97 protein-coding genes, 2 tRNA genes and 1 pseudogene (2 of these 100 cut by a window edge) are annotated in these 115,343 nt (G+C 40.0%); 70 read left to right on the forward strand and 30 right to left on the reverse strand.

All coding sequences use genetic code 11. The features are described 5' to 3' along the window. A protein-coding gene (locus U5907_10225; protein WRQ32944.1) for an AAA domain-containing protein crosses the window boundary here: on the reverse strand, window positions 1-1,182 show its 5' end (the start). 3,933 nt of this gene lie to the left of the window's left edge; the window shows 1,182 of its 5,115 coding nt (coding positions 1-1,182); its start codon is at window positions 1,180-1,182; its stop codon lies beyond the left edge, outside the window. Between the two features lie 1,831 nt (window positions 1,183-3,013). Between U5907_10225 and U5907_10230 the strand changes: the two genes are divergently transcribed. From U5907_10230 to U5907_10260, 7 genes are all read left to right on the forward strand, one after another. Next, window positions 3,014-3,598, forward strand: a complete 585-nt coding sequence (locus U5907_10230) for a hypothetical protein (protein ID WRQ32945.1) — start codon at window positions 3,014-3,016, stop codon at window positions 3,596-3,598. A gap of 83 nt (window positions 3,599-3,681) precedes the next feature. Continuing rightward, window positions 3,682-4,749, forward strand: coding sequence for a hypothetical protein (locus tag U5907_10235; GenBank protein WRQ32946.1), 1,068 nt, complete (start codon window positions 3,682-3,684; stop codon window positions 4,747-4,749). A 3-nt stretch (window positions 4,750-4,752) separates the two neighbouring features. Continuing rightward, window positions 4,753-5,478 carry a hypothetical protein gene (locus tag U5907_10240; protein ID WRQ32947.1) on the forward strand — a complete coding sequence of 242 codons (726 nt, stop codon included), beginning with the start codon at window positions 4,753-4,755 and terminating at the stop codon, window positions 5,476-5,478. A 113-nt stretch (window positions 5,479-5,591) separates the two neighbouring features. Then, window positions 5,592-6,278, forward strand: coding sequence for a hypothetical protein (locus U5907_10245; GenBank protein ID WRQ32948.1), 687 nt, complete (start codon window positions 5,592-5,594; stop codon window positions 6,276-6,278). Between the two features lie 96 nt (window positions 6,279-6,374). After that, entirely contained in the window at window positions 6,375-6,755 is a 381-nt protein-coding gene (locus U5907_10250) for a hypothetical protein (protein WRQ32949.1), read from the forward strand. After that, window positions 6,752-7,189 (forward strand): D-Ala-D-Ala carboxypeptidase family metallohydrolase, encoded by a 438-nt coding sequence (locus U5907_10255; GenBank protein WRQ32950.1) that lies wholly within the window; start codon window positions 6,752-6,754, stop codon window positions 7,187-7,189. The genes U5907_10250 and U5907_10255 overlap by 4 nt, the downstream gene beginning before the upstream one ends. Continuing rightward, the gene (locus U5907_10260) at window positions 7,186-7,710 is read left to right on the forward strand and encodes a hypothetical protein (GenBank protein ID WRQ32951.1); all 525 of its coding nucleotides are present in this window, start codon (window positions 7,186-7,188) and stop codon (window positions 7,708-7,710) included. Before U5907_10255 ends, U5907_10260 begins: the two co-directional genes overlap by 4 nt. A 250-nt stretch (window positions 7,711-7,960) precedes the next feature. Here U5907_10260 and U5907_10265 read toward each other — a convergent pair. Then, window positions 7,961-8,044, reverse strand: a tRNA-Leu gene (locus U5907_10265). A 111-nt stretch (window positions 8,045-8,155) separates the two neighbouring features. Between U5907_10265 and U5907_10270 the strand changes: the two genes are divergently transcribed. Both U5907_10270 and U5907_10275 read left to right on the forward strand, forming a co-directional pair. Further along, window positions 8,156-11,410, forward strand: coding sequence for a S41 family peptidase (locus U5907_10270; protein ID WRQ32952.1), 3,255 nt, complete (start codon window positions 8,156-8,158; stop codon window positions 11,408-11,410). Window positions 11,411-11,508: 98 nt separating this feature from the next. After that, a complete protein-coding gene (locus U5907_10275; GenBank protein ID WRQ32953.1) occupies window positions 11,509-12,801 on the forward strand; it encodes a tetratricopeptide repeat protein in 1,293 nt (430 codons plus the stop codon). Here U5907_10275 and U5907_10280 read toward each other — a convergent pair. Both U5907_10280 and U5907_10285 read right to left on the reverse strand, forming a co-directional pair. Beyond that, entirely contained in the window at window positions 12,788-14,107 is a 1,320-nt protein-coding gene (locus U5907_10280) for an HlyD family efflux transporter periplasmic adaptor subunit (protein WRQ32954.1), read from the reverse strand. The genes U5907_10275 and U5907_10280 overlap by 14 nt on opposite strands. Continuing rightward, entirely contained in the window at window positions 14,107-16,305 is a 2,199-nt protein-coding gene (locus U5907_10285; GenBank protein WRQ32955.1) for a peptidase domain-containing ABC transporter, read from the reverse strand. The genes U5907_10280 and U5907_10285 overlap by 1 nt, the downstream gene beginning before the upstream one ends. Before the next feature lie 257 nt (window positions 16,306-16,562). On the opposite strand from U5907_10285, the gene U5907_10290 reads away from it, so the two are divergent. The 6 genes from U5907_10290 (at window position 16,563) to U5907_10315 (ending at window position 21,464) form a co-directional block, all read left to right on the forward strand. Next, window positions 16,563-17,918 (forward strand): HAMP domain-containing sensor histidine kinase, encoded by a 1,356-nt coding sequence (locus U5907_10290; GenBank protein WRQ32956.1) that lies wholly within the window; start codon window positions 16,563-16,565, stop codon window positions 17,916-17,918. Next, window positions 17,915-18,589: a response regulator transcription factor gene (locus U5907_10295; GenBank protein WRQ32957.1), complete on the forward strand. Its 675-nt coding sequence runs from the start codon at window positions 17,915-17,917 to the stop codon at window positions 18,587-18,589. Before U5907_10290 ends, U5907_10295 begins: the two co-directional genes overlap by 4 nt. Before the next feature lie 4 nt (window positions 18,590-18,593). Beyond that, on the forward strand, window positions 18,594-19,766 hold the full coding sequence (locus tag U5907_10300; GenBank protein ID WRQ32958.1) for a clostripain-related cysteine peptidase: 1,173 nt from the start codon (window positions 18,594-18,596) through the stop codon (window positions 19,764-19,766). Between the two features lie 116 nt (window positions 19,767-19,882). Next, window positions 19,883-20,473: a 50S ribosomal protein L25 gene (locus U5907_10305; GenBank protein ID WRQ32959.1), complete on the forward strand. Its 591-nt coding sequence runs from the start codon at window positions 19,883-19,885 to the stop codon at window positions 20,471-20,473. A gap of 15 nt (window positions 20,474-20,488) precedes the next feature. Further along, window positions 20,489-21,052 (forward strand): aminoacyl-tRNA hydrolase, encoded by a 564-nt coding sequence (gene pth / locus U5907_10310; protein WRQ32960.1) that lies wholly within the window; start codon window positions 20,489-20,491, stop codon window positions 21,050-21,052. Window positions 21,053-21,074: 22 nt separating this feature from the next. Further along, the gene (locus U5907_10315) at window positions 21,075-21,464 is read left to right on the forward strand and encodes a S4 domain-containing protein (protein WRQ32961.1); all 390 of its coding nucleotides are present in this window, start codon (window positions 21,075-21,077) and stop codon (window positions 21,462-21,464) included. Here U5907_10315 and U5907_10320 read toward each other — a convergent pair. Genes U5907_10320 through U5907_10330 form a run of 3 tightly spaced genes read right to left on the reverse strand, consistent with a single transcriptional unit; the run spans window position 21,461 to window position 24,182 of the window. After that, entirely contained in the window at window positions 21,461-22,420 is a 960-nt protein-coding gene (locus U5907_10320; GenBank protein ID WRQ32962.1) for a type I phosphomannose isomerase catalytic subunit, read from the reverse strand. The genes U5907_10315 and U5907_10320 overlap by 4 nt on opposite strands. Further along, window positions 22,392-23,258: a type II CAAX endopeptidase family protein gene (locus U5907_10325; GenBank protein WRQ32963.1), complete on the reverse strand. Its 867-nt coding sequence runs from the start codon at window positions 23,256-23,258 to the stop codon at window positions 22,392-22,394. Before U5907_10325 ends, U5907_10320 begins: the two co-directional genes overlap by 29 nt. Window positions 23,259-23,264: 6 nt before the next feature. Then, a complete protein-coding gene (locus U5907_10330; protein ID WRQ32964.1) occupies window positions 23,265-24,182 on the reverse strand; it encodes a nucleotidyltransferase in 918 nt (305 codons plus the stop codon). Window positions 24,183-24,268: 86 nt separating this feature from the next. Between U5907_10330 and U5907_10335 the strand changes: the two genes are divergently transcribed. Beyond that, window positions 24,269-24,580: a septum formation initiator family protein gene (locus tag U5907_10335; GenBank protein ID WRQ32965.1), complete on the forward strand. Its 312-nt coding sequence runs from the start codon at window positions 24,269-24,271 to the stop codon at window positions 24,578-24,580. A 3-nt stretch (window positions 24,581-24,583) separates the two neighbouring features. Here U5907_10335 and U5907_10340 read toward each other — a convergent pair whose 3' ends face one another. Genes U5907_10340 through folP form a run of 4 tightly spaced genes read right to left on the reverse strand, consistent with a single transcriptional unit; the run spans window position 24,584 to window position 28,819 of the window. Next, a complete protein-coding gene (locus tag U5907_10340; GenBank protein ID WRQ32966.1) occupies window positions 24,584-25,276 on the reverse strand; it encodes a YjjG family noncanonical pyrimidine nucleotidase in 693 nt (230 codons plus the stop codon). Further along, complete coding sequence (locus tag U5907_10345; protein WRQ32967.1) at window positions 25,273-26,550, reverse strand: M64 family metallopeptidase; 1,278 nt, start codon at window positions 26,548-26,550, stop codon at window positions 25,273-25,275. Before U5907_10345 ends, U5907_10340 begins: the two co-directional genes overlap by 4 nt. 12 nt (window positions 26,551-26,562) lie before the next feature. After that, window positions 26,563-27,906 carry an adenylosuccinate lyase gene (gene purB / locus U5907_10350; GenBank protein ID WRQ32968.1) on the reverse strand — a complete coding sequence of 448 codons (1,344 nt, stop codon included), beginning with the start codon at window positions 27,904-27,906 and terminating at the stop codon, window positions 26,563-26,565. 37 nt (window positions 27,907-27,943) lie between these two features. Further along, window positions 27,944-28,819, reverse strand: a complete 876-nt coding sequence (gene folP, locus U5907_10355) for a dihydropteroate synthase (protein ID WRQ32969.1) — start codon at window positions 28,817-28,819, stop codon at window positions 27,944-27,946. A 19-nt stretch (window positions 28,820-28,838) separates the two neighbouring features. Between folP and tmk the strand changes: the two genes are divergently transcribed. Both tmk and murB read left to right on the forward strand, forming a co-directional pair. After that, complete coding sequence (tmk, locus tag U5907_10360) at window positions 28,839-29,510, forward strand: dTMP kinase (protein ID WRQ32970.1); 672 nt, start codon at window positions 28,839-28,841, stop codon at window positions 29,508-29,510. After that, on the forward strand, window positions 29,507-31,843 hold the full coding sequence (gene murB, locus U5907_10365) for a UDP-N-acetylmuramate dehydrogenase (GenBank protein WRQ32971.1): 2,337 nt from the start codon (window positions 29,507-29,509) through the stop codon (window positions 31,841-31,843). The genes tmk and murB overlap by 4 nt, the downstream gene beginning before the upstream one ends. A gap of 7 nt (window positions 31,844-31,850) precedes the next feature. Here the strand turns inward: murB and infB are convergent, their stop codons facing one another. The 3 genes from infB to rimP are packed head-to-tail and all read right to left on the reverse strand — an operon-like array spanning window position 31,851 to window position 36,571. Further along, entirely contained in the window at window positions 31,851-34,823 is a 2,973-nt protein-coding gene (gene infB, locus U5907_10370; protein WRQ32972.1) for a translation initiation factor IF-2, read from the reverse strand. A gap of 18 nt (window positions 34,824-34,841) precedes the next feature. Further along, a complete protein-coding gene (gene nusA / locus U5907_10375; protein WRQ32973.1) occupies window positions 34,842-36,080 on the reverse strand; it encodes a transcription termination factor NusA in 1,239 nt (412 codons plus the stop codon). A 23-nt stretch (window positions 36,081-36,103) separates the two neighbouring features. Further along, window positions 36,104-36,571: a ribosome assembly cofactor RimP gene (rimP, locus tag U5907_10380; protein WRQ32974.1), complete on the reverse strand. Its 468-nt coding sequence runs from the start codon at window positions 36,569-36,571 to the stop codon at window positions 36,104-36,106. Window positions 36,572-36,697: 126 nt separating this feature from the next. On the opposite strand from rimP, the gene U5907_10385 reads away from it, so the two are divergent. The 5 genes from U5907_10385 to U5907_10405 are packed head-to-tail and all read left to right on the forward strand — an operon-like array spanning window position 36,698 to window position 41,789. Then, window positions 36,698-37,924 (forward strand): HD domain-containing protein, encoded by a 1,227-nt coding sequence (locus U5907_10385; protein WRQ34100.1) that lies wholly within the window; start codon window positions 36,698-36,700, stop codon window positions 37,922-37,924. After that, window positions 37,925-38,917, forward strand: a complete 993-nt coding sequence (gene lpxD / locus U5907_10390) for a UDP-3-O-(3-hydroxymyristoyl)glucosamine N-acyltransferase (protein ID WRQ32975.1) — start codon at window positions 37,925-37,927, stop codon at window positions 38,915-38,917. A gap of 39 nt (window positions 38,918-38,956) precedes the next feature. Continuing rightward, on the forward strand, window positions 38,957-40,351 hold the full coding sequence (locus U5907_10395; GenBank protein ID WRQ32976.1) for a bifunctional UDP-3-O-[3-hydroxymyristoyl] N-acetylglucosamine deacetylase/3-hydroxyacyl-ACP dehydratase: 1,395 nt from the start codon (window positions 38,957-38,959) through the stop codon (window positions 40,349-40,351). 24 nt (window positions 40,352-40,375) lie between these two features. Then, window positions 40,376-41,161: an acyl-ACP--UDP-N-acetylglucosamine O-acyltransferase gene (gene lpxA / locus U5907_10400; protein ID WRQ32977.1), complete on the forward strand. Its 786-nt coding sequence runs from the start codon at window positions 40,376-40,378 to the stop codon at window positions 41,159-41,161. Next, window positions 41,151-41,789, forward strand: a complete 639-nt coding sequence (locus U5907_10405; GenBank protein ID WRQ32978.1) for a WbqC family protein — start codon at window positions 41,151-41,153, stop codon at window positions 41,787-41,789. The genes lpxA and U5907_10405 overlap by 11 nt, the downstream gene beginning before the upstream one ends. On the opposite strand, the gene U5907_10410 is transcribed toward U5907_10405, so the two are convergent. Next, complete coding sequence (locus U5907_10410) at window positions 41,786-43,360, reverse strand: hypothetical protein (GenBank protein WRQ32979.1); 1,575 nt, start codon at window positions 43,358-43,360, stop codon at window positions 41,786-41,788. The two genes, U5907_10405 and U5907_10410, sit on opposite strands and share 4 nt — an antisense overlap. 18 nt (window positions 43,361-43,378) lie before the next feature. Further along, entirely contained in the window at window positions 43,379-44,647 is a 1,269-nt protein-coding gene (locus tag U5907_10415; GenBank protein ID WRQ32980.1) for a hypothetical protein, read from the reverse strand. Between the two features lie 86 nt (window positions 44,648-44,733). Here U5907_10415 and proS point away from each other — a divergent pair, with 86 nt between their 5' ends. The 4 genes from proS to tilS are packed head-to-tail and all read left to right on the forward strand — an operon-like array spanning window position 44,734 to window position 49,318. Continuing rightward, complete coding sequence (gene proS, locus U5907_10420; protein WRQ34101.1) at window positions 44,734-46,218, forward strand: proline--tRNA ligase; 1,485 nt, start codon at window positions 44,734-44,736, stop codon at window positions 46,216-46,218. Between the two features lie 22 nt (window positions 46,219-46,240). After that, window positions 46,241-46,948 carry a hypothetical protein gene (locus U5907_10425; GenBank protein ID WRQ32981.1) on the forward strand — a complete coding sequence of 236 codons (708 nt, stop codon included), beginning with the start codon at window positions 46,241-46,243 and terminating at the stop codon, window positions 46,946-46,948. A 16-nt stretch (window positions 46,949-46,964) separates the two neighbouring features. Then, window positions 46,965-47,957, forward strand: coding sequence for a DUF3078 domain-containing protein (locus tag U5907_10430; protein ID WRQ32982.1), 993 nt, complete (start codon window positions 46,965-46,967; stop codon window positions 47,955-47,957). Window positions 47,958-47,968: 11 nt separating this feature from the next. After that, window positions 47,969-49,318 (forward strand): tRNA lysidine(34) synthetase TilS, encoded by a 1,350-nt coding sequence (gene tilS, locus U5907_10435; protein WRQ32983.1) that lies wholly within the window; start codon window positions 47,969-47,971, stop codon window positions 49,316-49,318. A 2-nt stretch (window positions 49,319-49,320) separates the two neighbouring features. Here tilS and sppA read toward each other — a convergent pair whose 3' ends face one another. Next, window positions 49,321-51,087 (reverse strand): signal peptide peptidase SppA, encoded by a 1,767-nt coding sequence (gene sppA / locus U5907_10440; protein ID WRQ32984.1) that lies wholly within the window; start codon window positions 51,085-51,087, stop codon window positions 49,321-49,323. A gap of 94 nt (window positions 51,088-51,181) precedes the next feature. Between sppA and U5907_10445 the strand changes: the two genes are divergently transcribed. The 10 genes from U5907_10445 (at window position 51,182) to U5907_10490 (ending at window position 62,917) form a co-directional block, all read left to right on the forward strand. Next, window positions 51,182-52,675, forward strand: coding sequence for a TolC family protein (locus U5907_10445; GenBank protein ID WRQ32985.1), 1,494 nt, complete (start codon window positions 51,182-51,184; stop codon window positions 52,673-52,675). Between the two features lie 24 nt (window positions 52,676-52,699). Then, complete coding sequence (locus tag U5907_10450) at window positions 52,700-53,134, forward strand: hypothetical protein (protein ID WRQ32986.1); 435 nt, start codon at window positions 52,700-52,702, stop codon at window positions 53,132-53,134. 53 nt (window positions 53,135-53,187) lie between these two features. Further along, complete coding sequence (locus U5907_10455; protein WRQ32987.1) at window positions 53,188-55,413, forward strand: TonB-dependent receptor; 2,226 nt, start codon at window positions 53,188-53,190, stop codon at window positions 55,411-55,413. A gap of 37 nt (window positions 55,414-55,450) precedes the next feature. After that, window positions 55,451-55,768, forward strand: coding sequence for a heavy-metal-associated domain-containing protein (locus U5907_10460; GenBank protein WRQ32988.1), 318 nt, complete (start codon window positions 55,451-55,453; stop codon window positions 55,766-55,768). Window positions 55,769-55,771: 3 nt separating this feature from the next. Then, a complete protein-coding gene (locus U5907_10465; protein ID WRQ32989.1) occupies window positions 55,772-56,578 on the forward strand; it encodes a hypothetical protein in 807 nt (268 codons plus the stop codon). A gap of 70 nt (window positions 56,579-56,648) precedes the next feature. After that, window positions 56,649-59,150 (forward strand): glycoside hydrolase family 9 protein, encoded by a 2,502-nt coding sequence (locus tag U5907_10470; GenBank protein WRQ32990.1) that lies wholly within the window; start codon window positions 56,649-56,651, stop codon window positions 59,148-59,150. Between the two features lie 9 nt (window positions 59,151-59,159). Then, on the forward strand, window positions 59,160-60,029 hold the full coding sequence (locus U5907_10475) for a sulfide/dihydroorotate dehydrogenase-like FAD/NAD-binding protein (protein ID WRQ32991.1): 870 nt from the start codon (window positions 59,160-59,162) through the stop codon (window positions 60,027-60,029). Beyond that, entirely contained in the window at window positions 60,029-61,414 is a 1,386-nt protein-coding gene (gene gltA / locus U5907_10480; protein WRQ32992.1) for an NADPH-dependent glutamate synthase, read from the forward strand. Before U5907_10475 ends, gltA begins: the two co-directional genes overlap by 1 nt. Before the next feature lie 28 nt (window positions 61,415-61,442). Then, the gene (gene hisS / locus U5907_10485; protein ID WRQ32993.1) at window positions 61,443-62,801 is read left to right on the forward strand and encodes a histidine--tRNA ligase; all 1,359 of its coding nucleotides are present in this window, start codon (window positions 61,443-61,445) and stop codon (window positions 62,799-62,801) included. A 43-nt stretch (window positions 62,802-62,844) separates the two neighbouring features. After that, a tRNA-Met gene (locus U5907_10490) sits at window positions 62,845-62,917 on the forward strand. Window positions 62,918-63,165: 248 nt separating this feature from the next. Here U5907_10490 and U5907_10495 read toward each other — a convergent pair. After that, window positions 63,166-64,329, reverse strand: coding sequence for an ATP-binding protein (locus tag U5907_10495; protein ID WRQ32994.1), 1,164 nt, complete (start codon window positions 64,327-64,329; stop codon window positions 63,166-63,168). Between the two features lie 286 nt (window positions 64,330-64,615). On the opposite strand from U5907_10495, the gene U5907_10500 reads away from it, so the two are divergent. The 3 genes from U5907_10500 to U5907_10510 are packed head-to-tail and all read left to right on the forward strand — an operon-like array spanning window position 64,616 to window position 67,109. Beyond that, a complete protein-coding gene (locus U5907_10500) occupies window positions 64,616-66,109 on the forward strand; it encodes a PAS domain-containing sensor histidine kinase (protein WRQ32995.1) in 1,494 nt (497 codons plus the stop codon). A gap of 30 nt (window positions 66,110-66,139) precedes the next feature. Continuing rightward, window positions 66,140-66,625, forward strand: coding sequence for a GNAT family N-acetyltransferase (locus U5907_10505; protein WRQ32996.1), 486 nt, complete (start codon window positions 66,140-66,142; stop codon window positions 66,623-66,625). A 19-nt stretch (window positions 66,626-66,644) separates the two neighbouring features. Beyond that, on the forward strand, window positions 66,645-67,109 hold the full coding sequence (locus tag U5907_10510; GenBank protein ID WRQ32997.1) for a methylglyoxal synthase: 465 nt from the start codon (window positions 66,645-66,647) through the stop codon (window positions 67,107-67,109). Window positions 67,110-67,124: 15 nt separating this feature from the next. Here the strand turns inward: U5907_10510 and U5907_10515 are convergent, their stop codons facing one another. Next, on the reverse strand, window positions 67,125-67,880 hold the full coding sequence (locus tag U5907_10515; protein ID WRQ32998.1) for a 3-oxo-5-alpha-steroid 4-dehydrogenase: 756 nt from the start codon (window positions 67,878-67,880) through the stop codon (window positions 67,125-67,127). A gap of 31 nt (window positions 67,881-67,911) precedes the next feature. After that, on the reverse strand, window positions 67,912-68,646 hold the full coding sequence (locus tag U5907_10520; GenBank protein ID WRQ32999.1) for an acyl-ACP thioesterase domain-containing protein: 735 nt from the start codon (window positions 68,644-68,646) through the stop codon (window positions 67,912-67,914). A 108-nt stretch (window positions 68,647-68,754) separates the two neighbouring features. On the opposite strand from U5907_10520, the gene U5907_10525 reads away from it, so the two are divergent. Both U5907_10525 and U5907_10530 read left to right on the forward strand, forming a co-directional pair. Next, window positions 68,755-70,368, forward strand: coding sequence for a CTP synthase (locus tag U5907_10525; protein ID WRQ33000.1), 1,614 nt, complete (start codon window positions 68,755-68,757; stop codon window positions 70,366-70,368). A 10-nt stretch (window positions 70,369-70,378) separates the two neighbouring features. After that, complete coding sequence (locus U5907_10530; protein WRQ33001.1) at window positions 70,379-71,149, forward strand: glutaminyl-peptide cyclotransferase; 771 nt, start codon at window positions 70,379-70,381, stop codon at window positions 71,147-71,149. Window positions 71,150-71,174: 25 nt separating this feature from the next. Here the strand turns inward: U5907_10530 and U5907_10535 are convergent, their stop codons facing one another. Together U5907_10535 and mnmD are read right to left on the reverse strand one after the other, a co-directional pair. Further along, window positions 71,175-71,306: a hypothetical protein gene (locus U5907_10535; GenBank protein WRQ33002.1), complete on the reverse strand. Its 132-nt coding sequence runs from the start codon at window positions 71,304-71,306 to the stop codon at window positions 71,175-71,177. Between the two features lie 400 nt (window positions 71,307-71,706). After that, complete coding sequence (gene mnmD / locus U5907_10540) at window positions 71,707-72,408, reverse strand: tRNA (5-methylaminomethyl-2-thiouridine)(34)-methyltransferase MnmD (GenBank protein WRQ33003.1); 702 nt, start codon at window positions 72,406-72,408, stop codon at window positions 71,707-71,709. Between the two features lie 97 nt (window positions 72,409-72,505). Here mnmD and secA point away from each other — a divergent pair, with 97 nt between their 5' ends. From secA to U5907_10555, 3 genes are read left to right on the forward strand one after another with little or no spacing between them, the layout of a single operon-like run. After that, window positions 72,506-75,790: a preprotein translocase subunit SecA gene (gene secA / locus U5907_10545; protein ID WRQ33004.1), complete on the forward strand. Its 3,285-nt coding sequence runs from the start codon at window positions 72,506-72,508 to the stop codon at window positions 75,788-75,790. Window positions 75,791-75,813: 23 nt separating this feature from the next. Continuing rightward, entirely contained in the window at window positions 75,814-77,202 is a 1,389-nt protein-coding gene (gene lpdA / locus U5907_10550) for a dihydrolipoyl dehydrogenase (protein WRQ33005.1), read from the forward strand. A gap of 11 nt (window positions 77,203-77,213) precedes the next feature. After that, window positions 77,214-77,615, forward strand: a complete 402-nt coding sequence (locus U5907_10555) for a polymer-forming cytoskeletal protein (protein ID WRQ33006.1) — start codon at window positions 77,214-77,216, stop codon at window positions 77,613-77,615. 29 nt (window positions 77,616-77,644) lie between these two features. On the opposite strand, the gene U5907_10560 is transcribed toward U5907_10555, so the two are convergent. Beyond that, on the reverse strand, window positions 77,645-78,598 hold the full coding sequence (locus U5907_10560; protein WRQ33007.1) for a glycosyltransferase family 2 protein: 954 nt from the start codon (window positions 78,596-78,598) through the stop codon (window positions 77,645-77,647). Between the two features lie 21 nt (window positions 78,599-78,619). Beyond that, on the reverse strand, window positions 78,620-79,123 hold the full coding sequence (locus tag U5907_10565; protein ID WRQ33008.1) for a DUF4199 domain-containing protein: 504 nt from the start codon (window positions 79,121-79,123) through the stop codon (window positions 78,620-78,622). A gap of 138 nt (window positions 79,124-79,261) precedes the next feature. Between U5907_10565 and thrS the strand changes: the two genes are divergently transcribed. The 8 genes and pseudogenes from thrS to U5907_10605 all read left to right on the forward strand — a co-directional run bounded on the left by thrS (window position 79,262) and on the right by U5907_10605 (window position 84,558). Further along, window positions 79,262-81,196: a threonine--tRNA ligase gene (gene thrS, locus U5907_10570; protein ID WRQ33009.1), complete on the forward strand. Its 1,935-nt coding sequence runs from the start codon at window positions 79,262-79,264 to the stop codon at window positions 81,194-81,196. A 144-nt stretch (window positions 81,197-81,340) separates the two neighbouring features. Beyond that, window positions 81,341-81,841 (forward strand): annotated as a pseudogene (gene infC, locus U5907_10575) (translation initiation factor IF-3). Between the two features lie 32 nt (window positions 81,842-81,873). Then, window positions 81,874-82,068, forward strand: a complete 195-nt coding sequence (gene rpmI / locus U5907_10580; protein WRQ33010.1) for a 50S ribosomal protein L35 — start codon at window positions 81,874-81,876, stop codon at window positions 82,066-82,068. An 80-nt stretch (window positions 82,069-82,148) separates the two neighbouring features. Then, window positions 82,149-82,493, forward strand: coding sequence for a 50S ribosomal protein L20 (rplT, locus tag U5907_10585; protein ID WRQ33011.1), 345 nt, complete (start codon window positions 82,149-82,151; stop codon window positions 82,491-82,493). Between the two features lie 7 nt (window positions 82,494-82,500). Next, window positions 82,501-83,850: a signal peptidase I gene (lepB, locus tag U5907_10590; GenBank protein ID WRQ33012.1), complete on the forward strand. Its 1,350-nt coding sequence runs from the start codon at window positions 82,501-82,503 to the stop codon at window positions 83,848-83,850. An 86-nt stretch (window positions 83,851-83,936) separates the two neighbouring features. Further along, window positions 83,937-84,179: a 50S ribosomal protein L28 gene (gene rpmB, locus U5907_10595; protein WRQ33013.1), complete on the forward strand. Its 243-nt coding sequence runs from the start codon at window positions 83,937-83,939 to the stop codon at window positions 84,177-84,179. A gap of 12 nt (window positions 84,180-84,191) precedes the next feature. Further along, on the forward strand, window positions 84,192-84,380 hold the full coding sequence (gene rpmG, locus U5907_10600) for a 50S ribosomal protein L33 (protein ID WRQ33014.1): 189 nt from the start codon (window positions 84,192-84,194) through the stop codon (window positions 84,378-84,380). Window positions 84,381-84,399: 19 nt separating this feature from the next. Further along, window positions 84,400-84,558 carry a DUF4295 family protein gene (locus U5907_10605; GenBank protein ID WRQ33015.1) on the forward strand — a complete coding sequence of 53 codons (159 nt, stop codon included), beginning with the start codon at window positions 84,400-84,402 and terminating at the stop codon, window positions 84,556-84,558. Between the two features lie 52 nt (window positions 84,559-84,610). Here the strand turns inward: U5907_10605 and U5907_10610 are convergent, their stop codons facing one another. Next, the gene (locus U5907_10610; GenBank protein WRQ33016.1) at window positions 84,611-86,668 is read right to left on the reverse strand and encodes a BACON domain-containing carbohydrate-binding protein; all 2,058 of its coding nucleotides are present in this window, start codon (window positions 86,666-86,668) and stop codon (window positions 84,611-84,613) included. Next, window positions 86,665-87,465, reverse strand: a complete 801-nt coding sequence (locus tag U5907_10615) for a hypothetical protein (GenBank protein WRQ33017.1) — start codon at window positions 87,463-87,465, stop codon at window positions 86,665-86,667. The genes U5907_10610 and U5907_10615 overlap by 4 nt, the downstream gene beginning before the upstream one ends. A 202-nt stretch (window positions 87,466-87,667) precedes the next feature. Here U5907_10615 and U5907_10620 point away from each other — a divergent pair, with 202 nt between their 5' ends. From U5907_10620 to U5907_10670, 11 genes are all read left to right on the forward strand, one after another. After that, window positions 87,668-88,246 carry a hypothetical protein gene (locus tag U5907_10620; GenBank protein ID WRQ33018.1) on the forward strand — a complete coding sequence of 193 codons (579 nt, stop codon included), beginning with the start codon at window positions 87,668-87,670 and terminating at the stop codon, window positions 88,244-88,246. Between the two features lie 3 nt (window positions 88,247-88,249). Further along, window positions 88,250-89,683, forward strand: a complete 1,434-nt coding sequence (locus tag U5907_10625; GenBank protein ID WRQ33019.1) for a serine/threonine-protein kinase — start codon at window positions 88,250-88,252, stop codon at window positions 89,681-89,683. A gap of 125 nt (window positions 89,684-89,808) precedes the next feature. Continuing rightward, complete coding sequence (locus U5907_10630; GenBank protein WRQ33020.1) at window positions 89,809-91,653, forward strand: hypothetical protein; 1,845 nt, start codon at window positions 89,809-89,811, stop codon at window positions 91,651-91,653. Window positions 91,654-91,674: 21 nt separating this feature from the next. After that, on the forward strand, window positions 91,675-92,166 hold the full coding sequence (locus U5907_10635; GenBank protein WRQ33021.1) for a hypothetical protein: 492 nt from the start codon (window positions 91,675-91,677) through the stop codon (window positions 92,164-92,166). Between the two features lie 305 nt (window positions 92,167-92,471). After that, the gene (locus U5907_10640; GenBank protein ID WRQ33022.1) at window positions 92,472-92,816 is read left to right on the forward strand and encodes a hypothetical protein; all 345 of its coding nucleotides are present in this window, start codon (window positions 92,472-92,474) and stop codon (window positions 92,814-92,816) included. Between the two features lie 51 nt (window positions 92,817-92,867). Then, on the forward strand, window positions 92,868-94,010 hold the full coding sequence (locus U5907_10645) for a hypothetical protein (protein WRQ33023.1): 1,143 nt from the start codon (window positions 92,868-92,870) through the stop codon (window positions 94,008-94,010). Window positions 94,011-94,055: 45 nt separating this feature from the next. Then, the gene (locus tag U5907_10650) at window positions 94,056-95,372 is read left to right on the forward strand and encodes a WG repeat-containing protein (protein WRQ33024.1); all 1,317 of its coding nucleotides are present in this window, start codon (window positions 94,056-94,058) and stop codon (window positions 95,370-95,372) included. 28 nt (window positions 95,373-95,400) lie between these two features. After that, window positions 95,401-95,892: an FISUMP domain-containing protein gene (locus tag U5907_10655; GenBank protein WRQ33025.1), complete on the forward strand. Its 492-nt coding sequence runs from the start codon at window positions 95,401-95,403 to the stop codon at window positions 95,890-95,892. A gap of 118 nt (window positions 95,893-96,010) precedes the next feature. Next, window positions 96,011-96,964, forward strand: coding sequence for a signal recognition particle-docking protein FtsY (gene ftsY / locus U5907_10660; protein ID WRQ33026.1), 954 nt, complete (start codon window positions 96,011-96,013; stop codon window positions 96,962-96,964). A gap of 16 nt (window positions 96,965-96,980) precedes the next feature. Next, complete coding sequence (gene pheT, locus U5907_10665; protein WRQ33027.1) at window positions 96,981-99,458, forward strand: phenylalanine--tRNA ligase subunit beta; 2,478 nt, start codon at window positions 96,981-96,983, stop codon at window positions 99,456-99,458. A gap of 24 nt (window positions 99,459-99,482) precedes the next feature. Next, window positions 99,483-100,343, forward strand: a complete 861-nt coding sequence (locus U5907_10670; GenBank protein ID WRQ33028.1) for a UbiA-like polyprenyltransferase — start codon at window positions 99,483-99,485, stop codon at window positions 100,341-100,343. Here the strand turns inward: U5907_10670 and U5907_10675 are convergent, their stop codons facing one another. The 3 genes from U5907_10675 to U5907_10685 form a co-directional block, all read right to left on the reverse strand. Then, window positions 100,344-102,167, reverse strand: coding sequence for a M14 family metallopeptidase (locus U5907_10675; GenBank protein WRQ33029.1), 1,824 nt, complete (start codon window positions 102,165-102,167; stop codon window positions 100,344-100,346). Window positions 102,168-102,466: 299 nt separating this feature from the next. Further along, on the reverse strand, window positions 102,467-103,738 hold the full coding sequence (eno, locus tag U5907_10680; GenBank protein WRQ33030.1) for a phosphopyruvate hydratase: 1,272 nt from the start codon (window positions 103,736-103,738) through the stop codon (window positions 102,467-102,469). 68 nt (window positions 103,739-103,806) lie between these two features. Next, on the reverse strand, window positions 103,807-104,523 hold the full coding sequence (locus U5907_10685; GenBank protein WRQ33031.1) for an SIMPL domain-containing protein: 717 nt from the start codon (window positions 104,521-104,523) through the stop codon (window positions 103,807-103,809). Between the two features lie 42 nt (window positions 104,524-104,565). Here U5907_10685 and U5907_10690 point away from each other — a divergent pair, with 42 nt between their 5' ends. From U5907_10690 to U5907_10710, 5 genes are read left to right on the forward strand one after another with little or no spacing between them, the layout of a single operon-like run. After that, on the forward strand, window positions 104,566-106,050 hold the full coding sequence (locus tag U5907_10690; protein ID WRQ33032.1) for an N-acetylmuramoyl-L-alanine amidase: 1,485 nt from the start codon (window positions 104,566-104,568) through the stop codon (window positions 106,048-106,050). Window positions 106,051-106,062: 12 nt separating this feature from the next. After that, on the forward strand, window positions 106,063-108,066 hold the full coding sequence (gene uvrB / locus U5907_10695) for an excinuclease ABC subunit UvrB (protein ID WRQ33033.1): 2,004 nt from the start codon (window positions 106,063-106,065) through the stop codon (window positions 108,064-108,066). Further along, the gene (locus U5907_10700; protein WRQ33034.1) at window positions 108,063-110,189 is read left to right on the forward strand and encodes a RelA/SpoT family protein; all 2,127 of its coding nucleotides are present in this window, start codon (window positions 108,063-108,065) and stop codon (window positions 110,187-110,189) included. Before uvrB ends, U5907_10700 begins: the two co-directional genes overlap by 4 nt. Next, a complete protein-coding gene (gene uvrA, locus U5907_10705) occupies window positions 110,182-112,989 on the forward strand; it encodes an excinuclease ABC subunit UvrA (protein WRQ33035.1) in 2,808 nt (935 codons plus the stop codon). Before U5907_10700 ends, uvrA begins: the two co-directional genes overlap by 8 nt. 2 nt (window positions 112,990-112,991) lie before the next feature. Continuing rightward, on the forward strand, window positions 112,992-113,747 hold the full coding sequence (locus U5907_10710) for a porin family protein (GenBank protein WRQ33036.1): 756 nt from the start codon (window positions 112,992-112,994) through the stop codon (window positions 113,745-113,747). An 8-nt stretch (window positions 113,748-113,755) separates the two neighbouring features. Here the strand turns inward: U5907_10710 and U5907_10715 are convergent, their stop codons facing one another. Further along, complete coding sequence (locus tag U5907_10715) at window positions 113,756-114,721, reverse strand: M28 family peptidase (GenBank protein ID WRQ33037.1); 966 nt, start codon at window positions 114,719-114,721, stop codon at window positions 113,756-113,758. Window positions 114,722-114,758: 37 nt separating this feature from the next. On the opposite strand from U5907_10715, the gene mtgA reads away from it, so the two are divergent. After that, window positions 114,759-115,343, forward strand: partial view of a monofunctional biosynthetic peptidoglycan transglycosylase gene (gene mtgA, locus U5907_10720; protein ID WRQ33038.1) — the 5' portion only. The gene runs 132 nt beyond the window's last position; 585 of the gene's 717 nt are visible here — the first part of the coding sequence; the start codon lies at window positions 114,759-114,761; its stop codon lies off the right edge, out of view.

Here is a 115,343-nt window from a genome sequence, read left to right on the forward strand (position 1 = left end):
ATTAGTTCTGGCCTTAACAATAATTGTTTTTTGCTCCTCGTTGTATTTATTTGGGAAATATATTCTGACATTGTCGCCTAGTTCAGAATTAAAGACCTTTTCCGAGCTTTTTTTTATTGAATTATCTGATTCAACAAGGTCATTTAAAGGAGGTATGTCGATATCATCAGTACCTTTTATATCATTTATGATGTTTTCATACAGAGAAGTAAAGCTTTTTGAATCTCTTTTCCTTAGAATAATTGCCGGAGCGAAGAATAAAGTTGGTTTATTAGTTGTTAATTCAGGCTTATTTAATGATTCAATATACTTACTATCTCCAGGTTTAATCCTTTCTGCAAATAGCTGAATGACATCGTGAATATCTGGTTCAAAAGGATTAACAAGATCTTTCTCTTTGATATACTCTTTAGCCTTAATCTCTGCTTCTAATATATCCTTTGAGTCAAAGCTATCGAATAAATCAATAATTGAATCTGTCTCAATCTGAAGTCCATTATCAATATTTTGACTTACAATAATACTTGAATCACGTTTTGAATATTCAAAATGAATTTCTATAGGGGTAGTAAAAGCATGCCGTCGAATTGTTTTACCTGAAACTTTGTCTGTATAATCTATAAGTCCTACTCCCATTATAAGTTCATACTCTTCTCCAAATTGTTGAGATTTGTTATAAATCGAAAATAGCTTCTTATAAATATTGTTTACCTTTTCATATTCAGAATAATTCAAATCGTAAGAATCCTTTCTTTTCCAGTATGAAGCTGATTCATAAATCCATTTCTCTTCACAGTATTTCTCGAAGAATTTTAAAACTTCTGGATTATCCTTTAAGTAAATGATTTCTCCTTCTTTATTAACTATTTCAGGAAATAGTTCAGGCAATTCATTTTTGTTTAATAATGAGCTTGATATAATCCACTCTTCAATATTTTTTGGTGGCCTTGGGAAAATTGGTGCTACAGGTTCTTCAGGTTTTGAAATTTTCAACCAATAATTTGACTCATTAGAATAAGTGTCATGTATTATGCAATCTACTTTTTCATCTTTAGGAATGTTTGACATCCAAACAACCTCAGGGTAGTTAGATGAAGCTTCAATGTCCCTAATAGGCTTACTTCTTAGCTTGGAAAATTCAAGCAGGTAATTGAAAATTTGTAAATATTTCTCTTTCTTCATTGCAAAAAATACATTAGGATTAATGCAATATCAATATGTTGATATTTGATTTATCATTATTCTTATACTCTAAGGTTCAAAAGAATAATTGACAACTTATGACATAGTAGATGTTAAGATACTCTCCAATTTCAAACTGCGAGTAAATTTAAAAAATAATTACTAAACTTCTCTATATTAATGACAAAAACACAGAGTTGTGTCAGTCATTCTCCCTCCGCTTCACATGTTCCGCTCCATTCGAATCACTGACCTCATTTTTACACTTCCGCTAAGAGATTGTTATCCTCCATCACGCTCGCGCTATCGCTATCGCCCTCGCTCCATTCCGGACAACAACCTCTTGACGCTACAGAAGAAGGAAGCGGTATTCGCTCCGCTCATGAGCTGGAGTAGAAACACACACACGCCAGGGTGGGGTCTTCTACCAATAAAAATGAACTTACCATCAAAGTTTTCACATCAGATCCTGCTCCCTGTCGTGTGCCCATTTCTATCCATCTCTTTTTAATATTCGGCCTTCGCTCCGCACAGCCCTCACTTAGGCCGCCCCATATTTAACATAATCAGAGCTTAGTTGTGTTTGCTCCGCTCCGCCTGCTCCAGGCTCCACTTCAAAACACAACCCAGACTATGTTAAATATGGTCGTCCACCCTCTGTGTAAATATGATAAAATCCGCAGGCTTCAGGCCTGCTTCCCATTTTCTCATATTTCCCCAGAGTAGAGAGGAGCGTCTTCGCCGCACCCACTCACAGCCTCCGGCTGCTAAAGATGTTGCTCCCTCCCGTCCGCAATAAAACACCTGCCCCTCGCTTCGCTCCGGAGCAGGAGACTTAACTAAAAAAAGAATAGACACGGAAATACACCATTTCACCAGGTTGTTCGCAAGCTCACTTCCCTGGTTTATGCTGTATATCCGCAATCATTAAAATATCAAGAATCCTTATAAACCTCCACTGCACCGGCACTGCCGGCACAGAGGAGAGAGCGGAATAGTTAACACGCTGCTCCGCAGCGGTAAATATTAATATCAAATAATATGGAAATGTTCGCATTGTATCCCTCAGGTGCCCGCTCCAGCCACTCCGTTGCTTCCGCGACCTGCTGGATCCACTACTTCACATATCCAAAACTTCAAAACACCCTTGACCCATCTAAACCTCCCCTGTGCCGGCACTGCCGTCACAGAGGAGAGAGAAGAACGGCTATGTCGGGTATATCATTCCACTACATTCCACTCCGTTGCATTTCGTTACACTCCATACCCCACATACGCCTAGCTATAAAAGCGAGAGTACTCCTTTCGCTCCGCTCCACTCGCACACTCGCCTTTTGAATTGCATAAATAAATAAAAAAGTCCGCAAATGTAGCCCCCAGGCTGTTCTTTGTAAAGGCCTTTCAGCCCTACAGGTTCGCTTGATAAAAATCTCCACTCTCAGGTCGCTTCGCTCCCTCAGAGTAGTATTTTTATCAGCTCAGCCTTGACAATATCCAGCCTGGGGGCTGTGAAAGCACTCCTTTTTCTTTTTTCTTTCTTTTTTTTCTTTTTTTTCTTTCCTTTTTTCTTTTTCCGGAAATATTTACATATTACCTCAAGACTCAAACTATTATCCTCTAAGCATTTGATTTCTTACCTTTGTAAAGAGATATTAGTAAACTCTGTGTTTAAGACTTGTAACTTGTACCTGTACCCATGCCACTGTATCAGCCAAATATCAAATTTTCGGACTGCTGGTCATCAGTAGGGGGGATCACTTTCTATCACCGCCACAAAAAGTGTTACTGGAGGAGAAAGCCGGCTCCTCTCTTCCCCGGGACAATGAGACAAATGGAGCATCAGTCAGTACACCTTCGGGCACTTGCCTCCTGGAGGCTACTGCCACACCTGGTACAACTGGAGTGGTCAGAGTACGCAAAAGGGGTGACAGCTCACCGACCACCGTTTTTAAATGAGAATCATATCAGCGGATATAATCTCTTTGTCTCAGCTTACCATGGATTTGCTTCCCTGGGGAATGAGCATGTTCCAACACCAAAACCGTTTGAGGAGTTTCCTCCATTTCATGCAGAGTTTATCTCTGCTCAAGTTGTTGGAGAATCGGACCTGCTAATGCAGTTCTCTCTCTCAGTTTACGGAACCGGTGAGCCACTTCGTTACCGGACCCTTGGAAAGATTCAGCTAGTGGCACCAGAGAGGGGGTGTCATCCCGGGAAAATGCTTAATTTTCTATCAGCTGAGGTGCAGTCTGCTCCTCAAAATCCAAGAATCATAAGTTTCACTATATCTAATTACCGGGATGTTTGGAGCCTGGATCTTCCGGAATTTACTTTGCATTTGCGATATCTGCTCCTGGATAATATCACCGGTTACAGGAATTTGCATAAAAGTCTATCTTGCTCATTCTCTTTGTAGAAATTCATTTACTTAAACTAATACTTTATATAATATTCATATATTTGCAGTAGATTAATTAGTTATGTTTAAACTATTGCATCATGAAGCTTATTCCATCAATTGCCTTTAGCGACTTTTCAGGCTCAGCCGGCAGTGTCACAGCCAGGAAGATAGGTGATAAAACTGTTCTCTCTTCCAGAACAAAGCATTCCCGAAAAAAGACACCCTCTCAAGCTGCAATTCGATGCAGGTTTGGGGATACTTCCAGAAGTTATTCAGAAATTACAGAGGAGCAGCGTCAGGGCTGGATCTCCCTGGCTAATAATTTAGGTAGTTATACAACTTCAACAGGATCCACTTCAATAACCGGTCATAATCTTTTTGTTGCAATTAATACTTACAGAAAGATATGCGGAAAACCTTTTACAGCTGATGCTCCTGCTCAATTGTTGCCATCGCGATATATTAATGTGGGTGATTTCTGGCTCACTCCGGAACACATTGTTTTTGCCAATGTTGCGTTACCTGAGAATTCTAATGATGTATTTCTTGTTGAAATTTATCCAGCTCAAAGTCCAGCAGAGACTAATGCCTGGGATAAGACTGTGATTGTTGCAGTTGTTCCTACGACAGACTGGGGTGAGGTTGACATTACTGATGCATTCTTGCAGAAATTCGGGACTCCTTTAACAATGGGCCAAATGGTATTTATAAAAGTGTGCAGGATAGATTCTGAATGTGGTTATATCAAATGGTATTCTATGATTGCTTATCCTGCCCGGGAGAGATCCTATTTGCATGATAGATTATATGTCCCTCGTGCAAAAATTGGTATGGACCAAATTGTTCCTGTTTCACATGAAGTAGAGTGTAAGGATATAGATTATGAAATATCAACGAGCTCAAAAATAACTTCAAACTATATTTCATTAAGCATTATAAATGCGCCTTTTATTGGCTGTGAATTTCCACATTTAGGATTGTCGAGTGCCTTTAATTATGACCGCTCTTATCAGTATTCAAGAGGAACGCCGGCAAGGAAGTATTTAATTCAATGTATGGATGTTAAGATATTCAACAACAGTAAAAAAGCAATTAATCTTTATTGTATTGGCGGAACGTTCACAAAACAATTTGAAACATTTGGAACCTATTTTTTAACTAATTAATGGATGAGAATTATGATATCACTTGTATCTAATAATTTTGGAGGAGGTAGTTTAACTTTAAAGGATTACCAAAGTAGTGGCTTATGTGTCCTAAATGGAAAGATAACTGTAAACCCCTTTAAGCCGGCTTATATTGCAGCAACTAGACTGGAGCTTGATCTGCCTGCAGGGTTTGCGATGACAAGAAGTGCAATATCAACAGCAATTCTTTACTCTAATGATTATAGATACCATTATGGTACTGTGCTACAATGCTGGATAGAGAATGGAAAGCTTTGTATTGAAAAGCTTACGGCATGGGATACTTCGACTAGTTATATCATATATATTAACTCTGCTTTTGTCACCAGGGGCTATCGGGGAGAATTCACAAAAGCCACAACAAAAGCTGTAACTATAACCAGTGATCCAAACTTATTCCGGTTTCAGAATTACTGTTATATAGAGAAAGATGCTTTTGTATACTTTGTGGGTACTTTCAACACATTTCCAGAATACGACACCCACGGTGAGGGACCGTTTACCCTAAACTTGTCAGGTTTTGCATTGGATGTGAATGTTGAAATTCCTCTGATTGTCAATGGGTATGATATCGGTTATAATCAGATTGGTTCCAAGCTAACCTCAGGTACTTTCATTAATGGAAATTTATCATTCAGTTATCCATATGGAGCCAGCGATATGGGTGGATATAGCTCTTTTTTCAATTTTTTCGCTGTTCGTGGTTGATTATTACTTTATCTAAAGTATTACTTTATATAAAGCTATTTAATAACTTAATATATTGTATAATATAATAATTTATATATTTGTATATAATTAACCCTTTAATTAACATTTATATGAAGTACACTCCTTCAATTGCCTTCGATGAATTTGCGGGATCCGCAAAGGGCGTGACTGCTGCTAAGAGCCGTGGTCGCAAATACATCCGAAACAGGGGCTATGGAAGCTCCTCATCAACCTCTTTCCAGGGTGATGTAAAAGCCATTTTTTTACAACTCACCAAAAGTTTCAAATCTCTCACTTCAGAGCAGATTGCTGCCTGGAATGCTCTTGCCCAAACTCAGGAGGGTCGCTCTGCCCTGGGATCCAAAGCAAAAATTACCGGATTCAACCTTTACCTCCGTTTGAACCATTGGGTTGTATCTTGTGGTGGCAACGCCCTGGTTACCCCTCCATCATTGATTGGTGTGCAGGCTCCATCAGCTGCAACTCTCTCTCTTACCTCCAGTGCTTTTACCCTCACTCTTGCCAGTATCCCCGATGACGTAACTAACCTTAAACTGGTTGTTAAGGCTTCTGCTCCTCAGTCAAGAGGAATAAGTGATGCTTACTCAAAAGCGGCAACCTTCTCCACTCCTATAACCCCTGTAACAACTGCAATCGCTCTTAAAACTGATTACGATTCTAAGTATGAAGCTCCCACTTCAGTTACTCCTAAGGTATTTGTAAAATGGTTCTTTGTAAATACTGTTACCGGCGAGAAATCGGGAGAGATGATGGGGCTGGCCACACTCACTGTTTAGTGTGGAGTTTTCATCAGTAAACTAAGTCTACCCAATTCTTAAACTCCCTGGCTTGTAGTAATACGAATCAGGGAGTTTTTATAAAATCTAAACGATATGACACCTGAATTGATAATACAGTTAATCTCTGCATTGCTCGGCACCGGAGGGATTGTTGCACTGTTTCTAATCATTGAGAAGAAAGCAGCTGCACAGCTTGCTAATACAGAAAAAACCAACGAGCAATGGCAACTTATAGTTGCACAGAAAGAGCGTGATTTTTTGGCACTCAATCAAAAGTATGAATCAGCCACAGAGAAGATTGAAAAACTCTATGATATTAACACAGACCTGCGAACACAGCTTGATGTGGCTAATACTAATTATGCCGTTTGTCAGCTGATGCGCTGCAATGTAATTAAATGTGCCAGCCGGATACCTCCGTTTGGCAGTACAGAAAATGAAAAGGATCTTAATGAAGGGAGGGGTGAACAATGAGAACACCAATATCAAGAGATTTCTGTTACGAAGAGTTTGAAGAGAGTTTTAAGGCTGAGGAGCTGAAAATTGATAATCATATCCCATCCGATAAAATCCGTTTTTCCATCCGGCTCCTGGTATTAAATCTTCTGCAACCACTAAGGGATAAAGCTAAGCGTCCACTTATTCTTAACAGCGGATACAGATCTCCCGCTTTGAACAGAGCTGTGGGAGGTTCAAAAGAGTCTCAGCACCTAAGAGGTGAGGCGGCCGATATACATTGCAAAGATGCTCTGGATGTGTTACTGCTTGCTCAGATAGTTTTCAGATACTCTTTGCCATTTGACCAGATGATTCTCTATGAAAATTTCTTGCACCTCTCATTCAGGACGAGTGGCCAACAACGCTATCAAATTATATATCACAAATCATACCGGGAGGCAGAGTTATGATTTCATTTAATCAAATAATAAAATATGGCCGGATTGCCGGTATTCTGGTTGTCTCTCTGCTGGCAATAATCGTAATTACAACAATTGGCAACTGCAGTAGAAAAGCCGGGATCGATTCAAAACTAATTGTTCAGCTGGACACACTATACATACGGGATACAATTCGGACTGAAAAACCTCTTCCCAAAATAATCAAGAGGATTGACACTTTCCTGGTCAAAACAAAGGATACCATCCGGCTAAAAGACACATTATACCTGGCACTTCCCAGGGAGCAGAAAACATACAGAGAGAAGAATTACCAGGCTTGGATATCCGGTTATCGCCCGGAGCTGGACAGCATTCACATATTCCGGAACACCCAGCAAATAATCACCTCAACAACCATCCAAAACAAACAAAAAACTAGAAGGTGGGGGATAGGGATTCAGGCAGGATATGGCCTAACAATGCATCAAAACATAATAACACCAACCCCATATATTGGAGTTGGTTTAAGTTATAATCTAATTGCATTTTAGCGTGTGAAATTTTTTATTAAATTTGTGTCAACTTGTGACAATAGTCATACGGTATTTTCTAAGCAACTAAGCGTCGGATAGAAATATTCGGCGCTTTTTTTAGTTTTCTAATTTAGCTACGAAGAAAAATATATTCTTTCTCTGGCTGACCAATTTTAGTAGTAATCTAAAAATGCGGACGTGGTGCGGACGTGGATTAAAAAGAGAAAAACCAAGACACTGTATTTCAGTATTTTGGTTTTGCACTTTGTGCCCGGAACAGGACTCGAACCTGCACAACCTTACGGTCACTGGTCCCTGAAACCAGCGCGTCTACCAATTTCGCCATCCGGGCAATGGTTTTGCTGTCAGGGAGTGCAAAAGTAGTGAAAAAAAAATTATTTGCAATTTTCATTAAACTTATTCCTCTTTATATTGTCAAAGATTCATTTAACAGTATTTATTTATGAGAAACTTAAAGAAACTATTTTTTGCAGCCATTCTGGTTGCCACATCTGCATTTTTTGCTACGGGAGCTGTTGCTGCTGAGCAAAAAGAGGCCAGATTGATGAGATTCCCTGATATTAAGGGAGATAAAATTGTCTTTTCTTACGCCGGTGATCTTTACATCACATCTTCTAAAGGCGGTGAGGCGAGAAGATTGACATCTTCAATAGGTTATGAGATGTTTGCAAAATTTTCTCCTGATGGTAAGATGATTGCCTTTACGGGTCAGTATGATGGTAATACAGAGGTTTATGTTATCCCGGTTGAGGGTGGTGAGCCAAAGAGGTTAACTTTTACTGCTACGCTTGGAAGAGATGATATAGGAGACAGAATGGGCCCAAATAATATTGTAATGGACTGGACTCCTGATGGTAAAAAGATTTTATACAGAACAAGATCTTATACATTTAATGATTTTACCGGCCAGCTTATGATGGTTCCGGCAGATGGAGGCCTCTCTGAAAGAGTGCCTCTCAAAAACGGTGGATTTGCAAATTTCTCTCCTGATGGAAAAGAGTTGGCCTATAACTATATATTCAGAGAATTCCGCTCATGGAAAAGATATGAAGGGGGAATGGCTGACGATATCCGCATTTTTAATTTCCAGACTAAAGAGTCTAAAAAAATCACAGATAATGTGAATCAGGATGTTTTTCCAATGTGGTCACCTGATGGAGGAAAGGTATATTACGCCTCTGACAGAGATAGCTATATGAATATTTATGAATATGATGTTAAAGCCGGCAGCACAAAACAGATTACCAGCTATAAAGAGTATGATGTTAAGTTCCCGTCTGCAGGTGATAATTATATAGTGTATGAGAATGGAGGTTTCATTCATAAACTGGATATGAATACCGGAAAATGGGAGAAGTTAAGTGTTTCAATAAATAATGACATCGCATGGTCTCGTCCTGAGTGGAAAGATCTCTCCGCCAGTATAAGGTCTATGTCAATTTCACCTAATGGAGAGAGACTACTCGGCGTTGCCAGGGGAGATATATTCTCGATTCCTGCAAAAAAGGGTATAACATATAATCTCACAAATTCATCTGATGCTAATGATAAAACAGCTGACTGGTCTCCTGACGGAAATGGTTATGCTTATGTTTCTGATAAGGATGGTGAGTTTAATATTTGGTATGTAGACTCAAAGGGTAAAGAGAGAAAACTGACTAATGTTAAGACTCATATTCTGGGATTCGAGTGGTCTCCGGATGCAAAGAGAATTGCTTGGAGTGAGAAGATGAATACACTCAACATTCTTGATGTTGCCACAGGCAAAAATAGTGTTGTGGAAAAATCAGATATTAGTCCGATGAATGACTATAGCTGGTCTCCTGACAGTAAATACATTGTTTACACCCGCCCAGGCAAAGGTGTTAACACTATTATTCTCTACAACTCTCAGAGCGGAGAGAAAGTTCAGTTAACCGATGAGTGGTACAACTCATCCTCAGCAAATTTCAGTAAGGACGGTAAGTATATCCTCTTCTCATCGGCCAGGACATTCAGCCCTACTTATGGTCAGACCGAGTGGAACCATGTTTATACAAACATGAATAAGGTCTATATCCTTCCTCTGGCTAAAGATGCCGATATCCCTTTTGCACTTAAGAATGACACTGTTGCTGTTGTTGAACCGGTTAAAGCTCCGGCTGCTGATCAGAAGAAACCGGAAACTCCTAAAAAGGGGGATATCCAGTATGATTTTACAAACCTGAAATCAAGAATCATTGAACTTCCTGTTGAAGCGGGTTTCTACGGAAATATTCATATGATTGGCAATAATGTATACTACAGCACTAGAGGTGGTATGAAGATGTATGACCTGGATAACAGAAAGGAGACCGAACTTAAGGCAAATATTATCTTCTCTGCCGGATATAAGAAGGCTCTTGCGATTGCAGGAAGAAATATGCAGGTAATAGATATACCAAAGGGCCCTGTTACAGTTTCAACATCTATTTCCCTGGCAGGTGTTAAAAAACTTGTTAACTATCATCAGGAGTGGATGCAGATTTACAATGAGAGCTGGAGACAGATGAGGGATTATTTCTATGCGAAAAATATGCACGGAGTTGACTGGAACAAAATCCAGAAAAGATATGCTCAGCTTGTTCCTCATATTAACCACCGCTCAGATCTGGCATATATAATCGGCGAAATGATTGGTGAGCTTAATGTTGGCCATGCATACTCTCAAAACGGGGAGCATCCTGAGGCTCCAAGAGTAAATATGGGTCTTCTTGGCGCAGAATTCTCAAAAGATAAATCAGGCTTCTTCAAAATTGAGAAGATAATTGAGGGTGCTAACTGGAGTAAAGAGACCAGATCTCCTCTTACTATGCCTGGACTTGGAGTTAAAGAGGGAGATTTTATAGTTTCAATAAATGGCCGCTCTTTAAAAGAGACTAATGATATTTATGAATATCTGGCAGGTACAGCTAACTCAATTGTTGAACTTGAGATTAATACCAAACCGGAGATTGCCGGTTCCAGAAAAATTCTGGTTGAGCCAATTTCAGATGAGTCAAGACTCAGATATTTCAGCTGGGTTCAGAATAACATAAGAAAAGTGAGTGAGGCTACTAATGGAGAGGTAGGTTATATCCATATTCCTGATATGGGAGTACCCGGCCTTAATGAGTTTGTAAAACACTATTATCCTCAGCTGACAAAGAGGGCTCTGATTATTGACGACAGAGGCAACGGAGGTGGAAATGTTTCTCCAATGATTACTGAGAGATTGCAGAGAACAATAACATACTTCTCTATGCACACAAATCAGAAGGAGGGAGATGTAAACCCTGTGGGTACTTTCCAGGGTCCTAAAGTGCTTCTTGTAAATGAATACTCAGCATCAGACGGAGACCTTTTCCCTTACAGATTTAAACATAATAAACTGGGGACAGTTATAGGTCGTCGCACCTGGGGAGGAGTAGTTGGTTATAGCGGAAGTATCCCCGTAGTTGACGGAGGTTCAATTGTTACACCATCATACGCTCCATTTGCTGCTGACGGAAGCGGCTGGATCATTGAGGGTACAGGTGTGACTCCGGATATTGAGATCTTTAATGATCCTTATAAAGAGTTTATGGGAGAAGACGAGCAGCTTAATAAGGCGCTTGAGGTTGTTAAAAAGCAGATGAAAGAGTATAAATATCTGCCTGCAACATTACCTCCGTTTCCGGACAAAAGTCCAAAAAAATAGTTTAGTTTGGTTGATTCCGAGGGCGGCTGATTGGCCGCCCTCTCTATTTTACTCTTGGCAAAGTAATTGCAGTGGAAGGCTTTGTTAATTTCCCAGCCATGAAAAGATTAATAATTCTTGTAATTCTTGTATTGACAGCAGGTCAGATAGTTGCTCAGTATGATGTTAATTCTCTTTATATCAGGATTCAGAACGGGGAGAGCAGAGATGTTGCCCGGGAGTTAAATCCACTGTTAAAAGATTCTCTATTCAGAGACCCTTTAGTATTAACTCTGCTGGGTGATTCATGGAGAAACCAGTTTGAGTATTCACAAGCTCTTCAGGCTTACAAAAGAGTACTGCAAATAGACTCATCCAATTTGCGGGCGATGGAATCGGCCTCTGATATGTACTCTATGCTGGGTGAGACAGGAAGTTCTAAACAACTACTGGTTAAGCTAAGTAAGATTGATACTACAAATATCAGGATCCTGAATAAACTGGCTCAGACAATGCAGTCCCAGCAGGATACAAGAGAGGCTGTCAACCTCTATAAACGACTCATGAGACTAGGCGGTTCCGGCTACAATACTGTAAAGAGTCTTGCCGATTGTTACTGGTTGCTGGGTAAAAGGGATAGTGCCGAGGTCTATTATAAAGTGGCCGACTTTGTAAATGGAAAGAGTGTTGCCACAAAACTTAACCTTAGCCAGATTGCTTATATAAATAAAGATTTAAGCAGTGCCAGGATTTATGCGCTAAGAGGTGTTGAACTTGACTCAACCTATCTGCCATTAAGAAAGCAGCTTGGAATGGTTCATTACAGACTTGAGGAGTACAACTCTGCGTTGAATAATTTTAATTACCTCATATTTAAAGGAGACTCAACTGCTGCTACTCTTAAATATGCCGGAGCATGTAACTTCTTTCTGGGGAACTTTGGTGAATCTGTCCCTTTACTTAAGAGTGTTCTGGAGAGAGATTCATCTGATACAGAGGCTATGTTTTATCTTGGCTCATCTCTGAGTCACAAAGGAGATTCTCAGGAGGCAATTAATGTCTTTAACGAAATAATGGATTTAGTTCAGCCGGATCCGGTATTGCTTTACAAACTATATAATCAGCTGGGAATTGCATATTCGGCACTTGAAAAATTGCAGCTTTCATATGATTCGTTTGCAGAGGCATACAGGCTTAATCCCGGTGATAATAAGTTGATTTTTCAAATGGCTATGGTAAGGGGCGGATTTAAAGATAAAGGCAGTCTCACCGAGGCAAAATCTCTTCTTGAAAAATATCTCGAATCTATTGCTGGTAAAGGGAGTAACCTTTCGGCAGAAGAGGTCATCCTTAGAGAGAGGGCAAAAATGTATATAGAGAGAATAAGCGAGGAGTTATTTATGAACGAGTGACCCGCTCAAGCATATGTCTAATCGGATAGATAATTCTTTTAAGGGCACTAATGTCAGTTGTTATAATCTCAGCTACTCCTGTCATCTCTTCGCTTGAGGGTATCTCAATTTTATATCCGGTCACAAGTTTTCTCGGAAATTGTACTGTAACAATATAGACTGTTTTATTATCAATTACTGCAGGAACCTCAGAAATCCCCTCAACCGAATCTGTTACCATTCCATATTCCAGATATGGATAATTGTCAATTTTAACATTTACCTTCTGACCAATTTTAACTTTTCCTGCACCATGTACAGGAATGTATATTTTACCAATCACTTTTGTCTCTCCACTTGGTATTACTGTAGCCACTACCTCTCCAATACCAATATTCTGATTTTTATCCCAAAATTTTGAGAGTGAAATTCTCCCCTCAACAGGACTCTTCAACAGATAGCTCTTCTCCCATGCTGAAACAGATGATCTTAGATTATCAAGCTTTGATTTGATTGATCTGTGAAAATCTCGGATACCTTTTAATCTCTCCTCTTCAAGATCAAATATTGTTTGTTCTGCCTGCTCAACCTGAATATTGAGATTATTAAAAGAGGTGTATTGATTTTCATATTGATTAACGGCCTCAAGCCACTCCTTCCTGCTCCTCTCCAACTCAGAAGTAGATATCGCATTTTGAGTATAAAGAGTAGAATCTCTCTCCCAGTTCTTTCTTGATAATTTACTCCTCTCCACTGAGAGTGCAAGTTGCCTTGACGAGGCCGATACCTGCATCTTCTGAAATTTTATCTGACTGCGAATCCTCTCGGCTTTTCTTCTGTGATAATTGTTTTTTACAAATGCGTTATACTCTGAGATCACTGAATAGAGAGAGGTATAATCCTCCTGAAGCTCTCCTAAATGAGTCCCAAACATAGAGGCTAATCTTATTTCTGAATCCCCTCCCCTTAGAAGAGATGCCTCTACAGAATCTGCCCTCTCTGATAATTTGAAATATGCATCAAGATCTGTTGTATTCTCAATAACAGCTATTATCTGATCTTTTTTTACACTCTCGTGATCTCTTACAAAAAAAGATGTAAGCCTGCCACTGCTTCTTGTAAGAATTTTTACCGGCATATTCTCGGATGATATTGTTATTGGTGCAACAATCTTATCCGGATATTTAAATATTAGACTTCCCGCCAACAGGAAAATAATTAATATCATTATCCCTGTTATACCCCATCTGATAATCCAGCCCGGAGGTCTTCTCAGAATATCGGTTACTTCGTCTGATCGTAATTCAATGTTTGGCCTGTTCTCCATCAGTTACCCAGTTCTAGTTGGTTTTTAACCAACCTGTAGTACTCTCCTCTCTTTTCTGTCAACTCGTGATGAGTTCCCTGTTCAATAATCCTTCCCCTGTCCAGGACTATGATGTTATCTGCATTTCGCACAGTACTAAGCCTGTGCGCTACTACTACTACGGTTCTCCCTTTGAAGAACTCTGCGAGATTCTCCATGATAACCTTCTCGTTGTTTGCGTCAAGTGCGTTTGTTGCCTCATCAAAAAACAGAAACTGAGGATTTTTATAAACAGCTCGTGCTATAAGAATCCTCTGTTTCTGTCCCTGACTTGTGCCAAAGCCCTCCTGTCCGATTTTTGTATTATAATTCAGAGGGAGGTTTTCAATAAAGGAGCCGATATTTGCTATGGAAACGGCTCTTTGAAGTCCCTCTTTGTCAATATACTCATCGCCGGGGGCAATGTTGTTTGCTATGGTGTCTGAAAAAATGAATCCCTCTTGCATTACCACTCCGCAGGTTCTTCTCCACTCCTTCATACTAAATGAGGTGAGTGCAGTGGAGCCTATCTCTATCTTCCCCATCAGAGGCTGATAGAAGCCGAGCATTAGTTTAATAAGTGTTGTTTTACCGCTTCCGCTGGCACCAACAATTGCTGTTGTTTTTCCATGCGGAATCTCCAGATTTATAGAGTTGAGAACGGTTGGAGAACCCGCTCCGTCATATTTGAATGAGAGATCAGTAATCCTGATTCCGCACTCTTTTGGTATCTCTGAAATAAGTGGAGTTGAAGGGTCATCCTCATCCCTTTTTGTATGAATTTCAGATAACCTCTCAAGGCTTATTCTTGCGTCCTGTGTTTGCTGAATAAAGCCAATTATAAGATTAACAGGAGAGTTAAGCTGTCCAATTATATATTGAACAGAGAGCATCATACCCAGTGTAAGATCTCCTGAAATAACAGCATTTGCTGCTATAAATGTTACAATTATATTCTTAAGCTGATTAATCAGAGTTCCACCTGCCTCCTGATATTGACCCAAAGCCAGACCTTTAAGACCGAGATTAAATAATTTAGCCTGTATTCTCTCCCATTCCCACCGTTTCTGTTTCTCGCAAGAGTTTAGTTTTATCTCTTGCATTCCGGTAATTAATTGAATGAGTGAGCTTTGATTTGCTGCATTCTGAGCAAATGTGCGGTGGTCAAGCTCTCTCCTCTTCTTCATAAAGAGGTTCACCCACAATATATATAGTGCAGATGCACCAAAAAAGACTGCGAAAATGGTAAAATTATAGAATAGTAAAACAGCACCAAACACCACAATATTCATCATAGAGAACAGTATGTTCAATGATGAGCCCGTCAGGAAATTCTGTATTCGCTTGTGATCGCTTATTCTTTGTAAAAGGTCCCCTGTTGTTTTGGTGTCAAAGAAACCAATGGGAAGCTTCATTAGTTTAATAAGAAAGTCAGAGATAAGAGATATATTCACCCGTGTTCCAAGGTGAAGCAATATCCATCCCCTGATAAATTCGACAAAAACCATCCCAAGAGTCAGAGCTAACTGAGCAATAAGGACAAGCCAGATGAATTTTATGTTTTGAGTGCCAATTCCGATATCAACAATACTTTGAGTCAGAAAAGGCAATATGAGCTGAAGAAGGGACCCGGCTACAAGTCCGATTATAAGCTGAGAAATAAGTTGTTTATATGGTTTAACATAAGAGAGCAGAAATCTGAATTTATTTCTGTTTATGCTCTCTCCGGGAGCAAGTCTGAATTCCGGTGTGGGCTCCAGAATAAGTGCCGCACCCAACTCCTTTCCCCTGGATATTGTTGATATCCATCCATTTCTGAACTCCCTCTCCGAGAATTGATTGAGCCCTGCTGAAGGATCTGCAACCAATACTTTAAGCCTTTTTCCCCGCCCTTTAAATCCGTGTACAACCATAAAATGGTTCTGATTCCAGTGGATTATGCAGGGTAGAGTTGATTCCTTAAGGTCTTCAAAGGTAATTTTTACCCCTGTACTTCTAAATCCAATACTCTCCGCGGCTTGGCTAATACCAAGCATAGAGACTCCCAGTCTGGAAAATTCACTGCGTTTTCTCAGGGTTTCAAGCGAATAGTGCTTTCCGTAATGCATTGCAATCATCCGCAAGCAGGTAGGACCGCAGTCCATGGAGTCATGCTGATAAAAGAACGGGAATGATTTCATGCATTAATTTAAAAAAGTGGGACAAATTTAGTCAAGTATTACTCTAATAATGACATTTCCATCTTTGTCAACAACGATATCATACTTAATACCACCACAAAGTTGAGCCATCTCTTCAGGAGTCATTACATTTTCATTTGTTTCCATAGCAATAATTATTTTTAGTTCATTTTTTCAATACAAATATGATATGTAAATTTCCCTGAATCCTTTCTGTTTCCTTACATTTTCCTTACTTTTACCTTAATTTTTAAGGTATGATACGCAAAGCCCTGACTCTCTCAATAATAGTGATTTTTTCTTTACTTGTTGTACAAAGTGTATGGCTATATAAGGTTATTGTTAATGAACGAGCAGATTTTAAGACAAATAGCACTAATGCTCTTCGCACATCAATTACAATTGAACTAGAATCTAGGTTACAGACAAGTAATCTTAAAAATAATGTAAGTTTTCAATTCTATAATAAAAATGATAGTAGTTCCATTGATAATGTTTTTCCACAGAGATTGGTTTTAGACTATGATTCAACAGGTAAGAGACAATCTTTTAAATTGTCAATGGAGGAAGTTTTTCAAGATTTACTTAAGGACATTTATCCCTTAAATCTAGATTCTTTAACTGTGATTTTTAGTAACGAATTACACATAAATAGTATTGATGCTAATTTTAATTTAACCTATTTAAATCTAGATACGGAAGTTTACCAGGAAAAAAGCAACGAAAATGATTATTTGACATCTACTTTTTCATATTACACAACTGAAATACCATTGAATGCATCTAAATCACTTGTTATTAGAGCAAAAATCTACTACCCTCTATTTGTTTACAAAGGTGATTTTTTGCTTATTGGTTTGGCATCTCTGGTCTTACTGGTTTTTATCGTTGTTGCTATTGTTCTTCAATTTAAGATGTTGTCCAGGCAGATTACTCTTGCGCAACTTAAGGAGAATCTTACCAGTTTCTTTACTCATGAGCTTAGGTCTCCTTTGCAGAGTGCTCTCTCTTCAATTGAGATGGCTGAGATGTACAGCGAGAAGAGCGAGGTAAATAATTTTCTGGAGCTCTCCAGAAATAAGGTTATTTATATAAACAGACTTATTGAAAAACTGCTTGATATTAATAAACTGGAAAAGAATAAGGTTAATCTTATAAAAGAGAACTTTCCGTTTATGGAGTCCATCTCGCAGTACCTTAATCATTACTTTAACAGAAGTGATAAAAATATAGAGATTGAGCCTCTCTTTGATCCGGCTATGTTGATTTACGGAGATAAGATTCATATATCAAATGCTATGGGTAATCTTATTGAGAATGCTGTTAAATATTCATCTGACAGTGTGCATATTAAAATTTATGCTGAGGAAAATCCGCATTATATTACTATAATTGTAGAGGATAATGGTATAGGGATTGCTCCTGCTGATCAAAAGAGAATATTTGAAAGGTTCTACAGAGTTAAATCTGCAGAACATGCAACAAAAGGTAAGGGTTTTGGATTGGGGCTTAACTATGTAAAATGGGTTGCTCTGAGTCATAAGGGAGATGTTAAAGTGGAGAGCACACCGGGGAAGGGCAGTAAATTTTTCTTTACAGTTAAAAAAGGATGAAAAGAAGAAGAATTCTAATAGCAGAAGATGAGAGAGAGTTTGGTCAGATTATGTATCAATTTCTGACTTTTAATGGTTATGATGTAAGGTATACGGATAATGGTCAGTCTGCATATGAGCAGTTTCTTGACTTTAAACCTGAGTTAATGCTCTTTGATGTTAATATGCCTGAGATTGACGGGTTTAATCTGGCTAAAATAATAAGAAGAACCAGCTCTGTTCAGATAATTTTTATTACATCGCTTTCAGACGAGGAGAGCGTTGTTAAGGGTCTGGGATTGGGTAATTGCGACTATCTTCGTAAGCCTTTTGGACTCAAGGAGCTTCACCTGAGAATTGTCAGAGCTTTTCAGCTTATAGATGCAGCAGGCGGAGAGCCGGTTCTGGACAACGAATACTACCTTGCTGATAAATGTTGTATTAAAAATGGAGACAAATTGATTCCGCTGACAAAAACCGAGAACAAATTCTTGAAGGTATTATTTGAGAATGAAAACAAAATCTGTTCAGTTGATGAGATAATTATTAAGGTCTGGGGTGATCATAATATTGATAATATTAATAATCTTGATGTTCTTGTCTACAAAACAAGACGGAAACTTGAGGGGACGCCCCTTTCAATTGAGAATATCAGGGGTGTGGGTTATTCAATTGTTTCAGTAAAGGATTAGTGTGATGAAGGTTAGAGTATATAGTCTGCTTTCTCTAATTCTTATCTCCCTGTTTTTGGGCGTCTCTTGTGAGAAGATAGGGCTAGGGAGGGATTATGACAGGGTTGTGCTGCTTTATCTTGCAGCCAATAATAATTTAAGTACATACGCAAAGGATAATGTGGAAGCTCTCAGGGATGGGTATGTGCCATCTGTAAATGATAAGAATATTCTTCTTGTTTATAAACATATTAAAGGAGAGAAGCCTGAACTGGTTAGAATGTACAAAGACCAGAATGGCCTTTTTGTTGAGGACATTGTGGCTTTTTATGAAGATCACAACTCGGCCTCTCCTGAGGTTCTAAAGGGTGTTCTTACTAAAATAAAGACTATTTTTCCGGCAGATAATTATGGAGTTATTCTATGGTCTCACGCCTCAGGCTGGTTACCTCAGGGCTATTATGGAAATAATAAATTTCCCGGAGTAAGATTAGAAGATCCATTTTCATCTATTGTGAAATCCTTTGGTGAGGACAGGGATGTGGAAATGGAGATATCTGAGCTTAGAGATGCTATACCTTATAAATTAGAGTTTTTGATTTTTGACTGCTGCTTTATGGGAGGGATTGAGGTTGCATATGAATTAAGGAAAAAGGCAGACTATATTATGGCATCACCTACAGAGATACTTGCCACCGGATTCCCTTATGAAAGCGTTATGCTCCCTTTATTTGAGTACAGGGCAGATCTTGAAGAGGTTGCAAATATTTTTTACAACTATTATGTTCCAAAGGGGGATAGCCCATATACACTGTATAATTCTGCAACAATTGCTCTCTATGATACGGATGAGATTGAGGATATTGCAGTAGTGTGTGAAGAGATATTTACCCAAAACAGGGAAAAAATGGTTTCTGTCAGCAGAAGTAGCGTTCAGCCCTATTTCAGGCTTGGGCAGGATTACTTTTTTGATCTTGAGCATTATATCTCAAAAATAGCAACTCCGTCTCAGTTACTGAAATTCCAAAAAGAGAGCGGAGAGGCTGTTATTCTCAAAAAGGCTACAAAAAACTTTCTGGACATTCCTATAGATAATTTTTCGGGATTATCAGTATATATACCTGAAATACCGGGAGGTGATCTGGAGACCTTCTACCGGACATTTGAGTGGAATCAGCGTACAAAATTGGTTAATTGATATTTTTCATTAACTTTGCGCTCCCAAAATTGCCTCGGCAACTTAAAAAAAAGTCAAGCTTTTTGGTGCGATGGGATCCGTAAACCGGATTGAGTAACACATTTTAAATTATTTTTATGAAAACAATTCAACTGGAGGGCCTTGCAAGAAAGGTTTCAAACAAACAGGCTGTAAAAACATTAAGAAGAGAGGAGCGCGTTCCTTGCGTACTTTACGGAGAGAATATTAAGGAGAATATCCTTTTCTCTATTGATAAAAAGGAGCTTGGTCAAATTATCTATACTCCAAACTCTTACATTATTGAATTGAATATTGATGGCAAAAAGTATCTTGCTACATTCCACAGTTCACAGTATCATCCTGTAACAGATGAGCCTCTGCATGTGGATTTTCTTGCCATTGCTGAGGGAAAACCTGTAACTATCAATGTTCCCGTTGTTCTTAGCGGAAACTCTGACGGTGTTAAGCAGGGTGGTAAACTAATGCAGTCTACTCGTAAGCTTAAAATTTCTGCAATGATTGATAAGCTTCCTGATACACTTAATGTAGATATTACAAACCTTAAGCTGGGAAAAACAATTGTAGCCGGCGAACTATCTTATGATGGAGTTCAGATTCTTAGCCCTAAGAGTTCAATTATCTGCGCTGTTAAGATGACCCGTGCTGCTATTGGTGCTGCTGCCGCTGCTGCTGCTGCAAACAAATAGTAAACTGATACGGGCATGAGTTTTTTAATAGTCGGTTTAGGAAATATCGGCATTGAATACGCAGATACCCGTCACAATATTGGCTTTAATGTGTTGGATGTCCTTGCCGGGGCGTCCAACATCTCTTTTGAGAGTCGTCGTCTGGGTTCTGTTGCCGAATATCGTTACAAAGGAAAGAATTTTATTCTCTTAAAACCCTCTACTTTTATGAATCTAAGCGGAAAGGCAGTAAATTACTGGCTTCAGGCAGAGAAGATTCCGGTAGAGAATATGCTTGTTATTGTTGATGACCTGGCACTCCCTCTTGGTACATTGAGAATGAGGAAACAGGGCAGTGACGGGGGACACAATGGTCTTAAGGATATTGCAGCCACTCTTGGTCATACTAATTATGCAAGGCTCAGGGTTGGAATTGGTGATAACTTTGGAGACGGAGGGCAAATTGATTATGTCCTGGGCAGATGGAGTGAGCGGGAGCGTAAAGAGTTGCCTTTCATCTGTGATAAGGCTGCTGATGCTATCCGTTCATTTGGAACAATTGGTGTTGAGCGTACAATGAATATCTGCAACACAAAATAAATATTCTTAAATATTTCAGGATATGAGCCGTCTTGACAAATTCCTTTGGTCAATAAGAGTTTTTAAAACCCGTTCTGAAGCAGCCGATGCTTGTAAAAGCGGGAGGGTAAAAGTTAATGGAACAGAGGCTAAATCCTCCCGTGAGATAAAGAGCGGAGATGGAGTTACTGTCAGAAAAGGTATTGTTACATACTCATTCAATGTGAAAACTCCTATCGATAAAAGACAGCCGGCCAGACTGGTTGAGGAGTTTGTTCAAAATACTACCCCTCAGTCTGAGCTAGATAAGTTATTGGTTCCTAAAGAGACAATGCATATGGTAAGAGAGCGAGGCACCGGCAGACCAACCAAGAAGGAGCGGAGAGAGATGGATGGAGTTATGGATACTCTCTGGTGGGATGATGAGGATTAATTAACTCTCGGCTTACCAATTATTTCCAGAAGGTGACACGATGGTGTTGCCTTTTCTATTGTGTACTCGCCAATGTAGGCTGGTAATATTGCACACTCCCCCCTCATCAGGGATACTACACCATCTCCACCTTTAATAATTGCCTCTCCGTCAACTGAAAAGTAAATTATAAAACTATTAAAGATGTCACTTTCAAGACGCTCTTTTTCATTAACTTCAATGAGAGAGACTTTAAAGTAGCTGCAATCTGCGAGGTTTTTCCTGGAGCCATTTACTGAGAGAAATTCATCATTTCTAAGGTAGAGTGGGGGCTTAATCTCAAGTTTTCTGTAATTTATACAATCTATGGCCTCATCAAGGTGCATCTCTCTGGCAGTCTCAGGATTATGCTCTCTTCCCCAGTCGTAAACTCTGTATGTGATGTCTGATACCTGCTGAATCTCGGCAACAGTGATCCCTCCGGTTGCGGAGTGGAGAGTCCCGGGTTCTATAAATACAAAATCCCCCTTTTTAGGATTTATAATATTCATAATCCCTTCTACGCTCTCATTCTGGCAGTGTTCATAAAATTCCTGAGGTGTAAGATCTCTGTTGAGCCCCAGGTATATTTTAGCATCTGGCTTAGCCTCCAGAATATACCAGCACTCTGTCTTTCCGTAAGAGTCGTGTCTCTCAAGCGAAATTTCATCAGATGGATGGAGCTGAAGAGAGAGAGAGTCATTTATCTGCAGAATTTTGACCAGAAGCGGAAATATATTTCCAAACGATTCATATATAGCATCTCCGGTAAATTCCCCGAGATATGTCTCAATTAATTCGTTAATAGTGTTTTCACGAAGAAAACCATTTGAAACAAGAGAGGTGTCGTCATCAAGACCGCTTATTTGCCATACCTCTCCTCCCCAGACTCTCTCTTTAAGTATGGGTTTAAACTTCAGTGGATATAGATTTGTCATAGTTGCTTTTTAAATACCAAAGGGATGCGATGGTAAACAAAATTGAAAAAACATAAAGAATTATGTATTGATTAAATGGCATCAGGGATGAGAAAGTGGCATCTGCTCCCATATCCGGAAAGAGTAGTGTAATCATAAAAGAGAATCCATTATTAACAAAATGTATAAAAATGGTGGCGAGTAGTGATCCTGTTTTCCAGTATATCCACCCCATCAGTAAACCAACCATAAATGCCGGGAGAGCCTGCCATGGGTTCAGGTGCATAACTGCAAACATAAGAGCAGACCAGAATATTGCTTTTGCGGGTGTGATGTGATGAAGGAGTCCTCTTAAGATAACGCCTCTGCAAAGTAACTCCTCAAACAGGGGTGCAAATATTACAACTGTCAGGAATGAGCTCCACGGATTGAGCTTCATGTTATCGTAAAATTCTTTGATAAAATCCGGAACACCCATCCATGTATAAAGGGGTTCTGTAGCAATATTAAAAGTAAAAATCAGGAAAAAGATGATTATAAAGCTTAAAGTCATCCCAAGTTTTCCAAAATTCTTTGAGTTAACCGGCCGGGTGGGGGGGATTCTGTTTGGCTCAATAAGGCTCATTTCTCTCTGATTGCGAATCTCTCCTATTATAAATATTGTAGCTGGAAGAAATACAAGTGGATATATTATTAAATCTGCCCATTTAGCTGCAGATGGGACTGCAAATGAGATTGCAAGTGTTCCGAATCCGGCTACCAGCATACCTACCAGCGCAGTAAGCGCAAGAAGAATCCAGCTCTGTTTTAGGTCAGGTAGGTACGAGTCAAGATATTTAAAGTACTTATTAAGTTGCATGGGAAATTAGAATAAAGGGGTAGGGTATTTACCACCGGAAACTAAATTGGAGAGGCTCTCTACCACTCTCTCTCTATCCTCCCTGAATGTTACTCCAAACCATTTGTCAGGAGTTGACAGTAGTTTGCAGGTTGCTTTTCCACTGGATATAAGTTTGTTAACAACATATGGAATGTAGAACTCAGATGTCAGATTCTCAATATTTTTGTTTAAAAACTCAATAAAAAGCTGGTCACTCATTGTAAAATAGTCTGGAGTGAATCCCCACATATTCATTGAAACCGGAGCCATTTTATCAATTTCCACTCTTACTCCTGCAGAGTTGTCTCCCATGATTTTTTTTAATCCGTCAATCTCCTCTTCAAAGATATTATGATGCTCCTCTACTGAAGTGAGAAGAGAGTTTGCGTCTGAACTGCATATTCCTCTTGATACCTTTCCTGCCTCAGAAAGGGTATTGGCTGTCATAAAACCTACCATAGCATACTCTCCGCTTTTTCCGGCAACAGAATTTAAAAAGTCTGCCAGGATCCTGAATGAATCCTGTCCATAGTAGTCGTCAGCATTTATAACTGCAAAGGGAGTTGTGATAGCATGCGCTGCCATCATTACTGCATGTCCTGTTCCCCAGGGTTTGCTCCTCTCCTTATTTAACTTAAATCCAACGGGAATGTTTTCCAGCTCCTGCTCAACAAAGTTAAATTTGATTCTATCTCCGTATCTGGCTCTTATTCTCTCCTCAAAATCTGAGCGGAAGTGTTTTCTGATTACAAAAACTACCTCTCCAAACCCAGCCTGAATTGCATCGTAAACTGAATAATCCATGATTGTCTCCCCGGAAGGGCCCACTCCGTCAAGTTGTTTAAGCCCTCCGTATCTGCTGCCCATTCCGGCGGCCAATACCAGTAGTGTTGGTTTTGTCATATCGAACTTATAGATAGATTGTATATTCAACAAAAATAACAAATTATATTTCTATTTTTGCATATCAATTTGATTGCAGCGCTCATATGTTCAATAAATTCAAGGAAACAAGATTCTGGCAAATAGTAAAAAACAAGTATCTGCTTGTTACTGTCGTTTTTTTTGTATGGATCACATTCTTTGACAGCAATTCTCTGATAAAGTGTTCCAGGGTAGTATCCAGTATCAGTTCTCAGGAGAAGGAGAAGAGATATTACAGAGAGGAGATTGAATCAATTGAGGAGAAGCTGCACGAACTTAGCTCAAACAAAGATAGTCTTGAGAAATTTGCGAGGGAGCAGTACAAGTTCTATAAGGAGAACGAGGATCTCTATCTGATTCTGGAGGATAAAAAATAGATCTCAGATAAGGAGGTCTCTGAGATCGTCAGATTCATATGTAGGTCCACCGTCACAAGGGGTGTTTTTATAATTATAGAAAAACTGATCTATTCCAAAAATCATAGCCCCTTCAATATCATTTGCAAAATCATCCCCAACCATCAGGGTCTCTTTTTTATCGCCGCCGATAGCCTTGATTGCCCGTTTAAAAATAATTGGGCAGGGTTTGTGTACACCTTGCTCTTCAGAAATCATTACGGCCTGGAAAAACTTATCAATTCCGGATTTGTTTAGTTTTCTGTACTGAACCTCTTTAAACCCGTTTGATACAACAGCCATTTTTATACCCTTCATATGAAGTTTTTCAAGCACCTCCATAGCATGAGGCATCAGAATATTCTGATTTGGCATCTCATCAAGATATACTTCACCAAACTCTTTTGAAAAATTTTCATCATCAATTCCATAAAGGTTAAATGCTTTATGGAATCTTAACCATCTAAGTTCCTCCTTTTTGATATCTCCTTTCTCGTAACCGGCCCACAATATGTGGTTTATTTGTTCATATTGTTCAAAGAATTCAGATTTATCACCTACCGGAACATTGTATTTGTCAAGTAGTTGGTAGATGTTGTTTCTGGCATTGGCATCAAAATCCCACAATGTTCTGTCCAGGTCAAACAAAATGTATTTATAATCTTTTCTAATCTTCATTTAGTATAGTAATCAATCATAGAGTTTATTGCAGCCTTACAGGTTTCACAGAACCCGGGGGCTTCGTTACTCTTCATTCTGCATTCAATAGCAGGTCTGAAAATTCCTTTTGCCATATATCCACCACCTTCAAAAACCCCTGTTGTATTGGAGAATGTGCTGTTTTGAGGAGTTGGAACAGGTGTCCCCGGAGAAATCAGCCCCTTCCATTTAGAATCAAAATCAACAAGTGTTGTTATGTTAGGTTCCCAGGGCTCAACCTTTAAATTATAGAAATCTTCGTAAGCAACATCTGAAGAGTAGTACTCATCTGCGAGCCCTGCAAAGCTATGGCCAAACTCGTGAACAAATACCTCTGAGGCAAATTTATGATCTGACATACTTAACCCGTAGTAATTGTAAATTCCTCCCCCGCCGTATTTGTCTGTGTTTACAATTACATACATTGCATCACAATGAGATAAAGATGCAAGAGTTGAGACCCTTTTATGATCAGGTGCCGTTAAATATCTGTCAGTACGGAAAGTATAGAAGTTTGATGATGCAACAGTGTTCTTCCAAACACCATAGTGGGGAATATCGGGACCACTCTCCTGTGATACTGATTCTACAGCCCATACATTAAAATCTTTCATCCGTGATTTGTATGGCTCAGTATTGAAAAGGTAAGATGCAAATCTTTTAGCATCCTGCCTGAATTTTCCCATCTCCTCCTGAGTATAGCCCTCTGCAATAAATAACAGGTCTACCTTTTTTGACGGATCTCCGGAGTAGTGGATTGTGTCTGTTTTAAAATTATGTTCTATCTCTCGCTTAATTAATTTATCGGCAGGATCTATGCTGAATTTTGCCAGTTGAGAAAACTTCCCGCTTGCCTTAACTCTCTCATAAAATATAAGATCTACCCCCTTTTTTGGAAATGGAATCCTGCACGATCCGGTAAAAGCCATCTTGTTCTCTTTTGCCTCTGAAGTAGTACGCCACTCTTGAAAAAGGTTATTGAATCCTGCTGAATAAATAATTTTATTGTTCTCTTTCACCTCAATCCGGAACTCCCCATAATTGAAAGGGTCTGCCAGTTTGCTCCTTGTTCCGCTCCAATGTGGCTCCAGAGTAAGCCCCTCCAGATAAATATCCTGTTTTTCTGCATCTCCGGCAAATACCAGATCAATCCTGAGCCTCTCGCCTGTAAAATGGGTGTCAAAATCAATAGCCTGAGAGCGAAGCAGATTTGTAATAAGGAGCAGAGCGGTAAGTACAGCTATCCTTTTCATAAGATATGTTATTTAAATTCCTGTATATGTAAACGGCGTGATTTTCCTCAACTCATCCTTTATATTTTCGGAGACAGCAAGTTGGTCAATAAACTCCTTAATTGCATTGCTGTCGATTGGTCTTCCGGTTCTGGTAAGAGCCTTAAGGGCCTCGTAAGGCTTTGGAAAACCCTCTCTTCTGAGTATAGTCTGAATCCCTTCAGCAACAACTGCCCAGTTTGCCTCCAGATCTTCCCGGATGGCCTCTTTGTCAATGATAAGTTTGCCAAGCCCCTTTTCTATTGAGTTAAATGATATAATTGTATGGGCTATCGGGGTTCCCACATTTCTTAAAACAGTACTGTCAGTAAGGTCTCTTTGAAGCCTGGAGACAGGCAGTTTCTCTGCAAGATGTGTAAATATTGCATTAGCAAGTCCCAGATTACCCTCCGCATTCTCAAAGTCAATGGGGTTCACTTTATGAGGCATTGCCGATGAGCCAACCTCTCCCTCTTTGACTCTTTGTCTGAAATATTCCATTGATATATAGCTCCATATATCCCTGCAGAGGTCCAGTAAAATTGTATTAATCCTGGATAGATTGTGAAAAAGAGCAGAGAGGTGATCATAATGATCTATTTGTGTCGTTGGATATGATCTGTAGAGTCCAAGTTTCCCGTTTACAAAAGTCTCTGCAAAGTTGTTCCAGTCAATCTCAGGGTATGCAACATGATGAGCATTGAAATTTCCGGTTGCACCACCAAATTTTGCAGAGAATTTTGTGTGTTCCAGCATCTCAATCTGCTCTTTAAGTCTGGATACAAATACGTAGATCTCTTTGCCTACCCTTGTGGGAGAGGCTGGCTGTCCGTGAGTTCTGGCAAGCATTGGTATATCAGACCACTCTTCAGACATCTCTGTTAGTTTGTTAAGAATGGATGAGAGTTTTGGAAGATATACATCTCTGATTCCCTCAAGAAGAGACAAAGGGACAGAGGTATTATTTATATCCTGCGATGTGAGTCCAAAATGGATAAATTCACCCATTTTCTCAAGGGCACTCCCTGAAATTCTCTCTTTTATAAAATATTCAACAGCCTTTACATCATGGTTTGTAATTTTTTCAATCTCTTTGATTCTCAGAGCATCCTCAATTGAGAATTTTCCGGAGATCTCCCTTAGAAGAGACTTCTCATTTTCAGTGACTGATTTTAGCTGAGGGAGAGGTATTTCGCACAGAGCTATAAAATATTCAATTTCAACAAAGACTCTGTACCGTATTAGAGCATATTCGGAAAAATATCCGGAAAGTTCTCTAACCTGAGAAGCATACCTTCCGTCAACGGGAGAGAGCGATGTAATTGGATGTTGTTGCATAATATTGCTTGATTAAAGAGTCAAAAATAATAATAAATTAAGCCTTTTCAGTTAGTTTTTTGTAGATTTTGACAATTTCAGAGGCCTCTTTAACATCGTGCACCCTTAAAATAGAGGCTCCGTTTATTAATGCTGTCAGATTAAGTGCGGATGTTGCATGTAATACATCAGATGGATCCTTTTCCAGTAGTTTATAAATCATACTTTTGCGAGAGAGCCCTGCCAGGATGGGATAGTATTTACCGGAGTTACCTCTCTCAATTTTCAAATTATCCATTTCTCTCAGAAGCTTGTAGTTCTGATCCAGGTTTTTAGCAAAACCAAATCCGGGGTCAATTATAATATCTTTGATCCCTGCCTCTGTGGCTCTGTTGATAAAATCCTCAAAATACTCTCTTACTGTTAGAGTCACATTTTCATAGTCACACATAGTTTGCATATTTTCAGGGGTACCCCTTTTATGCATTGCAATATATGGAAGCTCAAGCCGGGAAGCCATTTTTAACATATCCGGATCATCCTCTCCGGCAGAGATATCATTGATAATAAAATCTCCTACAAAGTCAAAGGCTCTTAATACAATAGATGATCTGAAGGTGTCAATAGAGATCTCGCTCTCCGGATAGTTAAGCAGCACCCTTTTAAGAGCCGGCTTAAGCCTTTCCCACTCCTCCTCTTCGCTTACCGGTATGGATCCGGGTCTTGTAGAGCAGGCTCCAAGGTCAATGATATCAGCCCCCTCTGACAGTAATTTTTCGTATCTCAGACAGAACTCCTCATCTGTTGAGCATCGGCTCCCTTCGTAAAATGAGTCATTATTTAGGTTTATAATCCCCATTATCAGAGGGCTGGATATTTTATCAATGGTTATCATCTTATCTCTTCTTTTTTGTCTAACTTTGTTTTCTGTCACAAATATAGCTGTTTTAATTATGTTGATTGTGCTTGAAGGACTGGACGGAGCAGGTAAATCTACCCAGATTGAGCTGTTACGCAGATATTTTGAAGAGAGAGGAAGAGAGGTTAGATTCCTCCATTTTCCAAGATATGATTCACCTGTTTATGGAGATCTTATATCCAGATTTCTCAGGGGAGAGTTGGGCGGAATTGAAGAGGTTCACCCATTTCTGATAGCCCTCTTATTTGCAGGTGACAGAGGAGATGCCTCTTCTCAGATTAAAGAGTGGCTGGAGAGTGGTTGTGTGGTTATTCTTGACAGATATCTCTATTCAAATATTGCCTTTCAGTGTGCAAAAATTAATGATTTTGACCGTGCGGAAGAGTTGCGAAATTGGATTTTCCAGGCCGAATATGGCCATTTTGGTATTCCCAGGCCTGATAAAAACCTTTTTCTTGATGTCCCGCTCTCTTTTGTTGACAGCAAACTAAACGGAAACAGAAGCGGAGGCGACAGAGAGTATCTTAAGGGAGCAAGAGACATACATGAAGAGAGTATCAAATTTCAGGAGAGGGTAAGGGATGTATACATAGACGAGTGTGGCAGAGGAGAGGGACTTCGCAGGATTGACTGCTCATCCCCTGAGGGAGATATGCTAAAACCTGAAGAGATTTTTGAAAGAATCAGAGAAAATATTGAGCTATGAAATTTGTGAGGGCTATAGCAAGAGTTATTACCGGATTGGTTTTCCTGCTTGCCGGCTTTCTGAAGTTGGCAGACCCTGTAGGAAACGGATTGGTTGTAAGCGAGTATCTTAAAATTATCGGCCTCACTGATATGAGGACATTTGCTTTGATTATGGGGTTAATTCTCTCGGTAATCGAAGCTCTTATTGGAATCTCAATACTTCTTGGGCTCAGAATGCGGGTAGCTACCAAGGCTCTTTTGGTATTTATGGTATTTTTCACTCTATTGACACTATATCTTGCGTTGGCAAATCCAATAAGCGATTGCGGCTGTTTTGGAGAGGCATTTAAATTGACCCACTGGGAGACTTTTATCAAAAATATTGCTCTGCTTGTCGCATCATTAATTATATATTATCAGAGAGGTAAATTTATACCCGTTGCTCCGCCCGCGTGGGAGTGGGGAACAGTTGTCCTATATACCATGTTGCTTGGCGGTACAGGCATTTATGCCATAAACCATTTACCTTTGGTTGACTTTACACCGTTTCATACCGGTACAGATTTGAACGAGGAGCTTGCCCGAATAAGAGATCCAAGGAGGGCAGAATTTATAACAGAACTTATTTATGAGAAGGAGGGGAAAAGAGAGAAATTTTCAATCGATGAGATTCCGGATTCAACCTGGACATTTATTGATTCAAAAACAGTACCTGCATCAGTTGATCGATTTCCATCTTTAACTGATTTTGCAGTTTCAGATTCATACGGAAACTATGTTACTGATTCCCTGCTCTCTTTAGAGAGAGTATTTATTACCGTGATTCCTTATATTGACAGATTATCTGCATCTCACTACACTACATTAAAATTGATTCACAATAAAATTGGAGACTCCAGCACTCCTCATATAGTATTGTGTGGAGCCTCAGGGGAGATTGCCGATAGTATTAAAAGAGCTGTAGGGGTTGATTGCGATGTGTATTATACAGATTTTAAAACACTGATAGCTCTTAATCGCTCAAATGGGGGAGTGGTCTATATGGCTGGAGGTGTTATTGGTGCAAAGTGGTCAATGATGGATTTTACCAAATTGGCTACCTCTTCAGGTGGTATTTCGGATATAAAAAATGCAGATGCTGAATTACTTTCGGCAGAGAGAAGAATAAAAGAGACCCTTATTGCAGAGATCTCAATTCTGTTTTTTCTGATGCTTATTGTAGTAATGAGGTTTATTTTCAGATTTGCGTATAAACATAATATGTTACAGGAGAGCGCTCCTCAGATTGAGGGTACTTTAATAGGGAAAGAGTTAATAATGAAGAAGGTAAAGGATTTAAAATGCAGTGTTGTATGGAGAGAGAGTCTTAAAGCCAGGAATACTCTTGGTCTGGATGTATACACCGATTGGTACGCTGCCCCTGCTGCTGAAGAGGAGCTAATTGAGTTGTTCAGTGTCGAGGAGTTAAAAAATATGGAGAGGTTGGTCATTGGCTCCGGTTCAAATATTCTTTTTAAGGGAGATTTTGGAGGGATTGTAATTCACCCGGATATGGTTGAAATATCTGTAGAGGGAGATAATGAAGATGCTGTTTTACTTAGAGCCGGAGCTGGGGTGGAATGGGATTATCTTGTAAATTATACAGTTGACAGAGGATGGGGTGGACTTGAGAACCTTTCGCTAATTCCGGGTTGTGTAGGTGCCTCACCTGTTCAGAATATTGGTGCTTACGGAGCGGAGGCAGCTGATTCAATTATGTCTGTAAGATATTTTGATACAGTTAAGCTTCAGATGGTGGAGATTGATGGAGCCGATTGTAAATTTGGATACCGTGATTCAATATTTAAAAGAGAGCTTAAGGGAAGAACTATAATTACAAGCGTACTCTTTAAGCTAATGAAGTATCCTGTAATAAACGGTAATTACGCAGACCTTTCAGATTCTTTATCAAAAATTGAGAATCCCGGAATTGCTGATATTCGTGAAATTGTTTGCAGAATCAGAGAATCAAAATTGCCTGATCCAAAGGTTATAGGTAATGCCGGAAGCTTTTTTAAAAACCCTGTTATCTCTTCTGAAAAGGCCTCTGTCCTGAAAGATAAATATCCGTCACTAAAGATTTTTCCTGTTTCAGATGGGTTGAGCAAAGTTCCTGCCGCTTGGTTAATTGACCAGTGTGGATTCAAAGGTATGAGAAGAGGTAATGTTGGTGTTCACGAAAATCAGGCATTGGTTTTACTCGCTTTTGACGGGGCAAAAGGAAAAGAGCTCCTTGACCTTGCAGACGAAATTCGTGCTGCTGTCAAGGAGCGCTTTGATATTGATATTGAACCAGAGGTTAATATCGTATGACCTGAAATCAGAGTTTTCTCTTTATTTCAACAATAGTGTAAGATTCAATAATATCTCCAACTTTAATGTCGTTGAAATTATCAACATTAAGACCGCAATCATAACCTGAAGCAACCTCTTTGACATCATCCTTGAACCTCTTAAGGGATCCAAGAGTTCCGGTATAGATAACGATACCATCTCTGATAACTCTTATCTTGGCACTTCTTGTGAGTTTACCCTCCTTAACCATACATCCGGCAATCGTTCCAACTTTTGAGATTTTGAATGTTTCACGAACCTCTGCAGTTGCAGTAATCTCCTCTTTCTCCTCTGGTGCAAGCATCCCCTCGATACCGCTTCTAACTTCGTTGATAGCATCGTAGATAACAGAGTATAGTCTTATCTCAATCTCCTCCTTATCTGCAAGTTTCCTTGCATTGGATGATGGTCTTACCTGGAATCCGATAATAATAGCATTTGATGCAGCAGCAAGGAGAACATCACTTTCAGAGATGGCACCAACTGCTTTATGTATGACATTTACATGAATCTCTTCATTAGAGAGTTTAATCAGAGAGTCTGACAATGCCTCTATTGATCCATCCACATCACCTTTTACTATTATATTAAGCTCCTGGAAGTTTCCAATTGCTATTCTTCTGCCAATCTCTTCAAGTGTAATGTGTTTCTGTGTCTTAAGACCCTGGATTCTTATGAGTTGCTCTCTCTTGTTTGCAATATCCTTTGCCTCTTTTTCATCATTCATTACATTGAAAATCTCCCCTGCAGCCGGTGCTCCGTTTAATCCAAGTATTGAAACAGGAGTAGAAGGACCAGCTTCTGCTATCTTCTGTCCACGCTCATTGAACATTGCCTTGATTTTACCGTGATAGCTTCCGCTCAGAAGGAAGTCACCAACCTTCATTGTACCAGTATGGACCAGAACAGTAGCAAGATATCCTCTTCCTTTGTCAAGTGAGGATTCAATTACTGTCCCGTTTGCATTCTTGTTAGGATTTGCCTTAAGATCCAGTAGCTCTGCCTCAAGCAGAATTTTTTCAAGGAGTTTGTCTACATTGAGTCCCTGTTTTGCGGAGATCTCCTGACACTGATATTTACCACCCCAATCTTCAACCAGGAGGTTCATATTTGCAAGTTGCTCTTTAATCTTCTCGCCGTTAGCCCCCGGTTTGTCAATTTTATTGATTGCAAAAATCATTGGGACCCCTGCAGCCTGAGCGTGGTTAATGGCCTCTTTTGTCTGAGGCATCACAGCGTCGTCAGCCGCAATAATTATTATTGCAATATCTGTTACTTTAGCTCCCCTTGCACGCATCGCTGTAAAAGCTTCGTGACCAGGAGTGTCCAGGAATGTTATTCTTTGTCCGTCAGGTAGTTTTACATTGTAGGCTCCAATATGCTGAGTAATACCACCAGCCTCACCGGCAATTACATTTGCTTTTCTGACATAGTCTAGAAGGGAAGTTTTACCATGGTCAACGTGTCCCATTACTGTAACAATTGGAGGTCTTGGCTGGAGGTTCTCCTCGGTATCCTGCTCCTCCTGTATCGCTCCCTGAATATCGGCAGTGATAAATTCCATTGTAAATCCAAACTCCTCGGCAACCAGTACCATGGCCTCAGCATCAAGACGCTGATTGATTGATACCATCAGACCAAGGTTCATACATGCCTCAATAACTTTTGTAACCGGAACATCCATCATTATTGACAGGTCGTTAACCGTTACAAATTCTGTTACTTTGAGAATGGTAGAGCTCCTCTCCTGCATCTCCTGCTCCTCCATCATCTTTTGACTGACCAGATCTCTCTTGTCTCTTCTGTATTTAGAACCCTTTGTTTTGCCTTTACCCTCAGTCATACGAGCGTAAGTCTCCTTAATCTGCTTTTGAACCTCATCTTCATCCACCTCAGATCTCACAGGTTTAAACCTGTCTTTAGATTTAACCAGATGTTTTGAGTCTTTTGAAGGTCTGAGATTTCTGGAAGTTGCAGCAGCAGCAGTAGCTGGAGTCTCATCTTTTTTAACTGTTTTGCGATCTGAACCTGCCTCTCTTGTAATATCAACCTTCTCTTTTCCGCTTTTATGAATTCTCTCTCTCTTGCCTTTATGAAGACGAGGCTCGCTCTTTTTCTTTTCAAACTGAGAGAGGTCCATTGTCCCACTAATTTTTGGGCCGGCAAGCTTCTCAACTTTTGTCTCAATATGTTCAATCGGAACAGGTGCCTGAGTCTCCTCTTTAGGCTCCTCTTTCTTAATGTTGATTTGAATTGGCTTTGCCTTTTTTGGATCTGTCTTTTTCTCAATCTTCTTTTCAACAAGCTTTTCAACAGGCTTTTCAATCGTTTTCTCAATTGTTTCCTCGGCTGCTTCTGTGATAATCTCTGCAACAGGCTCTTCTGCCGGCTTTTCAACCATTGCTTCTGCCGGTTTCTCTGCCGGCTCTTTTACCGGTTCTTCAACAGGTATCTCTGCAGGCTTTTCGATAGGCTTTTCAACCGGGATCTCTACCGGCTTTTCTACTACAGGAGCCTCATTAACTACTGGTTTAACCTCAGGAACAACGATTGGTTCAGCTTTAACTTCCGGTTTCTGGGGAGTCGCCGGGTGTTGCTGATGGAAAGGTTTATCGAGGTCAATTTTTCCAACTATCTTGGGTTGTGGGGGTTCCACGATGGTGGTTTTGATAAAAACCTCTCTGACATGAGGATCATAATCACTGTCATCGTGTTTATTCATCTCTGCCTTTTCAGTAATATCCTTCACCTTAATTGCAACTTTCTTGGACTGCTCTTTGATAAGTTGCTCCTTACCAAACTCTTTTTGAATGAGAGCATAGACATCCGGCGTAATCTTAGTGATTGGTTTAAGGTCTATGTCAATTTTTTTGGATTTAAGGAAATCAGCCAAGGTCCCCAGCCCAATGTTGAATTCCTTGAGAACTATGTTAACTCTTATATTTTCGCTTTCTGTCATATGTCTGCACTCTGTTTTTTAATTGTTCTCCTCAAATTCTGAGTTCAATATTTTTTTAACTTCCATAACGGTTTCTACCTCAAGATCAGCTCTTCTGGCAATCTCGGCATCTGGTATAGCAAGGACGCTTTTTGCTGTATCACAACCAATTGATTGAAGAGCTTTGATAACCCACTCATCAATTTCGTCAGAAAACTCCTCTAAAAGGACATCATCTTCATCTTCGTCAATTTCACGGAAGACTTCTATCTCCATCCCTACCAATTGCCCGGCAAGCTTAATATTGCTTCCTCCCTTGCCAATTGCAAGTGATACATCGCTTGGATTCAGCGATACAAAAACTTTCTTTATATCATCGTGAATCTTGACTGAAGTTATTTTTGCGGGACTCAATGCTCTCTGGATAAGAAGCTGCATATTTGAAGTCCAGTTAATTATATCAATATTTTCGTTGCGAAGCTCTTTAACTATTCCGTGTATTCTAGAACCCTTTACCCCCACACATGCTCCAACAGGGTCAATTCGTTCGTCGTAAGACTCCACAGCCACCTTTGCTCTCTCTCCCGGAATACGAACAATTTTTTTGATCGTAATTAATCCGTCGAAAATCTCTGGTACCTCTTGTTCAAAAAGCCTCTCAAGGAATTCATTTGCAGTCCTGGAGAGAACAATAACAGGGTTGTTGTTTTTCAGATCTACCCTTGCAACAACAGCTCTTACAGAATCTCCCTTGCGGAAAAAGTCTGATGGAATCTGTTCAGTTTTTGGGAGAAGAAGTTCATTCCCCTCTTCGTCCATTACAAGAACCTCTTTTTTCCATACTTGATATACCTCACCAACAACAACCTCTCCCACTCTCTCCTTATAGGTATTGTAAAGGTTGGCCTTTTCAATATCCATTATTCTTCCTGACAGGTTCTGGCGAAGGTTAAGTATCCCTCTTCTTCCAAAGGCCGATAGTCTGACCTCCTCCGGGTAAAGCTCTCCAACTTGAAGTGAATCGTCAATTTTTGACACCTCTTCAAGTGAAATCTGAGAGGTTGGATCTTCAACCACCTCAACAACCTCCCGGTTTCTCCATATTTCAAAGTCTCCTTTGTCTATGTTTATGATGATATCAAAGTTGTCTGCAGTACCATACATCTTAATGAGCTGATTACGGAAGACATCTTCCAGTACACTCATCATAGTAGGACGGTCAATGTTTTTCAACTCTTTGAATTCAGCAAATGTGCTTATTAAATTTAACCCTTCCATAATAGGTAAGTTCCTTTATTGTATTACTTGAAATTTATTACAGGTTTGGTGGATTTGATTTCTGAAAACTGAAGAGCCCTTTTTTCAATTACTCTCTCTTTTTTCTTCTTCCCTTCTACTTTTATACTCTTCTCTTCGCTTATCTCTATGCTTTCATTGTCAGCGTTTTCCAATATCGCCTTGATTTTTGAGCCGCTCTTTAAAACAACTTCAACCTCTTTGCCTATATATTTATGATATTGTCTTAATACTTTAAAAGGCTGATCAAGTCCCGCTGATGTGACAGTAAGAGAGTAATCATCGCTCTCCCGGTCAAAACGCTCTTCAATAATATTGTTTATATCAATACAGTGTGACAGATCAACTCTGCCCTCTGAATCAACAGTTACCTCTATGTCATTCTCTTTACTTATCTCAACTGAGACAAGGAAGAGTGAATGCGACTCAAGGTAAGACTCTATGGCTTCTGCTATTTTTTCGTTTGAAATCATTATGTGCTGTAAATGTAATAAATAAGGGGACTGCCGTCCCCTTATCTCCTTTTCTCAAATCCGGTGCAAATATAGGTATATTTTTTTTACTATGAAAATATTTTTTATTAATACCTTTACTCAATGATACAGCAGTATAAAATAATTAATGATCCGGTTCATGGATTTATAAACATTCCAGGCGGAATAATCCTTGATATAATTCAACATCCACTCTTTCAAAGACTCAAAGAGATTAAGCAACTGGGACTTACATCATTGGTTTACCCCGGTGCCTGCCATACAAGGCTTAACCATGCCCTTGGAGCTATGCACCTGATGAATGAGGCTGTGAATTCATTAAGGACAAAGGGTGTTATTATTGATGAGAGTGAGCAGGAGCAGGCTATGGTTGCTATACTGCTTCACGATATTGGCCACGGACCATTCAGTCATGCCCTTGAAAATAATATAATTAAGGGAGTATCACACGAAGAGATTACTTTGCAGTTGATGGATATTATCAATAAAGAGATGAACGGAAAAATCTCTGTTGCAATTGATATTTTTACCGGGAAATACTCCAAAAGATTTCTCCATCAGCTAGTATCCAGTCAGCTTGATGTTGACAGGCTTGATTATTTAAGACGAGACAGTTTCTTTTCCGGAGTAGCCGAGGGTATGATAGGCCATGAAAGAATTATTAAAATGATGACTGTCAAAAATAACAATTTAGTAATAGAAGAGAAAGGTATCTACTCTGTTGAAAAATTCCTGATTTCTAGAAGATTGATGTACTGGCAGGTCTATCTTCATAAAACTGTAATAGCAGCAGAACAACTTCTTGTAGAGATAATAAACAGGGCAAGAGAGATTCACTCAGCATCTTCTTCACTAAAGGGCTCTCCTTCGCTACTCTATTTTCTTGAAAAGTCAGTTGAGATAAACTCAATGTCTAATCCTGAGGTGCTGGATATGTTCGCCAGACTGGATGATTCTGATGTTATCTCTGCAATTAAACAATGGTGTATTAATGAAGACATTGTTCTGTCCAGGCTTTGCAGAATGCTTGTCGAAAGGAGACTCCCCCATATAGAACTCTCAAAAGAGCCATTTGATGGCATAACTTTTGAGGCAAAGATCAGCGAGTTTGAAAGAACTTACAACCTTCCGCGGGAGTATTCCCGTTATTTTGTCAAAACAGGAGAGGTGCAAAACAGAGGATACGACCAAAACGAGGAGAACATAAGGATATTGACAAAAAATGGAGGGAGCTGGGATATTTACGAAATTTCCGATATGCTCTCTTCTAAAGCTTTTTCCCAAATCACCAAAAAGTATTTTCTTTGCACTCCCAAAAATTTTTACATTTAGATGGAACTTAAAGCAAGGGATATTGCCGAACATCTGAAAGGGACCGTAATTGGTAACCCTGATGCAGTTGTGAAGACAATGTCAAGAATAGAAGATGGCCGGGAAGGATCTCTCTGTTTTCTCGCAAATCCCAAATATGAAGCTTATATATATAAAACAAAAGCAAGTGTTGTTTTAGTTAACAGGGATTTTGTTCCCTCTTCTCCGGTGACCTCCACAATGGTACAGGTTGATAATGCGTATGAGGCTGTAGCTGTAATGCTGGGACTATTTAATTCAATGAAAGAGTCCAGGAGAGCCGGGAGATCATGGAGAGCCAGTGTAGCATGGAGTGCAAAAGTTGGAAAGGGTAGCTATATAGGGGCTTCTTCACATATTGGAAAAAGATCAGTTATAGGAAAGGGTGCCCAGATAATGGAGCAGGTTTACATTGGAAACGATGTTACCATTGGAGATGGTTCTGTTATTCATCCGGGAGTAAGAATTTACTCAGGATCAGTAATTGGCGCTGATTGTATTATTCATTCAAATGCTGTTATTGGTGCCGATGGTTTCGGTTTTGCCCCCTCTGCTGACGGGAGCTATAAAAAAATTCCCCAAACCGGTAATGTCATTATAGAAGATAATGTTGAGATTGGTGCCGGTACTACAATAGACAGAGCTACAATGGGATCAACAATAATAAGGAGAGGTGTAAAACTTGATAATCTAATCCAGATTGCTCATAATGTAGAGATTGGAGAGAATACAGTAATTGCTGCTCTCGCAGGAGTGGCCGGGTCTGCTAAAATCGGCAAAAATTGTCAGATAGGTGGGCAGGTGGGTATATCAGGACACATTACTGTAGCTGATAATACAAAAATAGGCGCTCAGGCCGGGATTATGAGCAGTGTAAAGAGCGAGGGAGAGGTTCTTCTTGGATCTCCTGCAATTGATGCTAAAGAGTATTTAAGAGCCTATGCTATGTTTAAAAAATTACACAAAAATCAATAAATTACTATCTTTGCCAAGTTTTACACATCCAGAATCTTTATGCAAGTTAATCAAAGAACATTAAATCAATCATATACATTTTCAGGAAAGGGTTTGCACACTGGAGTGCATGTTACTATGTTTATTACACCCGCCCCTGAAAATCACGGCATTAAATTTAAAAGGGTTGATCTGCCGGGTGAACCAATTGTGGAAGCAATAGCAGATTTTGTAGCCCCTTCTGCCAGAAATACAACATTAGTTAAGGGTGAGGCCTCTGTTGCCACACCTGAACATATACTTGCAGCTCTTTATGGTCTGGGTATTGATAATGCTCTTATATCTCTTGACGGACCGGAAGTTCCAATTCTTGACGGAAGTTCAAAGCTATATGCGGAGGCTTTTTCAGAAGGGGGATATCAGGATCAGGATGCAAAAAGAGTATATTTTGAGGTTAAGGAGAAGATTGTAGTCAGAGATGAGGAGAGCGGGACTGAGGTCTCTGTTTATCCTGACGATATGTTTTCTGCAGAGGTGATGATAGATTTTAATTCAAAAGTCCTGGGTCATCAGTTTGCCAGATATGATGAGAAAACAGATTTTAAAAATGAAATAGCGCCGTGCAGAACATTCGTTTTCTTTCACGAACTGGAGCCACTGTTTAAAAATAACCTTATAAAAGGGGGAGATCTTAACAATGCAATTGTAATTGTGGAGAATGAGGTCCCTCAGGAGGAGCTTGAAAGGTTGTCAAATCTGTTTGGTGAAAGGAGGTTGGAAAGGGGATCTGCCGGTTATCTTAACCATTTGGAATTACAGTTTGACAACGAATGTGCAAGACATAAACTATTAGATGTACTTGGAGATATTGCCCTTGCCGGCTTCTACTTTAAAGGCAAGATAATTGCAAATAAACCCGGACATAAGGTAAATACCAAAATTGCCCAGCTGCTGAGAAAAGCTGCAAAAGAGTTCTTCTCAAAACCAGTAGTTCCAAAGTTTGATTTAAACGACGAACCTCTTGTTGATATTAACGGAATAAAAAAACTTCTGCCGCACAGACCTCCGTTCCTGATGGTTGACAGAATTATTGAGATGACACCTCACCATGTAGTAGGTGTTAAAACAGTAGGTGTTAATGAGGGATTTTTTATCGGCCATTTCCCGGAAGAGCCTGTTATGCCGGGAGTATTGATAATTGAGGCAATGGCACAGGTTGGTGGTATATTGGTGCTCTCTGAACTTGATGAGCCTGAGAGATACTCAACATATTTTGCCAAAATTGATGGAGTCAAATTCAAAAAGAAGGTTGTACCCGGAGATGTTCTTGTAATCAGACTGACTTTGACTGCTCCTTTAAGGCGTTCAATTGTCTGTATGAAGGGAGAGGCATTTGTAGGTGATACTCTTGTATGTGAAGGCGAGATGGTTGCTCAGGTCATCAAAAATAAATAGAAAGATAGAAAAGGAAATAAATATATGAATTATATTCATCCGAATGCAAAAATAGGAACAGGTGTAACAGTTGACCCATTCTCCTATATAGCTGAAAATGTTGAGATAGGAGAGGGTACCTGGATTGGACCCCATGTGACTATTTTGGATTATGTGAAAATTGGTAAGAATTGCAAGATCTTTCCGGGTGCTGTCATTGGTGCAATACCTCAGGATCTGAAGTTTGCCGGTGAAATTACCTATGTAGAGATTGGAGATAATACTACAATAAGGGAGTGCGCTACAGTTAACAGGGGAACCTCTTTTAGCGGAAAAGGAGTCACCAGGATTGGTGAAAATTGTATGGTAATGTCTTATGTCCATGTGGCTCACGATTGCAGAATCGGGAACAATGTAATTCTTGTGAGCTATGTTGCTCTTGCAGGAGAGACAAATGTTGATGATTATGCTATTATTGGCGGCCATTCAGCTGCTCATCAGTTTACAAATATTGGTGCACATGCTATGATTTCAGGTGTGTCCAGTATTTATAAGGATGTTCCTCCATATGTTCTGGCAGGACACAGACCCCTGGCATATTTTAACCTGAATATAGTTGGTCTTAGAAGAAGGGGATTCTCAAATGAGCAAATTCAGCAGATAAGTGATATTTACAGGGTAATCTACAGAAGCGGATTGAATACTTCCGACGCCTGTGCCAAAGTTGAGGCAGAGTTTGAAGAGACGCCTGAAAAGAGAATTATTCTTGATTTTATTAAATCATCAAAAAGAGGGATAATAAAGAGAACTACAGATACCATTGAAGAGTAGAGTCAACAGGGTGATACTCTCAACTGCTTATCTTCCTCCTGTCGAGTATATAAGTGCAATATACCATTCAGAAAAAGCAGAAATAGAGCAGTACGAGAGGTATCAGAAACAGAGTTACAGAAGCCGTTGTCACATTTATGGTGCCAGCGGCCTTCTTCCTTTAACTATCCCCGTATCAAGATTAAATGGCCATTACCTCCCAATAAGAGAGATGAAGATTGATTATTCGGGGAAGTGGCAGCAGGAGCATTGGAGAGCCATTGTATCTGCATACAGAACATCTCCCTTCTTTGAATATTATGAAGATGACTTTGCCCCCTTCTACAAAACAGTTAAATATGAGAATCTTTTTGATTTCAATTTAGAGTTGATTAATCTGATTTGCCAGCTTACCGGGATTAATTGTAAATTGGAATTATCCTCAGAGTTCAACCATACATACGATGAATCGTTAATAACAGATCTGAGAGAGGTTATTCATCCCAAAAAATCACCATATACACCCTCCGCTAAAAAAGAGAGTGGGCAATACTTTCAGGTATTTGCCCACAAACATGGTTTTATTCCAAATCTTTCATCCGTAGACCTTCTCTTCAATGAAGGCCCTGATTCCATAAGTTATCTCTAAAAACGGAATCCGAATGTTACATATAGCTTGTTAGCAGAAGATGTAAGAAATCCTTCCGGAGCACCTACGCCAGAGTAGTCCTGGTAAAGTTTTAATCTCTCCTTTATTGCAACTCTGTGTTGGAAAGAGAGGTCAAGGAAAAATCCGCCATTGCTGTTAAATCCAGCCCCGGCAGATATGAATGAAAAGTCATTTGGATTACTCTTCTCTGCATTCTGATAGTATGAATATCCTGCGCGCAGTGCAATATTTTTAAAAGGTTTTACCTCTGCCCCAAGTCTGATGTTTTTAGCAAACCTGAAATCTTTACTGATATCGTCGTTTTCGTTAGTAAAAGCGTTGTTCCCATTTTCACTCTTTACAAGACGAGTAGTATTGTATGCTACACCTTCAACATCAGCGGAAATAATTGCGAATCTGCCAAACACATAGGAGATTCCCGCTCCGAGTTTAAGAGGTGAAACCATCCCGAAAGAGTATTCCCCTAATGGAGAGAGAAGTGTCATCGTTTCCGGATTAAGTCCGGTAATACTTGAGGTCATCTGCTCCTCCCAGGATTCGGTTAAAGACATAATTGTAGGAGTAGTTAGTGTAGCTCCAAGTCTAAGACCGGCAACCGGCAGAAAGATTACTCCAAGTTTTGCATTTAATCCAATACCATTTGTGCTCTGTCTGAATGTGTGATCCATATACTTGAAGCCGGTCTGGAAATTAGCCGGATTTTGAGCACTCTCTTTATATCTCTGATAATCTGTATAACTTAATGCCTGTATCCCAATATTTGCACCAAGGAAAAGTTTGGTTCCAATTCTTCCTCCAATATTTACAAGTATCTCAGTCTGATTACCCATTGTCTCTCTTGTAAAACTCTGATTAAGAGGTCCCCCGATGCTTATATAATCACCATCAAGATTCTCTGTTGCCGCAATATATTCATTATTTGTCCCTGGTAAAAGATCAAGGAGAGTTGAGTTCCATGCGAGTACATTCCTCCAGGGCAATCCAATATTGTATGGGTATGTATCGCCCTCAAATGTTACATCAAGTTCAGAAGAGGCTGTTCCATTTGTCCCGGATGCAACTGATCCAAGCCAGGAGCTCCCCGCTGTGGTCCCTTTTGCACTGAAACGGGAGTTGAAATCGTTTATCCTGTTAACAGCAAAGGATATGCTAAGGGAAGAGTTTCTTCCTCTGTTTAAAGAGGAGAGGTTGCTTATATAACCCATTGACGAGAGGGTTGGTTTATTTCTCAAATCAGACATGGATGTGCTAAGATACTCTGTTTTGGAAGGTGCAAACACCATTGATGGTGTCACAGAGAATTCAGAATATTTGTATACTCCTGATGAGGCCGGATTGATGCTGAGAGCACCAACATCTCCTCCAAGTGATATAAATGCATTTCCCATTGCTGATGTTCTCGCGCTGCCCTCGTAGAATGTCTGGGAGAAAAGAGCTGCTGTTGCAACATATGGATTCTGGCCAAGTCTGAGTGCGTTGTGTGAATAAGACTGTCCATAGACAGCAATACTAAAGATAACTGTTGCTGCCAGTAATATCTGTTTTTTCATCATTTTCTTTGTTTGTTATTATCTTCTGTAGCCTGACCCACTGCTGTTGGAAGTACCGGTTGATGTCCCTGATGAACTTCTTCCTGCAGATGATGATGAAGAGCCGGATGTTGATCTCGTTGCTGAAGTTTCACTTCTGCTGTATGATGAGGAGTTGTTTACTGAATTGCTCCTTTCATATGAACGATTATCCCTCTCTCTGCTGCTGTTATTTCTCTCGTAAGAGTTTCCTCTTCCGGACTCATTTGAAGAGGATCTTGTTACAACCGGATTGGTTGCAGTACTTCTTCTGTATGTGCCGGTTGATTGTTCTCTTTCGGTTGAGTTGCTTCTGCCCTGATTACTTCTGTTATAAGTTGTGCTTCTCTCTCTGGAATTTACAGTGCCCTCACCATAGCTTATACCTTGACCTGAAGAGTTTCCTCGTCTGTAAATACTATTGGTTACCGGAGTTGATGTGCTCTGTTCGTTTCCTCTGGTAGTAGACCTGGTTGCAGAAGTAGTCTGTCTTGGAATGCTGGTTATAACAGCTCTCTCCCTGTTATCTGCAGTACCACCCTGCCTGGTGTCTGTAACTCTTTTACCATATACTTTTCCACGGATTCTGTTACTGTTCTGGTATTGATAATTGGAATCAGTGTAGTAGTAATAGTATGGATCAGAATATCCGTTGTATGGAGAGTATCCGTAATTACCGTAATAGTTGTAAATTGGATAGTGTCCGCCATAGTACCAGTATGGATTCCATGGATCATAGTATGCTCCGTAGGAGTAATAAATATCATAGAAGAACGGGTCTCTCCAGTAGTAAGGATATGCTGAGTAGAAACTCCATGGTCTGTGGAATCTGCTGTAATATCTCCAGCTCCACGGGTTGTAACCCCACATCCACGGTCTGTAATAGTCCCAGTCATCCCATCTGCTCTCGATATGAAGATTGATTGTGTAGTCCGGAGAATCAAACTTTCTGAGCAGCTCCTCGTAAGAGATTGATTCATCAATGACAAGATATGTATTCTCTTCGTCAATGTTTACCGGTATATCCACGGTTTTGTTCTCGTCCATATAGACAACCTGGGCTTTTTTACCATTGACAATAAGTGTAGAGGTTTCGGCAGTACGGTTTTTCAGATCCTGTAGTCTTGAGTCTGTAGCAGAGACATATACTTTGTTTTCAGTACCTGAGTAAATTGCGTCATCAAATCTTGAAGACGCATATTGGCCGGATGTTCCGCAAGCTGCTGCGATTAATCCTGTTATAGCCAGAGCAAAAATGCTGTTTTTCATATCACACCTCCTGTGTTTTATTTTTTTTGTACTTTTGTGCCTTCATTGCAAATATAGACAAAAAACGTACCATATAAAACAAAATAATTACCAAAATGGCAAAAGAGATAAGCAACAGAGAGGAAAATTATTCACTTTGGTACAATAACCTTGTAATTAAAGCAGATTTAGCTGAAAATTCAGCTGTTAGAGGCTGCATGGTTATTAAGCCATACGGATATGCAATTTGGGAAAAAATTCAAGCTCAGCTTGATAAAATGTTTAAAGAGACAGGTCATGTCAATGCATATTTCCCTCTGTTCATTCCAAAATCTTTTCTTAGTAAGGAGGCTGAACATGTTGAGGGTTTTGCAAAAGAGTGTGCTGTAGTAACTCACCACAGACTTATGACAAATCCTGACGGACCGGGGGTAGTTGTTGATCCCGATGCAAAGCTTGAAGAGGAGCTGATTGTCAGACCAACATCAGAGACAATTATCTGGAATACATATAAAAACTGGATTAAGTCATACAGAGACCTTCCAATTCTGGTCAATCAGTGGGCAAATGTTGTGAGGTGGGAGATGAGAACAAGACTATTTCTCCGTACTGCCGAATTTCTCTGGCAGGAGGGACATACTGCTCACGCCACAAAAGAGGAGGCTATTGAAGAGACTCAGAAAATGGTTCAGGTATATGCAAAATTCGCAAGAGAATTTATGGCTCTGCCAGTACTTGTTGGCTCTAAAACCGAGAGTGAAAGATTTGCAGGAGCATTAGACACTTTGTGTATTGAGGCCCTTATGCAGGATGGAAAAGCACTTCAGGCGGGTACATCTCATTTTCTTGGACAAAATTTTGCTAAAGCATTTGATGTTCAGTATCAGAGTAAAGAGGGGTCCCTCGAATATGTGTGGGCTACATCCTGGGGGGTTTCAACAAGGTTGATGGGAGCACTGATTATGGCTCACAGTGATAATAACGGACTTGTACTTCCTCCTAAACTTGCTCCTATCCATGTTGTTATGGTTCCAATTTTTAAAACAGAAGAGGAGAGTGAGAAGATTATTACTAAGATGAAGGAGATAAAAGAGGGTTTGGAAAAGCTTGGAATCACCTCAAAAATTGATGACAGGGATAATCTCAGATCAGGCTTTAAATTTGCCGAGTGGGAGCTGAAGGGTGTTCCTGTGAGAATAGCAATAGGCCCTCGTGATTTGGAAAATGGTACAATAGAGCTTGCCAGGAGGGATACACTTACAAAAAGCTCCGTAAGCAGAGATGGTGTTGAAGAGCACATTAAAGCACTCCTTGATGAAATACAGGACAATATTTATAATAAAGCATATAAATTCAGGGAGGAGAACACTTTTGAAGTTAATGACTGGGAGACATTTAAATTGAAAATTGAGGATGGCGGATTTCTTTTATGTCATTGGGACGGAACTGCAGAAACAGAGGAGCGGATAAAGGCTGAAACAAAAGCAACCATAAGATGTATTCCTCTTGAAAATGTAAAAGAGGAGGAGGGTCTTTGTATCTATTCCGGAAAACCATCCAAAAGAAGAGTTATATTTGCAAGAGCATATTAATATTTAATTAAAGGTTTTACAAATGGCATCAGATTTACCGTCCCGACAGAGGGATATTCTCGAGGGACTTAACCAGAAATCAAGGACCAAGGTCCATGTTTTTAATCAGACAATGGAGGTCTTTAATCAGCTTAAGGATGTTCTAAATGAGATGAGTAATGATCTTAATGATCTTCTCGAGAATTTTAACGGTAATGACAGACGTGTCAGGCTGGAATACAGAGACAGAGGGAAATTTGAAGCAGAATTAAAGTTTGCGGATGATGTGCTAATTTTTAGTATGCACTCAGATATATTCCAGTTTGACAGAGATCACCCTGCCTGGAAGAGTGAATTTCTAAAGGCCGATTCTGCAAATTCATATTGCGGTATTATTAATGTCTATAATTTCTTGTCAGATTCACTTAAATTCAACAGACAGGAGGACCTCGGTTACCTGGTAGCAAGAATTTTTGTCAATAAAGATAAGTTCTTTATGGTAGAGGGAAAGAGACAGCCAAAGAGATCTGTCTCCTCATTTGGTAAAAAACAGCTGACCAGAGAAGAGCTCGTTTCTGTTGTAGAGACTTCTGTACTTTATACACTCTCTTTTGATCTTCTTGTTCCACCATTTGACCTGGTTAAAATGGCCTCTGTTGAGCAGATTAACGACAAAATTGAGAGTGCCAAATTGCAAACAGGTAAAAGACTCGGTTTTAATTATAATTCAGACGATGTTCTGGACGATTAACAATTTTTAATTTATTATGGGAAGGATAAACTATCTGTTATCAATTTTTTTGATTTTAGGTCTATCTAATGTTGCAGCTGCTCAGGAAGTAAAGAGCGGGCAACAGGTTGTTAACCTAAGTGCTCACCAAAAAATTGCTTTTGATATTGCAAATAGTATAAAGATGCCTGAGTTGGTAAAGAAGGAGCCCCCAAAACCAAATCCGTGGACAAAGGGTACTCAGGTTCAGATAGGATTTTCTCAGATGTCGCTGACTAACTGGGCTGCCGGGGGTTTCTCATCAGTGGCATTAAATGCCTATGTGAATAAGTTCAACCACTGGGAGATTGATAAAATGTTTTGGGAAAACAGACTTCAGCTTGCCTGGGGGTTTATTAACTCATTTGGTGATAAATTCAAGAAGAGCGATGATAAGATAATATTTGACAGTAAATTTGGATACAAATCTTTCAAGAAGGTCTTTATATCAGCTGCTTTCAATTTCAGATCTCAGTTCTCTAACTCCTTTAATTACCCCGCATCAGGCAGCAAGGTTCTTGTCTCAGGCCCTTTCTCTCCTGCATACCTCTCTTTTGGTATTGGTCTTGATTATAAACCGGCAAAACCTGTTTCAATTAACTTTTCACCACTCACAAGCAATCTCGTGATTGTTTCTCAGGAGAGTCTGAGGGTAAAATATGGTAACAGAATTGATCAGCCTGCTAAGCTTGAACTTGGAGCTCAATTGAAAATAGATTACAAACAGCAATTGACAAAAGATCTGGCAATTGCCTCAAACCTTGTGTTTTTCTCTGATTTTCTGCATAACCCGCAGAATATAAAGGTTTACTGGGATCTATTTATTGACAGTAAAATCAACAGATATTTCTCCGCAAATATCAGAACAAACCTAATTTACGACGACAATATTTTAATTCCGGATAAGGATGGGCTCCTTGATAAAAGAGTTCAGTTCAAAGAGATTCTGTCAGTTGGATTCTCTTACACATTTGGCCAGATAAAGAAATAGATTCAGTTATTATGTTAAGGGAGAGGTTTAAAAGTAAATTGCTCTCTCTGGTAACTCCCGGAGAGGAAGTTTCGGGAGGTAAAGTTCCGGGAGTACTTCTTGCTGTAAGCGGAGGTGTTGATTCAATGACAATGGCTCATCTGTTTCATTCAATTGGTTATAATAACTTCTCAGTTGCTACTGTTAATTTTTCACTCAGGGGAGAGGAGAGCGATGGAGATATGCAGCTGGTTCAGGATTGGTGCAGAGAGAGGGGAATTGTTTGCTATTCTAAGAGATTTGATACTGAATCTTATGCAAATGAGTCTGGTATTTCAACTCAGATGGCAGCCAGAGATTTAAGATATGGATGGTTCTCCCGGCTCTGTATTGATAATGGTTTTGCTTACCTTGCAGTTGCTCATAATCTTAATGATAAAATTGAGACTCTTTTTATTAATCTTTTAAGAGGTACTGGGATAAATGGATTGTCATCAATAAAAGAGTCATCTAATCCGGCTGGATTTGGGATGACCGTTATAAGACCTTTAATTGAATTCTCAAGGGAGGAGATTCTAGTCTACTCTGATTCTGAAAAGGTCCCTTTCAGACATGACAGTACCAATTTTGAATCCCATTACTCAAGAAATAAGATCAGAAATCAGGTATTTCCTGTATTCGAGGAGATTAATCCATCCTATCTCAAGACGCTGGAGAGGGAGATTTCTCTCTTTTCCGATGCTGCTAAAGTTATTGAGCAAAGGTTTGATGAGATTAAAGGGATGGCCCTCTCAATTTTAACAGGTGGTAATGAGATTGCAAGGATATCAATACCTGTACTCAGGAATTTTGGAAACGAAAAATATTGGCTCTATTTGCTGCTTGAGGAGTGGGGCTTCTCACCCGATGTTGTAAATGATATATATAATTCTTTAGATTCTCAGTCAGGCAAGCTCTTTTATTCAAGTGGTTACGAGCTGCTTAAGGATAGGAATTATTTAATTATCAGAGATATATCCGCAAGTGCTATTGATGATATTGACTTAAACATTATCTCTGTCAAAATTTATGATGTAACCTCAGGTTTTAAACCCTTGCCCTCAAACATTATATTTTATCTTGATGCGGATTTAACAGGCGAGAATATTCTTTTCAGAAGATGGCGTGACGGAGACAGGTTTAATCCATTAGGGATGAAGGGGAGCAAAAAGATAAGCGATTTTCTGACAGATTTAAAAAGAGACAGATTCAGTAAAGAAAAGAGAATTGTGGCCACTACTGAAGATGACAGAATTATTTGTCTTCTCGGAGAGCGTATTGACCACAATTATCGTATAACCCAAGATACCAGAAGAGTATTGGAAATATCCCTTAATATATAGTTTTAAAGAGCTATTTCTACATTAAAAGGTAATCTTGCAAAATTTTTGACCCCACTCTCTCTCTTTAGCGACTTGTATGCCTTTTCAATCAGTAATTCCGGAGAAGAGATAACCTTTGCACTACTTTCCATTTCAGAGAATGTCTCCAGGAGTTTGTCCATTTGAGATTTTATTACCGGGTATTCAACTAATCTCCAGTTCTCTATACCGGCCATTGCCGCAGCACTGTTTATGGCATCAACCAGACCACCTTTTTCGTCTGCCAAACCAATTTTTAGGGCGTCTGCTCCTGACCATATTCTGCCTTGACCAACTGAGTCAACTCCCTCAATAGAGATAGCTCTTCCTTTTGATACCAGCTCAATGAAATCTGAGTAAATCTCCTCTACACCACCTCTTATAAACTCAATCTCTTCGTTGTTCAATGGTCTGTATCCGCTCATTATATCACTGTGCTTGTTGGTGTTTACGCTGTTTGAATATATATGCAGATGTTTGTTCATTGCCTTCTGGGCATTAATGACCATACTGAACACTCCTATTGATCCGGTCAGGGTAGAGTTGCCTGTGAAGATTTTATCTGCATTGGAGGCAATCCAGTATCCGCCGGATGCTGCATAATCACCCATACTTACAACAACAGGTTTGTTCTCTCTAAGCAGAGCAAGCTCTCTTTCAATTATGTCTGAGCTCTGTGCAGATCCACCCGGAGAGTTAACTCTTAAAACAACAGCCTTTATCGTGCTGTCTTTGTTAATCTTTGATATTAGCTCCTGGAATGTGTCAGAAGCAATATTTTCATCTGACTTACCCATTATTATGTCTCCGTTTGCATAGAGGACCGCAACTTTGTTTTTCTGTTTAAAGTCTGTTTTCTTACTGGCTTTAGAGTAAGCAGAAGAAGAGATAATTTTAAGATCTTTCTCCTCTTCAACTCCAAAAAGATTAACAAGATTCTTTGTCAGTTGGTCCTTGTACAATAGCTCATCTACAAGACCTGCATCAAGCACATCTTTAGCATTTGCCAGTTCCAGATTATCGGCAAGAAGATCTATTTTCTCTGCCGGGATACCTCTTGATTCAGATATTGCCTGAGTCCATCCGTTCCAGACAGAAGATATATAAGCCTGCAGTTGCTCTTTGTTCTCCTCACTCATTTTGTTGCTGATGAACTGTTCGGCGGCAGCTTTGAATTTACCATGCCTTATAAGTTGTACTTCAACCCCTGTTTTGTCAAGCAGATCTTTAAAAAATAACGGACTCATACTAAGCCCTGTCAGTGTAGCTGTTCCTGCAGGATTCAGATATACCTTGTCTGCAGCAGAGGCCAGATAGTATGCCCCCTGGCTGTAGTTGTCTGCATATGCTATGACAGGCTTGCCACTCTCTCTGAATCTGATAAGTGCCTCCCTTATCTCTTCAATATGTGATATGCCTGCATTCACCTGGTTTACATTCATATATATGAACTTGATCCTGGGGTCAGATGCGGCACGATCAATTGTCTGAACAAACTCTAATATTCCTGAGCTTTTACTGGTTTCTGAACTAAAAGGGTTTAGTGAAGAAAAAGGATCTTCAACCGATTGCTCTGTTATTGCAGGTGAAAAGTTAAGGGCCATAACGGCACTCGATGGAACAACAGGAGTTTTGCTCTCCGTAAAAGAGGCTAAAGATGATATAAATCCCATAAAAAGGAAAAAGCCTGCCAGCATTGCAATCAAAGACCCAATCAATGTAGCGGCAACAATTTTCAGAAAATTTTTCATATATGTCAGAATTGATCTAATGTTGAGTGTCTACAAATTTAGTAATAAATCTTAACTTTACATCCTCTAATAACTCATCCATTTTGATACCTATATGTTCAGATTAATAATACAGCTGCTGGCCTTTGCTTTTTTTTCCATCTCCGTGTACGCCCGTCCGTCTCAAAAAATTAAAATTAAGATTTCTCTGGAGGAGGCAATTGAAATAGCAAAGGATCAATCTCCATCTGCATTGGTTGCTAAACATAATTTTCTAGCAAGCTACTGGCAATTCAGAGCCTTTAAGGCACAGTTACTTCCATCTCTTAATCTCTCTGCCACCCTGGGAAATTACAACAGATCCCTTGTACCACTGCAGAATTCTGAGACAGGTGAGATCAACTATGTTGCAAATAATAATATGAAAAACTCTCTCTCACTCTCAATTGATCAGAATATTGCTCTGACCGGAGGGAGGATTTCTCTCTTTACAAGTCTCTACAGGCTGGATCAGTTTAGTTCAGGTAAACCTGCCAATTATAATTCTCAGCCAATAAATATTACATATATTCAGCCACTCAGAACTTACAACAATTTAAAATGGGACAAAGTTACTGAGCCCCGCAGATTCGAAAGAGCTAAAAGGCGGTATTTGGAGCAGATGGAAAATATTATCGGGAATGTAATACCTCTCTATTTTGATGTTTTACAGGCACAGCAGAGACTTGCTATGTCAAGCAAGAACTACGATAACACAATGTCTCTTTATAAACTGACCAAGGAGAGATATGAGAGGGGTTTAATATCTAAGAATGATGTACTTCAGCTGGAACTCAGAATGATAAATGATAATCTCTCCATAAATGATCATAAGCTAAACCTGGATATGAGGATGTTAAGACTAAAGACATTTATGGGTTATAATGAACATGTGGAACTAGATCTTGAGGTACCCAAGTCCGGGCCGGATATAACACTAAACTTTGACGAAGTTCTTGATAAAGCATACAAAAACTCCTCATTTCTTCTGGATAACGAACTGGAGCTTCTAAGCGCAGAACAGGAGGTTGAGCGAAATAAAGCCAATACAGGCATTCAGGCAAATCTGAATGCCCAGTTTGGCCTGACTCAGCAGGGAGAGGAGCTTGGAAAGGCATACAGTAACCCAATGGATCAGCAGATTGTAAGCTTAGGATTGAGGCTTCCTATTGTTGACTGGGGTCTTGGCAAGGGTAGGGTTAAGATGGCTAAGTCCAGACAGGAGCTTGTTAAAGCTCAGGTAGATCAGGAACTAAATGAGTTTAAACAGAATGTATTCATAAAGGTGATACAGTTTAACAACCAGGTTGAGCAGTGCAATCTTTCATCAAGGGCGGACTCTATTTCAAAGGAGAGATATGAGTATGCAAGGGCGCAGTTTATGGATGGAACAATTGGAGTTACTGAACTTAATAATGCCCAGAACGAGAAGGATAACGCCTCTAACCGGTATATTAATGATTTGGGCAATTTCTGGCAATACTATTTTAACATTCGTAAAATGAGCCTGTTTGACTATCTAACAAGAGAGGATTTGTCTGCTGAATTTGATAAAATGGTGGGTAATTAATTATTTTTTATACTTTTGCCCTTGATGAAACAAATCAGAAACATATCCCTTATAACTTTAATATTGCTGTATATATCAGCAGGTCTTGGTTATGGTCTGCATATATGCAGTGAGGAGGGTAGTGTTACACCTGTTTTGATGATTCAGGATGCCACTTGCGAGAATGTGCACGACCATTCCCACCACCAGGGCTGTGTTGGTGAATGCACATCAAAAGATAATCACAGTGACGGTTGTTGTCATACTGAAGTATATCAACTTGAGGACAAATATGAAACAACAACCTCTGTGCAGATTGAGCAGCCCACAGAGCTTCTTTTATCAGTTGCACTTCTCTCAAACACCGGGCGAATTGCTCTAAACAATCTCTCTGAAGAGTTCCGGCCAATACCGGAATATTCTCCTCCGGAGCTGGTCCCTTCAAATTTTTACTCACTTATATCAGTGTGGAGATTGTAATTTCTCGTTCGGCTAAATAGTTGAATGATAAATTATTACATCTTAACACATATATGATCAAAAAAATTTTCCTATATATATTATTGATTGTTGCATTTGGAACAATTAATGCACAGACAACAAGCGGAGTTGTTAAAGTCCGCAAAGCGGGCGGTGAGGTTGAACCACTTGCCTACGCCTCTGTTTACTGGCTTGAGGGTAAAGTCTCAGCAGAGACAAACGAGAGGGGTGAATTTACTTTAAATACAAAAGGATCTGCAGAGATATCCATTGTAGCTGCTTTTGTCGGTCACACCAAAGATACGGTAAGGGCAAGCTCAGGTTCGAGAAATATTGAACTCATTCTTAGAGAAGATGCAGAGCTTGAGGCAGCCAGACTTGTTGAAAGACAAGAGGGAAACTATCTTTCAAAAATGACACCTGTCAAGACCGAGGTTATAACTGCCGCCGGTCTGTGCAAAATGGCCTGTTGCAATCTGGCTGAGAGTTTTGAAAATTCAGCAAGTGTAACAGTTGGTTATTCGGACGCCATTACCGGGGCCAGACAGATTAGACTCCTTGGCTTATCGGGAACATACACACAGATGCTTGACGAAAACCGACCCGCGATGAGAGGGGTAGCAGCTCCTTTCGGCCTCTCATATGTTCCCGGACAGTGGCTTGAGAGCATTCAGATAGCAAAAGGGCCATCGTCTGTTGTAAACGGGCTTGAGGCAATAACCGGCCAGATAAATCTTGAACATCGCAAACCAACTGCGGAACAGCCTCTGTTCCTCAACCTTTTTCTTGGCAGCACTTTGAGAACTGAGGCAAATATTGCATCATCTCTTCAACTTAATCCAAAGTGGAGTACTGTTATACTTGGACACTTCTCTACCGATCCGATGGGCCACGACGGAAACCATGATGGTTTCAAGGACGAGCCTGTTTCAATGCAGTTTAATCTCTCCAACAGATGGCTCTATGTTGCCGACAACGGAGCACAGGTGAGATTTGGATTCAGAGCTTTGTCTGATGACAGGGTTGCTGGGATGAATGAGTACAAAAAGGGTATGGAGATTACCAATACACTCTGGGGCTCAGAAATAAAAAATAAGGGGCTTAACGGATATCTGAAGGTGGGTATTCCTCTTAATGAGGATAACAGTAAAAATATCGCAACTGTGGCAGATTATACATGGCACAGAATGAACTCGTTTTTTGGAAAGAACAGATTTGACGCAATTCAGAATTCAGCCTTTCTGAACATAATGTTTCAGAATCAGATAGATGAATACCATAAATATGTTCTGGGTTTAAGTGGTCAGTATGACAATTTTGATGAAGTGTTAACGGCTCCTTTTTTTGGGATATGGAGCGCTGACAGGAATACCGGAAGAGAGGAGAGTTCTGCCGGTGCGTATGGTGAGTATACTTATACAAACGGAGAGAAGGTCTCTGTAGTTGCCGGGCTAAGGCTTGACAGGAACAACATTCACGGATGGCTCTTTGCACCAAGGTTAAATGTTAAATATGCATTTACAGACAAGCTTATTTTCAGGGCATCAGGAGGTCGCGGCTTCAGATCCCCAAATCAGATCTCTGATAATCTTGGTATTCTCTCAACAGGCAGGCAAATTGTGCTGGAGGAGAAACCGGATATTGAAGATGCCTGGACCTACGGAGCAAATTTTACGGTTTATCTTCCGTTTGGATTCAACGAAAACAGTTATCTGAGTTTTGACTACTTCCGTACAGATTTCAACAAACAACTTTTGATTGATCAGGAGAGAGATATCTCGAGGATATGGCTTTACAATCTTGAAGGGAGATCTTTTACAAATACTTATCAGGCAGACTTCTCCACAGAGCCTTTTGAGAGATTTACTGTTCTTGCAACATTCAGATATACAGATTCAAAAGCAACCTATCACGGACAGGGACTTATTGAGAGAGCCCTGACCGGAAGATATAAAGGGGTGTTAAATATTCAGTATGCTACCAGAATGAACAAATGGACATTTGATTTCACAGCTCAGATAAATGGACCTTCAAGATTGCCACATTTTATGGGTGGGGGACTCTCCCCAGTCTATCCAATGTTCTTTGCTCAGATAACTAAAAAATTCAGGGATCTTGATATATATGTGGGTGGTGAAAACCTCGGGAACTACAAACAGCCTCATCCTATAATGGGGGCAGATAATCCATATTCACCAGAATTCAATTCTACCCTTATATGGGGCCCTCTTATGGGAAGGAAAGTTTACGCAGGTTTGAGATTTACTCTCTGGAAATAAAAAACGAATAATTATATTAACTAAATCAAATAATATTATGAAAAGATTCGCTATTATCGTTATGGCTTTTGCAGCCATGTTGTTTGTTACCACTAATTTTGCAGAGGCGCAAAATAAAAAGAGTGCAAAAAAAGAGGTTCAGGTTACCTTCTCAATACCCGATGTTGATTGCCAGCATTGTGTTAATAAAATTGAATCAAAAATGCCTTACGAGAAAGGTGTTAAAGATATGAAGGTTAGTCTTGATAATAAAACCATCTGGATTAGCTACGAGGATTCTAAAACAAACAAGGAGAACCTTGCCAAGGCCCTTGAAAAGCTGGGATATCCGGCAAAAGAGGTAGAACAAAAATAATTAATGAGACTACTACTCTCATTCTTATTAACCATATCCGCATTCGGAGGGCTCTTTTCACAGAGACCCTCCGGCGGATCTCTTTTTTATGAGCAGATTCGTTTACTGGATCTTAAGGAACGGGAGGAAGCTATTGTAAACGAGATAATATCAGGTAATATTCCGGATTTCTTAAAAGAGTGGAGAGAGATTGAGTTTTCAGGAAGAGACACTTCAGGCAATTTACACTTTGTTACTATTTATGTTAAGGCCGATTATTTAGCTGCCGGATCAGATGATGATTACTTTACCCTCCCTATGACGCCTCAGTCTGCCCAAAAGATAGCGGACCATTTTAATGCATCATTGCCAACATCAAGGGTAGTAGATTTGATTTACGAAAAATCAGAACTTAAACTGGAGCCATTTAACTTTATTCCCCGGGGAAACAGAAATGAGACTCCTGATATAATTTATGACCACTCAAAAATAGTACAGGCTCAGATAAAAGCATCGGAAAGAACTCCAGGTGTTTTTGTCGCCGGAACCAAGAAAGATATTGTACTATCCTCAAAATTGTCAGATACAAAAAGAGCACATCATGTGACTATTTACGGCTGGCACAGATTGACCGGCGTTCCTATACAGCCGGTAACAAATATTCATATAGATACATATGTTGATTACAGCCACGGCGTAAGGCTTGTATCAAACAAAATCTTAATTGACGGAAAGGAGTATGATTACAGACTAATACTCAAGGATTCCATGCTACACTCTCTGCTAAATTCAGAAAAGTACCCCCTCTCTGTTACTTCCTATAACTACTGAGATAACTCTGAAAAGAGATAAAAAAGTATTACTTTTGCTATTAATGTATCATTAATACCCCCAAAGTAATATGAGATTTCTAAAAATTTCTGTTTTCCTTTCGCTGATTCTTTTCAGTGTTTCAAATCAACTTGCGGCTAACTCCTGGATACGAGTAAATCAGGCAGGATATCTGCCGGCAGATATTAAAGTTGCAGTATTCATTTCACTTAACGAAAAGAGCACTCCTGTGTTCGAGGTAAGAGATGCCTTGACAGATAAAATTGTATTTCAGGGTGCCGGTAAAAAGAGTGATGCCATCTCCTGGGGTATGAAAAGCGCTTACAGATTTGATTTTTCCAAAATTGAAAAGGAGGGTGGTTACTATATTGTCTCTAACGGAGCTAAATCGCCAAACTTTAGAATTGCTGCAGACTCATATGAAGGGCTTTCGGATTTTCTTCTTGAGTATATGAGGCAGCAAAGATGTGGAGACAATCCGTATACCGGGGAGCTATGCCACCAGGATGATGGGTACATAGTTGGACACCCTTCCAGAAATGGAGAAAAGATTGATGTGAGAGGGGGCTGGCACGACGCAACAGATTATCTGCAGTATACAACAACTTCCGCAACTACTCTTTATCATTTGATGTTTTCGTGGGAGCAGCAAAAGGATAAAAGCGTGTTCAAAGATAATTTTGATGCCAGAGGAAGAAAAGGTGCAAACGGAACTCCTGATATACTGGATGAAATTCGCTGGGGCCTTGATTGGCTGGACAGAATGAATCCGGAGGATAAGGTTATGTTTAATCAGATAGCCGATGACCGTGACCACGCCGGTTTCCGTCTCCCTAACAAAGATAAGGTGGATTACGGATGGGGCCCGGGAACAGGCAGACCTGTATATTTTGTATCGGGACAGCCTCAGTCTCTGGGCAAACATTTTAACAGAACAACGGGAGTAGCATCAACAGCAGGTAAGTTTGCTTCAAGCTTTGCACTGGCATCTGAAATTCTTAAGGAGAGTGATCCTGAGTATGCAGCAAAACTGAGAGATAAGGCGGTAAAAGCTTTTGCATTTGCTGAGGAGTTTCCCGGAAATACCCAGACTGCGTGTGTAGTATCACCGTATTTCTACGAGGAGGATACCTGGGTTGATGATGTAGAGCTCGCAGCAGCAACATTCTACAAATTCACTGGAGATGCAAACTGGAGAAAGAGGGCAGACTACTGGGGTCAGCTTGAGCCTGTAACTCCATGGATGGAGCTTGGAAGGGGCAGACACTATCAGTTCTATCCTTTTATTAACCTTGGTCACTATTACCTGGCCTCATCTTCAGACAAGGCAACCAGGGATAAATATATTCAATTCATGAAAGATGGTCTGGAGCATCTTCGCAAAAGAGCAGCTGACGACCCGTTTATTTACGGAATTCCATTCCTGTGGTGTTCAAATAACCTTGTATCTGCCGCAATAACTCAGGCAAGACTCTATCGGGAAGTGAGCGGAGATGAAACATATCTTGAGATGGAGATGGCTCTCAGGGATTGGCTGTTTGGAACAAATCCGTGGGGAACATCAATGTTGGTAGGCTTCCCAAAAGGCGGAGATTATCCTGATTCACCACACTCATCATACACAGTTCATAATGGTGACCTCACATATGGAGGTCTGGTTGACGGTCCTATAGAGAGGTTGCTCTTTTTAGAGAGAGCAGGTAAATCACTTACTAAACCTGATATGTATGCGCCATTCAACAATGGAAAAGCTGTTTATCATGATGACATAGGTGACTATGCATCAAATGAGCCTACAATGGACGGAACAGCAGGTCTTTCATTCTACTTTGCTAAGATGGAGAGTGACGGAAAAGAGCAGGCAAAGGCAATATCGGAAAAATCGGCACTTACATTAAAAGACAGCCAGGGGGCAGTAGTAAGGGTAAATCCTGATAAAAAGGTTATATACCTTGCATTTACAGCTGACTCAATGTTCCAGGGTGGCGGGAAAATTCTCAAAACATTAGCTTCAAACAAAATTAAGGGGTCATTCTTCCTTACAGGGAATTTCCTGAGAATCCCTGAGCATAAGGGGACAATTGAAAAGATTGTTTCACAGGGACACTATGTGGGAGGGCACTCAGACAAGCATCTTCTTTATGCTCCGTGGGATAAAAGAGAGAAATCTCTGGTTTCAGGAGATAGCCTCAGAAATGATATTATCAATAATCTGGTCGAACTGCAGAAGTTTGGAGTTTCTCAAAAAGATGCAGTATGGTTTATGCCACCTTACGAGTGGTACAACAAGGAGTCTGTCTATACTGCTTCAACCCTTGGGCTAAAGACAATAAACTACACACCGGGAACTGCAACACCTGCGGATTATACATATCCCGGAATGAACAGTTATAAAACATCAGATGAGCTTATAGCGAAACTTTTTGCTTTTGAAAAGAGCAATAATCTTAACGGTGCTATAATTTTGATCCACCCCGGCGTAGACGACAGGAGAGCAGATAAACTTTACGACAGGCTTGACTCAATAATCAAAAGGCTTAAAAAACTGGGCTATTCATTTGACAGACTTTAACTTAAACAGATGTATAAAATTGTAAAAAAGAGGGATCTTACTCCCCTAATATCCCTTATGGAGGTGTATGCTCCAAGGATGGCGTCATCGGCAAAGCCGGGACAGTTTCTAATAGTAAGAGCTCATGATAGGGGTGAGAGAATACCCCTCACTATTTGTGATTTTGATAAAGATGCCGGTACGGTTACAATTGTCACCCAGGTAGTGGGAGCCTCGAGCAGACAAATTTGCCATCTGGAGGAGGGCGATTTTTTTACAGATTTTGCCGGTCCGCTGGGGGAGCCATCTGAGTTTATTCATAAAAGCGCCGGTGAACTATCGGCAATGAAATTTCTGTTTATTGCCGGAGGATTGGGGACTGCCCCTGTTTATCCACAGGTGAAGTTTTTGCATTCAATGGGTGCATCTGTAGATGTTATTATTGGTGCTAAAAACAGAGATATGCTCATTTTTGAGAAAGATATGAAAAGCGTTTGCAGAAACTTGTATATCTGTACTGACGACGGATCGTATGGTGAAAAGGGTCTTGTTACTGATTTAATGAAAAAAGTACTGGACAGCGGAGAGAAATATGACCATATGGTTGCAATTGGGCCAATGATAATGATGAAGTTTGTTACAATTGCTGCAAAACCTTATAATATTCCGCTTACTGTAAGCTTAAATACTCTGATGGTTGATGGAACTGGTATGTGCGGAGCCTGCAGAGTAACTGTGGCCGGCAAAACAAGATTTGCCTGTGTTGAGGGACCTGAGTTTAATGCGTACGAGGTAGATTTTGAGGAGGCGATGAGAAGACAGGGGATGTATAAATCAATAGAATCAGAACTTGATCATAAATGTAAAATCGGGTTACACCACAATAATACTAACGAATAATGAGAAACAAGATACCAAGGGTTCCTGTCAGAGAACAGAATCCACTTGTAAGAGCCACTAATTACGAAGAGGTTAGTTATGGTTATAACTCAGAAGAGGCAGTGCTTGAGGCATCAAGATGTCTTGATTGCAAGAGCCCCAAATGTGTTACTGCATGTCCCGTAAGCATAAATATTCCAGCATTTATAAGACAAATTGAAAATGGAGATTTTCACAAGGCAGCAGAGATAATTGCTGCAGACAGTTCCCTTCCTTCTGTTTGCGGGAGAGTCTGCCCGCAGGAGAGCCAGTGTGAAGGCTCTTGCATACTCGGCGTAAAAGGGGAGGCTGTAGCAATAGGAAAACTTGAGAGATTTGCAGGCGATTGGGGTCGTGAGAATGGTGTGAGGTTCTCTGAAAGAGAGCCTCTTAATGGTAAAAAAGTGGCTGTAATTGGAAGCGGACCTGCAGGTCTGGCCTGTGCAACAGACCTTGCAAAACTAGGCTATGAGATAACAATTTTTGAAGCGCTCCATGAACCTGGAGGTGTTTTACAATATGGTATTCCGGAGTTCAGGCTTCCTAAAGAGAGGGTTGTAAAGAGTGAGATTGATAATGTAAGGGCACTTGGTGTTAATATAGAGACAAATGTAGTGGTTGGAAGAACTGTTACAATTGATAACCTTATGGACAATGAAGGTTATTCTGCCGTTTTTGTGGGTTCCGGAGCCGGATTGCCAAAATTTATGAATATCCCCGGAGAGAATCTCAACGGAGTGGTCTCTGCAAATGAGTTTCTAACAAGGAACAATTTAATGAGAGCATACGATCCTCAGTACGATACGCCAATATATGTAGGAAAAAGTGTAGCTGTGGTTGGCGGCGGGAATGTCGCTATGGATGCTGCCCGCTCGGCATTGAGACTTGGAGCAAAGGTAACTGTGGTTTACAGAAGGACAGAGAAGGAGTTGCCTGCAAGGGTAGAGGAGGTTCATCACGCTAAAGAGGAGGGAATTGAGTTCCGGATGCTAACTAATCCGGTAGAGGTGCTTGGAGATGAGAGAGGATGGGTAAGAGGTCTAAGATGTATAAAAATGGAGCTGGGTGAGCCCGATGATAGCGGCAGGAGATCGCCTGTTCCATTAAAGGATTCTGAGTTTGATATTGAAACAGATGTTGTAATTATGTCGCTCGGTACATCTCCAAATCCGCTGTTGTCATCAACAACTCCGGGTCTGGAGGTAAACAGATGGAATTGCATTGTTGCTGACGATAATGGCAAAACAAAACGCAAAGGTGTTTTTGCCGGCGGCGATGCTGTTACCGGTGCAGCTACTGTTATACTTGCTATGGGGGCAGGCAGAAAGGCTGCTGCTGCCATAGATTTATACCTTAGGGAAAATTAGTATCTTTGCGCCCCGTAAAACTAAAAAAATGGCACAGAAACCATCAATCCCCAAAGGGACAAGAGATTTTTCACCGCTTGAAATGGCCGGGAGAGATTATATTTTTAATACTGTAAGAACTGTATTCAAAAAGTATGGATACTCTCCAATTGAGACTCCTGCAATGGAGAATCTTTCAACCCTTCTTGGAAAATATGGAGAGGAGGGGGATAAACTACTTTTCAAGGTTCTTAATTCTGGTGACGCATTTGCCGGGATTTCTCCGGAAATGCTCCAAAACAGCAACTCTTTATCTGTTAAGGTATGTGAAAAGGGCCTCAGATATGACCTGACAGTACCTTTCGCAAGATTTGTGGTGCAACATCAAAATGAACTTGTCTTCCCATTCAAGAGATATCAGATCCAGCCTGTCTGGAGAGCAGACAGACCACAGAAAGGAAGATACAGAGAGTTCTATCAGTGTGATGTGGATGTTGTGGGAAGCGATTCTTTAATCAACGAGCTTGAGTTGGTTCAGATTGTTGATGAGGTATTTAGCCATCTTGGTCTCTCCGTTGCCGTGAAGATTAACAACAGGAAGGTTCTTTCAGGAATTGCCGAAGTTACCGGCCATGCAGATAAACTCATTGATATCACTGTAGCCATTGATAAAATAGACAAAATAGGGATTGATGCAGTCAAGGATGAGTTAAGGTCAAAAGGGATAGATGATAAGGCAATTGCCATAATTGAACCGATACTTTCATTATCAGGAACCACTAAAGAGAAGCTATCTGAGATAAGGGCAATTTTATCAAAATCGGAGACCGGCAATAAAGGGGTAGACGAACTGGAAGAGCTCTTCAACCTCATCGAGAGTGCCGGGGTAACATGTAACACAGAGCTGGATCTTTCACTCGCTAGAGGGCTCAATTATTATACAGGAGCCATATTTGAGGTTAAATCACTTGAGACGGCAATGGGTAGTATTTGCGGAGGCGGAAGATATGACGACCTCACAGGAATATTCGGCCTTAAAGGTGTTTCAGGAGTGGGTATCTCATTTGGTGCAGACAGGATATATGATGTAATATCGGCACTTGACCGGTTCCCAAAAGATGCAGTTGAGGGGACAAAGGTGCTCTTTACAAACATGGGCAAAAGAGAGCTTCTATACACAATTCCCATAGTTAAACAACTTAGGGAGGCGGGTGTCCCGGCAGAAATTTACACAGACGAAGTAAAACTGAAAAAACAGTTTGACTACGCAGAGAAAAAAGGGATTCCATTTCTCGCCATTATTGGTGAGGATGAGGTTACAAACTCTAAGATATCGCTTAAAAATCTCTCTACCGGAGAACAGAAAGTAGTTGATAAACAAGACATTGTTAGACGTTTCAAAAATTAATTTGGAATTAGAATCATTTTACCATATCTTTGCAGTCCAATATCGCGGAGTGGAGCAGTTGGTAGCTCGTCGGGCTCATAACCCGAAGGTCACAGGTTCGAGTCCTGTCTCCGCTACTACCAAAAGTAAGCAGGTCAGTTGACCTGCTTACTTTTGGTAGTAGCAGAGACTTCCTTTTTTACCGCACTTCGTGCGGAAGGAGGCACGCCCTCCAGGTTTACAGCTCTCTTCGGGAGCCAGCCTTCCGGGCGGCCGGCTGTAGCCGGCTCGCCTGCAAGCAGGCGAAAAAATACAGATGTTCTTGTAATATAGGCTGAAAAGATAGCCGGGACACAAACGGGACACCACCAAATCAGATTACCGCTTATAATTCGATTTTTTTCAAAAAGTCACTCACCCCACAAACTTCTACATCATTCTTAAATAAATAGGCGGTTGGTACGGGTGCAACAATAAATGTTTTATCCGGTTGTATAGTCTCTATTGCTCTCCAAAAGCCTTTTGTTACATTAGGAGCTGATGAGGCTTTGCACTCTACTGCTATCGTCCGTTTACCCTTTTCAATAATAAGGTCTAACTCGTCGCCCGTAGCACTACGATAAAAAGAAAATTTGCAATCCCTCAATGAAGAAATGATATTCTCTATTACAAAACCCTCCCATGATGCTCCAAAAACAGGATTCCCCATTAGGGAATTAAAATCGTCTATCTGCAGCAGCCGATGTAATAGCCCGCTATCTCTTACGTAAATTTTGGGAGATTTAACCAAGCGTTTTTTGATGTTTTTTTCAAACGGTGGCAACGAATGGACAATAAAGGTCTGCTCCATCAGATCAATATAACGGCGAATGGTTTGGTATGTTACTCCCAAAGATTCGCCCAGTTTGGACGAATTTAAAAGTTGCCCTTGATTGTGCGCACACATTGTAAGCAGGCGACGAAGCTGCAATGCAGGAATCTTAAAACCAAGTTGCGGAATGTCCCGTTCTACATATGTCCGAAGAAAGTTTTCTCTCCAGAGTACACTTCCCTGATCCGATGATGCAAGATAACTGTCAGGATAGCCACCACGATGCCAGAACTTATTCAATACAAAATTTGTATTCCGTTCAACCTCTTCAATCGTAAACGGAGTGAGTTCAATCAGTCCGACTCTTCCGGCTAACGATTCCGATGTTTTCTGAATTAGGTCTTGCGAGGCTGACCCAAGTAAAATGAATCGTCCCGGACGGCGATTACGGTCTATTTCACTTCGTAATACCGAAAAAAGTTCCGGTACTAACTGAATTTCGTCCAGGCAAATAGTAACATCCTGATTGGCTTGAAAAAATAACATCGGTTCCCGTAACTTATTGAGATCATCCAAATTCTGAAGATCTAAATATAGATAGTTCACTGAATTTTGATAGAGCATCTTCACCAAAGTAGACTTTCCGCATTGTCTCGGACCTAAAATGGTAACCACCGGAAATACATTTAGGTTCTCATTTACAAATGATTCTATATTTCTATCGATTAATTTATGCATATCATAAATGTCATTTCTATTTTACACGAAAATAGCAATAGTATTTTGAACTACCAAAATATAATTCCGTGCACATTTTTTTATTTGATCCGAATAAACACAAATTGAAAGACGTTACGATGCCATTAACACAGGCATTTACGGTCTTTGTCGTAAAATCAGCTTTAATTATCTGGTATTTCCACAATCCAGAGGTCTCAGGATAACACAGCTATAGAAATGTGAAAATTATTTCACACTGTCAAGAATCTTTTATACCTTTATCTCAGGTTTTTAATGGTCTGTTATGGAGACTCTTTCCAATCATAGCCATCATTATCAGAAAGAGAGAAATGATGACGAACTTAAGTTTTACAAAAGTATTTATACAAGTTCCGGGGAGGGTATTTTTCTTACCCGTCCCAATGGTGATATTCTGTCTGCAAATCCAGCTGCTTGCAGGTTACTTGAGAGATCTGAAGATGAGATTGTATCTGTAGGCAGAAATGGCGTAATTAATACTGAAGATCCAAGGCTGCCCGGGATGCTTAAAGAGAGGACTGAAAATGGATTTGTTAAAGGGGAACTTACTTTCAAAAAGAGAGATGGTTCTTTATTTCCCGTTGATTTTACTTCTAATGTTTTTGAATTTGCTCCTGGTGATCTTAGAACTGTTATTATTTTCAGAGATATTTCAGAGCAAAAACATTCAGAGGAGCTTTTAAAGGCAAGTGAGGAAAAATACCGCAGACTATTTGATAACGCTATCGTAGGCGTATTTGTCACTTCTCTTGAGGGGAATTTTCTTTATGTAAACAGAGCTTTTGCAGATATATATGAAACAGAGTCAATTGATAGTTTGATTAATCTGTCTGTTACTCAGACATACACTAACCCTGAGAAGCGAGATCAATATATTGAGCAACTGAGGAGAGATAAATACCTAAAAAACATTGAAAATTCTATCATTACTTTCAAAAACAATATTAAGGATATCATAGTCAGTGTGATAATTGATGATGATAAATTGATAGGCTTTGTCGCCGATAATAGTGAAAGAGTCGCTTTAATGAATCAACTCAGATCAAAAAATGAAAAGCTGCTCCGCCTCAACAGAACTAAAGACAGGTTTTTCTCAATAATATCTCACGATTTAAGAACATCTTTCAGCTCAATACTTGGTTTCTCTGAGATTCTCTCAAGTGAAATTACAGAGTTATCACATGACGATATAAAGGATTATGCCAACAATATTTATCTCTCCTCCAGAAGCACATTTGAATTGCTGGAGAATCTGCTGATCTGGGCCCGTTCTCAAAACGGAGATATCAGGATGAATATCAAAAGGGTTAATATAAGCAATGTTATTAATGAAGTTGCATCTGTAATGTCTCAGACTGCCAGAATAAAGGGTATAACAGTTATTAATGAGACAGATGATAATATATTTCTCTGTGCAGATATGAACTCTATTAAAGTTGTGGTAAGGAACCTTATTTCAAATGCAATTAAATATACCTCAGAAGGAGGTTTGGTTAAAGTTAGCACTCAGATTATCCGGGATAAAGTAATTGTCTCCGTAAAAGATACCGGTAAGGGCATAAGCGAAGTAGTGCTTTCAACATTATTCAGCGAAAATGATAATATATCAGAGCCGGGAACTGCAAATGAAACAGGAACAGGATTTGGATTGATTCTTTGCAAAGAGTTTATTGATTTAAACAGGGGAGAAATTTGGGCTCAAAGCAGCCCCGGTGAAGGTAGTACTTTTAGTTTTGCCTTGCCGCTTTGCCGGGATTGACCTATCTTTGGCATCAAATTAGCCAAATCAATGAAAAGAGGAGATATATCTATCAGAAATGCCTCTCCAGAGGATGTGGAGATGATTTTTGATTTCATCTGCGAACTTGCCGTTTACGAAAAGCTCAGAGATGATGTAACAGCCACAACGGACATTCTTATGGAGTCTCTGTTTGTTAAGAGACAGGCCGAGGTTATTATTGCTGAAGAGGAGGGGAGAGCGCTGGGTTTTGCGCTCTATTTTCACAATTTTTCCACATTCAAAGGCAGAGCTTGTCTCTATCTTGAGGACATATTTGTAAAAGAGGAGCACCGGGGAAGAGGCATAGGCAAGATGCTTTTCAAAAGGCTTGCTCAGATAGCTGTAGAGAGGGGATGTGAAAGGTTTGACTGGGCTGTTCTTGACTGGAACAAACCATCTATTGAATTTTATAAAAGCTTGGGTGCTTTTCCAATGGATGAGTGGACTGTATTTCGTCTTACCGGAGAATCATTAAAAAGGGTAGCAGAAAAATAATAGTTGCTGATAGAAAGAGATGAAAAGAAAAACAATTGCGCTTGTGGCGCACGACAATAGAAAAAAGGACCTTATTGAGTGGGTTGAGTTTAATAAACAGACTCTTTTGAGGCACAATCTTGTATGCACCGGAACAACCGGAAGGATGGTAGAGGCTGCTTTAATTCAGAACAAATCAAAAAATGACCCCTCCCTTAACATAACACTGCTTAAATCTGGTCCGCTAGGTGGCGACCAGCAGCTGGGTGCACTTATATGCGAGGGCAGGGTAGATGTACTGATATTTTTGTGGGACCCAATGCAGCCACAACCACATGATGTGGATGTGAAGGCCCTTTTGAGAATATCAAGCCTCTACAATATTCCCACAGCTACAAACAGATCAACTGCAGATTTTATAATATCTTCCGGATTATTTGAGGAGGAGTATGAACCTAAATTGAAGAGCTTCTCTGAATATCTGGGCAGAAGCGTTGATGTTTAGAGCAGGTTTGCAAAATCAATAGATAAAAGGGAAGACTCTCATGAGTTTTCTCTTTTCTATTTCATCTCCCCTCTGCTCTTTGTGTCTCTTCCAAGTGGAGGCGGCTCTGGGGACCAGGTTTGCTGCTGTCCAGAATGCAAAAAGCGCCCCGGGAAGGGACCAGCATATTAATGCAAAACCGAGCCACTCAATAAGCTCACCCAGGTAGTTTGGCGATGTAACAAATAGGAATCCCCCGCCGTATGGGATGTAATGTGTTCCTGGTTTATCTCCGTTTAGGACTCCCTCTCTTCTCGCTTTTCTGAGTCTTCTGTCTGAATCAATGTTGAGTGCCATTCCTCCAAAGAATAACAATGCTCCAGCTATGAATCTGGGAGAAGCCAGTAATTCCTGCAATTCGCCATAGTAATCCAGAGGAGCATGAGCAAATAGCCACTCACCCTGAAGTACCCCGTTAACAAGGTTAAAAAATACACCCATTGAGATAATTGAGAGAGGCATCCTCCCATTTCCAACAATAAGGTGTGGGTATATAAAAGCCCTGTGCAGGTAGTGAAGCATAAACAGGGAGAAGATTAGCAGATTTCCGCTTTGTGCATCCCTCCCGTACAACAAAAACAGTGTGGCCATTACAATAAAGACAGGAGCCTCCATTAAAAGCCATCCTGCTTTTGAATTAATTGTTATTCCCCATTTTTTGTCCAAAAGTATTCCGTATCCTGCCTCTATGAAGAAGAGTATTATAAACACAGCCAGACCAGTTATGGTCATTGCGGCAATTATAAAATAATATGTTTGTAAATTAAAGAGCATTCGAGAATTTGAATTCTATTTGTACCACTGATGTCTCCCCTTTTTTAGCCTCAAAGAAGGCCCCTTTGTCGGTTTTGCATTTATAATGATCCAGCGTTTCTCCAATTTTACTTTCATGGTTGAAATTAACAGTGAACTCAGAAATAAAACCATCTGATGGTATGGTATCGTGGATTGAATCCAGTGCCCACTCCATATATCTTGCGTTATTTGTATGGTTATTCATATCAATATCCGTGAATTCAACCACCCTGCTTCTGTATAATTTTAGTTCCGTGGGTGAAATAAGTTTTGGCGCAGGTTTTTCTATTGCATTCACGAGATTAACAGATGGGTGATCGTTTCCGATGTGCTGTTCAATCCTCTGTAATCTTCTTGATTCGGTACCAATGATAAGCCATGAGGTTGTGGCAGTTGCTATCTCCTCACCTCCCTCTCCTGTCATAATAAAGTCTCTCAGGCCGAATAGTTTATCGCTCCCTTTATGCCAGGTCTTAAAATAGACCTCCTCCCGCCACTTTGGAACTCTGCGGAAAATAACATGAGATCTGGATAGTACCCAAATAATTCCCTTTTCCATTAAATTATCATAACCAAAGCCCAGTGCATCTGCATGAAGATTAGCCAGCTCTTGCATCATGAGCATCATAGATTGTGGTTTCAGAGCAGCATTCAGATCTGCTTCATAGCTTTTGATTTTATATGTTTCCTGTAAAGATTTCATTAATAGTTTTTTGGTATATTTATTCATAGCAAATGTAGGGAATTCTTGCGGAAAACGATTGGAAAGTATTATCTTTGTATCCCTGTATAACAATCCATAAATTACATTATGAGCACCAAATATGTTTTTGTGATGGGAGGTGTAACCTCTTCCCTAGGGAAGGGCATTATTTCCGCTTCAATAGCTAAGTTACTACAGGCAAGGGGTTTGTCAGTTACAATTCAAAAGTTTGACCCCTATTTAAATGTAGACCCGGGTACACTCAATCCATACGAACATGGTGAGTGTTATGTAACTGAAGATGGTGCCGAAACAGACCTTGATCTGGGGCACTACGAGAGATTTCTCAATGTGCAGACTTCAAAGGCAAATAATGTCACAACAGGCAGAATATACCGCTCTGTTATTGACAAAGAGAGACAGGGTGCATATCTAGGAAAAACCGTTCAGGTTATCCCACATATAACAGATGAAATTAAAAGAAGAATGCTTCTTCTGGGTAAAACCGGAAGGTATGATGTAATCATAACCGAGCTGGGAGGAACTGTAGGTGATATTGAGTCGCTTCCCTTTGTTGAGGCTGTTCGTCAGCTTCAGTGGGAGTTGCCCGATGAAGACTGTATGGTAATACATCTTACTCTTGTTCCATACTTAAGTGCAGCTAAAGAGCTTAAAACCAAGCCAACACAGCACTCTGTCAGAATGCTCCAGCAGAATGGAGTTCATCCGGATGTTATTGTTTGCAGAACTGAACACCCTCTTCCAATGGATATAAGAAGAAAGGTGGCTCTCTTTTGTAATGTAAGACCAAATGCAGTTATTGAATCTATTGATGCTAAAAGCATATACGAGGTTCCACTTACAATGTACAGGGAGAAGCTGGATGAGCTGGCACTAAGAAAATTCAAAATGGATGCCATTGACAAGGCCCCAGAGTTGGATAAATGGAAATCTTTCCTGGAGAGATTATTCAATCCCAAAGAGAGTGTTGAAATTGCACTGGTTGGAAAATATGTTGAATTGCAGGATTCATATAAGTCAATACTGGAATCTTTTATTCACGCCGGAGCACAGAACGAATGCATAGTTAATGTTCACTCCATACACAGTGAATATATCAATGAACAAAATGTTGCCGAGAAACTCTCCGGAATGGATGGTATTCTTGTGGCACCAGGATTTGGTGAAAGGGGTATTGAAGGTAAGATTACTGCTGTAAAATTTGCCAGAGAGAATAAGATTCCTTTCCTCGGTATATGCCTTGGCATGCAAATGGAAGTGATAGAGTATGCAAGGAATGTTATTGGCCTTGAGGATGCAATGACTACAGAGATCAAGACAAATGCAAAGAGTCCTGTTATAGACCTTATGGAGGATCAGAAGTCTATGACAATTAAGGGAGGTACAATGAGGCTTGGTGCCTACTCCTGCTCTATTAAGGAGGGATCTCTTGCACACAGAATATACGGAAAAACAGAGATTTCAGAGAGGCACAGACACAGATACGAGGTTAATGATGTATATGTAGATACTTTTGAAAAAGCCGGACTTATTCCAAGTGGCCGCAACAGTGAAACCGGGCTTGTTGAGATTATGGAGCTTGATAACCATCCGTTTTTCATTGGAGTTCAGTTCCACCCAGAACTTAAAAGTACCCCGGAAAATCCACACCCTCTGTTTGTTGCATTGGTAAAGGCTGCAATTAAAAAGAAATTATCTTAAATTAGCTTAGATGTGCAGGAATCTCCTCATATTATTTTTAGCTCTTCTCACGGTGCTCTCACCAATGACAGCCTCCTGTCAGCAAACAAAGAGCTCTTCATTAAAGGTGAAGGTGCTGGAGAACATCCCTCACGGGACAAACATCTATACGCAGGGTCTTTTTATTGATGGAGATATTCTGTATGAAAGCTCAGGTCAATATGGAAGTTCTTTCTTCAGAAGCGCAAATCTTAAAACAGGACAAACTATAAAGACATTCGCCCTCCAGTCAAATTACTTTGCGGAGGGAGCCGTTATGCTGAATAACAGAATATATCTTCTAACCTGGATGGAGAGAGTTGTTTTTGTTATTGATAAAAATACATTTAAAGAGATAGGCAAACTTAACAATCCCAGAGAGGGATGGGGCCTTACATCAGATGGGACACATCTGATTATGAGCGATGGCACTCATAATTTGTACTTCAATGACCCTATGAATTTTATGACAAAAAAAATTCTTGAGGTAAAACTAAATGGTAAGCCTCTAAAGCAGCTTAATGAACTTGAATGGATTGAGGGAGAAATATGGGCAAATGTCTACATGACAGATACAATAGTCATAATTAATCCTCAAACAGGCAATGTCAGGGCAACCATTAACTGTTCCGGCCTTTTACCGGCATCTCTCAGAAGCCCGAGAACAGATGTTCTCAATGGTATTGCATACGATAAGACAAACAAGCAGGTTTATCTAACCGGTAAATACTGGCCAAGGATGTTCAGAGTCTCTGTTCAGTAATTTTTGTTCCTCATCTCCTCCCCGGTCAACCGCAGCCCCTCCGGAACTTTTCCTCCTCATCCGCTTCGCTTCTTCCGGCGGAGGTTCCTTCGTCCAAAAGGTATCCCTGACCCCCTCCCCAGTCAACCGCAGCCCCTCCGGAACTTTTCCTCCTCATCCGCTTCGCTTCTTCCGGCGGAGGTTCCTTCGTGTCTCGGTTGACCGGGGAGGGGGTGTGGCAATCTTTTCACAGGGTTTAAGGGTTTGCGGCTGAAACTTTGTACTTGTGCCGCTATAACGAACAGATAGAAAACAAGTTATAGCCGTACAAATCAGCCACTGGCCCGCACGGTTCTCCCAAAATCATCTGCCGAATGGCCAACTCTGGCCTGGCGGGCGGGTATCCGCCAAGCCTCACGCCAATTCACCGTCTCCCGCCAAGTTTAAAAGGTGCTTTGCAGTTTATACGGCCGGTTCCCGGCCGGTTATCCGTCATACCCGCACCTCTTTAACGAGAAGATAAATAGTATGTTACAGCCCCACGGATCTGCCGGGGAGTGGGATTCATTAGACTTCTGTTAAGAAAGAGGTTTCTCTGCTCTGATAATGTGTTTTTTCCCTTTAGGGCCACGAAGCCGCTTCACCTCAAACCCCGATTCTCTTAAAGCCCTTTTCACAATTCCCTTTGATGAATATGTTACAAGAATTCCACCAGGTTTCAGGGCTCTGAACAGCTCTTTGAAGATTTCATCACGCCATAATTCCGGTTGAGTTTCAGGAGAAAATGCGTCGTAGTATATGATGTCAATACTCTTACCGGCGATCTTTGGAAATGCATCTTCAAACGAGTTCTCAACTTTTTCAAGTATCATCTTTTCACATAGGGTTGTAATTTCATTCCATGGAGAACTGTGAATGTTTTTGCAGATGGACACAGACTCTTTATTTCCGGGAAAGAGAGATGGGTAATCAAGCAGCTCAGCCTCATCAATCGTAACAGGAAATTTTTCTACAGCAATGTAGTTTATACTATTCATCTGAAGATGATTGTCAAGTTCAATGGCAGTGAGCAGACAGTTGAGACCTGTCCCTAATCCCGCCTCAAGAACAGCAATATCTGACCTTTCGGGATATTTGGAAATGTAATATTTAAGACCCTCACGAATGAAGATGTGCAGACTCTCTGAGAGAGCTCCGTGAACGGAGTGGTAAGATTCGTTGTAATCTTCAAGTGTTAATGTATTGGACCCATCTTCGCTTGTGGTAACTCTTCTTCTCATAGTAAAGTATATATAACGGATGCAAATTTACCTCTTTAACTCTATTTTTTTTATCTTTGCGGGATAGTCAAAGTAAATAAAGATAAAAATCATATAGATGGCACTATTTAATGCTCTGCTAAAAAAGTTCTTTGGAACAAAGGCAGAAAGGGATCTAAAAGAGATCAACCCCTACCTGGCCAAGATTCAGGAGGCATATTCCAGATTCGACAGCCTCTCAAATGACCAGCTGAGGGGAGAGACCGCCAGATTAAAAAAAGTAATTTCTGACAGGATATCTGTTGAGGAGTCAAGAATTTTAGAACTCAAAGGTAAACTTGAGGATGTAATGATAGATGTCTCTGAAAAGGAGGCTCTTGCTACAGAAGTTGATAAAATTACAAAAAGAATTGACGAGAAGATAGAGGAGGTTTTACTTGAAGTTTTACCTGAGGCTTTTGCAATCGTTAAATCAACTGCAAGAAGATTTAAGGAGAATGAGAAACTTGAAGTAACTGCTGCCTCTCTTGACAGAGACATAGCCGCAAAACACGATTATGTGGAGATATCGGGAGACAAAGCAATATGGAAGACAAGCTGGATGGCCGGAGGAAACATGATAAAGTGGGACATGGTCCACTATGATGTTCAGCTGATTGGTGGTGTTGTTCTTCACCAGGGAAAAATTGCCGAGATGGCGACAGGAGAGGGTAAAACACTTGTGGCTACTCTGCCTGTATTTTTGAATGCGCTTGCGGCAAAAGGTGTTCATGTAGTAACTGTAAATGATTATCTCTCCAAAAGAGACTCGGAGTGGATGGGTCCTCTCTACCAGTTCCATGGTTTAAGGGTTGATTGTATTGACAAGCATGAACCAAACAGCGAGGCCAGAAAATATGCTTACAAAGCAGACATCACATTTGGTACAAACAATGAGTTTGGCTTTGACTATCTGAGAGATAATATGGCAATAAATCAGGAGGATCTGGTTCAGAGAAAACATCACTATGCTATTGTGGATGAGGTTGACTCGGTTCTTGTTGACGATGCCAGAACACCCCTGATTATCAGCGGACCTGTCCCAAAAGGAGATGACCAGCAATTTAACGAATACAAACCTTTTGTTGAGAGAATATACAGCGCACAGAGAAATCTGGTTACTCAGCTTCTCAATGAGGCTAAGAAAAAAATCGCTGAGGGAGACGAGACAGAAGGGGGTAAACTATTATTGAGAGCTCATAAAGGATTGCCAAAATACAATCCTCTTATTAAATATCTGAGCGAACCGGGTATTAAACAAATTCTGGGCAAAACAGAGAACTTCTATATGCAGGACAATAACAAGCAGATGCATATAGTAACAGACGATCTCTATTTTATTATTGAGGAGAAGCAGAAATCTGTAGAACTGACTGATAAAGGGCACGAACTCATTTCAAAAAGTGTGAGTGACAGCAAATTCTTTATCCTGCCTGATATTGGATCTGAAGTAGCCGAGCTTGACAAGAGGGAGATGAGTCCGGAAGATAAGCTTGCAGCAAAGGATTCCCTTCTTGCGGATTATGCAATCAAGAGCGAAAGAGTCCATACGGTTAATCAGCTCCTTAAGGCATACACAATGTTTGAGAAAGATGTTGAGTATGTTGTTTTAGATAACAAAATAAAAATTGTAGACGAGCAGACAGGCCGTATCCTCGAGGGAAGAAGATATTCAGATGGATTGCACCAGGCAATTGAGGCAAAGGAGATGGTTAAAGTAGAGGCAGCAACACAGACCTTTGCAACTATTACCCTTCAGAATTACTTCAGGATGTACCATAAGCTTGCCGGTATGACCGGTACTGCTGAGACAGAGGCAGGTGAGTTCTGGTCAATTTACAAACTGGATGTAGTTGTTATTCCTACAAACAGGCCAATAACCAGAAAGGATCAAGATGACCTTATTTACAAAACAAAACGGGAGAAATATAACGCCGTAATTGAGGAGATTGTTAATCTCACAAAGGCAGGCAGACCTGTTCTTGTGGGAACAACATCAGTTGAGGTATCTGAGCTCCTGAGCAGGATGTTAAAGATACGAGGCATTAAGCATAATGTCCTCAATGCAAAGCAGCACGCCAGAGAGGCAGAAATTGTCGCAGAGGCGGGTCAGCCATCGGCAGTGACCATAGCAACAAATATGGCCGGTAGGGGAACCGATATTAAACTCGGCCCAGGGGTTAAGGATGCAGGTGGACTTGCAATTATTGGAACTGAGAGACACGACTCAAGACGGGTTGACAGACAGCTGAGGGGACGTGCGGGAAGACAGGGTGATCCGGGAACTTCAAGTTTCTTTGTATCTCTTGAGGATGATCTTATGCGTCTGTTTGGCTCTGAAAGAATAGCTGGGCTGGTTGACAGAATGGGGCTTAAAGAGGGAGAGGTTCTTCAACACTCAATGCTTTCAAAATCAATTGAAAGAGCACAAAAGAAGGTTGAGGAGAATAACTTTGGAATCAGAAAGAGGCTGCTTGAGTACGACGATGTTATGAACTCTCAGAGAGAGGTTATATATACAAGAAGGAAAAATGCTTTAAATGGCGAGAGGATTGATGTGGATGTTATAAATATGATTAACGACTACTGCGAATCTCTTGTAGCAACACACCATGGTAACTCAGATTACGAAACATTCTCACTGGATGTTATACGACAGCTGTCAATAGAGCCCGGAGTTGACGAAACAACATACAATAAAGAGTCTCTGAATGTAGTTACAGATGCATTTATTGACAATGTTATGCAGGTATACAAACGCAGGGTTGATTCGCTTGTTGAGAGGGCCTGGCCAATAATGAAGCAGATATATGAGACTCAGAGTGCGACTTTTGAAAATATCGCTGTTCCTGTAAGCGATGGAAACAAAATTATGCAGTTAGTTGTTAATCTTAAAAAGGCATATGACAGCAATGGAAAGGAGCTGGGAAAGGCTCTCAACAAGATGATCACTCTGCTTATGATTGATGAACACTGGAAAGAGCACCTGAGAGAGATGGATGATCTTAAACAGTCTGTTCAAAATGCAACATACGAACAAAAGGATCCTCTTCTGATTTATAAATTTGAGAGTTTCCAGCTATTCAAAGGAGTTCTGGACAAAGTTAGCCGGGATGTACTTGCATTCCTGCTCAAGTCTCAGATTCCTCTTTCAGAAAAACGCGAACCTGTAAGTCTGAGAGAGGAGCAGAAGAGAAAGACAGACCTCAGCAGAATGCAGACATCAAGACAGGATTTGGCAGCCTCCTCCGGAGAGCCAAAAACTCAGGCTCCGGTTCATGTAGAGAAGAGAGTGGGCAGAAATGACCCTTGTCCTTGCGGAAGTGGTAAAAAGTTTAAGAATTGCCACGGTGCCAATAGTTAGTGTTAAATTTAAAAATTAGTCCAATGTTTGATTTAATAGTTATCGGTTCCGGCCCGGGCGGCTATGTTGCAGCAATCAGAGCATCCCAGCTGGGAATGAATACCGCAGTAATTGAGAGAAGTGAACTTGGAGGAATCTGTCTAAACTGGGGTTGTATTCCCACAAAAGCTCTTCTTAAGAGTGTACAGGCCCTCCATTACGCTACGCACTCAGCCGATTATGGTTTTGAGATAGAGGGTAATGTAAAGGCAGACCTGACAAAAATAGTTGAGAGGAGCAGGGGAGTCTCTGCCAATATGAGCAAGGGGATTGAATATCTCTTTAAGAAGAATAAAATTACTGTTATACAGGGTCATGGTAAGATTCTGGCAGCGGGAAAGGTTGAAGTTACCGCAAACGATGGTTCCAAATCAGAGGTTGAGGCCGGAAATATAATAATAGCAACAGGAGCAAGAGCAAACTCACTCCCTTTTGCTCCAATTGACGGTAAAAAAATTATCTCATACAGGCAGGCACTTGTCCCTGAAAAACTTCCGGCAAGTATGGCTGTAATTGGTTCCGGAGCAATTGGAAGTGAACTGGCCTATTTCTACCGCTCAATGGGTTCTGAAGTCCATCTTGTTGAATATCTTGACAATATTGTTCCACTGGAGGATGAAGAGGTTTCAGCTCAGCTTAGCAGATCATTCAGAAAGATGGGTATTAAAGTAATGGTCTCCTCTCAGGTTAAATCTGTAGATACATCAGGAGAACTATGCAAACTAACTGTTGTGACTAAAAAGGGAGAGGTTATAGTTGAGGCTGAGCAGGTTCTTTCAGCAGTTGGTGTAATACCTAATATTGAAAACCTTGGACTCGAAGAGCTGGGAATTAAAACTGAAAGAGGAAAAATAACGGTTGATTCAGCCTACATGACAAATGTAGAGGGGGTTTATGCTATAGGAGATGTTATTGCGACACCTGCCCTTGCGCATGTGGCCTCCGCAGAGGGCATAAACTGTGTTGAACATATTGCAGGACTAAACCCACCTTCAGTTAACTACGGTAATATTCCGGGGTGTACCTACACTACTCCTGAAATTGCCTCTGTTGGGATTACTGAAAAAGCTGCAAAGGAGAAGGGGCTGGATATTAAAGTTGGTAAATTCCCATTTACCGCCTCCGGGAAAGCAGCAGCAGCAGGCGATAAGGATGGTTTTATCAAACTGATTATTGATGCTCAGTCTGACAAGGTTTTAGGTGCGCACTTCATTGGTGCAAATGTTACTGAGATGATTTCCGGAGTTGTAGTGGCACGCAATTTGGGAGTTACTGCCCGTGATTTAATTCATTCAGTACACCCTCACCCGACTATGAGTGAAGCTATAATGGAGGCTGCCGCAGCATCTCACGGAGAGGTGATACATATTTAAATATTTGTTTTATGGCAAAAAACGAAGTAGTTCCCCAGATTAATGAGGTAAACAGAATTGCCGGCGGAACCGAATTGAGAGGTACACTGGTGACAACCAGCGATATCAGAATTGATGGTTTTTTTGAAGGTAAGATTCAGACAAGGGGTAAGGTTGTAATTGGAGACAACGCCCAGTTTATCGGAGACCTCTTTTGCGGCAGTGCCGATATTTGGGGAAGGATGGAGGGTAATCTTGTTACCGGCCATCAGGCAGGCTTCAAAAGCAAAGCAAAATTTGAGGGGGCTCTTCAGTGCAACAGAATCTCTATTGAGGATGGAGCCACATTTAACGGAACTTGCAGAATGATAACAGAGGATGAGTACAACCAGATGGTTGAAAAATACAACAGTTCTGCAAGGAAAAGTAAATAAACAGTTACGAAAAAAAAAGAGAGGCTTACTTAATTGAGCCTCTCTTTTATTTTATAATTATTTCTCTCTGAACTATTTCTTGATACCAGCTCACCCAGAAAGCCCGCCAGAAACAGTTGCATACCTATTATCAGAGCAACAAGGGATATGTAAAAGAGAGGCTGGTCAGTTACCTGTCTGAATTTTAGTCCGCTAGCCTGAGAAATAAGTTTGTCTGCCACAAGGTAAACAGCTGTAACAAACCCAAAGAAAAATGTAAGTGTCCCAAAGGTGCCAAAAAAATGCATTGGTCTTTTTCCAAATTTTGAGAGGAACCAGAGGGTTATAAGATCCAGGAATCCGTTTACAAATCTGTCCATTCCAAATTTGCTTTTACCAAACTTCCTTGCCTGGTGCTTTACAACCTTCTCTCCAATATTTCTGAAGCCTGCAATCTTTGCCAGATAAGGGATGTATCTGTGCATCTCACCATATACCTCAATGTTTTTTACAACCTCTTTGCGGTAGGCTTTTAATCCGCAGTTCATATCGTGCAATTTAAGGCCCGTAACCCTTCTTGCTACTCTGTTGTATATTTTTGAAGGTATATTCTTTGCAAGTTTGTTGTCTTTTCTTCTCTTTTTCCATCCGGATACAAGATCGTAGCCCTGGTTAACAATCATCTCGTATAACTCAGGAATCTCTTCTGGATTATCCTGTAAATCGGCATCCATTGTAACAACCACATCGCCTTTAGCAGCCTCAAAGCCAACGAAAAGGGCCGGCGATTTACCATAGTTTCTGCTGAATCGTATGGCAGAGATTGTTCTGTATTGTGAGGATTCTCTCTTTATTACCTCCCAGGAGTTATCTGTGCTACCATCGTCAACAAGGATGATCTCATAAGCCAGTTTTTGAGAAGATAAAGCTCTTTCAATCCAGGAGAGAAGTTCGGGAATTGATTCCTCTTCGTTGTAAAGCGATATGACTATTGATAAATCCATTATTGAAGAAAAATTTAAATATTACTGGGCAAACATATCACCCTTTTTTGTGTAATTCGCAACGATTGCAGAGACAATAAGACCAAAGATAGTATAGTATATAAGTGAAAAAACAAATGCAAGCTTTGGAAGATGCTCCATGACTCCAAAAATTGCCTCTGCTCCTTCAGGGTTTGATGACTCCATTGTTTGTGCAACCATCTCCATTTGCGATGTAGTTGCTTCAGGAAAGAGGAATCCCATATGAAGGAAAAGATAGGCTGCACATATTACAGAAGAGAGCAGGCAAAGAATTGCGCCAAAATTGAACCCCTGTTTAAAAGTAAAGGTTTCAAAATGTTTGCTGTAATCTTTTATGAAATAGTATACCAGATAAATGCTGAGTACCAGCTTAACAATCCAGATTAAAATTCCAATAAAACCTGGCATTTGTGGGAAAACAGCCTGTAAAAGAGTTGCCAAAATGGTAACCAGTGCAAGGATTAGTGCGTTCTGGGCAGCTATGCTCCATTTATTGCTTTGCATAATTTGTTAGATGTTAGGTTTTTGTAAAATTAGTGGTGATTTCAAATTTAGATAAAATTCAGCACTATCCAAAAATAATGAGGATTAGAAAAATATGTTTAAATTTGCGAGATTATTTTGAGACCATACATATTTATTATGATAAACATTACTTTCCCGGACGGCAGCGTTAGGCAGTACCCAAAAGGAGCTACTCCTCTGGATATTGCAAACGGCATCAGCCCAAGACTGGCGGCTGAGGTGCTTGCAGCATCCGTTAATTCTAAGGTTGTGGAGATAACAAGACCCATCAACGAGGATGCTACAATCAAACTGCACAAATGGGAGGATCAGGAGGCAAAAAGTACCTTCTGGCACTCCTCCTCTCACCTTATGGCTGAGGCTCTTGAACTTCTTTATCCAGGTATTAAATTCGGAATAGGTCCATCAATTGAGACCGGATTTTATTACGATGTAGACACGGGAGATAAGAGCATTACGGAGGGTGATCTTAAGAGGATTGAGGAAAAGATGCTGGAGCTTGCAAGAGAAAAGCAGCACTTTGTAAGGAGAGAGGTTAGCAAGGAGGAGGCAATGAAAACCTACTCTGAGAAGGGTGACCAATACAAGTGCGAACTCATAAAAGACCTGGAGGATGGCACAATATCATTTTATACTAACGGTACCTTTACTGATTTATGCAGAGGACCCCACTTAGGTGATACATCTGTAATTAAAGCTGTTAAACTTACATCTATAGCAGGTGCATACTGGAGAGGAAATGAGAATAACAAGATGCTTACCCGTATTTACGGAGTGACATTTCCTCAGAAAAAGATGCTTGACGAGTATCTTCTGATGCTGGAGGAGGCTAAGAAGAGAGACCACAGAAAACTTGGAAAGGAACTTGAACTGTTTGCCTTTTCCCAGAGAGTAGGACAGGGATTGCCTTTATGGCTTCCAAAAGGTGCTATGCTTCGTGAAAGGCTGGAGAATTTCCTTAAGAAGGTTCAGAAAGAACACGGTTACCTCCCTGTTATGACTCCTCATATAGGGCAAAAGGAGCTATATGTTACCTCCGGTCACTATGCAAAATATGGCAAAGATTCCTTTCAGCCAATACACACACCACAGGAGGGAGAGGAGTTTCTTCTTAAACCAATGAATTGTCCTCACCATTGTGAGATATATAAAACCAAGCCAAGATCCTACAAGGATATGCCTTTGCGTCTGGCCGAGTTTGGAACAGTATACAGATATGAGCAGAGCGGTGAGCTTCACGGACTAACCAGGGTTAGAGGATTTACACAGGATGATGCCCATATATTCTGTCGTCCTGATCAGTTAAAAGAGGAGTTCATAAAAGTAATTGATATTGTCCTTTACATATTCAGAACCCTTGATTTTAAGGATTACACAGCTCAGATATCACTGAGGGATCCGGAAAACAGAGAGAAGTATATTGGATCCGATGAAAACTGGGAGAAGGCCGAGAGTGCAATTATTGAAGCTGCCAGAGAGAAGGGTCTGAATACAGTTGTTGAACTGGGCGAGGCTGCATTCTACGGACCAAAGCTTGATTTTATGGTAAGAGATGCTATTGGAAGAAAGTGGCAACTGGGTACAATTCAGGTGGATTACAACCTTCCGGAGAGATTTGAGCTGGAGTATGTTGGTGCTGATGACAAAAAGCACAGACCTGTAATGATTCACAGAGCGCCATTTGGATCAATGGAGAGATTCATAGCGGTTCTTATTGAACATACAGGAGGAAAATTCCCGCTTTGGCTATCGCCAGAGCAGGCAGTGATCCTTCCTGTAAGTGAAAAATATAATGATTACTCCAAAAAAGTTGCAGATTTTCTAAATAATGCCGATATTCGCGCCTCAATTGACGATCGTAACGAAACTATCGGCAAGAAAATCAGGGAGAATGAGCTCAAGAGGGTTCCATTCCTCCTTATTGTTGGTGAAAAGGAGGCAGAGAGTGGCACAATTTCTGTCAGGAAGCAGGGAGATGGAGATAAGGGTGCAATGAGTATGGAGGAGTTCAGGCAACTGATTGAGAGTGAGATAAAAAGACAAATTGAGTAATAACTAAAATAGGAGGACAAATTTATCGCTACACCTTTTAAACCTCGGCCGGGCGGATTCAAACCGAATTCGCAATCATCGGGACCAAGAAGAGATGCCCACGGAAGGTATCCAAACAGCGGCCCGAAAAGAGATGACGGACCACGCGTAAACAATGAAATTTCGGCACCAAATGTTAGGGTTGTCGGAGATAACGTTGAGAATCAGGGAGTAGTTTCACTGAGAGAGGCGTTGGCAATGGCAGAGGCGCTGGAACTTGACCTTGTTGAGATTTCACCAAATGCAGACCCTCCGGTTTGCAAGATTATTGACTACCAGAAGTTCATCTACCAGCAAAAGAAAAAGGCAAAGGAGATGAAGGCTAATGCCAGTAAGATAGTTATTAAGGAGATAAGATTCGGACCAAATACAGACGAACATGACTATCAGTTTAAACTGAAACATGCTCAGTCTTTCCTGGAAGAGGGTTCCAAAGTTAAAGCTTATGTTTTCTTCAAAGGAAGGTCAATACTCTTTTCTCAGCAGGGGGAAAAATTGCTTCTTAGATTTGCTCTTGAACTTGAAGAGTACGGTAAAGCAGAACAGCTTCCAAAACTGGAGGGTAAGAGGATGATTATGATGCTCTCGCCTTCTAAGAAAAAATAGAGAATTTATTTATAAACTTTAAAATAAAGACAATGCCCAAAATTAAAACCAACTCCGGTGCCAAAAAGCGTTTTCAGCTTACCGGATCGGGGAAAATCAAGAGAAAACACGCTTATAAAAGCCACATTCTCACCAAAAAGACAACTAAGCAAAAGAGAAATTTGACCTACTCGGCTCTTGTTTCAACATCAGACGAGAAGAGAATCAAAGCATTACTTGTTGCATAGTACAATTTATTAACCAGGATGCACAGCAGAGAAAGTTTCTCATAGGAGGAGAGCGCTGACATTCGCAAAACAAAAAAGAGATGCCAAGATCGGTAAATTCGGTAGCTTCCAGAGCTCGCCGTAAAAAAATTCTTAAGCTCACCAGAGGTAATTTCCTCGCAAGAGCAAACGTGTGGACCGTAGCTAAAAACACGTACGAAAAAGGTTTAACATACGCATATCGCGACCGTAAAACCAAAAAGCGCAATTTCCGCGCACTATGGATTCAAAGGATAAATGCAGCAGCAAGAGAGCACGGAATGAACTACTCACAGTTCATTGGCAAACTTGCAAAGAACAATGTAGGTCTTAACCGCAAAGTTCTTGCAGATCTCGCTATGAACAATCCACAGGCATTTGAAGCCATCATCAACTCTGTAAAATAGTAGAGCCTTGAATATAAAAAACATAATAAGTAACAAGTGGTTCAGATTTTCAATCTGGGCCATCTTATACTTATTGTGGGTCATATGGTTTGGTAACTGGTGGTTCTTGCTTGGTCTGGCTGTGATATTTGATTTATTTATCACAAAAAAGGTTAAGTGGGCCTTCTGGAAAAAAAGATACAAAAAGGGAGAGAAAAGAAATGGCTGGCTTGACTGGCTGGATGCAATTATTTTTGCTCTTGTGGTCTCCACATTTATTAAAGCCTTCTTTTTTGAGTCTTATATGATTCCAACCTCTTCAATGGAGAGGTCTCTGTTAACCGGTGACTACCTGTTTGTAAGCAAACTAAGGTACGGTCCAAAGGTTTCTCAGACACCAATCTCCTTTCCGCTGGTTCACAATGTGATGCCGGTTACAGGAGGAGAGTCTTATGTTGAGTGGATTTCAAATCCATACAGAAGACTTAGAGGGATTACCTCAGTGAAGCGTGATGATATAGTTGTCTTTAACTTCCCTCACGGAGACACTGTTCTCAAAGGGGCACCAACGGATGACTATTACACTCATGTCAGACTTAACGGCAGGGAGTATACACATAAAATGTACGGTCCTGTAGTTGTCAGACCTGATGACAAAAAAGATCACTATGTAAAGAGGTGTGTTGCCATAGCCGGCGATTCACTTCAGATAGTGAACGGAAAGGTAATTGTTAACGGGACTCCTCAGCCGGATTACCCGGGTATACAAAGTACCTATACCGTTTTTACTAACGGAACACAAATTAACCAAAGGATATTTGACCAGCTTGAGCTGAATACCGGAGAGATTTATTTTGATGCATCAATGCCGGGCTACCTCTCGCTTCCATTAAACGAGAAAGAGGTTGGTACCATCTCCTCTCTTGCCAATGTAGCAGAGGTGAGACCTAACATTGATATTTACCCGCCGGATTTTCCGGACTCTCCGCTTCTTATCTTCCCTTTTAAAGATACATTTAAATGGACAAAAGATAATTATGGACCATTATGGATTCCAAAAGCCGGTGTAACAGTTAAACTGGATCAAGAGAACCTTCCTCTCTACAGCAGAATTATTTCTGCATATGAAAAGAACACCCTTGAGGTAAAGGATGGACAAATTTTCATTAACGGAGCAGAGGCAGATTCATACACATTTAAGATGGATTATTACTTTATGATGGGTGATAACAGACACAACTCCCTGGATTCAAGGTACTGGGGTTTTGTTCCGGAGTCACATGTCGTGGGTACACCTTCGGTTATATGGTTTTCCAAGGATAACAACAAGTCTTTCCCTAAGAATATCAGGTGGAAGAGGATTTTTAAATTTGTGTAAATATTTTGGAATATATAAAAAGATTCACGATATTTGCAACGCTTAAAAAGGGCACATCAAGAAATTATAAAAAGTATATATAAGAGATGGCAAGAGTTTGTCAAGTTACAGGAAAAAAGAGAATGATAGGAAACAATGTTTCCCACTCTAAGCGCCGTACAAAGCGCGAGTTTGCCCCAAACCTCCAGAACAAGCGTTTTTGGCTGGAAGAGGAGCAGAGATTCGTAACTCTCAAGGTTTCGGCCGCAGGGATGCGTACAATTAATAAAAACGGTCTGAGCGCTGTGCTCAAGAAATCAAAGGCCAATGGTTTAATTAAACTTGTTTAATACTGAATTAAGATGGCAAAAAAGTCAAATAAAAACAGAATACAGGTTATTCTTGAGTGCACAGAGCAGAGAGAGAGCGGTATCCCCGGAATTTCCAGGTATATCACTACCAAGAATAAGAAGAACACTACTCAGCGCCTGGAGCGCAAGAAGTATAATCCTTTCCTTAAAAAGGTAACTTTACACCGCGAGATTAAATAATATTTAAAAATTTTCAGAAATGGCAAAGAAAGCAGTTGCATCATTCGGCGGCGGAAAAGGAGCATCAAAGTCAAAAGTTAAGTGCATCCGTATGGTAAAATCTACCCGTGGCGCTTATGCCTTCCTAGAGGAGATGGTTCCAACCGAGGCAGCAAAAGAGTTCTTCGAAAAGAAATAACTCATTTTTATAAAAGAATCAAGGGCAGTTCAAAACAATTGAACTGCCCTTTTTATCTTATCTTTTTTATAAGCAATATGTCACATATCTCTTTTTTATCCTTGTAAGTTATATCAGTACTTAATTTATCAACTATTGAAACAGCATATTTGTTCAAAAAATCACCATCATAAGAGGAGATGTATTGCTGAGTCTTAAATCCTTGAGATATCTCTGCCAACTTTAGCATGCTATTGATAATATCAATATTTGCAAATATTTCTATTGTCTCATAAGGAGCCGGAATATACCACATTTTTGAATTTTCTACAGTCTTCATTTCAATAAATGAGTCAGATAATCCGGATAATTTATTGATTGAAAGGCACCATTTAAGTGCAGGAAAGTTAGCAAGCAGGGTGTTTTGAGTTTTTACATAGTTTTCTAGAGCAGCACAATTATATAACCCATCGGAGAGGTTATCAGAAGGAGTGTCTGAGTATTCCAAACTCCATAAAGTTTTATTTGAAATTCCATAAACAACTGAACAATACTCGGAACTTCCACTTTGATCTGTCAATGGAATACCAATTTTATTATCAAGCCTATATACTACTCCAACAGGATTAGTATTATTATCATTATAATACAAATCTCCAATTACAAAACCTTCATGAGACAGAAAGAGACCATCTTTTTGCTGGTAAATATTATTTTCATTTGAAATATTCTTCCAGTTAGGCAGATTCTTTAGAGACAGTGGTAGCGGACCATGGAAGTAGTTAAAAAAGAGTTGGAGATACTCTAATTTTTTTAATGTTGCAATTTGTACCGGAATTTTCCCTGAAAGATTATTAGCTCCTAATCCAAGGATTTTAAGGTTTTTTAAATCAGCTATCATAGGAGAGATCTCCCCTGAGAGTTCGTTATTATCTAAAGCTAAATGTTTAATAGAGTATAGACTCCATAATTGAGACGGAATATTCCCATACAGCCCGCAAAATCTCATGGATAATAGCTGAAGATCAGATAACAAGGCGATTTCTGTAGGAATAGTTGAGTTAATTTGGATGTTGTCTAAGGCCAGCTCCTTTAGTTTTGTCATACCAATACATGCTTTTTTTAAATCAAAAACAAACTTGTTATTGCTGAGTGACAATGTTTCTAGTTCTCTGAGCTGATAAAGTTCATCAGGAAATTTCTCCTCGAAATGGTTATTGCTGATGATGAGCTCTTTTAATTTATACAGTTTTGAAATGGAAGAAGGTAGTTCTCCTCCCAATTCATTGGACCAAAGTTTTAAAGAAGTTAATTCTGTTAGACCAGATATTTCAACTGGTATTGTGCCTTTAAGATTGTTATTTGACAGATCAATTTTAACTACATCAACTCCGTTTGTCTCAAGTCCATACCACTCCCGAAATGGTTTCTCACTATTCCAATTGGTGTTATTCCTCCAGTTGTCACCATTGGTTGATTTATATATTGCACTTAATATTCTCTTGAGTTTGAGCCTTTTGGTTGACTGTCTAAGGATAACTGTATCAATCGGGATGTTGTAATTATCTGAAAATATAACTTTGGCCTCTCTCTCAATATCCATACTTAAAGGAGCTATTAATAACGAATATTTTATTTCAGTGAGAGCTTTTGTTGGCTGAAGTTCTATCCATCCGCCACCACCGTCAATTGTCATACTGCAACTTTTATTAGTTTTAACGGGAATTTCCACTAAAGCACCATATTCCGAGCACTCAATTATAGTGTCCGTTATTAAAAAAATAGTTGCTGCCTCCTGGTGAACACTAATTTGTTTTTCTATATCACCAGCTCTTATGCTTATGATGTGAGATCTCTCTTTATCAAGTTCGTTAATTTTAATATCGATTTTAACCACAGAGCTACCTCCATCTCCAGAAGAGGGATTGACACTTAGCCATTCCGGAAGATCACTCTCGATACTCCATTTGTAATTACTCGTTAAAATAACTTCACCGGTATAATTACCGGGGCCGGTTTCAATTAATTCATTACTAATGTTTAGAATAAAGGAAATTGGTTTGGTCGTACAACTGTTTAGCAGCACACAAACGAGATATAGTATAAATGAGTTTTTTATGATTTTATTCATAGTCTCAATAAATAGCTGGCGTGAAATGATAGTATTGATTGGTCGTAAGAGCCATAATATGAATATCTGCAACTAATACCAATTTTTTCAATAAAGAGATATCCTAAACCAAACATAAGACCAAATCCATTGAACCCTCCTAATGTTTGACTTAACCCCATTTCAGTCATGATTCCGGAAAAGGGGGTGTATGTTGCAGAAAGACGAAGATTATAGAATACTTTATTTACAATATTGTTATTAGATGTTTGTTGATATCTCACATTAAACCGGCTTATTCCAGCGGCTGATGATATATATATCTTACGACTTAAATGATAATTTGCTAAAAACTCAAGGGAGATGCCTGAATTTTTCACATGAGAATCGTTATTATATGCTACAACCCCATATCCTGCTCCAATCCCTATTTCCCACAATGCTTTCTTTTTCACCGCTGGATTTTTTATGTTTTTAGTAAGGTTATTATGTACTAATTTAGAATTACTATCCGTTAAAGGTTTAGTGTTTAGTTCATGTAAATTCCTAGTGATTGTTTTAATATTGTATAGGAAATTTAAATCATCAATAATACCATTTTTTTTGAATTTTAATAAAATTAAGCCTTCAGATTCCGCAGCAGAGAACTTTAACCTTGATGAATTATAGAGGCTGTCAAATGCTAAGACCTTAAATGGCATTTTCTTCCATATATTCATAAGTTTTTGCTTTGTATAATCGTCAAATATTTGATCAGGAAATATAGGATTATCGCCTGTGTTGAACGCCTTGTTTAACTCATTGGTAACAATGGTCAAATTTGCTTTTTTAATAAATAAATTTAAATCTGAAGATATTGTACTATGTTGAGAGTAGACAGTAGAATGATATCCAATCAACAATAAAAACACAATTGAATATTTGAGTTGATGCATGAATAGAATAACATAAATTCACAACTGCAATATAATAATTGTAATAATTAAAAATGCTATTTTTGTTTAAAAATTTGTAATAACTATGTGTATTAACGCTAAGTACCCTGAAATTAATGAACTAATCAGGATTGTTGAACAGCGTTACGGGGCAAAAATCAAGACAACGGTTGATTTTAACTGTCTCTCTGCAGAAATCTCCTTTGCTACAAAAAGAGTTATTAGTTCTTCAACTCTAAAAAGGATATGGGGATATGTTGATTACAACTTTACGCCAAGGGAGACAACACTTGATGTGCTTACAAAATATGTTGGGTTTTCTGACTATGTTAATTTTACAGAGACCATTAAAAAGAGAGGGTGTAATACATCAATGTTTATAACTGAATGTAAACTTGATTCTTTGTCTATAAATTTTGATGCCAAGATTAAAATTACATGGTTTCCCAATAGATTGGTAATTTTTAGAAATATTGGGAATAACTCTTTTATCGTTGATAAATCTGTAAATTCCAAACTTCAGGAAGGAGATATCTGTGAAATAGATGCTTTTACAAAGGGGCACCCGCTGTTTATCTCTAACATTAAAAGAGGTGAAAGTGATTTAATGGGATTTATTGCTGGAAGAGAGAAGGGGCTGGAAGAGGTTAGTATCATAAGATAATTTATGGATGAAAATTCTGTTTCCGGATTTATTGATTATCATCAAGGGGTTAGCAAATCCTTCTCTCAAAAGGATTGTTACAAACTAGTAAAGCTCTTAAACAAAGGGGCAGGCTACTCATGTATTTCACTTTGCCGTAGAAACGGAAAGCTTTTTGCAGCCAAATCCATTAAGCCTGAATTTAAAAATAATCCAATTTACGCTTCGCTATTGGAAAAAGAGTATGATATAACCTTCTCTCTTGATCACCCCAATATCTGTAAAACTTATGATTACACTTTTATTGAAGAGCTAGGTGTTTCAATCATAATGGAGTATGTAGACGGCCTTACGCTCAGAGATTGGTATGAGAGTGACAGTATTGATGAAAAATTTTTATTCAAATTCCTCTCAGAGATATGCAGTGCAATGGAATACTGTCATAAAAGACAGATAATTCATAGAGATATTAAACCTGAAAATATAATTATTACCAATAATGGTAATAATGTTAAACTTATTGACTTTGGCTTCTCTGATTCGGATTCATTTGAATTATTAAAAAATCCTGCAGGGACAAAATACTACGCCTCTCCAGAACAGCTGAGAGGAGAGATATTGGATCAAAGATCTGACATATATTCACTTGGGATAACATTATCATCCATTACTTCACAAAAGAGATATCATGCTGTTTTTAGAAAGGTTATCAAGGGATGTGTCTCTCCTGATAAAGAGAGAAGATTTTCAAGTGTGACGCAGATCTCTTCCATCATTGAAAGCTATAATAAGACCCGTAGACACGGCAATAATATTATCGCATCTACTTTACAAACCATTCTCGTTATTATTTCCATTGTTGTTTTTTATATTTTCTACAGTAACCTCACGCACAATAACAAAGAGAGCTCCTTTCCAGAAAATGCGATTATTACCAGAAAAGATTCAATTGCAGGTATTTCGAATACTATATCAGAAAATAATCTTAAAGAGTTTAATCTGAAAGGAAGCCATTCGGTTTCAGAATTAAGTGTGGCGGAAACCTATTTTGAGTGCTACAAAAAAATTGATGAGTATCTTAATAAATTTTCAGAAACTTTAAGAGAAAGGTATGATGTAAATATAGAGGAGAAGATTCCAAATTTCTCAAGGGATAGTATAAAAGCTTCAGAAGAGATGAATATTATCATAAAGAGGTTATACAGCATATTCCCCTCAGGAGCTGGTAATAGTTTTTCCGAATATATTGAGAGAAGCAGCTCATGGGCCGCACTGGCTTTGAATAAGACAATTAATAGTTTCAGAGCCGATTATTATACCGCTTTTGCAAATAAAATATCCGATAGCTATAATAAGTCGGAAGAAATAAATCAATTTTCATCACCCCATGATTGGTACAATTATAAATATCCTTCAGTGGCCAAGTATAATCTGGAACAGATTATGTTTCACTTCTGAACCTGATTGAACCTTTGTTTTCGCACAATTGCAAAAGTAGTTATTAATTTTTGCTTAAATTTCGTAATTCCTGGATTATACCATTACAATATTTACTGAAGATAAATAAGTAAACTAAATACCAGATGAAAAAGTCATTACTAATTTTATTAGTCTTGATAGGCTTTGGACTAAGTGCGGGTGCACAGGATGCTATAACTATCCCTGAAGGTGCGCAGATACAATCATTGCGCAATGATGGGAAATCGGAATTGTATATACGGGGCTGTGATGACGGATTGAGACTGGACGATATGAATAACTTGTATGGTGATTATTGGCGTTTCTATTTAGTCGGTACGGTTAGCAGCCTCTTGGATGTCACAGTAAAACCTTATGCTACGACGCAAAAAATAGCACTGAGAAAAGGCTGTGGGTATGTAGCACGCTACAATAATGGTGGCGGTGATATTTTTGTCCGCATTTACATTACAGAAATGGTGGTCAATAAGTCAGATGAAATTATCGGGGCAACTATTCTTTATCAAACAGGTTATCTAAGCCGAGATGAGATAGAGCGGGCAAGAGTGGAAAGAGAGGAGAGGGAAGCCTCCAAGATATTTTGGAACGGTGATGCAGTACCCTACCCCTTATTGCGTAAAACATTACTTGCTAAGTTTGACTCCGATAATGACGGTAAGATAAGCCGATTGGAGGCATCTAAAGAGACCTCTCTTGTAATTAACACAAAGGAGTATATGAGGATTGATCAAACCGGAATCGGCAATTTAACGGGATTAACCTCACTTATATTTAATAAAGCGAATATATACGGAGAGATTATCCTAGCTTTACCCAATCTGCGGCGGTTTACTATAGTTGATAATGAACACGGAGTAAAGAGCATTGATTTATCAGGCTGCGTAAATCTGGATACCGTAACAATCTCTAAACTATCTATAGATAATATAAACCTGAGAAATTGCAAGAAACTGAGACATTTGGAATTTACCTCACAATATTATAGTTATATTAACGAGCAATTGAATATATCCGGCTGCACAGCTTTAGAGGAAATTATCAGCTACTTTTGTGTGCGAGGTAAGGTGTTGAATGCTTCGGGATGTACATCTCTAACAAGTTTCTACACTATGGAGTTTAATGAAATAAATCTATCCGGTTGCAGTAATTTGGAAAGATTCTTTTGGGATAAAGTTGGTACAGATGGATATACGCTGTCAAAAATCAATCTTGACAGGTGCTTTAAATTGGAAAGTATACACTTGCGCAATAGTAAAGTCAATGAACTAAAATTATCTGATTGTAAGGAATTAAGCTCTTTTGAACTGGACTCTTCCGCTGTAAAAAATTTAGACTTGTCTGATATGAAGCATCTATATCAGTTATCATGCTACAATGGGGATTTAAAAACACTAAATGTTTCCGGCTGTGACAGCCTTAGGTTTATATTCTGTAACGATAATAAAATCGAATCCATTAATCTTACAAATTGCCGTAATCTTACAGAGTTATTTTGTCACAGAAATAACTTAAGGGCATTAGATGTATCCGATTGCGATTCGCTGAAAATTTTATGTTGTTACAGAAATCCACAATTAACAGCTCTTGATGTTACTCATAACCTAAAATTGGAATGGATTCAGTGCTCCAATACAGCTATACAAGAATTGGATATAAGTAGATCGGAAACAACCGAGTGGGCAGATAGCGAATGGGGAGAACCAATTAAGGTTCCTGGAGCCCTGCAAGGCTTTAAAACATTGTGGATAAATGAGAATCAGAAAGTGGAATTTTATGAGTATGAGGACAGTGTGTACAAATCAGTATTCAAACCTATGAAAGATAAAAATTTTGATAGAACCAAGTTACTTGTAAAAAGATGGGATGAATCAAGACAAGAGTATGTAAACGAATCTTCTCAGAAAGATTTTAAAGCCAACTTGGAATTTAAAATCAAAGTACGCAATTAAACCCATTTAAAATCTTTGATTATGAATAGTAGCGAATTTATTTGCAAAATGTGCTCACAATCAAAATTATCTAAAGATGGTTTACGGGCATACTGCAAAAAAACAGGCAAGGGAGTCTCTTCCATGTCGGTTTGTGAGTGGTTTGCCCCTTATGAGACTTTAGAGAATATAGTTTTGCCTGTAAATAAATATCCAAACCTTACACTCTTCACCTTTAACGGATGCGGGGTGGGTTTTTCCGGAAAGTTTAACAGATCCGGTTATGCATATGATACCGTAAGGTATGTAAAGGTGTTATTTTTGCCTGTTATCCCTATTGATGCATACAGGGTATATAACCTTGGGCTCAGCAATAACTCTCCGGTTATAAGGGAGTTTATTGTAATAGATAAGATACCTCTAAAATTCTTATATATCCGCAAAACACTGACAATAACAATCAGTATTGTCGTTATTATTCTTTTATTGTGGGCTCTCTTAACATTTATGATCACAAGAGGAACCCTAAATTGAATTGACCGTAATTTAACTTTTTTGAATGGGAAGGTTCTATAGTTGTATTTAAACTCTACTTAATTGAGGGTTGTATACTGGGTGCCATGCTTACGCGTGATATATCAATTTTGTATTAACATTAGAAAAATTAATTACGAATTAAGAAATGTATTCATTACTATCTTACTTCGTATAAGAGCACTCCTTATGTCTGATATTCAGATTATGTTTCACAACTGAACCTGAATGAACCTTTGTTTTCTTACAATTGATAAAGTTGATATATAACTTTACTTCACTCTCATATTACTAGAGTCTATTGTATGAAAAGCCTCAAATTCCGTGTTAATTCAAATTATCGATTAGTAATCGTCTTTTTTTTCACACTCTTTATGCCACTTTTTTATGGTTGTGCTGTTGGCAAAAGAACGACTGAAGTAATGAATGCCTGGAACGGGAGAAACATCTCTGAAGTAATCCAATCCTGGGGACCGGAAACAAGAACCTCCTCCGATGGTAAAGGAGGTATCATATACACATGGATAACAACATGGAGTAAGATTGCTTATGTTGATACAGGTGGAACTTATCAACCTCCAAGAAATTTAAGTTGCCGTCAAAGTTTCTATGTAAATAGAAATGGGATAATTTATTCTTGGCAATGGTAAGGTAACTGTCGGTAGAGATTATAATTTGAACAGAATCAATTTTTACGAGTTATGAATTTTTTTAAGATCTTAAGAGTATCTCTCTTTTTGTTAGTTTGTATTGTACTTCAAATAGAATATATTCAGGTGATTGCACAAAATAATGTTTTAATAAATCAATTAGAAGAGAGAAATAAAAATGAACCCTCAAATCTTGATATAATTATTCAGCTTGCCAAATTGTATTATGATATTGACGGAATGATGCATAATGTTATTTTTTATGCTGATAAGGGTCTAAAAATTGATCCGGGTAACAATATTCTTTATGATCTGAAAATAAAAGGATTAATGAATATTGAGGAGAATAACAAAGCAATTTCGTTTATAAATTCAAACATAAGAAGAAAGGGTACTCCTTCTAGTTTAGATATTTTGAGGAGAGGTCAGTGCAAATTTAATTTAGGAAATAAAACAATGGCTCTTGAGGATTTTCAGTATGCTTATTCTCTTGATCCGAAAAATACTGAAATCCAATTTGCACTTGGGTATACTAAAGCAATTATAGCGGACGATAAAAACTTCTCTAATAAATACATTGATATGGCTCTAGAGAAGATTAAGAGTGGTGATAGCACTCTCTTTTTTAACAAGAATAATCTGGCAGATATCTATTACCGAAAAGCATTAAATTTAGAGAGAGAGGGTAACAAAGATGTTGCTGTAAAGTATATTGAAAAATCACTTGAACTTAATCCTTATAATCCCGATTCAAATATTTGGAATGGACGGCGAGATTTATTAGCCCACAGGTATCAATCGGCTATATATTATTTTGAAAATGCCATATCTGAACAAAACAGAGCATATAAGAGGTCGGATATTATGGGTTATATTGCTCTGTGTAAGTACTATATTGCGATATACAGACAAGATAGGTCATACAGATTATCAAAGGATGAGGCTTACTCTGCATTGATGAGTGCAGTGAATTCCGGTAATAGGTTTGGCGCCGTCTATCTTTTTTTAGGAAGGTTGATTTATGAAAAGGGAGGTGTTAAAGAAGCAGCAGATTTTTTTGCCAAAGCTATTGACAATGAATATAATGAACACGAGCAAAGCAAAGAGGCGGTTGATGGATGGTCTTTTCACACATTTATATCATATTATTATAGTGATGCACTGAATTATTTGGAATATAATGAAGAGAAATAGATTAAACATTTAATAAAATTATAAACATTTAATAAAATTATAAACATGCATAAGGATATTATCAATTGCTTACTATCTGTAATTGTTGTTACATTTTGCACATTGGAGTTGACTTCGCAAAACAGAAGCTGGGATTACAAAGGAGACTGGTCATGTATAAAGATAACTGAACCCTATGTTTATGTCAGAGTTGTTAGAGTGGGACCAGAAGAGGCAGGTCTCTACGGTGTTGAAAGGGCAAACGGAGAGGTTCTTATTGAACCGAAATATGACTACATCGCTTATTTTGATCCTAATGGATTGTCTGTAGTGCAAAAACAAAATAAGTTTGGTTATGTAAACTGGTTAGGAGATGAGATAACCAGAATTGATTATGACAGACCAAGATGGTGGGCTGATGATTGGAGATTTGTTAAAAACAGATCAGTCGTACGAAGAGGAAATAAATTTGGCTACATAGACAAAAACGGTAAAGAGGTTATTCCATTAAAATATACATTTGCAATTCCATTCAATAACTATGGAACTTCAGTTGTCTATACCGGAGATGCTGAAGTAGACCATAGCTTTGACGGGAGACCCAAGAGTTGGGAGAATTTGAAAGCAGGCGTAATCGATACTTCTGGGAACTATATTATAAGACCTGACCAATATGTAAGTATCTGGAAAGGGATTAATGATCATTGGGTTTGTTATAATCCGGATAAAAAGATAAGCTTTCTGAACCAGCAAGGGAAATTACTCCTCGCCTCAGATTTCAGCAATGCAGAAATTGTCTCTCACAGATACTATCTTGTGTCAAAAATAATCGGGCATAAGTATAGTAATTATGGGGTTATTAATAAGGATTTTTCAGTGATTATTCCGCCAAGTTATGATATGATACATCCATACGAATTCTCTGATGGAAAAATCATTTATATGTCAAGAATTAAATTCTCAGATAAGTATGTAATCTATTTTATTAACGAGAATGGCAGTTTACTTACATCCAAAAAGTATTTTTTTAAAAATATGGCAGGAGGATTTATAAACAGTATTTATGATGGTATGTGGGGTAACAGGATGCAGGTAGTAGTGGATGAAGATGATAAATGCGGATATATAGACATAAATGGATTTGAAACTATACCTTGTCAATATGATGCAGCAGAAAATTTTAGCAGATACAGCGGCTTAGCAGTTGTTTCAGATAAGTCAAAAAAATTTGGAGCAATTAATAAAGAGGGAAAACTAATAATTCCATTTAAATATGATAGGATATACAATGTGTGGAGAGATGGGGATAATTTACAGGTAGTGAGCTATATAGATGGGAACCCTGTGTCGGTTTATCTTGATTGTAACGGAAACGAACTATAGATTTTAAGACAATTTACTTACATTATTTATGAAAAAAATACTTTTATTATTAACCTTGAGTGCATGGATTGGTGTAACAGGGACTGTTCAGCAAATAAACACTGGTATTACAATTAATGGAATCACATGGTCAATTAAAAATTCCGGAGCCTCTAAACCAGAAGATTATGGTAGCTATTATACTTGGTCAGAAGCTCTGCGCGCCTGTCCTCAAGGGTGGCGTTTGCCATCAAAATATGAGTTAGAATTGCTTTTAAATGAATGGAATGGTTATGACCAGATTAATGGCATAAGTGGAGTGTTTTTTGGAGGGGATTCTAATAAAATATTCTTGCCATTTGCCGGATATAAGTATAACAATATGCTTTGCGATGATGATGATTCAGGATATTATTGGAGTAGTGATGAGTTTGAAAGATACAATGAGGCAGCATATTGTATTGAGTTTTACGGAGAAGATGGTGGAACAAGTTATAGGACTAAAGAGAACCGCTTCAGCGTTAGATGTGTAAAAATATAAAAAATCTGACACTCTATATTCCCATTTACGACTATAGTAGTATGCCTTATCTGAGCTTTAGATGCTTTAAGAGCGTAGGATTAATATTTTTGTATCTTTGTGAGTTAAAAGAACAAAAATGGCACTATTCGGATTATTCGGGTCAAAGAGCAAAGAGGAGAAGCAGGCGCTGAGTGAGGGGCTTGATAAGACCAAAAAGGGAATTTTTGAAAAGCTGTCAAGGGCAATCGTAGGGAAATCCAGGGTTGATGACGATGTGCTTGATGGTATTGAGGAGGCTTTGATTGCCTCTGATATAGGCGTGGAGACAACTCTCCGTATCATTGAGAGGCTTGAGGCAAGAGTTGCCAGGGATAAATTTATGAATACTGCAGAGCTAAACTCAATCCTCAGAGAGGAGATAGAGTGGTTACTGGATGCAGGTGATGAGATAGAGGGGCTGCCATTCGACTTCTCTATCAAGCCATATGTTATTATGGTAGTTGGTGTAAATGGAGTTGGTAAAACTACAACAATAGGCAAACTTGCCGCAAGACTCAAAGGATCAGGGAAGAGGGTAATTCTGGGGGCTGCTGACACATTCAGGGCTGCAGCGGTTGATCAATTAACCATTTGGAGCGAGAGGGCCGGTGTTGAGATTGTAAAACAGCAGATGGGATCCGATCCTGCCTCTGTTGCATTTGATACCATTTCCCGGGCAATAGCTGTTGATGCAGATGTTGTTCTTATTGATACAGCAGGAAGGCTTCACAACAAGGTGAATCTTATGAATGAGCTTACAAAAATCAGAAATGTGATGAAGAAGCTTATTCCTGATGCACCACACGATGTTCTTCTTGTACTTGACGGATCAACAGGGCAGAATGCCTATCAGCAGGCGAAGGAGTTTACAAAGGCTACCGATGTAACATCTCTTGTCGTTACAAAGCTTGACGGAACAGCTAAGGGCGGTGTTGTAATCGGGATATCCGATCAGTTTAAAATTCCGGTAAAATTTATTGGTGTTGGAGAGAAGATTGAGGATCTTCAGCTCTTCAACAAAAAGGAGTTTGTAGAATCATTATTCAGGTAATAATTTCAGTACAGATATGAAAATTTCGTATAACTGGCTCAGAGAGTATGTCAACTCTTCACTGACCCCCTCTGAAGCAGAAAAGATACTTAGCTCCATAGGGCTAGAGGTTGAATCGATGGAGAGTGTAGAGGAGATCCCCGGATCTCTTGATGGTGTAGTTGTGGGTGAGGTTGTAGAGTGCGGAAAGCACCCGGATGCGGACAAACTTAGCCTTACAAAGGTGGATGCAGGTGAGTCGGAACTGTTGCAGATTGTTTGTGGTGCCCCAAATGTTGCAAAGGGACAGAAGGTTCTTGTTGCAAAGGTTGGGACAACCCTTACCTTCACCTCGGGTGAGCAGGTAAAGCTAAAAAGAGCAAAGATAAGAGGTGTGGAGAGTGCGGGAATGATTTGTGCCGAGGATGAGCTGGGTATAGGGACATCTCACGATGGAATTATGGTTCTGCCTGCAGATGCTGTTGTCGGCACCCCTGCAAAAGAGTATCTCGGCCTTGAGACCGATACTCTTCTGGAGATTGGACTTACTCCAAACAGGGTTGATGCGGCCTCCCATATTGGTGTCGCCAGAGATTTTTCGGCCTGGCTGAGGTTTAACGGAACTGACTCCAGACTTGTGAAACCATCAGTTGAAAATTTTGAAACACTTGTAAAAAGTTCGGATATTACACCGGTAAAAGTAACGGTAGTTGCTGCTGATGGGGCTCCAAGATATGCCGGACTGACATTTGACAATGTAACACTGGCTCCGTCACCAGACTGGCTAAAAAAGAGGATCTCCGCTATAGGGCTCAGACCTATCAATAATATCGTGGATATTACAAATTTTATACTCCATGAGACCGGTCATCCGCTCCACGCCTTTGACTATGACAAGATTGCCGGACATGAGGTAATTGTAAGAAGAGCTAAAGATGGTGAGCGTTTTACAACACTTGATGGTGTTGAGAGAGAGCTGACAGCAGATGATTTGATGATTTGTGATGCTGAGAAGCCGATGACCCTTGCCGGGATATTTGGCGGAGCCGAGTCCGGGATAACCTCCTCCACAAAGAGGGTATTTCTGGAGAGTGCTTACTTCAATCCTGTATCAATCAGAAAGAGTTCAAAGAGACATCAGATTAAAACAGATGCATCATTCAGATATGAGAGAGGGGCAGACCCTGAAATGGTGCCATATGCAATAAAAAGAGCAGCAATTCTTTTTCAGGAGCTTGCCGGTGCTAAAGTTGCAGGAGATATTATCGACATCTACCCTGAGAAAATTGACAGAGCTGTAGTGGAGATAGATTTTGAAAGGGTTGAGAGACTAATAGGAAAGAGAATAGGCAGAGAGAGTATACTTAATATTCTTGAGTACCTTGAATATGATATTCTTAAATCAGATAACACCGGAGCCTCTCTCTCTGTACCTTGTTACAGGGTGGATGTAACCAGAGAGTGTGATATAGTGGAGGATGTTCTCAGAATATATGGATATAACAATGTTGAGATTCCTGAGAGGATGGTTGCATCCATTACTCCCGGCCATAAACCTGATCCGGAGAGTGTTAAGGAGGGGTTATCGGCATTTCTGGCGGCAAACGGATTCCATGAGATAGTGAACAACTCACTTACAAAAGGAGAGTACTACTCAAAACTTAAAAGTTTTCCGGAGGAGAATCTGGTTAAGATTCTGAATCCTCTGAGTTCAGACCTTAATGCAATGAGACAAACTCTGCTCCTTAGCGGGCTGGAGGTAGTATCATACAATATCAACAGACAGTCATCAGATCTCAAGCTTTTTGAGATAGGGAATGTATACTCCTATTCACCTGCAGATGATGGTGATTTATCTCCTGCTCTGAATCTTAAGTCATACAAAGAGGGGACAAAAATCTCCCTTATTGTGACCGGACCAGGTGTTCAATCATGGAGAACATCGGCAATTCCTGCAAGTTATTTCACTCTTAAGGGGCAGCTTGAACTGCTTCTTAGAAGATATGGGATTGAGCCTGCAGACCTTGAGTACTCAAGTGCTCCGTCAGATATTTTCTCTGAGGGTCTCGTTTATAAAACTCAATCCGGAAAGGAGATAGGGGTGATGGGGACTATATCTCAAACTCTTTTAAAGAGATTTGGTATAAAACAACAGGTCTTTGCAGCTGAAATTTCCTGGGATATCTTGTTCCAGCTTATAAAAAAACAGAAGGTGCTCTTTAAGGAGATGCCTAAATTCCCTGAGGTTAAGAGAGATCTTGCGCTCCTCCTTGATGAGGGAGTTAACTTTACAGAAATTCGCAAAAGTGCATTTAAAGCTGAGCGGAAGATTCTTAAAAGTGTAACTCTATTTGATGTTTACAGAGGTGATAAGATTCCTGAAGGGAAAAAACAGTATGCCATAAGTTTTGTTTTGCAGGATTCTGAAAAGACCTTGACAGACAAATATGTAGAGGAGACTATGTCTAAACTGCTCAAAAATTTTGAGACAAATTTTGGAGCACAGCTCAGATAGGTTATCACCGGCAGAATATCGATAATGGAGAAAATCCGGAAATATCTTAATCTTGTAAAGTTCTCTCATACAATCTTTGCAATGCCCTTTGCCCTTACAGGTCTCTTTCTGGGAACTGAGAGGGGAGGGGGCCATTTTTCGTGGAGCCTCCTGGGACTTGTAATATTGGCAATGGTCTTTGCAAGGAATGCTGCAATGGGATTTAACAGATGGGCAGACAGAGAGATTGATGCCCGCAATCCCAGAACTGCTTCAAGAGAGATTCCCGCCTCAGAGATATCACCATCATCTGCTCTGCTTTTTGTTTTGATTAATGCTGCACTTTTTGTTGCTGTAGCAGGTTTTATCAACAAACTAGCCCTACTTCTTTCACTCCCGGCTCTTATAGTACTGCTTGGTTACAGTTACCTTAAGAGATTTACACCGCTTTGTCACTATGGAGTGGGCCTTGCCCTGGGAATTGCACCATCAGCTGCCTATATTGCAGTTACAGGGACTCTCTCTCTTGCAGCAGGGCTGATTTCGCTTATAGTGTTTTTCTGGTCAGGAAGTTTTGATATTCTCTATGCAATTGCAGATGAGGAGTTTGATAAAGAGCAGGGACTGCGTTCAATTCCGCAAAGCGTTGGAAGATGGTGGTCACTATTTATCTCTGCAGCAGGTCATACAATTGTACTTCCGCTGCTTGTTATACTCTACTATACAGGAGATTTTGGTTACCTCTATATAACCGGAGCCTCAATATTTTCGCTTCTGCTTATATACCAGCATATAATCGTAAAGCCGTCCGATATATCAAGGCTTAATGCCGCCTTTTTTACATCAAACGGCTTTGCTTCAGCAATTTTTGCAATTTTTGCGATAGCAGATCTGCTGATTAATTAGTTATTTTAATTCACCCATTAATCTCGCAACCGGGTATCTGTTGACATTTAATTCAACTGTTTTACGAACTTTGGACATAAAGAACTGCAGGATTGCATTTGGATCTTTTGCAAAGGCCGGGTCACTTCTCTTTTTCTCTTCAAACTCTGCCTTAAGCTTTGGATCTGCAGCCAGCATTTCACGACCTTTTACCTCCATGTAGTTTAGTCTTATCCAGAACTCGGTTGATGGTCTTGCCCAGTTGTTGTAAAAGCCCCAGCTTACAAGAGATGTTGGAGATTTTGGCTCAAGAAGATGTGCTATGATTTTTACTTTTGGTTGTGATGTTTTTACTATAATATCTCCCTTTCTGAATGGTACCTTTTCAGTTTGCACACTATAGTCAACATTTAGCTGGAATCTGCCCTCATATGGGAACTGAGACCATTTTGGATTGCGGAATCTGTAGGTCTCCACCTCCAGGACCTTATCCTCTGTTAGTCTTTCGTACACTATTCCGTGAACATCCAGAAGCTCTGCAGTCTCTGATTGCTCCTGAGGTATAATATAGGCATTGGGCAGTTTGACTAGCAGTTCAGGTTTGTATGATGTGAACAGCGGCATCTTAACGGTAACAGGGGCTGAACGGTCTGAAAACCTCCACTCGGCACCGGAGAGTTCACTAATAACTGTTTTTTCTTCCCATGCCAGAAAATCAACCATCTCGCTCTCCCTCTTGTCGTGGGCAAACATAAGCGGAAGGGAGTCTCTTCTGAAGGCCTCGGAGGCGACAAGTACATCGGCCTCAATCAGGGCCTTTTTTAAAGTAGATGAGTTTTTCCCGGCAATATCCAGAGAGGATAGGATTATGTTGTAAGCGGCAGTGACTCTCTCTTTATAAGGTTTGTATATGTGGTTCTCAAGGAGAAGGCCTATTCTGTTATTCGCCGATGCATAGCCGTTTGAGTATTGCGGAGGGAAGTTATCAGGAAGAACACCTGCGCCTGGATTTGTGTAGCTGTTGAATTCAAAGTATGGGAAGATGGGATAACCGGCCTTTTCCATAGAGTTTTTCAGCTCTTTTTCAAATATATTTTTACTCCAATCCAGCATTGGTTCTGCAAGAAATCCGCAGTGGTCAAGGCCGTAGGTTGAAACATACTGGAAATCTGCTCCGTTTGTTACATGAATATCAATAAATATCTCCGGCATCCATTTGCCGTAAAGTTTTAGCAGAGCTCTTGTCTCTGGCGCATCTGCCTTAATAAAATCTCTGTTCATATTGAGACGGTGAGCTGTAAACCTTGCTCCCACCTCTTCCGGACCATTCTGGTTAATTCGGTAGTGGCTTCCAAAATCCTCATGGCCATCTACATTAATAATAGGAATAAAGAGAAGTGATGCATTTTCAAGAATCTCCATGTGTTTTCCATTGATTGCAATATCTCTTATCAGCATAAGACCGGCATCCTTTCCGTCTGGCTCACCTGCGTGGATTGAGGCCTCGGCCAGTACCACAACTCTACCCTTTGCCCTTATCTGCTCCGGGGATGTAAGTCCATCCTTATCCAGAATCAGAAGCGGAATCTCTCTTCCCTGTGGAGAAACACCAATTGATATATAGTTTACCATTGAAGAGCTTGATGCAAGCATTTTTGAATAGGCTGCAGTCTCATCGTACCTTGGGGTTCTGTTAAAGCCGCTCTTTTCATAATGTGTCAGAAATTTATCTTTAAACTGTCCTGCTGCCTTGGATGGAGCTGTTAATGAAAAGAGGAGTGCAATAGTAAAAACAAAAACTCCTCCTCTGGGGAAAAGTGATAAACGGAAGAAATTTAAGCGCATGTGAATAAGTCCAATTTGTTAATATTGATTAGAGGTGTCATTTATCAAATTTAGACAATAAATTCAGCTTTTAGTTTAATTATCATGTTTGCAACTTATATACTGACCATAAAGTTGTTTTTTCTAGTAATTATCAGTTATCTGTATCAGCTAAGGAAAACATTGGCTCCCGAAGAGGGAGGGGACCCATCGAAGATGGGGAGGATTTTCCTGGCTGATACAGATAACTGATATAATAAAAAAAGGCTAACCAATTACTTTTTGGTCAGCCTCTCTTTTGTGTAATTCAAACACTTAGCCTATTTTCTGCCGTACTGAGCAAGCGCTCCAAGCTCCTCTTCAATGCGAAGGAGTTGGTTGTATTTTGCCATCCTGTCTGAGCGGCTAAGTGATCCGGTTTTAATTTGACCGGAGTTAGTTGCAACAGCAATATCTGCAATAGTAGAGTCCTCGGTTTCGCCTGAACGGTGTGAAGTAACTGAGGTGTATTTGTTGCGGTGAGCGAGTTCAATTGCGTTGAGAGTCTCTGTAAGGGTACCAATCTGGTTAACCTTGATCAAAATTGAGTTTGCGCATCCTGTCTCAATTCCCTTTTTGAGGAACTGAACATTTGTAACAAAGAGGTCATCACCTACAAGCTGAATTTTTGTGCCCAGGGCATCTGTAAGCATCTTCCAGCCTGTCCAGTCCTCTTCTGCCATACCATCTTCAATTGAGTCGATAGGGTATTTCTCTGCAAGAGATTTTAGGAATTCAACTTGAGCAGCTGCATCTCTTTTTGCACCGTTAGGGCCTTCAAATTTGCTGTAATCGTAGATTCCATCTTTGTAGAATTCGCTTGCTGCGCAGTCAAGAGCAATTGTGATGTCCTTTCCTGGTATATAACCTGCCTTGGTAATTGCTACAAGAATTGATTCAAGAGCATCTTCTGTACCGTTGAGAACGGGTGCAAATCCACCCTCATCACCAACAGCTGTGCTGAGACCCCTGTCGTGGAAAATCTTCTTTAGATTGTGGAATACTTCGGCACCCATTCTAAGACCCTCTCTGAAGCTAGCTGCCCCAATAGGACGAATCATAAACTCCTGGAAAGCGATAGGGGCGTCTGAGTGAGAACCGCCGTTGATAATGTTCATCATAGGGACAGGAAGCGTTACTGCATTTACGCCGCCAATGTAACGGTAAAGTGGAATTTGCAGATAGTCTGCTGCTGCTCTTGCAACTGCAAGGGATACTCCAAGAATAGCATTTGCACCAAGTTTTGACTTAGTAGGGGTACCATCAAGTTCAATTAGAAAATTATCAATCTCTGCCTGGTTAAGAGCGCTCATTCCAAGGATTGCGGGGGCAATTATGTCATTTACATTTTGTACTGCCTTGAGGACGCCTTTTCCAAGGTAACGGCTCTTGTCACCGTCTCTGAGTTCCAGAGCCTCATTTATTCCTGTAGATGCTCCTGAAGGAACAGCTGCCCTTCCAAAGGCACCTGAAAGGAGTTGTACATCTACTTCAATGGTGGGGTTACCGCGTGAGTCAAGAATCTCGCGGGCAAATACATTACTGATTTCCATATTGTTCAATTATATTTAAAAGTGTATTACAAAAAATCGTTGCAAAAATAATCAATATCGCTGAATTTTCAGTCTCTCAGAAGATATTCCACTGTAGAGACAACCCTTACAACTTTGATATGCGGAGAGTTTGCATCTCTGTCGCTTATTGAAAACTGGCCCTGGCTTGCGCTCTTGATTTTGCCGAGTCTGCTTTGAGAGTCTTTCGCAAATTTCTCGGCAGCCTCTCTGGCATTTTTGGTGGCCTCTTCAATCATGGCCGGTTTAATCTCGTTTAACTTGGTGTAGACAAACTGGGTAACAAATTGGTAATCCCCTGTACTTAGTGCAACACCCTTCTGAAGCAGATCAGATTGTGAAGATATCAGTCCTCTTACCAGCTCAACCTTTTCTGATGTTACAGTAAGTACGCTTGTAATATTGTAACGGTATGCAGCAGGCTGGCTCTGATATCTCTCAGCACTCATATCGATTATCTGAGGGGCCGATACAGATATCTCTGTCTCATCCAGTCCGCTTGCTATGAGGTAATCTTTGATTATTTTGTTCTTTGAATTAATTGAGCTGTAAAGAGAGGCTAGATCGTTGCCTATCTCCTTGAATGCGATAGGCCAAATTACTCTGTTAGCCGGGACATCCCTCTCTGCAAGTCCTTTGACAGATACAACCCTGTCATAGGATTTAAAGTACTTTACTGAACTGAAAATTGAAAATGACAAAATAGCAGCCCCAATAACGACTGCAGCCAAAGTTAAGATATGGCCGTTTTTACCTAAGCTCTCCATAATTTTCTATACATTTGCAATATCTATAACAAATTTCAAGCCATGAAAAAGCACCTGTTTTATTATTATCTGACAGCTATTGCAGCACTGTTTATATCATTTTCAACTATTTCTGCTCAGGAGAGCTTAAAGATTGTAAGAGGGAAAATAGATACACTTAAAGCTCTGCCCGGGTCAGTACACTATATTACTGGAGTGGCACCTGCCGGATCAACGGTTTATGTTAACGGAACAGAGGTTAAACAGTATAAAACCGGTTCATTTGGTGCCGAACTCAGACTAGCCGAGGGGGAGAATCCTGTCTTGGTAAAGGCCGAGTTTAGTGGAGCCGCTTTAGAGGAGAAGTTTTCAATTTTTCTTGTAAAGCCTCAGATTAAGGAGGCAGTTATGCCTGAATTAGATTTTCCGGGAGTTGTGATCTCAACCCGTGAAAGGGCTTACCTTAATTACGGTGTAGGGGAAGACAGACTTGGAGGGGCTAAAATTAATTTTCTCTCGCAGGGAATTAAGATGGAGCTGCTTGACTCGGCAAATTTTCTCTATAAAGTGAGGTTATCAGACAGCAGACACGCTTTTATTCCTAAATCCCTTGTAAAGAGAGAGCCGGCTGGGACAAGACCTGCTGCTTCACTTACCAGTTCGTGGAGTGTTTCTAAAAGTGGAAAGACAGATATCATCAGGGTGGCCCTGAGTGACAGGCTGCCATATATTATTTACCAGGAGATGGAACCAAGAAGGATCGTGGCAGAGATTCACGGAGCAGCAAATAACTCAAACTGGATAACTCAGTATCTTGATCTGGAGTCTGTTGAATATGTAGATTTTAATCAGGTTTCGCATGATATTTACAGGGTTAACATCTATCTTAAAGATAAATACAGCTGGGGTTATAAATCGGAATACATTGGAAATTCACTGGTGATTACTGTGAAACACACCCCTCAACCAGCCTATAAAGGCTCTCTTGCCGGATTAAGAATTGGGGTGGATGCCGGTCACGGCGGAACAGCCTCCGGCGCAGTAAGTACATCGGGAGTAAAAGAGAAGGATCTCAACCTCGCTATGGCATATATGCTTAAAAGAGAGCTTGAGAAAAAAGGTGCTTCAGTTGTTCTCAGCAGAGGCGATGATTCCGATCTTACAATGTACGAAAGGGTGGATATATTTGATGCAGCTGGCGTGGACCTTATGGTTTCAGTACATTGCAATGCCGGAGGAAATCCACTCAGGCCGGGAGGAACCAGTACTTATTATAAGCATATTGAATACAGAGATCTTGCAAAATCTGTTCTTGAAAGACTACTTGAACTTGATGTAAAAAACTTTGGCCTTATCGGTAACTTTAACTTCTCTCTAAATGCTCCAACCTTCTACCCGAACCTTCTTGTTGAAACTCTGTTTATGAGTAGTCTTCAGGATGAGGAGATGCTTGCAGATCCAGTGTTTCAGAATATGATGATGAAGAGGGTAGTTTCTGGTTTGGAAGATTATATGAAAAAGGTTAAATCCTCATTAAAAAGGAGGTAAAAGGAGAACTATATGGGTTTTAAACTGGTTTCTCCATACAGCCCCACAGGCGATCAGCCTCAGGCTATAGATGAGCTGGCAGGATACCTTAATGAAGGTGTCTCCGCAATGACTTTGCTTGGTGTTACAGGCTCGGGTAAGACATTTACAATGGCAAATGTGATAGAGAGGCTCCAGAGACCGGCCCTGATACTTAGTCATAATAAAACTCTTGCTGCTCAGCTATATGGTGAATTTAAAGCCTTCTTCCCTGATAATTCAGTTGAGTACTTTGTCTCTTACTATGATTACTATCAACCGGAGGCTTACCTCCCAACAACTGATACTTACATTGAAAAGGACCTGAGTATAAACGATGAAATTGAGAAGCTCAGGCTTGCTGCAACAAGTGCACTGCTTTCCGGCAGAAAGGATATAATTGTTGTATCCAGCGTATCCTGTCTTTACGGAATTGGAAATCCGGAAGATTTTCATTCCAATACAATAAAACTGAAAAGAGGGACAAAGATATCCCGGAACAGACTCCTTTACTCATTGGTAGACAGCCTCTACTCCAGAAATGAAAATGAATTTAAAAGAGGCGTCTTCAGAGTGAGGGGAGATAGTGTAGATATATATCCAGCCTACACAGACACAGCTCTGAGGATTATATTTTTTGGTGATGAGATTGAGTCCATAGAACTTTTTGATCCGCTGAGCGGAGTCCATATAGAGGATATGGAGGAGATATCGGTATACCCTGCTAATATTTTTGTCACAACCAAGGAGAGACAGAAGGCAGCCATTCATAACATACAGGACGATCTTCTTAAACAGACTGATTATCTTCATGAAATAGGAAAGCACATTGAGGCAAAGAGGCTCAAGCAGAGAGTTGAGTATGATCTGGAGATGATTAAGGAGATAGGCTACTGCTCAGGGATAGAGAATTATTCAAGATACTTTGACGGTAGAGCTCCGGGAACCAGGCCATTCTGTCTGCTTGACTACTTCCCAAAAGACTTTATTACAATTATTGACGAGAGCCATGTTACAATACCTCAGGTGAGGGCTATGTACGGGGGAGATAAGGCAAGAAAGGAGACTCTTATAGACTACGGATTCAGATTACCTGCCGCCGCAGATAACAGGCCGCTGAAATTTGAGGAATTTGAGTCCCTTATTGGACAGAGGGTATTTGTTAGTGCAACACCAGCTGATTATGAACTTATGGTTTCTGAGGGACTTGTTGTAGAGCAGGTGGTTAGACCAACAGGATTACTGGACCCACCAATTGATGTGAGACCAACCAGGAATCAGATTGATGACCTTCTTGAAGAGATTCGTAAAAGAGTGGACAAGGACGAGAGGGTTCTTGTAACCACTCTCACAAAGAGGATGGCTGAGGAGTTGGATAAATTTCTTACCAAAATTGATATAAGGAGCAGATATATTCACTCTGATGTTGATACTCTTGAGCGGGTGGAGATTCTTGAAGATTTTCAGACAGGTCGTTTTGATGTCCTTATTGGTGTAAACCTTCTCAGAGAGGGGCTCGATCTTCCGCAAGTCTCACTGGTCGCAATACTTGATGCAGATAAGGAGGGCTTCCTGAGATCAGAGAGGTCACTTACCCAAACTGCAGGCAGGGCTGCAAGGAATATTGATGGAAAGGTTATCATGTATGCGGACAGAATAACAGGCTCTATGCAGAGAACAATAGAGGAGACAGAGAGAAGAAGGGCCAAACAGAAGGAGTACAACCTCTTAAATAATATTGAACCAAGGCAAATTGCAAGACAGGTAAGGAGTGTTCTTGGTAAGAGCAGGGACTTTCAGCTCGAAGACTCTGAAAAGAGTCCTCTCCTTGCCGATCCTGTAATGGCATATCTTAACCCGGAAATGCTCAGAGAGGCCATAGATGAGGCGCGCAAGGAGATGGAGAGGGCGGCGGCGGATCTCGATTTTATGAGAGCGGCTAAGTTCCGTGATCAGATGGTTGCATTAAGAAATATTTTAGAAAAGAGAGGCAAATGATTTCAGAAAAGCTAGAAAAAATTTTCAGAAATTCATCTGAAAGGGAGTTGCAGCTGCTATCAAGAGCTGCAGCGATTGCCGCCGCCTCCCTTGAAGGAGTTAAGCGAGACGACGGGAATCCATTTATGAACCATGTAACCTCAGTTGCAGAGATTGTTGCTTCAGAGGTAGGACTTCCTTTGCCTGCTGTATGTGCTGTTTTCCTGCACGAGGCCTTCAGGGTTGAGAGGGATGGGATAAAACAGTTAAAGGGGGAGTTTGGAGATGAGATTCTTAACATAGTTGAGAGTCTTAATAAAATATCAGAAATTAAACCTAAAGAGACAGGTCTTCAGGCAGAGAATTTTAGAAAATTAATAGTGTCTTATTCCAGAGATCCCAGGGTAACTCTGATTAAACTTGCTGACAGACTTGAGGTGATGAGATGCCTGGAGAGTTTTCCTAAATCAAAACAGGTTAAAAAGTCAACCGAAACCCAGTTTCTTTATGCCCCGCTTGCTCACCAGCTGGGACTCTACAAAATGAAGAGTGAGATGGAGGACATTGCCTTCAGATTCACCGATCCAGAAAACTACAGACTGGTAGCAAATAAACTGAAGGCAGGGGAGCAGGAGAGAAAGAGGCTTACAGATCTGTTTGTTAAGCCGGTTGAGATGGCTCTTAAGAGAGCCCATATCAGGTACAGGCTTAAGAGCAGAACAAAGACAGCCTTCTCAATATGGAAAAAGATGCAAAAACAGCAGATATCATTTGAGCAGGTAGCAGATCTTTTTGCCATCCGGATTATTATTGACTCTTCACCAGAGACAGAAAAGGAGGTGTGCTGGAATGTTTACTCTATCGTAACAGAGTATTACAAGCCGGATACAAAAAGGTTAAGGGATTGGATTACTGTTCCTAAGGAAAATGGATACGAATCACTGCATACAACTGTTTCAGGCCCTCAGGGGAGTACTATTGAGGTTCAGATTAGAAGTGAGAGGATGGATGAAATTGCAGAGAGCGGTCACGCCTCTCACTGGTCTTATAAAGGGATTAAAAGTGCAGGAGGACTTGACTACTGGCTAGAGGGCGTAAAGAGGTTACTTGAATCACCGGAGAAAAGTAATCCTGACATAATGGATTTTGCAGAGATGGAGGAGATATTCGTATTTACCCCTGCCGGAGATCTTAAAAAACTCGCAAAAAACGCCAGTGTACTTGATTTTGCTTTTGATATTCACACTAATCTTGGACTCAAGTGTTCAGGAGCAAAGGTTAACGGAAAACTATGCTCTATAAGAGAGAGGCTTAAGACCGGAGATGTTGTTGAAATTATTTCAAATAAAAACCAGAAACCCTCAATTGACTGGCTCAATTTTGTAGTCTCTTCCAAGGCAAGAGCCAGAATAAAGCTTAAAGTCAAAGAGGAGGAGGTGAAGTCAGCATCAGCAGGCAGAGAGCTTTTCGAGAGGAGGATGAACAACTGGAAACTCAGTTTTAATGATGATATTCTGGCATATCTGGTTAAACACTACAAGTTGAAAAGTATATCCGAATTTTTTGCTGCATTGGGTAATTCTACTGTAGATATTTCTGAAATTAAGAGTATTATACAGTCCAGAGATGATGCAGAGGAGTCAAAAGAGATAACTGAAATTAAGGGGGTTCAGACAAAAACTACTCCTGGTGATTATTTAATCATTGATGAAAAGCTCAATAACATTGATTTTAAACTTGCAAAATGCTGTAATCCAATAAAAGGTGATGATATTTTTGGCTTTGTTACTATCAGGGAGGGGATAAAAATTCACAGGATTACCTGTCCAAATGCTTCAAGGCTTATTGAAAACTATCCATACAGAGTTCAGAGTGCAAGATGGAAGGAGAGTGCAATATCAAACAGTTTTCAGGCTGCAATAAGAATAAGTGCATACGAAGAGGGGGGTCTTGGAAGGCAGATAATGGATCTGGTTTCCGGTTTTAACATAACATTAAGGCATTTTTCTATTTCCGGGAATAAAGGTATGGTGGAAGCTAAACTTCAGGTATTGATACCAAATAACCAGATGCTTGATAAAATAATATTTAACCTCAGGAAACTGAAGGGGGTAAAAACAGTTAGCAGAATATCAAATGTTTGATAACAATATAAATATAAAAGGGGCGAGGGTAAACAACCTGAAAAATTTAACTCTTAGTATCCCCAGGGAGAAGCTTGTTGTCGTATCTGGTATCTCAGGTTCCGGAAAATCGAGCCTTGCCTTTGATACCATCTTTGCTGAGGGGCAGAGAAGATTTGTTGAGAGCCTCTCATCCTTTGCCAGACAATTTCTGGGAAGGATGTCCAAGCCGGATGTTGATGAGATATCCGGAATTCCACCGGCAATTGCAATAGAGCAGAAGGTTAATACCAGAAATCCACGCTCAACTGTTGGAACTACTACTGAAATTTACGACTATCTCCGGCTGCTCTACGCAAGGGTAGGGATAACCTACTCTCCGGTTACGGGTGAGCAGGTAAGAAGACACAGCGTAAAAGATGTTTCAGAGTATATTCTCTCCCTGGATACAGGAACACCTGTTTATATTTTGGTTCCACTTGGTCTGGTTAAAACCCTCAATGGGGTTGAGAAATTACTTGCAATTAAAGAACAGGGGTTTACAAGACTCTTTATTGATGGTGAGCTTGTCAGAATTGATGACCTCCTCTCTGAAAAAGTGCCCGCCGGTGATTACTCATTGCTGGTTGACAGATTGATTAAAGAGGGCGGAGATGAACTTATTTCCAGGCTTCAGGATTCACTGAATACAGCATTTAATGTTAGCGCAGCTTTTGGAGACGAAAGGGGATCTCTGCTTATATCAACAGGCAGAAAAGGAGAGAAGCCAAAGCCATTTTCCACCCTTTTTGAGGCCGATGGAATATCTTTTGAAGAGCCAACAGAGCTTCTTTTCAGTTTTAATAATCCTTTGGGTGCCTGTCCCGAATGCTCCGGATATGGTAAAGTTTTGGGGATTGATGAGGCGCTGGTTGTCCCTGACTCATCACTCTCAATATACCAAGAGGCAATTGCCTGCTGGAAAGGCGAAACAATGAGCCTCTTCAGGGAGGAGCTGGTTAACAACTCAGATAAGTTTGGATTCCCTATACATAAACCATATTACCAGCTTTCAAAAGAGCAGAAATTGCTTTTATGGACAGGAAATGAGTATTTCACAGGCCTTAACGAGTTTTTCAAAATACTTGATCAGAATAAGTACAAAATTCATTACAGAATAATGAAGAGCCGTTATACCGGAAAGAGTGTCTGCCCATCCTGCGGTGGTGCCCGGCTTAGAAAAGAGGCATTATATGTAAAGATTGGAGGTAAAAATATAAGTGATCTTCTGGAGATGTCAATAGGTAAGGTGAAGAACTTCTTTGATAACCTTGTACTGAATGATTATCAATCCAGAATTGCCGGCCGTGCTCTTAAAGAGCTCCAGGACAGACTCACATATATTGACTCAGTTGGTCTCTCTTATCTTACGCTTAACCGCCCGTCAAACACTCTGTCAGGTGGTGAGAGCCAGCGGATTAATTTGGTTAGCTCTCTGGGAAGTAATCTGGTCGGCTCTCTTTATGTACTGGACGAACCGAGTATCGGACTGCATCCACGGGACACAGCAAGGCTCATATCTGTCGTAGAGCGCCTCAGAGACCTTGGTAACACAGTCCTTATTGTTGAACACGATGAGGAGATAATTGAGGCTGCCGATGAACTCATCGACATAGGCCCTCTTGCAGGAAGAGGGGGGGGAGAGCTGGTCTATCAGGGGAAGGTAAGGGGAGATATACCTGAGAAAGAGATGGAGAGAAGCCTTACCCTTCAGTATATATTTGGGAAGGAGAAAATAGAAGTGCCTGAAAAACGGAAAAGGTGGAGCTCATATATTGAAGTAGCGGGTGCATACGAGCACAACCTAAAGGAGATTGATGTAAAGTTTCCTCTAAGGGTCTTTACTGCAGTTACCGGGGTAAGCGGATCCGGTAAATCTACTCTTGTAAGGGATATTCTCTATCCGGCACTCTCCAGAAGGATTAATCAGCTTGGCGATAAACCAGGTGCTCACAAGGAGCTGAGAGGGGATCTGGATAAAATTACTGCTGTTGAGTATGTGGACCAGAATCCAATTGGAAAATCAACCAGATCTAACCCGGCTACATATCTAAAAGTGTATGATGAAATCAGAAAACTCTTCTCTGAGCAGCCATACGCAAAGGCAAACGGTTTTGGACACTCCCACTTCTCTTTCAATATTGATGGAGGCAGATGTCCTGAGTGTCAGGGAGAGGGTGTTATAAAAATTGAGATGCAGTTTATGGCTGATGTTCAGATGGTTTGTGACTCATGCCAGGGTAAAAGGTTTAAGGATGATATCCTTGAGGTGAGATATAAAGGATATAATATAAATGATATCTTGAATATGAGTGTTGAGGAGGCAATAGAGTTTTTCTCTGCTCAAAAAGAGCCGATTGCATTGAGAATTGCTGAGAAACTAAAGCCATTAAAGGCAGTGGGACTCTCTTATGTTATGCTGGGACAGAGTAGCAGCACCCTTAGCGGAGGAGAGAGTCAGCGTGTTAAACTTGCTTCATTTCTTGGCAAAGAGAGTTCTCACGGCTCAATTATGTTTATATTTGATGAACCTACAACCGGGCTCCATTTCCACGATATTAAAAAGCTGATGGACTCATTCAATGAACTTATTGCCAGAGGACACACTATCGTAGTGGTTGAGCATAATATGGATGTGGTGAAATGCGCAGACTGGATAATTGATATGGGTCCGGAAGCCGGAGAAGATGGTGGTCACGCTGTTTTTGAGGGGATACCTGAAGATCTGGTTAAATATGAGGAGAACCATACTGCCAGGGCGTTAAAAAAGAAATTGAACTGAAAATGAAGAGAGTCTCTGTACTTATAATTTTGTTATTCTCTTTAACACCTCTCCTTTCACAGGAGGAGCAGGAACCTTCACTAAGGTGGAGTTTCTCCCCTCAGGTTGGAACTGATCTGGGGGTTACTCTTCCCTATCCTATGAGTGCCATAGGTGGAATTTTTAATCCCTATCCGGATATTTTGCCATCGCTTGGAGCAAGAACTTCGTTCAGATTCAAACAGGGATGGGTGATGGGTGCTGAGGTTACATATAAGACAGTCTCTATGACCGCAAATGCAAGGGTGGAGAATCAGATGATGCTCTCAGGAAATGGCGATACAAAACAGTATTTCTCCGGAACAGCTTTTCTTAGCAGCAGTTTCACTCAGTTAGAGGTTCCTCTGTATGTAAAATATATGATTGGTAAGAAAGGTATTCACAGAGCCTTGCTTGGTGGATACTGGTCTTATATTCTGGAGGGTAGATTTTCAACGGAAGCAAGAAAGGGGTATATAGGATCAGAACCTGACAGAGCCGATAACATTGTTGACCCGGACTATCCAATTCTTATGGATTTTTCACAGGCACTCGGTGACTGGGATGCCGGTATATTAATTGGATATGAGCTTGGAATAAATGAGAGGCTCAATATGGGAATCAGAGTTATGACAGGACTCAGAGATATATTTGGAGGGTCTACCCCTTTTGAGTACAGTATGATTCATTTAAGAGGGACCATTGTAGTAAGCTATAATATCTTTGAAACAAAGAGGTAGCTTTTCAGCTAGTAACTCGAAGATATCTGATAAATCAGGTGAAAGAGGAATTTTGTTCTGTTTGACATTACAGGATAATTAATAAAGTAATGATCATCTGTAGTCTTGTAAGTATGCATATGTATTCCCGAAGTAACCAGAACGGAGGGGATTCCCTTTTTGGAAAAAGAGTACTGATCAGAGGTTTTAAAGAATAGTTCAGCAAAGGCGGGACTTCCGTAAAATGTGAAATCGGGCTCAATCATATTCCCGGAATCTCTTCTTGCATTTGATGCCTTGGCTCTTGCCATCTCTCTTCCCTTTTTGTCACCTACTATAAGAATGTAGTTTTCAGCTGATCCCGGTGGGGCAAAAGTAGTCCCTATCTGATCAATATTAAGGTTGAAAAGTATTTTAGATGGATGAACGGGCAGGTTTTTTATAAACTCTTCTGAACCGGCCATATTATTCTCTTTTCCGTCCAGCATAAGAAATATAATATTGTGCCTCAGATGAACAGGGCTGTTTCTCAGCTGATAGAAGAGATTTGCCAGAGTTACCATAACAGTTACACCGGAGGCGTTGTCGTCTGCACCATTGTATATTTTACCGCCAAGTTTGCCCAGATGGTCGTAGTGGGCAGATACAACAATATATTTATCGGAATAGCCATTAGCTAGAACAACACCAGCAAGATTTCTTCCTGTTAACTCCCCCATTTTAAAACTGCGGATGAATGTCTGTGAGTAGAAGGGAATCATCTCCCAGGAGGCAAAGAGTCTGGAGACAGTAGCCAGAGACATTAATGCTCCGTTACTGTTTGAGGCTCTCCCCTCCATAACATCATCTGCAAAAAAAGAGAGCAGATTTTTTTGTCTCTCTTCACTAACCGATGCTGCAATCCTCTCTATATCTCTGAATTGTCCCAGTGAAACAGTAAAAGTAAGGAGCGTAAAGGTGGCGGTAAATATGGAACGCCTCAGGAAATAGTTCATCTATTATTATTTATATTTGCAAAAATAACTCATTTTAATGAAAAAAGTTCTGAGATTCATTTTTGTCTATCTTCCACTCTCCTTTTTTCTTCTATCGCTGTCACTGATAGTGATTTTAAAATGGGTACCTGTATATGTGACTCCACTTATGATAGTGAGAAGTTTTCAGTTTATTGACAAAGAGGATTTCAAAACAGTTAAAAGGTGGAGGAGTCTGGATAAGATTTCAGACAATATGGCAATGGCTGTTATGGCATCTGAGGATACTCGCTTTCTTGAGCATAAGGGGTTTGACTGGACAGAAATTGACAATGCACTTGAAGCCAGTAAAAGAGGTAAAAGGCTGAGGGGTGCAAGCACTATAAGCCAGCAAACTGCAAAAAATGTCTTTTTATTTCCATCCAGATCCTGGATAAGAAAGGGATTTGAGGCATATTTTACACTTGGTATTGAGTTGATTTGGGGTAAAAAGAGGATAATGGAGGTATATCTGAATGTTGCAGAGATGGGCCCGGGAATTTATGGTGCCGAGGCTGCGGCACGGGAGTTGTTTGGAAAGAGTGCAGCGAAACTGACATCCAGGGAGAGTGCTCTGATTGCCGGAGCTCTTCCGAATCCTCTT

The organism is Bacteroidales bacterium MB20-C3-3, assembly GCA_035609245.1.
Classification (GTDB): domain Bacteria; phylum Bacteroidota; class Bacteroidia; order Bacteroidales; family UBA932; genus Bact-08.

Excerpts from the sequence above, each read along its gene's own strand:
- mnmD (WRQ33003.1), bottom strand. The coding sequence starts at position 72,408 with ATGAGAAGAAGAGTTACCACAAGCGAAGATGGGTCCAATACATTAACA.
- U5907_10700 (WRQ33034.1), top strand. The coding sequence starts at position 108,063 with ATGATTTCAGAAAAGCTAGAAAAAATTTTCAGAAATTCATCTGAAAGG.
- U5907_10430 (WRQ32982.1), top strand. The coding sequence starts at position 46,965 with ATGGGAAGGATAAACTATCTGTTATCAATTTTTTTGATTTTAGGTCTA.
- uvrA (WRQ33035.1), top strand. The coding sequence starts at position 110,182 with ATGTTTGATAACAATATAAATATAAAAGGGGCGAGGGTAAACAACCTG.
- U5907_10620 (WRQ33018.1), top strand. The coding sequence starts at position 87,668 with ATGTGTATTAACGCTAAGTACCCTGAAATTAATGAACTAATCAGGATT.
- U5907_10335 (WRQ32965.1), top strand. The coding sequence starts at position 24,269 with ATGTTCAATAAATTCAAGGAAACAAGATTCTGGCAAATAGTAAAAAAC.
- tilS (WRQ32983.1), top strand. The coding sequence starts at position 47,969 with ATGTTAAGGGAGAGGTTTAAAAGTAAATTGCTCTCTCTGGTAACTCCC.
- U5907_10250 (WRQ32949.1), top strand. The coding sequence starts at position 6,375 with ATGACACCTGAATTGATAATACAGTTAATCTCTGCATTGCTCGGCACC.
- rplT (WRQ33011.1), top strand. The coding sequence starts at position 82,149 with ATGCCAAGATCGGTAAATTCGGTAGCTTCCAGAGCTCGCCGTAAAAAA.
- rpmB (WRQ33013.1), top strand. The coding sequence starts at position 83,937 with ATGGCAAGAGTTTGTCAAGTTACAGGAAAAAAGAGAATGATAGGAAAC.
- U5907_10325 (WRQ32963.1), bottom strand. The coding sequence starts at position 23,258 with ATGCAACTTAATAAGTACTTTAAATATCTTGACTCGTACCTACCTGAC.
- U5907_10690 (WRQ33032.1), top strand. The coding sequence starts at position 104,566 with ATGAAAAAGCACCTGTTTTATTATTATCTGACAGCTATTGCAGCACTG.
- U5907_10635 (WRQ33021.1), top strand. The coding sequence starts at position 91,675 with ATGAATAGTAGCGAATTTATTTGCAAAATGTGCTCACAATCAAAATTA.
- U5907_10415 (WRQ32980.1), bottom strand. The coding sequence starts at position 44,647 with ATGAAAAACAGCATTTTTGCTCTGGCTATAACAGGATTAATCGCAGCA.
- sppA (WRQ32984.1), bottom strand. The coding sequence starts at position 51,087 with ATGAAAAATTTTCTGAAAATTGTTGCCGCTACATTGATTGGGTCTTTG.
- U5907_10285 (WRQ32955.1), bottom strand. The coding sequence starts at position 16,305 with ATGAAATCATTCCCGTTCTTTTATCAGCATGACTCCATGGACTGCGGT.
- U5907_10710 (WRQ33036.1), top strand. The coding sequence starts at position 112,992 with ATGAAGAGAGTCTCTGTACTTATAATTTTGTTATTCTCTTTAACACCT.
- U5907_10670 (WRQ33028.1), top strand. The coding sequence starts at position 99,483 with ATGGAGAAAATCCGGAAATATCTTAATCTTGTAAAGTTCTCTCATACA.
- U5907_10260 (WRQ32951.1), top strand. The coding sequence starts at position 7,186 with ATGATTTCATTTAATCAAATAATAAAATATGGCCGGATTGCCGGTATT.
- U5907_10655 (WRQ33025.1), top strand. The coding sequence starts at position 95,401 with ATGAAAAAAATACTTTTATTATTAACCTTGAGTGCATGGATTGGTGTA.
- U5907_10305 (WRQ32959.1), top strand. The coding sequence starts at position 19,883 with ATGAAAACAATTCAACTGGAGGGCCTTGCAAGAAAGGTTTCAAACAAA.
- U5907_10255 (WRQ32950.1), top strand. The coding sequence starts at position 6,752 with ATGAGAACACCAATATCAAGAGATTTCTGTTACGAAGAGTTTGAAGAG.
- U5907_10625 (WRQ33019.1), top strand. The coding sequence starts at position 88,250 with ATGGATGAAAATTCTGTTTCCGGATTTATTGATTATCATCAAGGGGTT.
- U5907_10280 (WRQ32954.1), bottom strand. The coding sequence starts at position 14,107 with ATGGAGAACAGGCCAAACATTGAATTACGATCAGACGAAGTAACCGAT.
- U5907_10510 (WRQ32997.1), top strand. The coding sequence starts at position 66,645 with ATGAAAAGAAAAACAATTGCGCTTGTGGCGCACGACAATAGAAAAAAG.
- lpxA (WRQ32977.1), top strand. The coding sequence starts at position 40,376 with ATGAATTATATTCATCCGAATGCAAAAATAGGAACAGGTGTAACAGTT.
- U5907_10245 (WRQ32948.1), top strand. The coding sequence starts at position 5,592 with ATGAAGTACACTCCTTCAATTGCCTTCGATGAATTTGCGGGATCCGCA.
- U5907_10470 (WRQ32990.1), top strand. The coding sequence starts at position 56,649 with ATGAGATTTCTAAAAATTTCTGTTTTCCTTTCGCTGATTCTTTTCAGT.
- U5907_10315 (WRQ32961.1), top strand. The coding sequence starts at position 21,075 with ATGAGCCGTCTTGACAAATTCCTTTGGTCAATAAGAGTTTTTAAAACC.
- U5907_10340 (WRQ32966.1), bottom strand. The coding sequence starts at position 25,276 with ATGAAGATTAGAAAAGATTATAAATACATTTTGTTTGACCTGGACAGA.
- rpmG (WRQ33014.1), top strand. The coding sequence starts at position 84,192 with ATGGCAAAAAAGTCAAATAAAAACAGAATACAGGTTATTCTTGAGTGC.
- U5907_10675 (WRQ33029.1), bottom strand. The coding sequence starts at position 102,167 with ATGCGCTTAAATTTCTTCCGTTTATCACTTTTCCCCAGAGGAGGAGTT.
- ftsY (WRQ33026.1), top strand. The coding sequence starts at position 96,011 with ATGGCACTATTCGGATTATTCGGGTCAAAGAGCAAAGAGGAGAAGCAG.
- U5907_10610 (WRQ33016.1), bottom strand. The coding sequence starts at position 86,668 with ATGAATAAAATCATAAAAAACTCATTTATACTATATCTCGTTTGTGTG.
- U5907_10515 (WRQ32998.1), bottom strand. The coding sequence starts at position 67,880 with ATGACCATAACTGGTCTGGCTGTGTTTATAATACTCTTCTTCATAGAG.
- uvrB (WRQ33033.1), top strand. The coding sequence starts at position 106,063 with ATGGGTTTTAAACTGGTTTCTCCATACAGCCCCACAGGCGATCAGCCT.
- U5907_10275 (WRQ32953.1), top strand. The coding sequence starts at position 11,509 with ATGAAAAGATTAATAATTCTTGTAATTCTTGTATTGACAGCAGGTCAG.
- murB (WRQ32971.1), top strand. The coding sequence starts at position 29,507 with ATGAAATTTGTGAGGGCTATAGCAAGAGTTATTACCGGATTGGTTTTC.
- U5907_10240 (WRQ32947.1), top strand. The coding sequence starts at position 4,753 with ATGAGAATTATGATATCACTTGTATCTAATAATTTTGGAGGAGGTAGT.
- U5907_10645 (WRQ33023.1), top strand. The coding sequence starts at position 92,868 with ATGAATTTTTTTAAGATCTTAAGAGTATCTCTCTTTTTGTTAGTTTGT.
- U5907_10465 (WRQ32989.1), top strand. The coding sequence starts at position 55,772 with ATGAGACTACTACTCTCATTCTTATTAACCATATCCGCATTCGGAGGG.
- U5907_10300 (WRQ32958.1), top strand. The coding sequence starts at position 18,594 with ATGAAGGTTAGAGTATATAGTCTGCTTTCTCTAATTCTTATCTCCCTG.
- U5907_10425 (WRQ32981.1), top strand. The coding sequence starts at position 46,241 with ATGGCATCAGATTTACCGTCCCGACAGAGGGATATTCTCGAGGGACTT.
- secA (WRQ33004.1), top strand. The coding sequence starts at position 72,506 with ATGGCACTATTTAATGCTCTGCTAAAAAAGTTCTTTGGAACAAAGGCA.
- U5907_10530 (WRQ33001.1), top strand. The coding sequence starts at position 70,379 with ATGTGCAGGAATCTCCTCATATTATTTTTAGCTCTTCTCACGGTGCTC.
- U5907_10685 (WRQ33031.1), bottom strand. The coding sequence starts at position 104,523 with ATGGAGAGCTTAGGTAAAAACGGCCATATCTTAACTTTGGCTGCAGTC.
- infB (WRQ32972.1), bottom strand. The coding sequence starts at position 34,823 with ATGACAGAAAGCGAAAATATAAGAGTTAACATAGTTCTCAAGGAATTC.
- U5907_10410 (WRQ32979.1), bottom strand. The coding sequence starts at position 43,360 with ATGAAAAAACAGATATTACTGGCAGCAACAGTTATCTTTAGTATTGCT.
- nusA (WRQ32973.1), bottom strand. The coding sequence starts at position 36,080 with ATGGAAGGGTTAAATTTAATAAGCACATTTGCTGAATTCAAAGAGTTG.
- U5907_10230 (WRQ32945.1), top strand. The coding sequence starts at position 3,014 with ATGGAGCATCAGTCAGTACACCTTCGGGCACTTGCCTCCTGGAGGCTA.
- lpxD (WRQ32975.1), top strand. The coding sequence starts at position 37,925 with ATGGAACTTAAAGCAAGGGATATTGCCGAACATCTGAAAGGGACCGTA.
- U5907_10715 (WRQ33037.1), bottom strand. The coding sequence starts at position 114,721 with ATGAACTATTTCCTGAGGCGTTCCATATTTACCGCCACCTTTACGCTC.
- U5907_10505 (WRQ32996.1), top strand. The coding sequence starts at position 66,140 with ATGAAAAGAGGAGATATATCTATCAGAAATGCCTCTCCAGAGGATGTG.
- U5907_10395 (WRQ32976.1), top strand. The coding sequence starts at position 38,957 with ATGCAAGTTAATCAAAGAACATTAAATCAATCATATACATTTTCAGGA.
- U5907_10460 (WRQ32988.1), top strand. The coding sequence starts at position 55,451 with ATGAAAAGATTCGCTATTATCGTTATGGCTTTTGCAGCCATGTTGTTT.
- hisS (WRQ32993.1), top strand. The coding sequence starts at position 61,443 with ATGGCACAGAAACCATCAATCCCCAAAGGGACAAGAGATTTTTCACCG.
- U5907_10605 (WRQ33015.1), top strand. The coding sequence starts at position 84,400 with ATGGCAAAGAAAGCAGTTGCATCATTCGGCGGCGGAAAAGGAGCATCA.
- pheT (WRQ33027.1), top strand. The coding sequence starts at position 96,981 with ATGAAAATTTCGTATAACTGGCTCAGAGAGTATGTCAACTCTTCACTG.
- lpdA (WRQ33005.1), top strand. The coding sequence starts at position 75,814 with ATGTTTGATTTAATAGTTATCGGTTCCGGCCCGGGCGGCTATGTTGCA.
- U5907_10345 (WRQ32967.1), bottom strand. The coding sequence starts at position 26,550 with ATGAAAAGGATAGCTGTACTTACCGCTCTGCTCCTTATTACAAATCTG.
- U5907_10455 (WRQ32987.1), top strand. The coding sequence starts at position 53,188 with ATGATCAAAAAAATTTTCCTATATATATTATTGATTGTTGCATTTGGA.
- U5907_10235 (WRQ32946.1), top strand. The coding sequence starts at position 3,682 with ATGAAGCTTATTCCATCAATTGCCTTTAGCGACTTTTCAGGCTCAGCC.
- U5907_10520 (WRQ32999.1), bottom strand. The coding sequence starts at position 68,646 with ATGAAATCTTTACAGGAAACATATAAAATCAAAAGCTATGAAGCAGAT.
- U5907_10565 (WRQ33008.1), bottom strand. The coding sequence starts at position 79,123 with ATGCAAAGCAATAAATGGAGCATAGCTGCCCAGAACGCACTAATCCTT.
- U5907_10320 (WRQ32962.1), bottom strand. The coding sequence starts at position 22,420 with ATGACAAATCTATATCCACTGAAGTTTAAACCCATACTTAAAGAGAGA.
- tmk (WRQ32970.1), top strand. The coding sequence starts at position 28,839 with ATGTTGATTGTGCTTGAAGGACTGGACGGAGCAGGTAAATCTACCCAG.
- rimP (WRQ32974.1), bottom strand. The coding sequence starts at position 36,571 with ATGATTTCAAACGAAAAAATAGCAGAAGCCATAGAGTCTTACCTTGAG.
- U5907_10525 (WRQ33000.1), top strand. The coding sequence starts at position 68,755 with ATGAGCACCAAATATGTTTTTGTGATGGGAGGTGTAACCTCTTCCCTA.
- U5907_10290 (WRQ32956.1), top strand. The coding sequence starts at position 16,563 with ATGATACGCAAAGCCCTGACTCTCTCAATAATAGTGATTTTTTCTTTA.
- thrS (WRQ33009.1), top strand. The coding sequence starts at position 79,262 with ATGATAAACATTACTTTCCCGGACGGCAGCGTTAGGCAGTACCCAAAA.
- U5907_10555 (WRQ33006.1), top strand. The coding sequence starts at position 77,214 with ATGGCAAAAAACGAAGTAGTTCCCCAGATTAATGAGGTAAACAGAATT.
- U5907_10640 (WRQ33022.1), top strand. The coding sequence starts at position 92,472 with ATGAAAAGCCTCAAATTCCGTGTTAATTCAAATTATCGATTAGTAATC.
- U5907_10450 (WRQ32986.1), top strand. The coding sequence starts at position 52,700 with ATGAAACAAATCAGAAACATATCCCTTATAACTTTAATATTGCTGTAT.
- U5907_10295 (WRQ32957.1), top strand. The coding sequence starts at position 17,915 with ATGAAAAGAAGAAGAATTCTAATAGCAGAAGATGAGAGAGAGTTTGGT.
- U5907_10270 (WRQ32952.1), top strand. The coding sequence starts at position 8,156 with ATGAGAAACTTAAAGAAACTATTTTTTGCAGCCATTCTGGTTGCCACA.
- purB (WRQ32968.1), bottom strand. The coding sequence starts at position 27,906 with ATGCAACAACATCCAATTACATCGCTCTCTCCCGTTGACGGAAGGTAT.
- U5907_10535 (WRQ33002.1), bottom strand. The coding sequence starts at position 71,306 with ATGAGGAGGAAAAGTTCCGGAGGGGCTGCGGTTGACTGGGGAGGGGGT.
- U5907_10500 (WRQ32995.1), top strand. The coding sequence starts at position 64,616 with ATGGAGACTCTTTCCAATCATAGCCATCATTATCAGAAAGAGAGAAAT.
- U5907_10475 (WRQ32991.1), top strand. The coding sequence starts at position 59,160 with ATGTATAAAATTGTAAAAAAGAGGGATCTTACTCCCCTAATATCCCTT.
- U5907_10330 (WRQ32964.1), bottom strand. The coding sequence starts at position 24,182 with ATGACAAAACCAACACTACTGGTATTGGCCGCCGGAATGGGCAGCAGA.
- U5907_10495 (WRQ32994.1), bottom strand. The coding sequence starts at position 64,329 with ATGCATAAATTAATCGATAGAAATATAGAATCATTTGTAAATGAGAAC.
- rpmI (WRQ33010.1), top strand. The coding sequence starts at position 81,874 with ATGCCCAAAATTAAAACCAACTCCGGTGCCAAAAAGCGTTTTCAGCTT.
- U5907_10445 (WRQ32985.1), top strand. The coding sequence starts at position 51,182 with ATGTTCAGATTAATAATACAGCTGCTGGCCTTTGCTTTTTTTTCCATC.
- gltA (WRQ32992.1), top strand. The coding sequence starts at position 60,029 with ATGAGAAACAAGATACCAAGGGTTCCTGTCAGAGAACAGAATCCACTT.
- U5907_10650 (WRQ33024.1), top strand. The coding sequence starts at position 94,056 with ATGCATAAGGATATTATCAATTGCTTACTATCTGTAATTGTTGTTACA.
- eno (WRQ33030.1), bottom strand. The coding sequence starts at position 103,738 with ATGGAAATCAGTAATGTATTTGCCCGCGAGATTCTTGACTCACGCGGT.
- pth (WRQ32960.1), top strand. The coding sequence starts at position 20,489 with ATGAGTTTTTTAATAGTCGGTTTAGGAAATATCGGCATTGAATACGCA.
- U5907_10630 (WRQ33020.1), top strand. The coding sequence starts at position 89,809 with ATGAAAAAGTCATTACTAATTTTATTAGTCTTGATAGGCTTTGGACTA.
- U5907_10560 (WRQ33007.1), bottom strand. The coding sequence starts at position 78,598 with ATGGATTTATCAATAGTCATATCGCTTTACAACGAAGAGGAATCAATT.